Annotated in this window: 93 protein-coding genes, 2 tRNA genes and 2 pseudogenes (2 of these 97 cut by a window edge); 26 read left to right on the top strand and 71 right to left on the bottom strand. The window is 72.1% G+C overall.

Annotated elements, in window-relative coordinates:
- Positions 1-1273 carry the 5' portion of an NADH-ubiquinone oxidoreductase-F iron-sulfur binding region domain-containing protein gene (locus AC3EN4_RS16635; RefSeq protein ID WP_422736318.1) on the bottom strand. Its footprint begins 194 nt before the window's first position, so the window shows 1273 of its 1467 coding nt (coding positions 1-1273); it begins with the start codon at positions 1271-1273; its stop codon lies beyond the left edge, outside the window.
- Positions 1270-2904 carry a ferric reductase-like transmembrane domain-containing protein gene (locus tag AC3EN4_RS16630; protein WP_435206703.1) on the bottom strand — a complete coding sequence of 545 codons (1635 nt, stop codon included), beginning with the start codon at positions 2902-2904 and terminating at the stop codon, positions 1270-1272. The genes AC3EN4_RS16635 and AC3EN4_RS16630 overlap by 4 nt, the downstream gene beginning before the upstream one ends.
- Positions 2905-3169: 265 nt before the next feature.
- On the opposite strand from AC3EN4_RS16630, the gene AC3EN4_RS16625 reads away from it, so the two are divergent.
- Both AC3EN4_RS16625 and AC3EN4_RS16620 read left to right on the top strand, forming a co-directional pair.
- Entirely contained in the window at positions 3170-4615 is a 1446-nt protein-coding gene (locus tag AC3EN4_RS16625; RefSeq protein WP_435206702.1) for an alpha-amylase, read from the top strand.
- A 76-nt stretch (positions 4616-4691) separates the two neighbouring features.
- A complete protein-coding gene (locus AC3EN4_RS16620) occupies positions 4692-5603 on the top strand; it encodes a L,D-transpeptidase (protein ID WP_435206701.1) in 912 nt (303 codons plus the stop codon).
- Positions 5604-5613: 10 nt separating this feature from the next.
- Here AC3EN4_RS16620 and AC3EN4_RS16615 read toward each other — a convergent pair whose 3' ends face one another.
- From AC3EN4_RS16615 to AC3EN4_RS16600, 4 genes are read right to left on the bottom strand one after another with little or no spacing between them, the layout of a single operon-like run.
- Positions 5614-6246 (bottom strand): response regulator transcription factor, encoded by a 633-nt coding sequence (locus AC3EN4_RS16615; RefSeq protein ID WP_435206700.1) that lies wholly within the window; start codon positions 6244-6246, stop codon positions 5614-5616.
- A complete protein-coding gene (locus tag AC3EN4_RS16610) occupies positions 6243-7373 on the bottom strand; it encodes a sensor histidine kinase (protein ID WP_435206699.1) in 1131 nt (376 codons plus the stop codon). The genes AC3EN4_RS16615 and AC3EN4_RS16610 overlap by 4 nt, the downstream gene beginning before the upstream one ends.
- 26 nt (positions 7374-7399) lie before the next feature.
- Entirely contained in the window at positions 7400-8143 is a 744-nt protein-coding gene (locus tag AC3EN4_RS16605) for an ABC transporter permease (RefSeq protein WP_435206698.1), read from the bottom strand.
- 2 nt (positions 8144-8145) lie between these two features.
- Positions 8146-9045 (bottom strand): ABC transporter ATP-binding protein, encoded by a 900-nt coding sequence (locus AC3EN4_RS16600; RefSeq protein WP_435206697.1) that lies wholly within the window; start codon positions 9043-9045, stop codon positions 8146-8148.
- 275 nt (positions 9046-9320) lie between these two features.
- Between AC3EN4_RS16600 and AC3EN4_RS16595 the strand changes: the two genes are divergently transcribed.
- The gene (locus AC3EN4_RS16595; RefSeq protein WP_422736326.1) at positions 9321-10175 is read left to right on the top strand and encodes an alpha/beta hydrolase; all 855 of its coding nucleotides are present in this window, start codon (positions 9321-9323) and stop codon (positions 10173-10175) included.
- A 567-nt stretch (positions 10176-10742) separates the two neighbouring features.
- Here AC3EN4_RS16595 and AC3EN4_RS16590 read toward each other — a convergent pair.
- Both AC3EN4_RS16590 and AC3EN4_RS16585 read right to left on the bottom strand, forming a co-directional pair.
- Positions 10743-11153 (bottom strand): type II toxin-antitoxin system VapC family toxin, encoded by a 411-nt coding sequence (locus AC3EN4_RS16590; protein WP_422736327.1) that lies wholly within the window; start codon positions 11151-11153, stop codon positions 10743-10745.
- Positions 11150-11431: a hypothetical protein gene (locus AC3EN4_RS16585; RefSeq protein ID WP_422736328.1), complete on the bottom strand. Its 282-nt coding sequence runs from the start codon at positions 11429-11431 to the stop codon at positions 11150-11152. Before AC3EN4_RS16585 ends, AC3EN4_RS16590 begins: the two co-directional genes overlap by 4 nt.
- Positions 11432-11518: 87 nt before the next feature.
- Here AC3EN4_RS16585 and AC3EN4_RS16580 point away from each other — a divergent pair, with 87 nt between their 5' ends.
- The gene (locus AC3EN4_RS16580) at positions 11519-12670 is read left to right on the top strand and encodes a site-2 protease family protein (RefSeq protein WP_435206696.1); all 1152 of its coding nucleotides are present in this window, start codon (positions 11519-11521) and stop codon (positions 12668-12670) included.
- 78 nt (positions 12671-12748) lie between these two features.
- On the opposite strand, the gene AC3EN4_RS16575 is transcribed toward AC3EN4_RS16580, so the two are convergent.
- Positions 12749-13981: an FAD-binding protein gene (locus tag AC3EN4_RS16575; protein WP_435206711.1), complete on the bottom strand. Its 1233-nt coding sequence runs from the start codon at positions 13979-13981 to the stop codon at positions 12749-12751.
- A gap of 41 nt (positions 13982-14022) precedes the next feature.
- Positions 14023-14715: a hypothetical protein gene (locus AC3EN4_RS16570; protein ID WP_435206695.1), complete on the bottom strand. Its 693-nt coding sequence runs from the start codon at positions 14713-14715 to the stop codon at positions 14023-14025.
- Between the two features lie 180 nt (positions 14716-14895).
- Here AC3EN4_RS16570 and AC3EN4_RS16565 point away from each other — a divergent pair, with 180 nt between their 5' ends.
- A complete protein-coding gene (locus AC3EN4_RS16565; protein ID WP_435206694.1) occupies positions 14896-15318 on the top strand; it encodes a hypothetical protein in 423 nt (140 codons plus the stop codon).
- Positions 15319-15322: 4 nt separating this feature from the next.
- On the opposite strand, the gene AC3EN4_RS16560 is transcribed toward AC3EN4_RS16565, so the two are convergent.
- Positions 15323-16252, bottom strand: coding sequence for an LLM class F420-dependent oxidoreductase (locus AC3EN4_RS16560; RefSeq protein ID WP_422736333.1), 930 nt, complete (start codon positions 16250-16252; stop codon positions 15323-15325).
- 97 nt (positions 16253-16349) lie between these two features.
- On the opposite strand from AC3EN4_RS16560, the gene AC3EN4_RS16555 reads away from it, so the two are divergent.
- Both AC3EN4_RS16555 and AC3EN4_RS16550 read left to right on the top strand, forming a co-directional pair.
- On the top strand, positions 16350-16661 hold the full coding sequence (locus AC3EN4_RS16555) for an ArsR/SmtB family transcription factor (RefSeq protein WP_422736334.1): 312 nt from the start codon (positions 16350-16352) through the stop codon (positions 16659-16661).
- A 1-nt stretch (position 16662) separates the two neighbouring features.
- A complete protein-coding gene (locus tag AC3EN4_RS16550; RefSeq protein WP_435206693.1) occupies positions 16663-17193 on the top strand; it encodes an SRPBCC family protein in 531 nt (176 codons plus the stop codon).
- 4 nt (positions 17194-17197) lie between these two features.
- Here the strand turns inward: AC3EN4_RS16550 and AC3EN4_RS16545 are convergent, their stop codons facing one another.
- A complete protein-coding gene (locus AC3EN4_RS16545; RefSeq protein WP_435206692.1) occupies positions 17198-18235 on the bottom strand; it encodes a hypothetical protein in 1038 nt (345 codons plus the stop codon).
- A complete protein-coding gene (locus tag AC3EN4_RS16540) occupies positions 18235-18504 on the bottom strand; it encodes a hypothetical protein (protein WP_234584413.1) in 270 nt (89 codons plus the stop codon). Before AC3EN4_RS16540 ends, AC3EN4_RS16545 begins: the two co-directional genes overlap by 1 nt.
- A 376-nt stretch (positions 18505-18880) precedes the next feature.
- Here AC3EN4_RS16540 and AC3EN4_RS16535 point away from each other — a divergent pair, with 376 nt between their 5' ends.
- A complete protein-coding gene (locus tag AC3EN4_RS16535; protein ID WP_435206691.1) occupies positions 18881-21997 on the top strand; it encodes an amino acid adenylation domain-containing protein in 3117 nt (1038 codons plus the stop codon).
- Here AC3EN4_RS16535 and AC3EN4_RS16530 read toward each other — a convergent pair.
- Genes AC3EN4_RS16530 through AC3EN4_RS16515 form a run of 4 tightly spaced genes read right to left on the bottom strand, consistent with a single transcriptional unit; the run spans position 21984 to position 27754 of the window.
- Entirely contained in the window at positions 21984-23021 is a 1038-nt protein-coding gene (locus AC3EN4_RS16530; RefSeq protein ID WP_435206690.1) for a GntG family PLP-dependent aldolase, read from the bottom strand. The genes AC3EN4_RS16535 and AC3EN4_RS16530 overlap by 14 nt on opposite strands.
- Positions 23018-25291: a pyridoxal-phosphate dependent enzyme gene (locus tag AC3EN4_RS16525; protein ID WP_435206689.1), complete on the bottom strand. Its 2274-nt coding sequence runs from the start codon at positions 25289-25291 to the stop codon at positions 23018-23020. The genes AC3EN4_RS16530 and AC3EN4_RS16525 overlap by 4 nt, the downstream gene beginning before the upstream one ends.
- Positions 25291-26226, bottom strand: a complete 936-nt coding sequence (locus AC3EN4_RS16520) for a GHMP family kinase ATP-binding protein (RefSeq protein ID WP_435206688.1) — start codon at positions 26224-26226, stop codon at positions 25291-25293. Before AC3EN4_RS16520 ends, AC3EN4_RS16525 begins: the two co-directional genes overlap by 1 nt.
- Positions 26227-26230: 4 nt before the next feature.
- Positions 26231-27754, bottom strand: a complete 1524-nt coding sequence (locus tag AC3EN4_RS16515) for an argininosuccinate lyase (protein WP_435206687.1) — start codon at positions 27752-27754, stop codon at positions 26231-26233.
- Between the two features lie 151 nt (positions 27755-27905).
- Here AC3EN4_RS16515 and AC3EN4_RS16510 point away from each other — a divergent pair, with 151 nt between their 5' ends.
- From AC3EN4_RS16510 to AC3EN4_RS16495, 4 genes are read left to right on the top strand one after another with little or no spacing between them, the layout of a single operon-like run.
- The gene (locus AC3EN4_RS16510; RefSeq protein WP_435206686.1) at positions 27906-29693 is read left to right on the top strand and encodes a non-ribosomal peptide synthetase; all 1788 of its coding nucleotides are present in this window, start codon (positions 27906-27908) and stop codon (positions 29691-29693) included.
- Entirely contained in the window at positions 29690-29911 is a 222-nt protein-coding gene (locus AC3EN4_RS16505; protein ID WP_422736343.1) for an MbtH family protein, read from the top strand. The genes AC3EN4_RS16510 and AC3EN4_RS16505 overlap by 4 nt, the downstream gene beginning before the upstream one ends.
- A gap of 1 nt (position 29912) precedes the next feature.
- The gene (locus AC3EN4_RS16500) at positions 29913-37127 is read left to right on the top strand and encodes an amino acid adenylation domain-containing protein (RefSeq protein ID WP_435206685.1); all 7215 of its coding nucleotides are present in this window, start codon (positions 29913-29915) and stop codon (positions 37125-37127) included.
- 14 nt (positions 37128-37141) lie between these two features.
- Positions 37142-37819, top strand: coding sequence for an aspartate/glutamate racemase family protein (locus tag AC3EN4_RS16495; protein WP_435206684.1), 678 nt, complete (start codon positions 37142-37144; stop codon positions 37817-37819).
- 209 nt (positions 37820-38028) lie between these two features.
- Here the strand turns inward: AC3EN4_RS16495 and AC3EN4_RS16490 are convergent, their stop codons facing one another.
- Both AC3EN4_RS16490 and AC3EN4_RS16485 read right to left on the bottom strand, forming a co-directional pair.
- Positions 38029-39828 (bottom strand): AfsR/SARP family transcriptional regulator, encoded by a 1800-nt coding sequence (locus AC3EN4_RS16490; protein WP_435206683.1) that lies wholly within the window; start codon positions 39826-39828, stop codon positions 38029-38031.
- A gap of 3 nt (positions 39829-39831) precedes the next feature.
- On the bottom strand, positions 39832-41481 hold the full coding sequence (locus AC3EN4_RS16485; protein WP_435206682.1) for an AMP-binding protein: 1650 nt from the start codon (positions 41479-41481) through the stop codon (positions 39832-39834).
- Positions 41482-41705: 224 nt separating this feature from the next.
- Here AC3EN4_RS16485 and AC3EN4_RS16480 point away from each other — a divergent pair, with 224 nt between their 5' ends.
- The 4 genes from AC3EN4_RS16480 to AC3EN4_RS16465 are packed head-to-tail and all read left to right on the top strand — an operon-like array spanning position 41706 to position 45166.
- Positions 41706-42593, top strand: coding sequence for an ATP-grasp domain-containing protein (locus tag AC3EN4_RS16480; protein WP_435206681.1), 888 nt, complete (start codon positions 41706-41708; stop codon positions 42591-42593).
- Positions 42594-42621: 28 nt separating this feature from the next.
- Positions 42622-43476 carry a family 3 encapsulin nanocompartment shell protein gene (locus tag AC3EN4_RS16475; RefSeq protein ID WP_435206680.1) on the top strand — a complete coding sequence of 285 codons (855 nt, stop codon included), beginning with the start codon at positions 42622-42624 and terminating at the stop codon, positions 43474-43476.
- Complete coding sequence (locus AC3EN4_RS16470) at positions 43473-44381, top strand: sulfotransferase (protein WP_435206679.1); 909 nt, start codon at positions 43473-43475, stop codon at positions 44379-44381. Before AC3EN4_RS16475 ends, AC3EN4_RS16470 begins: the two co-directional genes overlap by 4 nt.
- A 14-nt stretch (positions 44382-44395) precedes the next feature.
- Entirely contained in the window at positions 44396-45166 is a 771-nt protein-coding gene (locus AC3EN4_RS16465) for an SDR family NAD(P)-dependent oxidoreductase (RefSeq protein ID WP_435206678.1), read from the top strand.
- A gap of 60 nt (positions 45167-45226) precedes the next feature.
- Here the strand turns inward: AC3EN4_RS16465 and AC3EN4_RS16460 are convergent.
- The 8 genes and pseudogenes from AC3EN4_RS16460 to lysW all read right to left on the bottom strand — a co-directional run.
- Positions 45227-46393, bottom strand: a pseudogene (locus AC3EN4_RS16460) (MFS transporter); the annotation flags it as partial.
- The gene (locus AC3EN4_RS16455) at positions 46390-47358 is read right to left on the bottom strand and encodes a transketolase family protein (protein WP_435206677.1); all 969 of its coding nucleotides are present in this window, start codon (positions 47356-47358) and stop codon (positions 46390-46392) included. The pseudogene AC3EN4_RS16460 and the gene AC3EN4_RS16455, both read right to left, overlap by 4 nt.
- The gene (locus AC3EN4_RS16450) at positions 47355-48227 is read right to left on the bottom strand and encodes a transketolase (protein ID WP_435206676.1); all 873 of its coding nucleotides are present in this window, start codon (positions 48225-48227) and stop codon (positions 47355-47357) included. The genes AC3EN4_RS16455 and AC3EN4_RS16450 overlap by 4 nt, the downstream gene beginning before the upstream one ends.
- Before the next feature lie 25 nt (positions 48228-48252).
- Complete coding sequence (locus AC3EN4_RS16445) at positions 48253-49419, bottom strand: M20/M25/M40 family metallo-hydrolase (protein ID WP_435206675.1); 1167 nt, start codon at positions 49417-49419, stop codon at positions 48253-48255.
- Positions 49412-50260 (bottom strand): [LysW]-aminoadipate kinase, encoded by an 849-nt coding sequence (locus AC3EN4_RS16440; protein WP_435206674.1) that lies wholly within the window; start codon positions 50258-50260, stop codon positions 49412-49414. Before AC3EN4_RS16440 ends, AC3EN4_RS16445 begins: the two co-directional genes overlap by 8 nt.
- Entirely contained in the window at positions 50257-51303 is a 1047-nt protein-coding gene (argC, locus tag AC3EN4_RS16435) for an N-acetyl-gamma-glutamyl-phosphate reductase (RefSeq protein WP_435206673.1), read from the bottom strand. The genes AC3EN4_RS16440 and argC overlap by 4 nt, the downstream gene beginning before the upstream one ends.
- Positions 51300-52157 carry a RimK family alpha-L-glutamate ligase gene (locus tag AC3EN4_RS16430; RefSeq protein ID WP_435206672.1) on the bottom strand — a complete coding sequence of 286 codons (858 nt, stop codon included), beginning with the start codon at positions 52155-52157 and terminating at the stop codon, positions 51300-51302. Before AC3EN4_RS16430 ends, argC begins: the two co-directional genes overlap by 4 nt.
- A complete protein-coding gene (gene lysW, locus AC3EN4_RS16425) occupies positions 52150-52335 on the bottom strand; it encodes a lysine biosynthesis protein LysW (RefSeq protein ID WP_422736359.1) in 186 nt (61 codons plus the stop codon). The genes AC3EN4_RS16430 and lysW overlap by 8 nt, the downstream gene beginning before the upstream one ends.
- Before the next feature lie 213 nt (positions 52336-52548).
- Between lysW and AC3EN4_RS16420 the strand changes: the two genes are divergently transcribed.
- The gene (locus AC3EN4_RS16420; protein WP_422736360.1) at positions 52549-53214 is read left to right on the top strand and encodes a response regulator transcription factor; all 666 of its coding nucleotides are present in this window, start codon (positions 52549-52551) and stop codon (positions 53212-53214) included.
- A gap of 16 nt (positions 53215-53230) precedes the next feature.
- On the opposite strand, the gene AC3EN4_RS16415 is transcribed toward AC3EN4_RS16420, so the two are convergent.
- Positions 53231-53794 carry a Uma2 family endonuclease gene (locus AC3EN4_RS16415; protein ID WP_422736361.1) on the bottom strand — a complete coding sequence of 188 codons (564 nt, stop codon included), beginning with the start codon at positions 53792-53794 and terminating at the stop codon, positions 53231-53233.
- Positions 53795-53879: 85 nt separating this feature from the next.
- Here AC3EN4_RS16415 and AC3EN4_RS16410 point away from each other — a divergent pair, with 85 nt between their 5' ends.
- The 3 genes from AC3EN4_RS16410 (at position 53880) to AC3EN4_RS16400 (ending at position 56999) form a co-directional block, all read left to right on the top strand.
- Entirely contained in the window at positions 53880-54548 is a 669-nt protein-coding gene (locus AC3EN4_RS16410; protein ID WP_435206671.1) for a hypothetical protein, read from the top strand.
- 233 nt (positions 54549-54781) lie between these two features.
- On the top strand, positions 54782-55729 hold the full coding sequence (locus AC3EN4_RS16405) for an RNA polymerase sigma-70 factor (protein WP_435206670.1): 948 nt from the start codon (positions 54782-54784) through the stop codon (positions 55727-55729).
- 82 nt (positions 55730-55811) lie between these two features.
- Positions 55812-56999, top strand: a complete 1188-nt coding sequence (locus AC3EN4_RS16400; protein ID WP_435206669.1) for an NAD(P)/FAD-dependent oxidoreductase — start codon at positions 55812-55814, stop codon at positions 56997-56999.
- 163 nt (positions 57000-57162) lie between these two features.
- Here the strand turns inward: AC3EN4_RS16400 and AC3EN4_RS16395 are convergent, their stop codons facing one another.
- From AC3EN4_RS16395 to AC3EN4_RS16370, 6 genes are all read right to left on the bottom strand, one after another.
- On the bottom strand, positions 57163-58353 hold the full coding sequence (locus AC3EN4_RS16395; RefSeq protein ID WP_435206668.1) for a serine hydrolase domain-containing protein: 1191 nt from the start codon (positions 58351-58353) through the stop codon (positions 57163-57165).
- Positions 58354-58542: 189 nt separating this feature from the next.
- Complete coding sequence (locus AC3EN4_RS16390; RefSeq protein ID WP_435206667.1) at positions 58543-59421, bottom strand: hypothetical protein; 879 nt, start codon at positions 59419-59421, stop codon at positions 58543-58545.
- Positions 59409-60131: a hypothetical protein gene (locus AC3EN4_RS16385; protein WP_435206666.1), complete on the bottom strand. Its 723-nt coding sequence runs from the start codon at positions 60129-60131 to the stop codon at positions 59409-59411. Before AC3EN4_RS16385 ends, AC3EN4_RS16390 begins: the two co-directional genes overlap by 13 nt.
- A gap of 89 nt (positions 60132-60220) precedes the next feature.
- The gene (locus tag AC3EN4_RS16380) at positions 60221-63013 is read right to left on the bottom strand and encodes an AfsR/SARP family transcriptional regulator (RefSeq protein ID WP_435206665.1); all 2793 of its coding nucleotides are present in this window, start codon (positions 63011-63013) and stop codon (positions 60221-60223) included.
- A gap of 61 nt (positions 63014-63074) precedes the next feature.
- Positions 63075-63446 (bottom strand): YciI family protein, encoded by a 372-nt coding sequence (locus tag AC3EN4_RS16375; protein WP_435206664.1) that lies wholly within the window; start codon positions 63444-63446, stop codon positions 63075-63077.
- A 255-nt stretch (positions 63447-63701) separates the two neighbouring features.
- A complete protein-coding gene (locus AC3EN4_RS16370; RefSeq protein ID WP_435206663.1) occupies positions 63702-64406 on the bottom strand; it encodes a pyrimidine reductase family protein in 705 nt (234 codons plus the stop codon).
- 280 nt (positions 64407-64686) lie between these two features.
- Here AC3EN4_RS16370 and AC3EN4_RS16365 point away from each other — a divergent pair, with 280 nt between their 5' ends.
- The gene (locus AC3EN4_RS16365; RefSeq protein WP_435206662.1) at positions 64687-65475 is read left to right on the top strand and encodes a pyrimidine reductase family protein; all 789 of its coding nucleotides are present in this window, start codon (positions 64687-64689) and stop codon (positions 65473-65475) included.
- Between the two features lie 61 nt (positions 65476-65536).
- Here AC3EN4_RS16365 and AC3EN4_RS16360 read toward each other — a convergent pair whose 3' ends face one another.
- The 10 genes from AC3EN4_RS16360 to AC3EN4_RS16315 form a co-directional block, all read right to left on the bottom strand.
- Positions 65537-66151: a pyridoxamine 5'-phosphate oxidase family protein gene (locus AC3EN4_RS16360; protein ID WP_435206661.1), complete on the bottom strand. Its 615-nt coding sequence runs from the start codon at positions 66149-66151 to the stop codon at positions 65537-65539.
- 43 nt (positions 66152-66194) lie between these two features.
- Complete coding sequence (locus AC3EN4_RS16355; RefSeq protein ID WP_435206660.1) at positions 66195-68339, bottom strand: ATP-binding protein; 2145 nt, start codon at positions 68337-68339, stop codon at positions 66195-66197.
- Between the two features lie 22 nt (positions 68340-68361).
- Positions 68362-69855, bottom strand: coding sequence for a class I adenylate-forming enzyme family protein (locus AC3EN4_RS16350; protein ID WP_435206659.1), 1494 nt, complete (start codon positions 69853-69855; stop codon positions 68362-68364).
- A complete protein-coding gene (locus AC3EN4_RS16345; protein ID WP_435206658.1) occupies positions 69852-70778 on the bottom strand; it encodes an esterase/lipase family protein in 927 nt (308 codons plus the stop codon). Before AC3EN4_RS16345 ends, AC3EN4_RS16350 begins: the two co-directional genes overlap by 4 nt.
- Before the next feature lie 197 nt (positions 70779-70975).
- A tRNA-Ile gene (locus AC3EN4_RS16340) sits at positions 70976-71049 on the bottom strand.
- Between the two features lie 64 nt (positions 71050-71113).
- The gene (locus AC3EN4_RS16335; RefSeq protein ID WP_435206657.1) at positions 71114-72793 is read right to left on the bottom strand and encodes a peptidase M16 family protein; all 1680 of its coding nucleotides are present in this window, start codon (positions 72791-72793) and stop codon (positions 71114-71116) included.
- Positions 72790-73737: a hypothetical protein gene (locus AC3EN4_RS16330; protein WP_435206656.1), complete on the bottom strand. Its 948-nt coding sequence runs from the start codon at positions 73735-73737 to the stop codon at positions 72790-72792. The genes AC3EN4_RS16335 and AC3EN4_RS16330 overlap by 4 nt, the downstream gene beginning before the upstream one ends.
- Before the next feature lie 56 nt (positions 73738-73793).
- Positions 73794-75032 carry an FAD-dependent oxidoreductase gene (locus AC3EN4_RS16325; RefSeq protein ID WP_435206655.1) on the bottom strand — a complete coding sequence of 413 codons (1239 nt, stop codon included), beginning with the start codon at positions 75030-75032 and terminating at the stop codon, positions 73794-73796.
- The gene (locus tag AC3EN4_RS16320) at positions 75022-77145 is read right to left on the bottom strand and encodes an MMPL family transporter (protein ID WP_435206654.1); all 2124 of its coding nucleotides are present in this window, start codon (positions 77143-77145) and stop codon (positions 75022-75024) included. The genes AC3EN4_RS16325 and AC3EN4_RS16320 overlap by 11 nt, the downstream gene beginning before the upstream one ends.
- A gap of 434 nt (positions 77146-77579) precedes the next feature.
- Positions 77580-77652: transfer RNA gene (locus AC3EN4_RS16315), tRNA-Asn, on the bottom strand.
- A gap of 296 nt (positions 77653-77948) precedes the next feature.
- Between AC3EN4_RS16315 and AC3EN4_RS16310 the strand changes: the two genes are divergently transcribed.
- Positions 77949-78347 (top strand): hypothetical protein, encoded by a 399-nt coding sequence (locus AC3EN4_RS16310; protein ID WP_355051320.1) that lies wholly within the window; start codon positions 77949-77951, stop codon positions 78345-78347.
- A 341-nt stretch (positions 78348-78688) separates the two neighbouring features.
- On the opposite strand, the gene AC3EN4_RS16305 is transcribed toward AC3EN4_RS16310, so the two are convergent.
- The 23 genes from AC3EN4_RS16305 to AC3EN4_RS16195 form a co-directional block, all read right to left on the bottom strand.
- Entirely contained in the window at positions 78689-79696 is a 1008-nt protein-coding gene (locus AC3EN4_RS16305) for a sugar phosphate isomerase/epimerase family protein (protein ID WP_435206653.1), read from the bottom strand.
- A 370-nt stretch (positions 79697-80066) separates the two neighbouring features.
- A complete protein-coding gene (locus tag AC3EN4_RS16300; RefSeq protein WP_435206652.1) occupies positions 80067-80561 on the bottom strand; it encodes a sensor histidine kinase in 495 nt (164 codons plus the stop codon).
- Between the two features lie 165 nt (positions 80562-80726).
- On the bottom strand, positions 80727-82841 hold the full coding sequence (locus tag AC3EN4_RS16295; protein WP_435206651.1) for a ThuA domain-containing protein: 2115 nt from the start codon (positions 82839-82841) through the stop codon (positions 80727-80729).
- 60 nt (positions 82842-82901) lie between these two features.
- Positions 82902-85760, bottom strand: coding sequence for a PQQ-dependent sugar dehydrogenase (locus AC3EN4_RS16290; RefSeq protein ID WP_435206650.1), 2859 nt, complete (start codon positions 85758-85760; stop codon positions 82902-82904).
- Between the two features lie 217 nt (positions 85761-85977).
- Positions 85978-87045, bottom strand: a complete 1068-nt coding sequence (locus tag AC3EN4_RS16285; RefSeq protein ID WP_435206649.1) for a polyprenyl synthetase family protein — start codon at positions 87043-87045, stop codon at positions 85978-85980.
- On the bottom strand, positions 87042-88457 hold the full coding sequence (locus tag AC3EN4_RS16280) for an alkaline phosphatase family protein (RefSeq protein WP_435206648.1): 1416 nt from the start codon (positions 88455-88457) through the stop codon (positions 87042-87044). The genes AC3EN4_RS16285 and AC3EN4_RS16280 overlap by 4 nt, the downstream gene beginning before the upstream one ends.
- Entirely contained in the window at positions 88454-89653 is a 1200-nt protein-coding gene (gene eboE, locus AC3EN4_RS16275; protein WP_435206647.1) for a metabolite traffic protein EboE, read from the bottom strand. The genes AC3EN4_RS16280 and eboE overlap by 4 nt, the downstream gene beginning before the upstream one ends.
- Positions 89653-90510, bottom strand: coding sequence for a TatD family hydrolase (locus AC3EN4_RS16270; protein ID WP_422736388.1), 858 nt, complete (start codon positions 90508-90510; stop codon positions 89653-89655). The genes eboE and AC3EN4_RS16270 overlap by 1 nt, the downstream gene beginning before the upstream one ends.
- A 1-nt stretch (position 90511) precedes the next feature.
- Positions 90512-91120: an EboA domain-containing protein gene (locus tag AC3EN4_RS16265; RefSeq protein ID WP_422736389.1), complete on the bottom strand. Its 609-nt coding sequence runs from the start codon at positions 91118-91120 to the stop codon at positions 90512-90514.
- Between the two features lie 73 nt (positions 91121-91193).
- Entirely contained in the window at positions 91194-92261 is a 1068-nt protein-coding gene (locus AC3EN4_RS16260) for a sugar phosphate isomerase/epimerase family protein (RefSeq protein WP_435206646.1), read from the bottom strand.
- The gene (locus AC3EN4_RS16255) at positions 92258-93217 is read right to left on the bottom strand and encodes an SCO3242 family prenyltransferase (RefSeq protein ID WP_435206645.1); all 960 of its coding nucleotides are present in this window, start codon (positions 93215-93217) and stop codon (positions 92258-92260) included. Before AC3EN4_RS16255 ends, AC3EN4_RS16260 begins: the two co-directional genes overlap by 4 nt.
- The gene (locus AC3EN4_RS16250; protein ID WP_435206644.1) at positions 93201-94367 is read right to left on the bottom strand and encodes an inositol-3-phosphate synthase; all 1167 of its coding nucleotides are present in this window, start codon (positions 94365-94367) and stop codon (positions 93201-93203) included. Before AC3EN4_RS16250 ends, AC3EN4_RS16255 begins: the two co-directional genes overlap by 17 nt.
- Positions 94368-95009: 642 nt before the next feature.
- Positions 95010-96200 carry a Gfo/Idh/MocA family protein gene (locus AC3EN4_RS16245; RefSeq protein ID WP_435206710.1) on the bottom strand — a complete coding sequence of 397 codons (1191 nt, stop codon included), beginning with the start codon at positions 96198-96200 and terminating at the stop codon, positions 95010-95012.
- Positions 96201-96254: 54 nt separating this feature from the next.
- Complete coding sequence (locus AC3EN4_RS16240; protein WP_357175797.1) at positions 96255-97307, bottom strand: substrate-binding domain-containing protein; 1053 nt, start codon at positions 97305-97307, stop codon at positions 96255-96257.
- 98 nt (positions 97308-97405) lie between these two features.
- Positions 97406-98533, bottom strand: a complete 1128-nt coding sequence (locus AC3EN4_RS16235) for an ABC transporter permease (protein ID WP_422736393.1) — start codon at positions 98531-98533, stop codon at positions 97406-97408.
- The gene (locus AC3EN4_RS16230; RefSeq protein ID WP_435206643.1) at positions 98530-100152 is read right to left on the bottom strand and encodes a sugar ABC transporter ATP-binding protein; all 1623 of its coding nucleotides are present in this window, start codon (positions 100150-100152) and stop codon (positions 98530-98532) included. The genes AC3EN4_RS16235 and AC3EN4_RS16230 overlap by 4 nt, the downstream gene beginning before the upstream one ends.
- Positions 100149-101327: an ROK family protein gene (locus AC3EN4_RS16225; protein ID WP_435206642.1), complete on the bottom strand. Its 1179-nt coding sequence runs from the start codon at positions 101325-101327 to the stop codon at positions 100149-100151. The genes AC3EN4_RS16230 and AC3EN4_RS16225 overlap by 4 nt, the downstream gene beginning before the upstream one ends.
- A 258-nt stretch (positions 101328-101585) precedes the next feature.
- A complete protein-coding gene (locus AC3EN4_RS16220) occupies positions 101586-102743 on the bottom strand; it encodes a YihY/virulence factor BrkB family protein (RefSeq protein WP_435206641.1) in 1158 nt (385 codons plus the stop codon).
- A 65-nt stretch (positions 102744-102808) separates the two neighbouring features.
- Positions 102809-103618, bottom strand: coding sequence for an ABC transporter permease (locus tag AC3EN4_RS16215; protein ID WP_435206640.1), 810 nt, complete (start codon positions 103616-103618; stop codon positions 102809-102811).
- 8 nt (positions 103619-103626) lie between these two features.
- A complete protein-coding gene (locus tag AC3EN4_RS16210; RefSeq protein ID WP_422736398.1) occupies positions 103627-104415 on the bottom strand; it encodes an ABC transporter permease in 789 nt (262 codons plus the stop codon).
- A gap of 446 nt (positions 104416-104861) precedes the next feature.
- Positions 104862-105056, bottom strand: a complete 195-nt coding sequence (locus tag AC3EN4_RS16205; RefSeq protein WP_435206639.1) for a DUF397 domain-containing protein — start codon at positions 105054-105056, stop codon at positions 104862-104864.
- Positions 105057-105328: 272 nt separating this feature from the next.
- Positions 105329-105520, bottom strand: coding sequence for a DUF397 domain-containing protein (locus AC3EN4_RS16200; protein ID WP_396804172.1), 192 nt, complete (start codon positions 105518-105520; stop codon positions 105329-105331).
- Positions 105511-106299 (bottom strand): helix-turn-helix domain-containing protein, encoded by a 789-nt coding sequence (locus AC3EN4_RS16195; protein ID WP_435206638.1) that lies wholly within the window; start codon positions 106297-106299, stop codon positions 105511-105513. The genes AC3EN4_RS16200 and AC3EN4_RS16195 overlap by 10 nt, the downstream gene beginning before the upstream one ends.
- A gap of 325 nt (positions 106300-106624) precedes the next feature.
- Between AC3EN4_RS16195 and AC3EN4_RS16190 the strand changes: the two genes are divergently transcribed.
- Positions 106625-106852, top strand: a complete 228-nt coding sequence (locus AC3EN4_RS16190) for a flavin reductase (protein ID WP_435206637.1) — start codon at positions 106625-106627, stop codon at positions 106850-106852.
- A 30-nt stretch (positions 106853-106882) separates the two neighbouring features.
- Here AC3EN4_RS16190 and AC3EN4_RS16185 read toward each other — a convergent pair whose 3' ends face one another.
- Positions 106883-107815, bottom strand: coding sequence for an ABC transporter ATP-binding protein (locus tag AC3EN4_RS16185; RefSeq protein WP_435206636.1), 933 nt, complete (start codon positions 107813-107815; stop codon positions 106883-106885).
- Between the two features lie 390 nt (positions 107816-108205).
- Between AC3EN4_RS16185 and AC3EN4_RS16180 the strand changes: the two genes are divergently transcribed.
- Both AC3EN4_RS16180 and AC3EN4_RS16175 read left to right on the top strand, forming a co-directional pair.
- Positions 108206-110299, top strand: a complete 2094-nt coding sequence (locus AC3EN4_RS16180) for a TRAP transporter permease (protein WP_435206635.1) — start codon at positions 108206-108208, stop codon at positions 110297-110299.
- Positions 110296-111315, top strand: coding sequence for a TAXI family TRAP transporter solute-binding subunit (locus tag AC3EN4_RS16175; RefSeq protein ID WP_435206634.1), 1020 nt, complete (start codon positions 110296-110298; stop codon positions 111313-111315). Before AC3EN4_RS16180 ends, AC3EN4_RS16175 begins: the two co-directional genes overlap by 4 nt.
- A gap of 9 nt (positions 111316-111324) precedes the next feature.
- On the opposite strand, the gene AC3EN4_RS16170 is transcribed toward AC3EN4_RS16175, so the two are convergent.
- Together AC3EN4_RS16170 and dnaG are read right to left on the bottom strand one after the other, a co-directional pair.
- A complete protein-coding gene (locus AC3EN4_RS16170) occupies positions 111325-111861 on the bottom strand; it encodes a hypothetical protein (protein ID WP_435206633.1) in 537 nt (178 codons plus the stop codon).
- A gap of 1 nt (position 111862) precedes the next feature.
- A pseudogene (dnaG, locus tag AC3EN4_RS16165) lies at positions 111863-113765 on the bottom strand (DNA primase).
- Between the two features lie 114 nt (positions 113766-113879).
- On the opposite strand from dnaG, the gene AC3EN4_RS16160 reads away from it, so the two are divergent.
- Positions 113880-115067 carry a low temperature requirement protein A gene (locus tag AC3EN4_RS16160; protein WP_435206632.1) on the top strand — a complete coding sequence of 396 codons (1188 nt, stop codon included), beginning with the start codon at positions 113880-113882 and terminating at the stop codon, positions 115065-115067.
- A gap of 28 nt (positions 115068-115095) precedes the next feature.
- Here the strand turns inward: AC3EN4_RS16160 and AC3EN4_RS16155 are convergent, their stop codons facing one another.
- A protein-coding gene (locus AC3EN4_RS16155; protein ID WP_422736408.1) for a siderophore-interacting protein crosses the window boundary here: on the bottom strand, positions 115096-115343 show its 3' end. 583 nt of this gene lie beyond the right edge of the window; 248 of the gene's 831 nt are visible here — the last part of the coding sequence; its start codon lies off the right edge, out of view — the gene reads right to left on this strand; it ends in the stop codon at positions 115096-115098.

The raw sequence follows: 115343 nt of genomic DNA, 5'->3' as shown, positions 1-115343 counted from the left end.
TCTGCGGGTTGGGGTCGGGCGCGCCGGGCAACCCCATGACGCCCTTGACCCGCCGGCCGCAGCCGTCGCCGGTGCTGTGCAGCCGCAGGTCGTCGGCGAACACCTCGATCGCGGAGAGCGCGAAGCGGGCCGTACCGTCCGGGTGGCTGCACGCGCCCCGACCCTTGACCTCGCCGGCGGCGGCGCGTACGACGTCGGCCGGTTGGCTGCCGGCCACGGCCAGGTCGACCGCGCGGGCCAGGTCCGGCAGGCCCATCTTGCACGGGCCGCACTGGCCGGCGGACTCGCCGGCCAGGTAGCGCACCACCTGCGCGGCCTCACCGAGCGGGCAGGTGTCGACACCGACCGGGATGATGATGCCCGCGCCGAGGGTGCCGCCGACCGCGGCGAGACCCTTGCGGGAGACCTCGGCCTTCTCCGCCGCCTCGGCGGTGATCCACTTGCCGTGGTAGCCGCCCATCAGGATGCCCTGGACGTCCGGGACCTCGCACAGGTCGAGGACGTCGCGCAGCGGCATGCCGGCGGTGCACTCCACCACGGCCGGCCGGCCCGCCGCGCCGGTCACCGTGAGCAGCACGGTGCCCGGCTCGTCGTCGGTGCCGAGCGCCGCGTACTCGTACGGGCCGAGTCGCGCGCCGACCGCGAGCTGGGCGTACGTCTCGGCGTTGGACAGCAGGGTGGGCAGGCCGCTGACCCCGGAGTCGCTGGAGCGCTTCTTGGTGCCGGGCGGGATGTGCGGCAACCCGTTGATCCCGTTGACCAGGGCACCGCCCTCGCCGGAGATGAACCGGTGCGGCACGGTGACGATGGTGGTCGGCACCGGCATGCGCCGCTCGTCGAGGGCCTCCATCAGCGAGTCCCGGCCGACCCCGTCGTCCGCCACACCGATCACGATCTCGTCGGCGTCCAGCGCGTACGCCGCCAACGCCGCACCGTCGAGGATCAGGTGCGGTGCGCGGGTGAGCAGCACCTTGTCCTTCCAGCTCGCCGGCTCCCCCTCGGTGGCGTTGACCACCACCACGGCGGAGAGGTCCTGCCGCTCGCAGGACTCGAGCACGGCGCGCATCTTGCGGGCGAACGGAAAGCCCGCGCCGCCCTTGCCCTTGAGCTGCATGCCCTCGGCGAGCCGCAGCAACTGCGCCGGCTCCATCGGGCCGATCGGGCCGTGGACCTCCTCGTGCGCGGCCAGGTCGAGGCGTCCGAACTCGGCGAAGCCGGCGGTCAGCCGAGGCTCACCGACACAGGCCACCGGTGGGACGGTCGTCCGCATCACTTGGCCTCACCCCGCAATCCGGCCCAGTACGCCCCGTCCACGGCGTCCGCGCTGGCCTTGCGGCGCTTGGACCGGCCCTCGCCGGCGGCCCGCTTGGCGCGCCGTGACGCCAGGTCGACCAGGGTCGGGGTGTCGTCGACGGGCGGCACGTCCTCGGGGACGTACCGGGCCGGCGGGCGCCAGTAGTCCGGCTCCTCCGGCAGGTCGTCCTCGGCGCTGTGCCGGCCGCTGCCGCTGCGCGGGGCCGCCGAGATGGGACCGGCGGAGATCGGGCCGCTGGAGATCGGGCCGGCCGAGATCGGCTCCGCGGAGACCGGGCCGGCCGAGATCGGCTCGGCGGCCTGCCAACGACGCGGGCTGTCCCACGGCTCCTCGGGCTCGTCGGCGGCCCGCCGCGGCGGGGCCGAGTACCGGGTGCCCTCCTCCTCGGTGCGGGACCGGCGACCGCTCCGCTCGGCCACCGGCTCCTCGGCACGCCGCCGCCCGGTCTGGGTGGTCTCCTCGTCCCGGTCGCGGCTGCGCGAAGCGCGCCGCCGGGTCACCGGCGCCGTCTCCTCCTCGGCGCTGCGGCGGGCGGAGCGGCGGGTCGCCGTCGTCTCCATCTCTTCGCGGCGGTCCTGCCGGGCGGCGGGCTCCTCGTCCCGGCGACGCCGGCTGGGCCGGGTCGGCTCGACCAGCGAGCCGGGCTCGGGCACCACCGGAACGGTGAACCGTTCGGGGTCCCGCCGCCGGGGGCCGGTCGGCGCGGTCCAGGTGGCGGTGGTGGCCTCCGCCCAGGCCGGGCGCTTGTCCTCGCTCTTCTCGCGGCGGCGACCCAGCCCGGCCAGCAGCGCGCGCCCGCGACCCTCGTCGGTGCCCCGCCCGGCCAGCGCCGCGTTGCGCACGGCGGCCTGGTGCTGCTCGCGGCTGCGCCGGCCGATGGTGACCGAGAGCCGTACCAGCAGGGCCAACACGACCAGCAGGACGCAGGCGAGGTAGCTGAGGACCACCCAGGACGCCGCGGCCCGGCCGGCGTTCAGGCCGTGGAAGATCGCGAACGGCCAGGCGAGGTACGCGGCGGAGTGCAGCGTGCGCCACAGCCACTTCGGACCGACGCCGGCGAAGCGGGCCCGGATGATGCCGGTCCAGATCACGCTGACCATGAGCAGGGCGGCCACCGTGCCGAGGCCGACGTAGAGCCCTCGGCCGCCGATGAACGGGACGAGCGAGTCGGTCACCGCGGCTCGACCGGTGGCGATCTTGGTGAGCACGTGGAAGACCAGTCCGGCCGTACCCAGGACGCCGGTGGCCCGGTGCGCGGACTGCATCAGCACGCGGTGCGAGATGTTCAGCACCAGCCGGTCGGTGGCGAGCAGTCCCAGCATCACGGTGAGACTCAGCGACACCAGGGCGACCACGCCCGCGAAGAACTCGGTGAAGAAGAAGCCGTACGCGTACGCCATCTGACCGGCGCCGGTCAGCATGGTCGCCGCCCAGAACGCGGCGAGCATCGACGCGATCAGCAACGTCGTCGCCGAGCGGGACCGGGTCCGCACCCCGCGACTGCTGGTGCTGGTCCGGACCTCGGTGGCCTTCTGGTTCTGCTTTGCCCGGGCCATCTGCTCCTCGATCGTCTCGCGGCGGCGTACCACCGGCCGACCCCTGCTCCCCCATCCAGTACGGACCGGCGGGGCGTGCGGATCACCCGGGGACGGAAATTTCTGGCCCGGATCGAACCGACCCGCGTCGGGACGCGTGTAGCGGCCCCACCGGACAGTGATCAATGTCCATGCATTGACAGTCCTTGCAACACGCTTGTAACCTTTCGGCAAATTTCAGCATGGGTTGCAAGATTCGAGCAGCCCTGCGTTCCCCCGCCGCATCACCACCCCCACCCCGCTCCCGACAGGAGTCCCGATGCGCCACCGTCGACGCAGCTCGGCGATCCTCGCCCTCGGCCTGGTCGCCAGCCTGCTGGTCCCCCTCACCGCGACGGCACCCCCGGCCGTCGCCAGCCCGTCCGGCACGAAGAAGGTCATCGTCCAGCTCTTCGAGTGGAACTGGCCGTCGGTCGCCAGCGAGTGCCAGAGCACCCTCGGCCCCAAGGGTTACGGCTACGTGCAGGTCTCGCCCCCGCAGGAGCACGTGCGGGGCAACCAGTGGTACATGGCGTACCAGCCGGTCAGCTACCGGATCGAGTCCCGCAAGGGCACCCGGGCCCAGTTCCAGTCGATGGTGAACACCTGCCACGGGGCCGGCGTGAAGGTGATCGTCGACGCCGTCATCAACCACATGTCCGGCCAGGACAACGGCGGCACCGGCTGGGCCGGCTCGTCGTACTCGCACTACGACTACCCGGGCATCTACCAGACCCAGGACTTCCACCACTGTGGGCGCAACGGCGGCGACGACATCGCCAACTACAACGACCGGTACGAGGTGCAGAACTGCGAGCTGGTCAACCTCTCCGACCTGAAGACCGAGTCGGACTACGTCCGTACGAAGATCGCGTCGTACCTCAACGACCTGCTCTCGCTCGGCGTGGACGGCTTCCGGCTGGACGCCAGCAAGCACATGCCGGCCGCCGACATCGCCGCGATCAAGGGCAAGCTGTCCCGCTCGGCGTACCTCGTTCAGGAGGTCATCTACGGCGCCGGTGAGCCGGTCCAGCCGACCGAGTACACCGGTAACGGCGACGTGCACGAGTTCCGCTACGGCAAGGACCTGGCCCGGGTGTTGCGCTCCGAACGGCTCGCGTACCTGAAGAACTTCGGTGAGGGCTGGGGTCACCTGCCCAGCGGGTCGGCCTCGGTGTTCGTGGACAACCACGACACCCAGCGCGACTCCAGCGGCGTGCTGACCTACCGCGACCGGGGCATCTACGCCCTCGCCAATGCGTTCATGCTGGCCTGGCCGTACGGGTCGCCGACGGTCATGTCCAGCTACACCTTCAGCGACCGCGACGCCGGCCCACCCTCGGACAGCGGCAACAAGACCCTCAACACCACCTGCTACTCGGGCTGGGAGTGCGAGCACCGCTGGCCGGTGATCGCCAACATGGTCGGCTTCCGCAACGCCACCGAGGGCGCCGGTGTGGCCAACTGGTACGACAACGGCAACAACCACATCGCGTTCAGCCGCAGCGGCAAGGGCTACCTCACCGTCAACGACGAGGACTCGGCGATCAACGGCCGCTCGTACTACACCGGACTGCCTGCCGGCCGGTACTGCGACGTCATCCACGGCACGTACGCGAACGGATCGTGCAGCGGTCCGGTGATCACCGTGGACGGTAGCGGCTGGTTCGCCGCGAACGTGCCGGCGCACGACGCGGTCGCCATCCACATCGGCGCGCGGGTCTGACCGACCCCGGGGCCTCCGGACGGCGGGTATCGCCGAACCGGGGGCCCCGGGCCGTCCACCGCCATAGACTAGTTTCGTGCAGTTTGACCGAATGTCCCCGTATCGTCGTCGCGCCGGCTGGATCGCCGGCGCGATCGCCGTACCCGTGCTGCTGGTCGCCGCGCTGCTGGTCGGCCAGGCTCTCACCCCACGCTCGACGGCCCCCGACGAGCAGAACGTGGTGGTCGCCGACCCGACGCCGAGCAGCGTCGACCAGAGCCCGGAGGAGTCTGTCCCGCCGGCCGCGCCCGCCCCGGACGGGCTGCCGGTGCTCGACTACGACCCCGCCCCCAAGGGCTTCCCCGCCGACCCGGCCACGATGGACACCACACCCTTGACCGAGGGTGTGCACCCGACCCGGCGGATCGCCGCGTACGACGCCCCCGGCGGTCGTCCGCTGGCGTTCGTCGAACCGACGCTCGCCGGTGTCGAGCTGACCGTGCCGATCGCCCAGCGGCGGGCCGGCTGGACGGCCGTCCTGCTGCCGTCGGCGAACCGGAAGCTCGCCTGGCTGCCCCCGGGTGGCTTCGACACCGTGCCGCTGCGCGACCAGATCGTGGTCGAGCGCACGGTGCACCGCCTCACCTGGTACCGGGCCGGCAAGGCGGTGCGCTCGTGGGAGACCAGCCTCGGCCAGTCGGGGCAGGAGACCCCGCTCGGGCGCACCTTCATCCTGGGCCGCACCCCGCCACCCGAGGAGGTCTACGGCGGGGTGGACATCTACGCCCTCGGCTCGGTGCCGGACGACCCGGAGGCGGTGCCGACCGGGCTCAAGGGCGCGCACATCGGCCTGCACACCTGGCACAACGACGACGACCTGGGCGAGAACACCACCAACGGCTGCATCCGGGTGACCCGCAGCGGTCAGCGGGAACTGCTCGCCGAGGTCCGGCCCGGCAGCAGCCTGGTGGTCGTCGACAAGCTCCCCACGCCACCACCGACCGCCTGAGCCGGGCCGCTCACTCGCCCAGCAGCCAACCGTTCTGCTCGGCGATGCGCACGGCCGCGGCCCGGTTGCGCGCGCCGGTCTTGCCGATCGCCGCCGACAGGTGGTTACGCACCGTCCCCTCGGACAGGTGCAGCGCCTTCGCCAACTCGGCGACCGCGCCGCCGCCCCGGGCCGCCCGCAGCACCTCGGTCTCCCGCTCGGTCAACGGGCTCGCCCCGGTGGCCAGCGTCTCCGCGGCCAGCGTCGGGTCCACCACCCGCAGGCCGGCGTGCACCCGGCGGACGGCGTCGGCGAGCTGCCGGGCCGGGGTGTCCTTGACCACGAACCCGTTCGCACCGGCCTCCATGGCGCGACGCAGGTAACCGGGCCGACCGAACGTGGTCACCACCAGCACCCGGCAGGACGGCAGCGCGGCCCGCAGCGCGGCGGTGGCGGCGATGCCGTCCAGGCCGGGCATCTCGACGTCCAGCAGGGCCACGTCGGGCGTGTGCCGCAGGGCCTCGGGCACCACTTCGTCACCCCGGCCGACCTCGGCCACGACGCTCAGGTCCGGCTCCAGCGACAACAGCGCGGCCAGCGCGCCCCGCACCAGCGCCTGGTCGTCGGCGAGCAGCAGCCGGATCGACGGCGACGCGCCGCTCACCGGGCCTGCCCCGGGGCGTGCACCCGCAGCAGGAAGCCGGTGCCGTCGCCGCGCCGACCCACGGTCACCACGGCGTCCAACCGGCGGGCCCGCTCCCGCAGGCCGACCAGCCCGTACCCGGCGGCGTCCGGGGTGGACGGTCCCCGACCGTCGTCGCCGACCTCCACCCCGTCCGGGCTCACCCGGATCGTGCAGCACCGCGCTCCGCTGTGCCGGACCACGTTCGTCACCCCTTCGCGCACCGTCCACCCGAACAACCGGTCCCACTCGCGCGGTAGCTCCGGCGTCTCGGCCGGCACCTCGGCCGCGATGCCCGCGGCGGCGAGCGCGGACCGCGCGCCGGCCAGCTCACCGGCGAGGGTGACCTCCCGGTACGCCCCGACGGTCTGCCGCACGTCCGCGAGGGCCGACCGCGCCAGTCGCTCCACCTCGGCGATCTCGGCGGCGGCCCGGGCGGGGTCGACCTCGACGAGCCGCCCGGCCAGCTCCGCCTTGATCGCCACCACGGTCAGCGAGTGCCCGAGGATGTCGTGCAGGTCGCGCGCGGCGCGGGCCCGTTCCTCGGCGACCGCGAGCCGGCCGATCTCCTGCTGGGCGGCCTGGAGCTCGCTGTTGCGCTGGGCCAGCCGCGAGACGCCGAACATGGCGAACGAGGCGAGCAGCACCGCGAAGACGATCCCGTTCTCCGCCTCCCAGCCGGTCACCAGCCAGGACGCCAGCGCCGGCGTTACCGCGCAGAGCGCCACGGTGGCCGCCGCCTCCAACGCCGGCAGCAGGAACACCCCGGCCGCCGCCACGTAGACCAGCGTGGCCAGCCAGTCTCCGTCGGTGCCCGGAATGCTGGCCACGCCCACCGCGAGCAACAGCAGCAGGCCCAGCCGCGCCCGACCCGCCGGGATCGGCAGCAGCGACTGGCGCAACCGGCGGGCCCACTGGAACAGCAGCACATAACCCAGGCCGAAGACGACCAGGGCGGTCACCCCGACGACCCGCCGCCACGGCTCCGGCTGGTGCAGCGCGGTGGCGAGCGGCACGTTAAGGAAGAACAGCCACACGGCGGCCAGCAACCAGCCGATGTACCGCCAGTGGCGGGTCATCGGCCGGGGCTGCCCCGTCGGGAGGTCCATCGTGTCCACGCTAGCGGTCGGGACGCTCAGACCCGCGCGGTGTCCCGGCGGAACAGCCGGGTCGCGCCGACGGCGAAGGCCAGGGTCCAGACGACGACGTTCGCCACCGCGGCCATGCTCACGCCGTCGCCGGTCAGCGGGGCGCGGGCCAGCTCACCCATGCCGTACACCGGGGTGAAGGTCGCTACCTGCTGGAGCACGTGCGGCAACACCTCAACCGGCACGAACAGCCCGCCGAACATGGCCAGCACCGCCAGGATCGGCCCGATGAACTGCATGACGTTCTCGGCCGGCACGAGGTAGCCGATGAACAGACCGAACGCGGCGAACACCAGCGAGCCGATCCAGGCGGCCAGCCCGGCCAGCAGCCAGACGTCCAGCGGGAGGCGGACGCCGGCCACGGCGCCCACCAGGAACTCCACGACGACCGCGAGCAGGCCGAGGGTCATCGCGGTGGCGACCTTCATCGCCACGTACGCGCTCGGGCGCAGCGGGGTGAGCCGTAGCTGCCGGCTCCACCCCAACGCCCGCTCGGTGGCGACCGCGCCGCCCGCGCTGGTCGTCGCCACCATCGCCGCGTACACGGCGAGGCTGATCATGATGTACGCCGTCACGGGCCGGCCGTTGTCCAGCGTCTGCCCGCGCTGCGGCAGACCGAAGATGAGGAAGAAGACACCCGGCATGATCAGCGTGAAGGCGAGGGTACGACGGTTGCGCAGCACCCGGCGCAACTCGATGCCGAGGACGGCCGGGGCGGGCAGGGTGGTCATCGTCAGGCTCCGATCGGCTCGCTGGTCAGGGCGAGGAAGGCGTCCTCGAGGTTGCGGGAGGTGATCTCGACGTCCCGGGCGGCGGTCCGGGTGAGCAGGTGCCGGGCGATCGCGTCCGAGTCACGGGTACGCACCAGCACGCTGTCACCGCGTACCTCCACGGCGTCGACCTCCGGCAGCGCGGCCAGCGCGGCCTGGTCCGCGCCGGGCAGGGTGGCCCGCACCGTACGACCGGCGGCCAGGTTCTTGATCTCGGCGGTGGTGCCGTCGGCGACCACGCGTCCCCGGCGGACCAGCACGATCCGATCGGCGTAGGCGTCCGCCTCGTCGAGGTAGTGGGTGGCGAAGATGACGGTCCGGCCGTCGCGGGCGTCGCGGCGCAGGGCCTGCCAGAAGTCCCGCCGGCCCTCGACGTCCATGCCGGTGGTCGGCTCGTCGAGGACCATCAGGTCCGGGTCCGGCAGCAACGCCAGCGCGAAACGCAGCCGCTGTTGCTGACCGCCCGAGCATCGCCCGACGATCCGGTCGGCGATGTCGGCGATCCCGGCGCGCTCCAGCACCTCGGCGGTCGGGCGGGTACGCCGGTAGAAGTGCGCGGTCATCCGCACCGTCTCACCCACGGTCAGGTCCTTGAGCAACCCACCGGTCTGGAGTACGGCGGCGACCCGTCCCCGGGCCACCGCGTCGTCGGCCGTGCCGCCGAGAACGCGCACCGTGCCCGCGTCCGGCCGGGCGAGGCCGAGCAACATGTCGATCGTGGTGGTCTTGCCCGCCCCGTTGGGGCCGAGGAACGCCACCACCTCGCCGGGCTGCACCCGCAGGCTCAGTCCGTCGACCGCGGTGACCGTACCGAAGGTCTTGGTGAGGCCGCTCAGTTCGACGGCCGGCTGCGTACTGGTCATGGAATGAATGCTGGGGTGTCGCGGACCGCAAGTCCTGAAGCGGCCGTCACGTTCCGGCCGTGACATTTGTCAGGGCACGGACGGCACGGCTCCGAGCCCGGCGGGCACGCAGCGTGACGGGCCGGCGGGCGAGGACCGCGACGAGCGTGATGCCACCCAGTCATCAAGATGCCCCTGAGGCATCACGCCCACCGGCACATCCGACCCCGACCAGGCATTCCGAGAGCGGCAGCGGGTAAGCGCGCCGCCGGACGCCGCGACACCGGGAGGACGCGATGGGTGCCACGCCGCAGGGCCAGGTCGACACGGTCGTGCTGATCCACGGGCTCTGGATGACCCCACGGAGCTGGGAGGGGTGGGCCGATCGCTTCACCGAGCGCGGCATGCACGTCATCGCTCCCGCCTGGCCCGGCATGGACCGCTCGGTGGAGCAGTTGCGCGACGATCCCAGCCCGATCGCCGAGCAGAGCATGGCCACGATCGTCGCCCACTACGACCGGATCATCCGGGCGCTCCCCCGTCCACCGATCATCATGGGCCACTCGTTCGGTGGGCTCTTCGCGCAGGTCCTCGCCGACCGGGGCCTCGGCGCTGCGGTGGTGGGTGTGCACCCGGCGGCGATCAAGGGCGTGCTCAAGGTGCCGTTGAGCCAGTTGCGCTCCGGCTTCCCGATCCTGCGCAGCCCGGCCAACCGTGGCAAGGCCGTCCCGTTCACCCCGGACGACTTCGCCTACACCTTCGGCAACACGCTGAGCCGCGAGGAGTCCGACCGGGCCTGGCAGCGGTACGCGGTCCCCGGAGCGGGCCGGGTCTTCTTCGAGGGCGCGTTCGCCAACGTCGACCCGCGCTCACCCGCCCGCGTCGACACCGGGCGCATCGACCGGGCGCCGCTGCTGCTGATGGCCGGCGGGCAGGACCACGTGGTGCCGGCGTCGGTGGTCCGCGCCAACGCGGGGCTCTACCAGAAGTCCCGCGCACTGACCGCGTACGAGGAGTTTCCCGACCGGTCGCACTTCACGGTCGGGGCACCCGGCTGGGAGAAGATCGCCGACTACGCGCTGGACTGGGCGATGCGAGCGGCGGCACTGCCCCGCGAGGCGACAATCGCCAGCGAGACCCCCCGCCGTTGAGGCGTCAGAGCCGCAGCACGGCGACCGCGCCGGTGAATACGGCCCTGCAGTAGCGGATCACCGATGCCATGGCAACAGCTCGGCTACGGCCTTGATGATGTTGGGCCGATCCTTCGGATCACTGCCGCGTAGGGCAAGATAAACGATGAGAACCAACCCTGCTACCAGCACAATAAGTGCAGCAGCTACGGCCGTCGGCCCTGCCTTAAAGAGTGGCTCAAGACTGGCGATCCACACTTCCCAACCCCTCCTCCCTTATCGGGCGAGGTTGCGTCAACCCAGCCCGGCCAGTGTTTCAACACTGGTCTGGCTGAGTCCGCGTTCCGGCGATCGTGGATCTCAGCACCAAGACGGCCGTCTCGGCTCTTGCTGCTGGTGCAATCTATCACTGGGTAAGGCTTTAACTAGGCAACCCTGCCGCCGGAGCACAGAGTGCCGAATATATTCTCGTAGCCAACCTTTGCGCTATTTACTCATTTGAAGCAGGCTGACACAAGGGACTTTCCTGCCCTTGCGGAAGTTCGTCCGTGGGACACCATACTCGATGACCAACCGAACGCTGGGAATTCAGCTCCAGTCGAGCGAGATGTCGAGGATTTCCAGGTCCGGCGGTGCCGCTGGCGCGACCCGCTTGGGCTCACGCGTGACCAGGTAGCAGCGGTACAGCACAGCAGTCGCCACGGCGTGCGCGACGTCCAACGGCACGGCGAACCGTGCCGCGATCCGGGCCACGCGGCGACTGGTCGGCGCGTCGTACACCGCGACCTTGATCTCCCGTTCCTCGCTCAGGAGCAGGTCGAGGAGGTGAGCGGCGGGCGTGCCGGCCACCTCGAGCTGCGCCTGTCCCAGGCAGAGAGCCGGGATCCACACCTCCTGCGCCGGGTCCTCCTCGGCGAGGGTCAGGATCGCCCCCGGTTCGACGCTGGTGCCGGAGGCGTACGCGAGCAGGGCGGACGTGTCCAGGACCAGGCCATTCACGCGGCGGCCGATCCGTCCTGGTCGAACTGACGGAGCCACTCGGCGTTGCGCGCGTGCTGCTCGTCGGAGATCGGCGTCAGGGTAGCGAGGTGAGACCGGGTCCGCTCGACGTCCTCGTCGGTGACCACGTAGCCGAGCCGCGCCCACCGGGCCCGGAGGACGTCGGCGCGCATCTTGCGGCGCAAGATCCCGGCGATGAAGCCCGAGGTGTTGCCTTGCGTACGCTCCACGTACGCGGCCACGTCGTCGGGCAGGCTGATGGTGATCCGGCGAGTCATACTCTGACTCTATCCGTTGCTTACTTCGACCGACGACCTCGGGACGGCGTGTCGCATGGCTCGGCTGACCGTGGGTATGAGCCCGGGATGAGGGCGAGTTTCCGGATCGGTCGGATCGCGGGGGTGCCGGTCGGCGTCAACTGGAGCGTGCTGGTCATCTTCGCGCTGATCGCGTGGGGACTGGCCGCCAACCAGTTTCCCCGCTCGTACCCGGACCGCTCGCCCGTGGCGTACACCCTCGCCGGCCTGGCCGCGGCGGTGGTCTTCTTCGTCGGCCTGCTCGCCCACGAGGTGTCGCACGCCGTGGTGGCCAAGCGCAACGGGCTGACCGTCGACGGGATCACGCTGTGGTTGTTCGGTGGGGTCGCCGAGTTGAAGGGCGAGCCGCGCGACCCCGGCGCGGAGTTGCGCATCGCGGGCGTCGGACCGCTGGTCAGTCTGCTGCTCGGGGCGTTCTTCGGCGTCATCGCGCTGCTGTTCGCGCTGGCCGGGCAGGGTGGGCTGCTCTTCGGCGCGATCGCCTGGCTGGCCGGTATCAACGTGCTGCTGGCGGTCTTCAACGTGCTGCCGGCCGCGCCGCTGGACGGTGGCCGGCTGCTGCGCGCCGCGGTATGGAAGGCCACCGGCGACCGGACCCGGGCGTCCGTGGTCGCCGCCCGGGCCGGCTGGGTGCTCGGCGTACTGCTCATCGGCCTCGGGTTGTGGCAGTTCCTGTCCGGCATCGGCTTCGGCGGCCTGTGGTTGGCGCTGATCGGCTGGTTCCTGATCGGTGCCGCCGGGGTGGAGGAACGGCAGGCCCGGACCGGTACCGCGTTGCGCGGTATCCGGGTCGCCGACGTGATGACACCACAGCCGCAGACCGCGTCGGCGGACATGACGGTCGCCGACTTCGTCGACCACTACCTTTTCGCGTACCGGCACTCGGCGCTGCCGCTGACCGAGCAGGGGCGACCGACCGGCCTCGTCACCGTGGACCGGGTGCGGGGCGTACCGGCCGACCGGCGGGCGTCGACCACCCTCGCGGAGGTGGCCTGCCGGGCGGACGAGCTGGTGCTGGCCCAGCCGGGTGAACAGCTCAACGACCTGCTCCCCCGGCTCAGCGAGTGCGCCGACGGCCGCGCCCTGGTGGTCGGCGACGACGGCCACCTGACGGGCATTGTCTCCCCCAGCGACATCGCCCGAGCCGTCCAACGCAACACCCTGCGCACCGAGGCGGCTTCCCGCTCCTCCTCCCGCTGATCATGAAGTTATTGCGCCGACACGCCGAGCCGGAAGGCAATAGCTTCATGATCACCGGGCGAATGGGGCCCAGGCCGGTCAGCGGGGGAAGTAGTGGTTCAGCTGGTCGGTGTGGAACTTGGCGGCCGGATCTAGCTCCCTCAGTAGGGCGGTGAAGTCGGCGTACCTCGGGTAGCGGGCGGCCAGCTCGGAGGGGTCGGTGACGAAGACCTTCCCCCAGTGCGGGCGCGGGTCGAACGGGGCCAGTCGCGCCTCCACCTCGGCCAGCACGGGCAGCACCGCGTCGGTGTCGTCCACCCAGGTGAAGTGGACGACGAAGCTGTCCCGCCGGTGGTTCGGGCTGAGCCACAGCTCGTCGGCGGCCACCGTCCGCAGCTCGCACACGTGCAGGACGGGGGCGATCAGGTGCGCCACGTCGGCCAGCGCGGCGAGCGCGTCGGCGGCGGCGGTACGCGGCAGGTGGTACTCGGACTGCAACTCGTCCCCACTGCTCGGGGTGAAGCCGAGCTTGAAGTGCGGCAGGCGCTCGTGCCACGGGCCCGGCTCGCCGAGCTGCGGGGTGCAGTTCTCCGGCGGCATCCCGAGCACCGGGTGCCGGGGCTGGTCGGCGGCGGTGGTGCCGAGCCAGTCCGCCGCCGGCGGCGGCTGGTCCGCGAGCTGCTTGCGCCACACCTCCCGCAGGCGCGGGGTACGCCAGTCGGTGAAGACACTCACGCTGTACGCCGAGTCGAGCGCCTCGTCGAGCGCGGCCGGGTCGAGGTCGAGCCGCACGTACTGGCGCAGTTCGAAGGCCGGCACCAGGTCCAGGGTGACCCGGGTGACCAGGCCGAGTGCGCCGAGCCCCACCACCATCCCGGCGAACGTGTCGTCGTCGCGGTCGATGCGCAGCAGGTCGCCGTCGGCGGTGACCAACTCCAGGCCGGTGACGGCGCTGGCCAGGTTGCCGTGGGTGGGACCGGAGCCGTGGGTGGCGGTGGCCACCGCGCCGGCGACCGAGATGTGCGGCAGCGAGGCCATGTTGGCCAGCGCGTACCCGTGGGGGTGCAGCTGCCGGGCGAGGTCGCCGTAGCGCATCGCGCCGCTCACGGTGACCTGTCCGCGCTCACGGTCCACCTCGACGCTCGGCGGCAGGCCGGCCAGGCTCACCAGGTCGCCATCGGTGTCGCCGAAGCGGTTGAAGGAGTGCCCGGTGCCGAGCGCGCGGATCCGTCGGCTGCCGGCGACGAGGCGGCGCACCTCGTCGAGGGAGGTCGGCCGGTGGAACGCCCGGGCCGCGTACCGGACGTTGCCGGCCCAGTTGCGGCGCGGCACCTCGGGAGCTGCGGTCGACGTGGCGTTCGGTCCCGGGGTGGTCACGTGGCGGTCTCCCGATCGGTGGACTGCTGGTCGCTCAGAGCGGCGAGGAGGGCGTCCAGAACGGTATCCGTCTGGTAGGTGCTGTAACCACGGTTGGCGATCGGCAGGCCCGCCCGGGTGGCCTTCTCGATCTCGCCCCGGGCCGCCTGCCGGGCCGCCGCGTCGCCGGAGAGCAGGGCGTCCTGGCCGCGCCGGAGCAACCGGTCGACCCCGTCCATGGCGTAGCCGCGCAGGCCGACCGTGAGGTCCGGAACGGCGAAGGCGGCGCGCCGCCGGGCGAGCAGGTCGACGAACCGTTCTCCGGCGTGCCGGTTGAGCGCTTCGGACACCTGCTCGGGCCGCTCGCGGACCTGGTCGAGGACGAGCAGTTCGATGGCCGGCCGGCCGTCGAGCGGGTGCCGGGCGGTCACCAGCTCACGCGGCAGCGCCTGCACGGGCACCAGCAGCAGCCTCGGCGGCGTCGGGTAACCGTCCCGGCGGGGCGGCTCGTCGAGGACCACCGTGTCGACCTCGGCCCAGCGGAACTCCCGGCGCAGGCCGGGCCGCCGGATGCTCAGCCCGTCCGCGTGGATGCCGAACCGGAACGGTCGCAACGCGCTGACCAGCGCCACCGCGCCGAGCGCGATGGCACCCACCGCGATGATCGTCCGTAGCAGGGCGCGGTCGCTGGGATAGACCAAGAGGATCACCCCACCGAGTACGCAGGCCAGGGCGAGCGCACGGGCCCCCCGATTCCGGCGCAATTCCACCCGTGGACCCCCGTTTCCTGACCGTGGCGTCGGTCCCGACATCTTCCGCCACACCGGGCACCGAGGACACCCGACAATCGGGCACGGTTGTTCTCGTCGTCGTCGGGGAACCCTACGCCCATGAGCAGCTACCGTGATCCGGCCCCGCGCGGCGACGTCTTCCCGTCCGAGGAGGAGTTGGACCCGACCGGCAGCGCGGTCGAGCCGGCCAGCGCGCCGCCGGACGTCCGGATGCCGAGCCACCCGGCACCCACGCCCGGTCCCCGGCCGACGCCCGCTCCCGCTCCCGCGCCGACGCCCGTACCGTCGCCCGGGCCGCCGCCCCGCGAGCCCGGCGGCGGGTCGCGGTCGATCGTGACGCGGCATCTGGACGGGTCGGTCGAGATCGTCACCGACCTCGACGGTGACGGCGTCGCCGACGTCGTGCAGATCGACGTGGACGGTGACGGCGTACCGGACATCACCTATGTGGACAGCGACCGGGACGGCCGGTTGGACACCGTGCTGCGCGAGCCGGACCGGCCCGCGCAGCACCGCGCCTGACGACTCACAGGTTCGCCAGCACCTCGCTCGCCACCAGGTCGAGGTGGTCGAGGTCGGCCAGGTCCAGCACCTGGAGGTAGATCCGCTGGCTGCCGATCTTGGCGTACCGGTCGATGGTGTTCAACACCTCGTCGGGCGTGCCGGCCAGACCGTTGGCCCGCAGTTCGTCCGGGTCGCGGCCGATGGCGGCGGCCCGGCGAGCCACCTCGGCGTCGTTCCGCCCGCAGCAGAGCACCAGCGCGTTGGACCAGACCAGCTCCGCCGGGTCCCGGCCGATCTCGGCGCACGCCGCGCGGACGCGGTCGAACTGCGCCGCCGAGTCCGCCGCCGACGCGAACGGCAGGTTGAACTCGTCGGCGTAGCGGGCGGCCAGCCGGGGCGTGCGCTTCGGACCCATTCCGCCGAGCAGGATCGGCGGGCGGGGCTGCTGCACCGGCTTGGGCAGGGCCGGCGAGTCGCTGACCGGGTAGTACCGGCCCGGGTGGCTGAACAGCTCCCCCGCCGGCGTGGACCAGAGGCCGGTGATGACCGCGAGCTGCTCCTCCAGCCGATCGAACCGCTCGCCGAGGGCCGGGAACGGGATGCCGTAGGCGGTGTGCTCGTCGCCGTACCAGCCGGTGCCGATGCCCAGCTCCACCCGACCGCCGCTCATCTGGTCGACCTGCGCCACGGTGATCGCCAGCGGGCCGGGCAGCCGGAACGTGGCGGCGGTCATCAGCGTGCCGAGTCGGATGCGGCTGGTGTCCCGGGCCAGACCAGCGAGGGTGGTCCACGCGTCGGTGGGGCCGGGGTCGCCGCTCACCGAGCCCATCTTGAGGTAGTGGTCGGAGCGGAAGAACGCGCCGAAGCCGGCGTCCTCGGCGCGCCGGGCCACCGCGAGCAGTTGGTCGTACGTGGCGCCCTGCTGGGGTTCGGTGAAGATCCGCAGTTCCATGCTCCGAGCATAGATAGCGGCCTGAGGTGCCGCTCCGGGACGGCGGCCACAGTCGTATGCCTTGACAGACATATGACTGTCCAGGCATATTGGGCGGGTGTCCACCGACGCGTTCACCGTGCTCGCCGAGCCCACCCGACGCCGGATCCTCGACGCGCTCCGCGAGCGCGACCAGAGCGTGAACGAGCTGGTCCACGGGCTCGGCGTCAGCCAGCCGGCCGTCTCCAAACACCTGCGGGTGCTGCGCGAGGCCGGTTTCGTCTCCTGCCGGGTGGCCGCCCGGCAGCGGATCTACCGCCTCGACTCCGGACCGCTGCGGGCGGTCGACGGCTGGCTCGACCCGTACCGCCGGCTGTGGAGCCGGCACCTGGACGCCCTGCAACGGCACCTCGACAGTCAGGAGCAGTGACATGGACCGCGACGCGTTCCGCCCCAGCCCGCCCGGCACGGCGTACACCGAGCACGCCGGCGGCGGCGCAACCCTGGTGTTCGTCCGCGACCTGCGGCACCCGCCCACCGCGGTCTGGGCCGCGCTGACCGACCCGGCCCAGCTCGCGCAGTGGGCGCCGTTCCTCGCCGACCGTGACCTCGGCAGCCCCGGCGCCGCCGTGCTCACCCTGGTCGACGGCGAGACGACCGCCGACCAGACCGCGGTGGTACGCCGCGCCGAGCCACCCCACCTGCTCGAATACACCTGGGGCGACGACCTGCTGCGCTGGGAGCTGACCCCCTCGGGGGACGGCACCCGACTCACCCTGCGTCACACCGTCGCGGACCGGGGCGTGCTGCCGATGGTCGCCGCCGGCTGGCACCTCTGCCTGGACGTGGCCGACCGGCTGCTCGACGGCGATCCGGTCGGCCCCATCCGGGGCGCGGAGGCCAAGGACTTCGGCTGGCCCGAGCTGCGCGACGCGTACGCCGAGCAGTTCGACGCCGAATGACCGGTCAGACGTACGGCCGGGTGGCGTACGCGGTCCGCAGCGCGGCCAACCCGGCCGCCTTCGGCGACAGCGTGCCCCACCCGGAGTTGAAGTAGTTGGTCCGTGCGATCAGGGGCCCACGCTCGGCGTTGAGCTGCGCAATCGCCGCCGGAACGGTGGCGATCCAGGCCGCCTGGTCGGGGATCTCCGCCGACCGCACGCCGTACTCCGCGATGATCACCGGTCGGGACAGCGCCACCGGGCCGAGATCCGCCACCGCCCAGTCCTTGGTTCTGCGGAAGCGGGCCAGCGCGGTCTGGCCGGAGGCGGTCGCGTAGGCGTTCCACTGGAGGTAGTCCAGTCGGGACATCAGCGACTCGGGGTGGGTGCGCTGGTAGCACGCCCGGTCGAAGCCGCCCAGCCCGACCGAGAAGGTGGTGCCGGGGGGCAACGTCCGGGCCTTGAACCAGGTGAGGATGTAGTTCACCGCCTGCACCGCCCGTGCGTCCGACTCGGCCCAGGTGTAGGCCTTGCCGTCCTCCGTGGTGCCGAACTCGTGATCGGTATCCAACTCGGAGGCGATCTGGATGTTCACTCCGAAGCCGAGCAGCCGGTACTGCGCCAGCGCGCGGTGGAACAGCCCGTCACACTGACCTCTGAGGACCTGGCCGTACCCGTACGCCTTCGGCCAGGTCGTCCCGGGTCGCTGCTGGATGGTCATCGACGGCGCCGGGACGGTGTAGTCGGTGACGTCCACCCGGAAGCTCTGCGGCCCGGCGGTGCCGGCGCCGTAGTGCTTCAACTCCAGGACCATGTTCATCTGCACGCCGGCCTTGCCCAGGTCGACCAGCCACGGCCGGTTGTAGCCGGGGAAGATGTAGCCGTCGGCGAAGCTGCGGTACTGGGTCAGCGAACGGAAGTTGCCGCCGGCCATGTCGGCGGTGGGATCGGCCCCGCCGGACAGGTAGTAGCCGCCGAGCACGGGTTGGCGCAGGGTGTAGTCGGCCCCGGTCGTCGCCGTGTTGCCGGCGGCGTCGCGGACCTGGACGGTGACCCGGGGCATCACGCCACCGCCCGGTACACGGCCACGGAGCCGTTGTCGGAGACCCGGGACCAGGTACGCCCGGAGTTGTCGGAGACGGTCACGGTGAGCGGGTCGATGACCGCGGTGACCTTGACCGGCGCGCTGCTGTTGCCCTGCGCGTCGGTGACCACGATGGTGACGGTCAGCGGTTTGGTGTCGGCGTCGGAGTACGTGACGGTCAGCAGCATCTGGTCACCCGGCGCGAAGACGGATGCGTTCAGGGCTGCGGTCGCGGTAGGAGCCGCCATGACAGGGCCTCTCTGCTTTCTCCTCGCCCGGCCGGGCGCGCGGGTGAGCGACGCCGAACCGGGCGGGATCCACGATGCGTGTGGTCGACGGGGCAGGCCGTACGCCTCGTCGGGGCCGGCGGCTGTGCCGGGTCCGTATTGGCGGGGGCCGGGCCGGCGAGGGCGGCACCGGGTACGGACCGTGCTGTCCGTACCGGGCGCACGAGCGGGGATGTGGCCCGACATCCACCGCTCCCTCGCCTGCCCTAAGCGTCCTCTACCAGGGGCTTTACCGTCTTGTCCGGTTAGCGACATAGGCCCGGTGTCGGGGCATGCGTCGGCACCGGAGATAGCCGATCGAAAGCCTGTCGACAGCGGGTTGTGCTCGACTACCCGCGTGCCGCGAGCCGACGACAGGTGCCTGCACGACCTGGTGACCGAGCAGGCCGCCCGGACGCCCGACGCGGTGGCGGTGCTGGCCGATGACGGGGTGTTGCGCTACGCCGAGCTGGTGGCCCGCGCCAACCGGCTCGCCCATCGGCTGCGGGCGCGCGGGGTCGACGTGGACACTCCGGTCGGAGTCGTCGCCGAACGTGGGGTCGACCTGGTCGTCGCGCTGCTCGGGGTCCTGGTCGCCGGCGGCGCGTACGTGCCGCTCGACCCGGATCTGCCCGCCGAACGGCTGGACTACCAGTTCGGCGACGCCGACCCGCCGGTGGTGCTGGCACAACGCCACCTGCTCGACCGGATCCCCGGCGTCGATCCGGCGCGGTGGTGCGTCATCGACGACGAGTCGGCGCAGCGGGAGCCGGACACCCCGCCGGAGCAACGCGCCACCCCGGACAGCCTCGCCTACATCATCTACACGTCCGGCTCCACCGGCCGACCCAAGGGCGTGTGCGTGCCGCACCGCGGCATCGTCAACCGGATCCGCTGGATGCAGGACACCTACCGCCTGCGCGCCGACGACGTGGTGCTGCAGAAGACTCCGTACGGCTTCGACGTGTCGGTGTGGGAGTTCTTCTGGCCGCTGGCCGCCGGTGCCCGGCTGGCGCTGGCACGTCCGGGCGGGCACCGCGACCCCGCCTACCTGGCGGCGACGGTCGTCGAGCGGGGCGTGACCACGCTGCACTTCGTGCCGACGATGCTCGCGCAGTTCCTGGCCGAACCCGATCTGCCCCCCATGCCGACGGTACGCCGGGTGATCTGCAGCGGTGAGGCCCTGCCGGTCGCCCTGGCCCGGGAGGCGACCCGGCTGCTCCCCGGTGACCTGCACAACCTGTACGGCCCCACCGAGGCGTCGGTGGACGTCTCCGCCCACCGGGTCCGAGCGCCGCTGCTCGGGGCGAGCGTGCCGATCGGCGCCCCGATCAGCAACGTCAGCCTGCACGTGCTGGACGACAGCCTGACCCCGACGCCCACCGGCGTCGTTGGCGAGCTGTACATCGGTGGCGTCGGCCTGGCCCGCGGCTACCACCGCCGTCCGGCGCTGACGGCCGAGATGTTCGTGCCCGACCCGGGCGGCTCCGGCCGGCTCTACCGCACCGGAGACCTGGCCCGCCGCCTGCCCGACGGCGAGTTCGACTTCGTGGGCCGCCGCGACGGGCAGGTGAAGATCCGCGGCAACCGCGTCGAGCTGGGCGAGATCGAGCAGACGCTGCTGGCGCACCAGGGCGTCCGCGAGGCGGCGGTGACCGTACGGCAGCTCGCCTCCGGCCATCCGCAGCTCGTCGCGTACGTGGCACCGGAGGACCTGGCCGTGGACGAACTGCGCGCCGGGCTGGCTCGCCGGTTGCCGGACTACATGGTGCCCGCGCTGTTCGTGCGGCTGGACCACCTCCCGGTCACGCCGAGCGGCAAGACCGACCGTCGGGCGCTGCCCGAACCGCCCGACGACGCGTCCGGCCCCGCCGAGGTGCCGGTCGACGAGGTGCCGGCCCGACTGGCCACGCTCTGGTCGCAGGTGCTGGAGCGGGGCCGGGTGGGGCCGCACGACGACTTCTTCGCCCTCGGCGGTGACTCGGTGCTGGCCATGCGGGTAGTGGCGTCGGCGCGTCGGTCCGGGCTCCGGTTGACCACCCGGCACCTGTTCACGTACCCGACGATCGCCGCGCTCGCGCCGCACGTCCAGGTGGCCGGGCCGCCGCCGGAGCTGCGCGACGGTCCCCCGTTCGCGCTCTGTCCGGTCGACCCGGCCCTGCTGGCCGGCCCGCCGGGCGGCCCCGCGCGGCTGGTCGACGCGTACCCGTTGACACCCATGCAGGAGGGCATGCTCTTTCACACCCTGCTCTCCCCCGGCGAGGCGGACTATCTCCAGCAGCACGTCTACCGGCTGACCCGGCCGGTCGACGTGGCCGTGCTGGCCGACGCGTGGCGCGAGGCGGTTCGCCGGCATCCGGCGCTGCGCACGACCGTCCGCTGGGACGACGTCGCCGAGCCGGTGCAACTCGTCCACGAGGGGCACCCACCCGACGTACGGGTGCTCGACGGGCCCGTCGACCTGGGACGGCTCCTGGCCGACGAGCGTCGGGACGGGCTCGATCTGGTCACCGTGCCGCCGGTACGGCTCACCCTCATCCGACGGACGACGGACGCGGTCGACCTCGTGCTCACCTTCCATCATCTGCTGCTCGACGGCTGGAGCCTGGCCGTCCTGCTCGCCGAGGTGCTGGACGGCCGGCGCGAGCCGGTGGCGCCGCTGCGACGGCACCTGCGCTGGCTTGCCGACGCGAACCGGTCGACCGACTACTGGAAGCGGCTGCTCGCCGGCTTCGGGGAGCCCACGGCGTTGCCGCACCCGCCGGTGCCCGCGCCGGGCAGCCCCGCCGCCGCCGACCCGCCCGCCGAGGCCGCGGCGCAGGTGGGACTGCCGGGCACCCGGGTGGCCCGGCTGCCGCTCAGCGACCGGCTGCGGGCCGCGCTGGCCGCCCGCGCCGCCGACGCCGGCGTGACGCCGTACGCGGTGACGCTGGGCGCGTGGGCTCTGGTCCTGGCCGGGCACGCCGACCGCGACGACGTGGTGGTCGGGGTGACGGTCGCCGGCCGGCCCGACGACCTGCCCGGCGCGGAATCGATCGTCGGCCTGCTCATCAACACGGTGCCGCTACGGGTGCGCCTCGACCCCGCCGCACCCTTCGTCGAGACGTTGCGGGCCGTGCAGGACCAGCAGGTCACCAGCCGGGAGTACGAGCACCAGTCGCTGACCGACATCACCCGGGCCGGCGAACTGCCACCGGGCACACCGCTGTTCCACAGCATCGTGGTCTTCCAGAACCACCCACCCCTGCCGGCGGGACTGTCCCCGGTGGACGTGGTCGAGAGCACCGGCTACCCGCTGACCCTGGTGGTGGAGCCGACCCCGGAGCTGGTGCTCCGCCTGCTGATCGAGGGCGACGCGGTGAGCCCGGCCGAGGGCGGGCGGCTGCTGGCCGACCTGCACCGCGTCCTCGACGTCGTGGTGACCCGCCCGGACGCGACGACGGGCGAGGTGCGGGCCGTGCTCAGCCCCGGCTGAGCACCCCGTCGATCACCGTGAGCGCACGGTCGACGTCCGCGCTGGTCACCCCCGAGTGGGTGACCGCCCGGATCCGACCGTGCCCCAACTCGGCCAGGGCCACCCCGGCCGCGTGGGTCTCGGCGAGGAACCGTGTGCGGGTCAGCCGGTGCTCCGGCACCCGGAACATCACGATGTTCGTCTGCACCGACGCCGGATCGACCTCGATCCCGTCGATGACGGCCAACCCGGCGGCGAGCCGGCGGGCGTTCGCGTGGTCCTCGGCGAGCCGGCCGTGCTCGCGGATTGCGATGATGCCGGCCGCCGCGATGACGCCGGCCTGGCGCATCCCGCCGCCGAGCATCTTGCGGAGCCGGCGTACCCGCTCGACGAGGTCGGCGTCGCCGACCACCATCGAGCCGATCGGCGCGCCGAGCCCCTTGGAGAGGCAGAATTGCACCGAGTCCGCGTGCCGGGCGATCTCCGCGACGTCGACACCCGCGCCGACCGCCGCGTTGAAGATCCGGGCGCCGTCGAGGTGCACCGGCACCCCGCGCTCGTCGGCGAACCGGCGGACCTCGGCCAGGTAGGCCATCGGCAGGATCGCCCCTCCGCAGCGGTTCTGCGTGTTCTCCAGGCAGATCAACGCGGGGACGGCGAACTGCGGGTCGTCCGGGTCGTCGGGGAAACCGGCGGCCAGGTCGCTCAGCAGCAGCCGGCCGTCGGGCTGGTTCGGCACCGGCAGGTAGGTCACGCCGCCGCAGACCGACGCGCCGCCGGCCTCGTAGATGTAGATGTCGCTCTCCGTGCCTACCAGCATCGCCGCGCCGCGTGGCGCGTGCGCCATGATCGTCGCCAGGTTGGCCATCGTGCCACTCGGGGTCAGGCACGCCGCCTGTTTGCCCAACGTGGACGCGGCCAGCTCCTCCAGCTCGCGGACGGTCGGGTCCTCGGCGTACACGTCGTCCCCGAGCGGGGCCCGGACCATCGCGTCGCGCATCGCCGGCGTGGGCAGGGTGAAGGTGTCGCTACGCAGTTCAATCACGGCACGTCCACCCGGACCGTGAGCAGGGCACCGGCCTCGGCGAGGGCGGCGAGCACCTGTGCGGCGTCGTCCCCGACGGCGATCAGGTGCCCGACCCGGTCGTACGCGTTCTCCGGTGGTCGCACCCGCGTGCCCGGGGCGGCGGTGATCCGCACCGCCCGTATCCCCGTACAGCGGCCGGCCTGCTCCACCCCGTCCACGCCCGCCAGGATGCCGGCACGGTCGGCGGTCAGGAAGCGGATGCCCGCGTACCCCTTGCTGGTCGGGGTGAGCGTCACCGGCAGGCCGGTCGCCGCCCGCAGTTGCGCGTCGAGCAGTTCCACGCCCGTCGCGGCCCGGATCAGCTCGGGAATCATGCCGCCGGCCGGCCGCGGATTGATCTCGACAAGGGCCGGCCCGGCCGGGGTGAGCCGTACCTCGGTGTGGGTCGCCCCGACGCTCATGCCCACCGCGCCCAACGCCCGGCGGACCAGGTCCGCCACCTCGGCGGCGGCCTCCGGGGGCAGTCCCGCCGGGAACACGTGCTGGCGTTCCACGAAGTACGGCGGCGGATCGACCCACTTGTCGGTGACGCCCAGGCAGTGCTGGGTCTCGCCCGTGCCGAACAGTTCCACGCTCACCTCCGGTCCGTCCAGGTACGCCTCGACGAGCACCCGCCGGGCGGTGGGCAGGCCCCGCACGTTGTGGCGTACGGCGAGGACGCGCTCGGCCTGGGCGAGCGCCTCGGCGACGGTGGCACAGAGCCGGACGCCGTTGGACCCGGAGTCGTCGACCGGCTTCACCACGCACGGCAGGCCCACCTGCTCGACCGCCGCCGCGACCCGATCGGCGAGGGTCGCCTCCGGACTCTCCTCGACGATGGCGTACCCGGGTTGGCGCACCCCGGCGGCGTCCAGCACGGTCCGCAACCGGCCCTTGTCCCGGCAGGTCAGCACCGCGTCGACGGGGTTACCGGGCAGCCCGAGCCAGCCGGTCAGCTCGGCCACCGCCGGGACGAAGAAGTCACTGGTGCTCATCACCCCGGCCACCTCCTCCCGCCGGTAGCGGGCCTGCACGAACGCGCGCAGCGCCGGCACCGACGCGGTGTCGCAGACCAGGACCTGGGCGCCCGTCTCGGCCAGCCCGGCGTAGCGGGTCGGGTCGGCGGTCAGCAGCACGGGATGAAAGCCCAGGTCAGCGGTGCGGCGCAGGGCGAGCATCCCGGTACCTGTGGTGTTGGACTCGACGAAGAGCAGGTGCCGCTGATCGGCCGGCGGGGCGAGGGCCGCCCGCGACCACGAGGTGACCACGGTGTCCGGCTCGACCACGGCCGGCTCGGCGGCCAACGGGAGCGCGGCGACGCCGGTGGCGGCCCAGTACCCGTCGTCGTAGACGGTGTCGGCGTACCGGTCGCCACGGTCGGGGAAGATGCCGACCACCCGCCCACCGGGCGGCGTACGGCGGGCCACGTCGCACAGCACCCGGTAGACCGAGCCGGAAGTGTTGCCGGCGAAGATCTGCTGCTCGCGGGCCAGCTCCCGGGTGGCCACGAACGCCTCGTGGTCGTTGAGCCAGTGCACCTCGTCGATCAGCCGGCGGTCCAGGTTGCCCGGCAGCAGGCTGTTGCCCAGGCCGCTCTGGAGCCGACCGGGCTGGTCCGGCTGGCCGAACAGCATGCTGCCCACGCAGTCCACCCCGACGACCCGCAGCTCGGGCAGGCGGCGGCGCAACGCCCGGGAGCTGCCGCAGAGCGACCCGCCACTGCCCACCGAGCCGACCAGCACGTCGAACGGGCCGAGGTCGGCGAGCAACTCGTCGGCCAGCCAGCGGTACGCGCCGGGGTTGTCCGGGTTGCTGTACTGCTGCGGCCAGAACGCCCCGGGCAGCCCGGCCAGCAGCTCCTGAAGCCGCTCGATCCGGGCGCTCTGCCAGCCGTGCGAGGTCATCGCCGACACCACGTGCACCTCGCAGCCCAGCGCGCGCAGCTTCGCCAGCGTCACCCGGTCGACGCGCGGGTCGGTGACGATGTGCACCGGATGCCCGAGCGAGCGGCCGACCAGGGCCACCCCGAGGGCCATCGTGCCCGACGAACTCTCCACCACCGGGTCGCCGTCGGCGAGCACACCGAGCCGGCGGGCTTCGAGGATCATGGCGCGGGCGACCCGGTCCTTCATCCCGTACAGGTTCTGCGACTCCAGCTTCGCGTACACCTCGACGGCCGGCGAGTCGGGCATCCGCAGCCGGACCAGCGGGGTGTGGCCGATGGCGTCGCGGATCGTGTCGAAGCGCATCAGCCGCCCCCGGAGAGTTCGTCGGCGCCGAGCGACCGGTGCACGGTCACCTGGCCGGGCAGCCCGGCACAGGCCCGGCGCACATGGTCGATCTTCGCGGCGCGCTCCGGGTCGTCCTCGGCGAGCAGGACACCGAGGGCGGTGCCGCTGTGCGCGATGACCAGGCCGTAACCCTCCACCTCACGGCAGAGCCGGTGCACCACGTCGAAGTACCGGCGCGGGCGCAGCTTGCCGTTCAGCTCGGCGCTGCGGGTGGTGACCCGACCCACGGCGGGCAGGTCGCCGGCGCGTACCGCCGCGGTGAGGGCGGTGAGCAGCCGGGCGTACTCCTGCTTGTCGGCGTCGTCGAACGGCTTCGGGATCCGGTTGAAGCGGATCGTGTCGACCGCGCCGCCCTCGTCGTGCGCCACCACGGTGAGCGGGGGCAGAACGCCGATCCGTTCCCGCAGCCGGACCTCCCGGTGGTAGAAGGCGACGATCCCGTCGTACATGACGCCGTCGGAGGGCTCGATCTGACGCAGCAGCGACTCGATGGTGCGCTCGCTCAGCGGCATGCCGAACGCGTCGCCGACCGCCCGGGCGGTGGCCACCAGGTCCGCCGACGAGCTGGCGAAGCCCTTGCCCTCGGCCAGCTCCCCGCCCAGTTCCAGCACGCCCCCGCCGGACAGGCCGAACAGCTCCATGATGGTGGCGGCCAGCCGGGCCGACTTGCGCTTGTGCCCCGGGAAGACCCGGATGTGGTCCAGGTCGTTGGTCGGCCAGAAGGTGGCGGTGGCCCACTGGGCCATCGGGAACGTCACCAGGAAATCCCGGTCCGCCTCGGGCAGGACGCCCTGCAACAGCTCGCCGAAGGTGCCGAACGCCGTGCCGACGCCGAGCCGGCCGGTGGCCGCCAGCAGCGCGTCCGGGTCGGCGGTGCACGCCCCCTCGCCCATGCCGTCAGCCGATCCCGTGGGCGGCGGCCGCCGGGGCCAGCCCGAGCAGCCGATCGGTCTCCTCGACCGCGGCCCGGTCGACCGCGGCCCGCCGCTCCCACTGCGCGCGCAGCTCGTCGTAGTCGTGCGCCTGCGTCGACAGCAGATCGATGACCGCGGACGGTTGGGTCGAACCGGTGGTGCGCCGGGCGGCCAGCCCCGCGTGCACGTCGAACGCCTCGCGCAGCAGCGTCGCCGGATCGACCAGCCGGTACCCCTCGGCGGCGGTGGTCGCGGCCAGCAGCTCCGGATCGGTGTCGCGGGGCGCCCGGCCGGCAGCCGCCGCGGCCACCACGTACCGGCCGGCGAGCACCTGGGCCCGCCGCCACGGCACGCCCTCGCGCAGGGTCAGCAGGTTGGCCAGCGCGAACCCGCCCAGGAACTCGCGCTCGCAGGCGGCCAGCATCCGCTCGGGACGCAGTCGCAGGCCGTCCACCACGGCGGTCAGCAGCCGCAGCAGCGACCGGGTGGCGCCGATCGCGGCGTGCAGGTGGGCGCCGGCCTCCTTGGACACCTCGACCAGGTTGGCGTACGGGGTGTTGCGCTGGCCGAGCAGCGCGTCGGTGTGGAACGCGCCGAGGTGCGCCGAACGGCCCCGGATCCGTTCCAGGATCGGGAAGTTCTTCTTCTGCGGCATGGCCGAGGAGATGCCGCTCAGCTCGTCGGGCAGGTCGAGGAAACCCAGGTCACTGCCGCCCCAGGTGATCAGGTCGGTGACGAACCGGCTGGTCTCCGCGCCGAACAGGGACAGCTCGGCGGTGACCTCCAACACCCACCGCCGGGACGCCACGGCGGTCAGCGCGTGCGGCTGGGCCGCCCGGAAGCCGAGCAGCCGGGCCATCCGGTCCCGGTCCCACGGGAGGTCCTGACCGGCCATCGCGCCCGCGCCGAGCGGGCAGGCGTCGATCGCGTCGTACGTGCTCAGCAGCCGGCGCAGCGTGTGCAGCACGTGCCCGGAGAACGCGGCCAGGTGGAAGCCCGGCGTGATCACCTGCGCGGCCTGGAAGTGGGTGTAGCCCGGCATCGGCGTCGTGGTGTACGCGCCGGCCCGGCGGTGCAGGGCCGCCCCCAACCCGAGCAGCGCCTGCGCCACACCCACGACCTGCTGCCGGCCGAACAGCAACTGCGCGGTGGCCTGGAGGTCGTTGCGGCTGCGGTCGACGTGCCACAGCGGCAACGGTTCGCTGAGCGTGGCCTCGACGTGCCGTTCCAGGGCGAACGCGAGATCCGACAGATTGGCGACCGGGTCGGCGCTGAGCGCGGTCGGGCCGGCGCTGTCCAGCCCGGCGGCCACGGCTGCCGCCTGGTCGGCGGTGAGCAGCCCCATCCGCTGGTACTCCAGGGCCAGCACCTTCTCGACCGCCACGTACGACCCGAGCAGATGCTCGACCTCGAAACGGAACTGCGGCGCCAGCACCTCGTCGTGGAGCAGCCGGCCGGGTGGCTCGTCGATCCGTCCGGTCAGGCCGGACGGCGCGCTGATATTCACGTTCGGCCTCCCCGTTCCGCCGGCCGCAGAAACATACCCAGCCCCGCAGCGACGTGACAACCCCCGTCGATATCTGCCGGTCCGCGACATACCGCGGCGAAAGCGCATCGATAGCGGCCTCTGGCACGGTGGCTGACGGCGAGGAGGTGCCGTGACATCACTTGACGAGATGTTCGCGCGACAGGCCCACCGGACACCGTCCGCGACGGCCGTGGTGGACGACGACGGCACGCTTGACTACGCGACCCTGGACCGGCGGGTGGGCGAGCTGGCGGCCGCCCTGCGCGACGCGGGGGTACGCGCCGACCAACCCGTCGGGCTCATCCTGGACCGGTCGGCGCACATGGTGGCCGGTGTGCTGGCCGTGCTGCGTGCCGGCGGCGCGTACGTGCCGATCGAGCCGGAGACGCCCGCCGCCCGCCGGGAGGCGATCCTGACCGACGCCGCCGCCACCGTCTGCGTGGTGGACCCGGCCCTGGTCGACGAGGTGCGCGCCACCGGCCGGACCGCCGTGGTCCCCGACGCCACCGTCACCGGCCGCGCGCCGCTGGCACCGACGTCACCGCACCCGGACCAACTCTGCGCCATCTACTACACCTCCGGCTCCACCGGCCGGCCCAAGGGCGTCGCCTGCACCCACGGCGGCTGGGCCAACCGGATGCGCTGGATGCAGGAGCGGCATCACCTCCAGCCCGGCGAGACCGTGTTGCAGAAGACGACGCTGACCTTCGACGACGCGGCGGTCGAGCTGCTGTGGCCGCTCCTGCACGGCGGTCGGGTCGCCATGCTCGCCCCGGGTGCGCACCGCGACCCGCGCGCCATCATCGACGCGGCGATCCGGCACCGGGCCGTGCACCTCCAGTTCGTTCCGAGCGTGTTCGACCTCTTCCTGGAGACGCTCACCGACGCCGACGTGGCCAGGCTGACCCGCCTGCGCAGTGTGCTGTGCAGCGGCGAGGCGCTGCGTCCGGAGCTGGTACGGCGGTTCTTCGCCCGGTTCCCGGACGGGGTCTCGCTCGACAACACCTGGGGCGCCACCGAGGTGTCGATTGACTCGACGTACCACATCTGTCGACCCGACGACGGCCGCGCCGACGGTGCGAGCGTGCCCATCGGCCAGCCGATGACCGGTAACCGGGTGACCGTGCGGGACGCCCGCCACCAGCCGGTCCGCGCCGGCGAGGTGGGCGAGCTGTGCATCGGCGGGGTCGGCCTGGCCCGGGGCTACCAGGGTGACCCGCGGCGCACCGCGGCGGCGTTCGTGCCGGACCCGGACGGCTTCGGCGCCCGGATGTACCGCACCGGCGACCGTGGCGCGCAGCGCCCGGACGGCACGCTGACGTTCGTCGACCGGGTCGACCACCAGGTCAAGATCCGGGGGGTACGGATCGAGCTGGGCGAGGTGGAGACGGCGCTGCGCGGCCACCCGGAGGTCGCCGACGCGGTGGTGCTCGCGCTCGGCACCGCCACCAGACACCTCGCCGCCTACCTGGTGCCCCGACGGGTCGACGGCATCTCGGTGGACGACGTACGCGCCCACCTGCGTACGGTGCTGACCAGCTACGCCGTGCCCACCCACCTGACCGTCCTCGACCGGCTGCCGCTGCACCCCAACGGCAAGGTGGACCGGGCCGCGTTGGCGGCGCTGCCGACACCCGGCGGTGACGAGGGCGCCCTGGTGGCACCCCGGACGGTCACCGAGGAGACCGTCGCGGAGATCTGGTGCGCGGTGCTCGGCGTCGACCGGATCGGCGTCGATACGGACTTCTTCGCCGCCGGTGGGCACTCGCTGCTCGCCGTACGCGTGCTCAGCCGGTTGCGGCAGGCGTTCGGCCTGGACATCCCGCTGCGGCTGATCTTCGACCACCCGACGATCGCGGCGTCCGCGGCCGAGCTCGAACGGCTCGTGCTGGCGGACCTGGAGGGAGCAGCGCGGTGACGAGCGAAACCGACGAGCTGTCGTACAGCGTCGTGGTCAACCACGAGGAGCAGTACTCGATCTGGCCGGCCGACCGACCGGTGCCGGCGGGTTGGCGGGCCGAGGGCACCACCGGCAACCGGGAGGAGTGCCTCGCCCACGTCGAGCGGGTCTGGGTGGACATGCGCCCGGCCAGCCTGCGTCGGCACATGGACGGCGAGCCGGACGACGTGGCCTGACGTGTCCAGCACGGCGGAGCTGCTGGCCCAACGACTGCGGGCGGCACGCGAGGCGAGCCGGGCGGCGTCCTCGCCGACCCGGCCCCGCTGCCCCGACGACCAGTTCGTCGCCTCACCGGGCCAGGAGTCGGTGTGGCTGGCCGACCGGTTCCTCGACGGCGCACCGGACTACAACGTGGCCGAGGTGCTGCGGGTGCACGGCCCGCTCGACGCCGCCGCGCTGCGGCTCGCGTTCGGCATCGTGATCGAGCGCCACGAGGTGCTCCGCACCAGCTACCCGGAGGTGGCCGGCCGACCCAAGCCGGTGCCGCACGAGCTGGGCGAGATCCCGGTCGCCGTGCGCACCGTCGAGGACCCGCTGGCGCGGGCCCGCGAACTGGTCCGGCAGCCCTTCGACATCGCGACCGGGCTGCCGCTGCGGGCCGAGGTGCTGACCCTGGGCGACGCCGAGTGGTACGTCGTGCTGGTGGTGCACCACATCGCGGTCGACGGCTGGTCGATGGCGCTGCTCTGGGCGGAGCTGGCGGCGGCGTACCGGGCGCTGCTGGCGGGTACCGTGCCAGCCCTGCCGGAACTGCCCGTCCGGTACGTGGACCACGCGTACCACCAGCGGGAACAGCTGCGCGGCGACCGGCTGGCCCGACAGCTCGACTACTGGCGTACACGGCTGTCCGGACTGGCACCGCTGGACCTGCCGGCCGACCATCCCCGACCGCCGGTGTTCACCGGCCGGGGCGACCGGTACGACTTCGCGGTGCCCGACGCGCTCGCCGACGGCGTACGGGAGCTGGCCACCCGGCACGGCGTGACGCTGTTCCACGCGCTGCTGGCCGGCTTCACCGCCGTGCTGCACCGCTGGAGCGGCGGTACCGACGTCGCGGTCGGCACCCTCTTCGCCGACCGGGAGCACCCCGAGCTGGAGTCGGTCGTCGGGTTCTTCGGCACCACCGTGGTGATCCGTAACCAGGTCCTCCCGGGCCGACCGTTCGCGTCGCTGCTGCACGACGTCCGCGACGCCGTCGTGGACGCCCACGAGCACCGCGACGTGCCCTTCGAGCGGCTGGTCGAGGAGCTGAGTCCGACCCGGGACCTGTCCCGCAATCCGCTGTTCCAGGCCATGTTCACCGTGCAGGACGAGGAGACCGCGCCGTTCGAGCTGCCCGGCTGCGTGGTCGAGCCGGTGCCGGTCGACACCGGCACGGTCAAGTTCGACGTCGAGCTGGTGCTGACCCGCCGGGACGGCCGGTTGCGCGGCTTCGTCGAGTACGCCACCGACGTGTTCGAGCCGGCCACCGTGGCGCGCCTGGTCGACAGCTACCTGTCCCTGCTGGCCGACGCGGTGGCCCGTCCGGGCAGTCCGGTCGGCGCGCTGGCGGTGCTGCCGCCCGACGAGCACGCCCGGATCGTCGGCCGGTGGAACGACACCGCCGCCGCGTACCCGCAGGACGAGCTGCTCTCCGACCTGATCGGGGCGCAGGCCGGACGATCCCCCGACGCGGTCGCCGTCCGGTGCGACGACGCCGAGCTGACCTACGGGGAGCTGGAGCGCCGCGCCAACCGCCTCGCCCACCTGCTCGTCGAGCACGGCATCGGCCCCGACGTCACGGTGGGCGTCTGCCTGGACCGCACACCGGACCTGGTGATCGCGCTGGTCGCGGTCCTCAAGGCCGGCGGCGCGTACGTGCCGGTCGACCCGGACCACCCGGCCGAGCGGGTCCGGCACGTGCTCGCCGACAGCGCGGCCCGGCTGCTGCTGACCACCGGCGACGTGTGGGACCGGCTCGGCGCGCCGCCCGGTCCACGGCTGCTGCGCCTCGACCGCGCGGGTGACCGGCTCGCCGAGCTGCCGGACACACCGCCGGTCACCACCACGACCGCCGACGACCTGGCCTACCTGATCTACACGTCGGGCTCCACCGGGCGCCCCAAGGGCGTGATGGTGCCGCACCGGGCGATCGTCAACCTCACGGTGGCGTTCGGGCGACTCTTCGAGGTGACCGACACCGACGTGGTGGCCGCCGTCGCCTCGCACGCCTTCGACCTGTCGCTGCCGGAACTGCTCAGTCCGCTCACCGTCGGCGCGACCGTGCTGCTGGCGTCGCGCCGCACGGCCACCGACGGCGGGGCGCTCGGGCAGCTGCTGACCGACGGCGGGGCCACCGTCATGCAGACCACGCCGACGATGTGGCGGATGCTCGTCGACGCCGGCTGGACCGGTGGGCCGCTCCGCGCCGGCGCGTCCGGCGAGACGGTGCCGAGCACGCTGGCCGCCGCGCTGCTCGGGCGCGTGTCCCGGTTCTGGTGCCTGTACGGGCCGACCGAGACGACGGTGTGGTGCACGGCGTACGAGGTGCACGCCGTCCGACCGGACCGACCGATGCCGATCGGCCGACCGTTGCCCAACAACACCGTGTACGTGCTGGACCCGGCACTGCGGCCGGTCCCGGTCGGTGTCGTCGGCGAGGTGTACGTCGGCGGGGTGGGGGTCAGCCGCGGGTACGCCGGGCAGCCTCGGCTGACCGCCGAACGTTACCTGCCCGATCCGTTCGGCTCCGGTGGCCGGCTCTACCGCAGCGGCGACCTGGCCCGGCTGCTCCCGGACGGGACGATCGAGTTCGTCGGCCGGGCGGACACCCAGGTGAAGGTGCGCGGCAACCGGATCGAGCTGGGCGAGGTGGAGGCCGCGCTGGCCGCCCACCCGGCGGTGGCCGCGGCGGCGGTGACCACCTGGGGCGAGGACGCCGACCGGCAGCTCGTCGGGTACGTGGTGTGGCGCGACGCGCCGGTGGCGGTGGCGACGCTGCGGGCGTACCTGCGCGACGTCCTGCCCGACGCGTTCGTGCCCAGCCTGGTGGTCGAGCTGCCGGAGCTGCCACTCAGCCCGAACCGCAAGGTGGACCGGGCCGCGCTGCCCCCACCGGACGTACGCCCGACCCGTGCCGAGCACGTCGCGCCCCGGACCGACCTGGAACGCCTGGTGGTGCAGACCTGGACGGCGGTGCTCGGCCGGGACGGGATCGGCGTGCGGGACGACTTCTTCCAGTTGGGTGGGCACTCGCTGCGCGCGTTGCAGGTGGCTGCCCGGCTGCGCGCGGCGACCGGGGTGGACGTGTCCCTGCGGACCCTGTTCGCCCATCCGACGGCGGCCGCCCTGGCCGCCGCGCTCAGCGCCGAGGGCAGCGGTGGCGCCGGGGTCGTCAGCGGCGCCGGCCGGGCGGAGGTCACCGCCGACGAGGCACGTCCACCGCTGACCGCCCGGCCGGCCGGGGCCGCCGCCCCGCTGTCGTACGCGCAGCGTCGGCTGTGGTTCCTCGACCGCCTCAACCCCGGCGACGCCAGCTACCTGGTGCCCAGCGTGCTGCGCCTGCGCGGGCCACTGTCGACGCGGGCGTTGATCGAGGCGCTCCGCACGGTCCTGGCGCGGCACGACGCGCTGAACGCCCGGTTCGTCGCCGACGGGACCGGCGAGCGGCAGATCCCCGGCCCGCCGGTCGAGGTGGTAGGCACCGACCTGCCCGACGCCGGGGACGCCACGGTGCTCCGGCTCGCCGGAGCGGACGCCACCCGACCGTTCGACCTGGCCAACGGCCCGCAGGCCCGGGCCCGGGTGATCCGGGTCGCCGACGACGACCACACGGTGGTGCTGGTGCTGCACCACGCGGCGGTGGACGGCTGGTCGTTGGACGTGCTGTGGCGGGAGGTCGGCACGGCGTACGCGGCCCTCTCCGCCGGCCGGACGCCGGAGCTGCCGGGCCTGCCGTTGACGTACGCCGACCACGCCTACTGGCAGCAGCGGCGCGGCCCGGCGGCGTTCGCCGACCAGCTCGACCACTGGCGGGAACGGCTCGCCGACCTGCCGCACTGCTCGCTGCCCACCGACCGGCCCCGGCCGGCCACCTGGTCGGGGCGGGGCGACCGGGTGGACTTCGCGCTGCCCGCCGACATCGCGCAGGCGGTGCGGGAGCTGGCCCGCCGGCGCGGCGCGACGACCTTCATGACCCTGCTCGCCGCCTTCCAGGCGGTGCTCGCCCGGTTCACCGGTCAGGACGACGTGGTGGTCGGCACCCCGGTGGCCGGCCGGGACGACGCCGACCTGGAGCCGGTGGTCGGCTGCTTCGTCAACACGCTGGTCCTGCGCGGCGACGTCGGCGGCGACCCGACCTTCGCCGGCCTGCTGGATCGGGTACGCCGCGCCACCGCCACCGACTTCTCGCACCGCGACGTGCCCTTCGAACGCCTGGTGGAGGAGCTTCGGGTCGCCCGGGACCCGTCGCGCAACCCGCTGTTCCAGGTGGGTTTCCGGCCGGAGGAGCGCGACGGCGCGGCGTTGCGGCTGCCCGGGGTCGCCGTCCAGACGCTGGACCTCGGCCAGGGCGGCGCGAAGTACGACCTGAACGTGTCAGTCATCGACGGTCCGGACGGGCTGCGCGGCACCGTGGAGTACGCCGCCGACCTGTACGACGCGTCGACCGTCGAGGCGTTCGCCGCCGCGTACGCCCGGACGGTGCGGGCGGTGGTGGCCGAGCCGGATCGGCGGCTGTCCGAGCTGGGCCCCACGGTCGACGAGCGGCGACTGCTGGCCCGGTGGGGCGGGACCGCCGAGCCGGCGCCGGATCGGCCGTCGCTGCCGGAACTGGTGGCCCGGCAGGCGCAGCGCGCTCCGGACGCCGTCGCGGTCTGCCTGGCCGCGCCCGACGACGGCCCGCACGAGCTGACCTACGCCGAGTTGGACGGGCGGGCCAACCGGCTCGCCCGCTGGTTGCGGCGGCACGGCGTCGGCCGGGACGTCGTGGTCGGCGTGGCGCTCCCCCGCTCGATCGACCTCGTGGTGGCGCTGCTCGCGGTGCTGCGCTCGGGTGGCGCGTACGTCGCGCTGGACCCGGCCGCGCCGCCCGGGCGGCTCACCCACCTGGTCGCGGACAGCGCGCCCCGGCTGATCCTGACCTGCCGCGACGCGCTGGCCCGGCGCGGGCCGGCCGCCGCCGCCGAGGGTGTCCCGACGTACCGCCTGGAGGAGGAGTGGCCGGCGGTGCTCGCCGAGCCGGCCACCGATCCCGGGCATCTGCCGCATCCCGACGACCGGGCAGCGATCTACTACACCTCCGGGTCGACCGGCGCGCCGAAGGGCGTACCGACGCCGCACCGGGGCATCACCAACTTCCTGGCGTACCTGAGCGGGCCGATCGGGTTGACCGACCGGGACGTGGTTCTCCAACTCGCGGCGATCTCGTTCGACGCGTCCATCCGGGACATCTTCGGTCCGCTGGTGGTCGGTGGGCGGGTGGTGCTGCCTCCGGACGGCGCGACGCGCGACCCGTACGCCCTGCTGGCAGCCATCGAGCGGCACCGGGTGACGGCGCTGTTGACGCTGGTGCCGCCGATGCTCACCGCGCTGGCCACCGCGGCCGGCAGCCGGCCGGGCGCGGCCGGGTCGGTACGGCTCGGCCTGGTCAGCGGCGAGGCGCTGGGCGGGCAGCACGTCCGCGCCGCCCGCCAACTCTCGCCGACCATCGCGCTGGTCAACCAGTACGGCCCGACCGAGGCCACGATGACCTCGACGTACCACGAGGTGGGTGACGAGGTCGGCGCGGTGCCGATCGGACGGCCCATCCCGTACGTGCGCTGTCACGTCCTCGGTCCGCGCGGCGAGCTGCTGCCCCCGGGCGCGCTGGGCGAGCTGTACCTGGGCTCGCCCGGGCTGGCCCGGGGCTACCAGCGGGCGCCGGGGCTGACCGCGCAGCGGTTCGTCCCGGACCCGTTCGGACCGCCCGGCGGGCGGTTGTTCCGCACCGGCGACCTGGTCCGCTGGCGTGCCGACGGTCGGCTGGTCTTCCACGGTCGCCGGGACCAGCAGGTGAAGATCCGCGGCGTGCGGGTGGAGTTGGGCGAGGTCGAGGCCGCGCTGGCCGCCGGCCCGGGTGTCCACGCCGCCGCCGCGGCCGTGCACGACGGTGACCTCGTCGGGTACGTCGTGGCCGACCCCGATGTCGACCTGGGCGAGCTGCGTGACCGGCTCGCCGATCTGCTCCCCGAACAGTCGGTGCCGGCCCGGCTCCAGACGCTGGACGCGCTGCCGCTGACCCCGCACGGCAAGCTGGACCGCGCCCGGCTGCCCGCACCGGCCCCGGTGGCCCGCGCCGACGCGCTGCCGCCGCGCGACATCCTGGAGCTGGCCCTGGTACGGATCTGGGAACGGGTCCTCGGGCACGGCCCGGTCGGCGTACGCGACGACTTCTTCGCCCTCGGCGGCCACTCGCTGCGGGCGGTGGACCTCGTCGAGGCGATCCGGGTCGAGCTGGACGTCGCCGTGCCGCTCAGCGTGGTCTTCACCCACCCCACCGTGGAACGCCTCGCCGCGGTGCTGGGCAGCGCGTCGGCGGCCGCGGACCGCCTGCTCATCCCGTTGGCCGACGGGCCGGCCCCACAGCCGCCGCTGTTCCTGGTCCATCCGCAGGGCGGCGACGTGGCCTGTTACGCGCAGCTCGCCCGGGAGCTGGCCGCCGTCTGTCCGGTGCAGGGCATCGAGGCGGTCGGTTACAACACCGACGACCCGCCGTTGGCCACCATCGAGGAGATGGCCCAGCGGTACGTCGACGAGATTCGGGCGGTGGCGCCGGACGGGCCGTACCGGCTGGCCGGCTGGTCCTTCGGCGGCAACGTGGCCTTCGAGATGGCGTACCTCCTGGAGGCGGCCGGCGAGCGGGTCGACTTCCTCGGCGTCCTGGACGCGCGGGCGTTCGGCCGGGAGGAGTTGGAGTCCTGGTTCACCGGGCGCAGCGAGCTGGAACGGTACGGGCTGATCGCCGAGCTGGCCCCGGAGCAGGTCGCGGAGCTGGCCGCCGCCGAGGAGCAGGAGGCGCTGGCCATCCTGTTGCGCGACGCGCAGCGGCGGGGCCGGGTGCCCCGGGGCGCGGACACGGCCACGCTGCGTCGGATGGTCGCGGTGTTCACCGCGAACGGCCGGGCCGCCGACCGGTACGCGCCGCGCGCCCCGATCCGCGCCCCGATCCATTTGTTCACGGCCACCGACCGGCATCCCACGCTGACCAACCCGGAGGTGAACCCGGCCAGCTGGCGGGCCCGCACCCGAGGCCCGGTCTACGTGGTGCCGGTGCCGGGCAACCACCACGACCTGGTGTACGCGCCACACGCGACCGTGCTGGCGGCCCGGATCTCCGACGCGTTGCGGGAGCGGGGTTGGACATCCGCCGACTAGGCGTGGTGGGTGGGGTGGGACCGCTGGCCGTCGCCCACTTCTACCAGCGCCTCATCCAGCTCACTCCGGCCGTGGAGGACGACGAGCACCTGGAGGTGGTGCTCGTCGCCGAGCGGGTGCCCAGCCGTATCGCGTTCCTGCGGGGTGTCGGGCCCAGCCCGGTGCCGGCGCTCCTGCGGGCGGCCAAGCACCTGGAGGCCGCCGGGGTGGACGCGATGGTCATCCCGTCGGCAACCACCCACGCCTTCCGCGACGACATCGTGCGGGCGGTGGCCGTACCCGTGCTGGATCTGCTGGCCGAGGTGGGCGCGGCGCTGGCCGGGCGGGGGTTTCGCCGCCCGGTGTTCCTGGCCACCGCACCGACCGCGCGGCTGCGGCTGTACGAGCCGCACCTGACTGCTGGGACTCGGCCGCTCTACCCGGGCGCGGCGGCGCAGCGCCGGGTGGACGCGCTGATCGACGGGGTGAAGCGGGGTGAGCCGGTCGAGGCGCTGCGCGCCGGCCTGGCCGAGCTGATCGCGGCCGGGCCGTGGCCGGTCGGGGCCGACTGCGTGGTGCTGGCCTGCACCGAGCTGCCGGTGATCGCGCCGCATGGTGGGGCCGGGCCGCTGCCGCTGGTCGACGTGACCGAGGTGCTGGCGGACGCGGTGCTGGCCCGCCACCCGATACCCGTCCGGCGTCAGGCTGTCTGACAGATCGTGACGGAGGCGGCTCCCGTCCTCTGCGCTGCTTTCGTCCTCTGCTCCGCTTCCGTCCTCTGCCCTGCCCCCGTCCTCTGCTCTGCTTCCGTCCTTTGCTCTGCTTCAACGGACGCTACGGAAATGGCCTGTCAGTGTTGCGCCGGTGTAAGCAGAGCAAAGGATGCGCGACAGCCACCCAACCCCCACCTACGGAACGGGTCTCAGGCGGATTCGGCGGGGGCGAGTCCGGTCGGCTCGTCGCTCGCCAGCCGCTCCGCCGCGTATAGCCGGATCAGGCCGGACAGCCGGTACCGGGTCGGGTCGGGTCCGACCTCGACGAGTTGCGCGTCGACCAGTTCCTCCAAGGCGTCCTCGACGGAGTGGCCCGCGCAGCCCGGCAGTCGGCCGGTGAGCGCGACCGGCAGGTCCGCGTCCGGTAGGGCGCCCAGCGACCGGAACAGCAGCCGGGCCGCCGGGGAGAGCGTCGCGTAGCTGGTGGCGAGCCGGGCCCGCACGTCGAGCCCGCCGAAGGTCAGCTCGTCGAGGCGGCGAGCCTCGTCCCGCAGCCGCCCGGCGAGCTGGGCGACCGTCCAGTGCGGCCGGGCGGCGAGCCGGGCGGCCACGATCCGCAGCGCCAGCGGGAGCCCGTCGCAGAGCCCGGCCAGCGCCGCCGCGCCGGCGGGATCGGAGGCCAGTCGGGGCCGGCCCAGCGCGGTGGCGAGCAGCCGTACCGAGTCGTCGACGCCGAGCGGGTCGAGGTGGATCAGGCGGGCTCCGGTCAGGCCGGTGAGCCGCCGCCGGCTGGTGATGAGAACGCCCGCGCCGGTGGCGCCCGGCAGCAACGGCAGCACCTGCCGCTCGTGGGTCACGTCGTCGAGCACGACGAGTACGCGTCGACCGGCGATCCGGTCCCGGTACCGCTCGGCGCGCTCGTCCAGGCCGTCCGGAAGGGCGTCGCCGGACAGGCCGAGCGCGCGCAGGAACCGCTCCAGGGCGGCCTCCGGGGGCACCGGCCGACCGTCGGCGTCGAGCAACCGCAGGTAGAGCTGCCCGTCCGGGTACTCCGGCGCGAGCGCGTGCGCGGCGCGGACCGCGAGGGTCGACTTGCCGACGCCCACCGGGCCGGAGATCGCCACCACCGGCACCGACGTCGTACCGCCGTCACCCAGCGCGGTCCGGACCATCCGCAGGGGCTCGTCCCGCCCGGTCAGTTCGGCCGGGTCGGCGGGGAGCAGCCGGGGCACCGCCGGCGGTACCGGCACGTCGTCGGCCGGCTCGTCGGCCCGGCCGTCGGTGAGGATGGCCCGCTCCAGGCGGCGCAGCTCGCCGCCGGGCTCCAACCCCAGCTCGTCGAGGAACGTCCGCCGGGCCGCCCGGTACGCGGCCAGCGCCTCGGCCGGCCGGCCGGCGCCGGAGAGCGCTCGCATGTGCTGTGCGTGCAGCCGCTCCCGCAGTGGGTGGGCGGCGAGAAGTTCCCGCAGCTCGCCCACCACGTGCTGGTGCCGTCCACGGTGCAGTTCGACGTCGAGCCAGTCCTCGATGACGGCGAGCCGCCGCTCGTCGAGCCGGGCCGCGGCGGCCCGTACCGCCTGGCTCTCCACCCCGGCCAGGGCCGACCCCCGCCACAGCGCGAGAGCCGCGCTGAGCGCTTCCGCCGCGTCGTCGAGCCGCGACTCGGCCAGCGCCTGCTGCCCGGCCAGCACCAGCCGGTCGAAGTAGTGCAGGTCCAGGTCGCCGTCGGCCACCTCGATCAGGTAACCGGGCGGGCGGGTGACGATCCGGTCCGGCAGGCCGAGGCCGGTGAGCGTCTTACGCAGCGCCGACACGCAGATCTGCACCTGACCACGGGCGGTGGTCGGCGGGGCGTCGTCCCACAGCGCGTCGGCGAGCTGCGCCGTGGAGACCACGCAGTTCGCGTCGAGCAGCAGGGTGCCGAGCACCACCCGCTGGCGTGCCGCGGTGACCGTCAGAGTGCGCCCGGCGCCGGAGATCTCGAGAGGTCCGAGGATCCGGAAGCGCACCGGTCAGCTCCGCGCCGACGCCGCGATCTCCAGTCGCTGGCGCAGCGGATGGCGTAATGGCTTGCCGAGCGCGTTCTTGGGCAGGATCCGGACGAACTGGAGCCGGTCCGGCCAGAGCACCCGCGCGACGCCCTCGGCTTCCAGGTAGTCGTGCAGGCCGGCGAGCGTCGGGGTGTCGCCGCCCCCGGGGATCACCACGGCGCAGACCAGGTCCGCCCCCGGTACGGCCGGGTCCGGGTAGCCGACCAGGACGGCCTCCACCACGTGCGGGTGCCGCTGCAACACCGCCTCGATGTCGAGAGTGGACACTCGGAGGCTGTTCGCCCGGGTGATCAGGTCGACCCGCCGACCGGTGATCCGGATGCCGCCACGGCCGTCGTCCCGGGCCAGGTCACCGGTGTCGAACCAGCCGTCGTCGTCGAGCAGCGACTCGTACAGGTCGCGTTGGTTGAGGTAGCCCAGGCACTGGGAGGCGCCCCGGGCGTACAGCCGGCCGGCCTCCTCGCCGGGGTCGGTGTCGATGCGCACCTGCATCCACGGCACCGGTCGACCGTCGCTGTGCGCCGCCCAGTCGTCCGGGTCGTCCAGCCGCGTCACCGTGACCGCGCCGTTCTCGGTCATCCCCCACAGCGCCCGCATGGGCACCCCGAACGCCTCCCGCACGTCGGCGATGAGCTGCGGCGCGATCGGCGCCGAGCCGGAGACGATCTGACGCAGCGTCGGGGTCCGCACCGGCGTACGACGCTGGGCGGCGAGCATCCCGATGACGAAGCCGGGCGCGGCGTACACGAACGTGCCGCCGTGCCGGGCGATCAGCGCCACCATCAGCGCCATGTCGTCGCCGGAGTCCATCACCACGGCGGTGCAGCCCAGGTGGACGGGGAGGTAGACGGCGTGCGTGACCCCGGCCATGTGGGTGAGCACGCTGGGCAGCAGCACCACCTCGTCCGGGGCGAGACCGAGCGGCTCCGCCGACGCGCGGACGCACGCGTACATGGTGTTCTGGCTGTGCACGACCCCTTTCATCGGGCCGGTGGTGCCCGAGGTGTGCAGCACCAGGGCCGGTTCGTCGGGGCCGAGGGCGTCCCCACCGTCGTCCGGGAAGCGCTCCTCCCACGGGGTGTCGACGAACACCTCCTGGAAGTCGATCGCGCCGACCCGGGCGGCGTCGCCGATGATCACCCGGTGCTCGAGCGTCGGCACGTCCAGCTCGGCGAGTCGGGTGGCGTAGTCGGTGCCGGCGAAGGTGTCCAGGGTGATGCAGACCCGCGCCCCGGTCGACTCCAGCACCTGACGCAGCTCCCGGGTGCTCAGCATCGGGAAGCCCGGCGAGCTGACCGCACCGATCTGGTTGCAGGCCAGGTAGAGCGGGGTGAGCACCCAGCGGTTCGGCAGGTAGATCATCACCACGTCGCCCCGGCCGACGCCGAGCGACCGCAGCGCGCCGGCGAACCGGGCGACCATGGTGGCCAGCTCCGCGTACGTCAGCGTGCGCGCGTGCTCGCCGCCCTCGTACGTGATGATCGCCGGGTGGTCGGGGCGGTCGCGTGCCGCCACGGCGAGGTCGTCGAGGAACGTCTCCGACCGCCACCAACCCGCCGCGACGTACTCCTCGGCCCGTTGCTTGTCGACAGGTGCCAATGAATCCCACATGTTCGGTCGCCTCCCGGCCATGCCCCGTCACGTCCACATGAGATGTGTCTGCCGGCGAAGCTACCACCCGGATCCGCCGCTGTCGCGTCCACAAAATGGCGGTTACACAGAGCAAACCCGCAGCTAGCGAGCATCATCCAGTGACCTTGACAAATGATCAGACATGGACGACTCTCACCAGAGTCATAGATGCCTGTCGGGGTGCGCGGAAGCGTGGAGGTGTCATGAGGATCGGTGTTCTTGCCTGGGATCACGGCGAGGAGGACGACGACTCGCCGGTCATCGCCGAGCTGGGCCGCGAGCGCGGCCACGACACCTCCCTGTTCACCGTCGAGGAGATCGACGTGGCGGCGGCACCGGGCGGCGGCCCGGAGGTCATGTTCAACGGCGAGCTGGGGCGCTCCTTCGACGCCGTCATCTCCCGCGCCCAACTGCACGGCGACTGGCGCGACCGGGTGGAGCGGCTGATGCTGGCCAGCAACATCCCCGGGGTGGCGATGTTCGACCCGATCGAGGTGTGGCAGGCCGCCTACAGCAAGTTCCGGATGATGCAGGTGCTCGCCGACGCCGGTCTGCCGGTGCCACCCACCCGGGCCTGCCGGACGTCCGCCGACGTCGAGGCGGCGAGCCGGGAGTGGGGCACCGTCGTGGTGAAGCCGTCGTACGGACGCGCCGGCATCGACGTGGAGCGGATCACCAACGTCGCCGACGACCTGCCGCTGATCGAGACGCTGCTGGCCCGCTACGGGGTCCTGGTGTGCCAGCCCTACTACCCCACCCAGTACGGCGAGTACCGGCTGACCGTCTCGGGCGACACCATGCCGATGAACATGGTGAAGTATCCGGCCGTCGGGCAGTGGAAGACCCGGACCCTGCTCGGCGCCAGCTTCGAGCGGGTGGAGATCTCACCGGAGCTGCGGGACATCTCGATCCGGGCGACCCGGGCGATGGGCATCACGCTGTCCGGACTGGACATCCTGCCCACCGACGACGGTTACGTGATCCTCGAGTGCAACGCGATCCCCGGCAATCTCAACATCCTCGGCAAGGAGTCCCAGCGGCTCGCCTTCGAGGCCATGTACGAGTGGGTGGAGGCCCGTACCCCCTGCTGAACTGCCCCGCGCGACGGACGGAGTGTCGATGCAGCATGCCCTGGCCGACTACGACCTGACCGAGCACGGACCTGGTGAACAGTTCGCCCGCGCGGTCCTCGCCGCCGAGGGCGGCGACGTAAACGTGCCGATCGCCGCGTCGCTGCCCACCCTGTTTCCGCTGGCCAAGCACCGACCCCGCTACACGGTGCGGCATCTGCTCAAGAGCGCGACGGTGACCGAGGAGCCGGTCAGCTACGTCAGCGAGGCCCCCACCCCGGGCACCCCGGAGATCGCCGGCACCAGCTACCGGGCCAGCCCCGAGGCGACCTTCGTACCCCGGCTGGTCGAGACCAAGCTGACCGAGGTGACCGCCGCGGTGGCCGTCCCGCCGGAGCTGCTGCGCGACCCGACGCTGCTGGCCGGCTTCGTCGACTACCGGGTGCTGGTGCGCCTCGGCACCATCGAGAACGAGGTGCTGCTGCACGGCAGCGCCGACGGGGTGATCCCCGGCCTCGTCGGGCTGCCCGGCGCGCGCCGGCGGGCCGCGCCCGGTGAGCTGACCGCCGAGGTGATCACCGCCGCCGGTGAGGTCGAGGAGATGGGCGGGTCGTGCGACGCGATCGTCGCCCACCCCAACCGTTACTGGGACCTGCTGGGCAGCGGGATGCTGGCCCGGCTCGGCGAGGTCGGCATCCGGGTCAGCCGAACCAGGATGATCGCGCCGGACCAGGTGCTGCTGGGCGACTTCCGGGCGGCGGTCACGCTGCTGGAGTCCGGCACGTCCCAGCTCACCCTGCGCCGGGGCGTCGGTCCGGACGGCGCCGACGTGATCAGCGCGGGTCTGCGGTTGGGCCTCGCCGTGCACCTACCGCAGCATTTCCTGCTGCTGGACCTGCGATGAAGGTGGTCTACCTGACCGGCTGGAACCGCAGTGGCTCGACGGTGCTGGGCAACCTGCTCGGTGAGCTGCCCGGGGTCGTGCACGTCGGCGAGCTGTACTACCTGTGGCGCAACGGTGTCCTGGGCACCGGCACCAACACCTCCTGTGGCTGCGGCGAGACGCTCACTGCCTGCCCACTGTGGAGTCGCGTCGTCGACCGGGTCGCCGGATCCGACCCCGCCCGGGAGGCCCGGCGCATCGTGGGCGAGCAGCAGCGGCACGTCCGGGTCCGGCACACCCGCGTACGGCTGGCCGAGGTCGCGGGGCGGCGGCCCCGAGCGGCGGGGGTGACCGAGGTGGCCCGCCGGATGGTCGACACGTACCGGGCGGTGGCCGAGGAGACCGGGGCCGAGGTGATCGTCGACGGCTCGAAGTACCCGGCCGAGGCGGCCGTGCTGCTCGGCGACGGCGGGCTGGACCTGCGGGTGCTGCACCTGGTCCGCGACCCGCGCGCGGTGGCCCACTCGTTCGCCCGACCCAAGCAGTACCTGCCGCGGATGAGCGCGGCCCGCAGCACCGGGATGTGGACCGCGATGAACGTGGCCTCGGACCGGATCGGCCGCGCCGCCGGAGAGCGTTACCTGCGGCTGCGCTACGAGGACTTCGCCGCCGCGCCGTACGACGTGCTGAGCCGGGTGCTGCGCTGGGCCGACCTGCCCGGCGAGCCGCCGGTCGGGCCGGACGGGCGGGCCGTGCTGGGCGTCAACCACACGGTGACCGGCAACCCGGACCGGCTGCGGCAGGGCCCGACGACGATCCGACCCGACCTGGCGTGGCGGGACGCGTTGCCGGCGCGCGCCGCGGCGGTCGCCACCACACTCGCCGCCCCGGTGCTGCGCCGGTACGGCTATCCGTTGCGACCGTAGGGAGGGCGACCGCCATGGATCTGGGCATCGCGGGACGGGTGGCGCTCGTCGCGGGCGCGAGCAGCGGCCTGGGCCGGGCCACCGCCCGCGCGCTCGCGGCCGAGGGCTGCGCGCTGTCGGTGGGGGCACGCGACCCCGGGCGGCTCGCCGAGGCGGCGCGAGAGCTGCGGGACGCCGGCGCCCCGGACGTGCTGGCCCGTCCGGTGGACATCACCGATGAGGCGGCGGTGGCCGACTGGGTCGCCGAGACCGTCGCGCACTTCGGCGCGCTGCACATCGTGGTCGCCAACGGCGGCGGCGCGGCCGTGGGCACGGTGGACAGCTTCGGGCTGGACGCGTACCGGCAGGCGTTGGACGCGGCGTTCCTGCCGCACGTCGGCCTCACCCTGGCGGCCCTGCCACACCTGCGCGCGGCCGGCTGGGGGCGGGTCCTCATCGTCGCCTCGGAGACGGTCCGCCAGCCGATCCCCGAGTACGGGCTGTCCAGCGCGGTCCGGCCGGGTCTGCTCGGCTTCACCCGGGCCCTGGTGCAGGCGCTCGGGCCGGGCGACATCACGGTCAACGTGCTGGCGCCCGGCTACCACGACACCGAGGGGGTACGCGCCGAACACGGCTCAGCGGCCGACGCCCGGCTCGCGGAGATCGGCGCGGGCATCCCGCTGGGCCGGGTGGGTCGGGCCCGGGACTTCGGCGCGGTGGCCGCCTTCCTGGCCAGCGAGGCCGCCTCGTTCGTCACCGGCACCTGCCTGCTGGTCGACGGTGGTAAGACGCGCGGCATCGGTTGACCCGCCCGGGGCGTACGCGTCCATGGCGTGCAACGACCGGCCGGGCAGCGCCACGGCGACCAGCAGCAGGTACGCCCCGCCGAAGGCGGCCAGCGTGGGGACCAGCCCGATCGCGTCGACGGCCCAGCCGGCCAGCAGCACGCTCAGCGGCGCGCCGCTGAGGGCGACCGCGCTGCCCAGCCCGAAGACCCGCCCCCGGGCCTCCTCCGGCACGTGTTCCAGGGTGACGGTGGTGAGCAGCGGGTTGAGCGGGCCGGCCGCCAGACCCAGCAGCAGGCAGATGCCGATCATCACGGCGGGCGGCGGGGTGGTCGCCATGGACAGCCGCAGCGCGCCGATGACCACGAAACACCCCAACATCGTGCGCCGCCGGCTGGCCAGTAGGCGGCGGCTGGCCGGGGCGTACAGGAAGGTGCCGAGTACGGCTCCGCAGCCGGACGCGGCGATCAGCCAGCCCAGGTACCGCCCGTCGCGCAGCACGTCGTCCGCGTAGACCGGCAACAGCACCGGGGTGAACGCCGCGTCCAGCAGGTTGGTGACGAACACGAATGCGGTCATCGCGGCGATCACGGGCATCCGTCGTACCAGGGTCATGCCCTCGAGAAGTTGCCGCACGAAGCCGGCGCGGCCGGTCGCCGGCGCGGCGGCCAGGGCGGGCACCCCGGCGGCGACTAGGACGGCGGCGAGCAGCAGGCCGGCCGCGTCGACGTAGAGGCCGACGGCCGCGCCGAGGGCGGCGACCAGCAGCGCGGCGAGCGGCGCGCCGACCACCAGGCCGAGCCGGGGCGCGGCCTGGTACCACGAGTTCGCGGTCTCCAGGCGTACCCCGGCCGCGGTGGCGACCGGCCGGATCAGGCTCACCCGGGCCGCGTTCGCCGGTGTGGCGACCAGGCTGCGGGCGAACAGCAGCACCAGCAGGGCGGGCAGCGGCAGTCCGACGGTGGCGTCCAGCACCGGCACCAGGCCGGTGAGCAGCCCGGCGACGGCGTCGGAAAGCACGCTGACCCGCCGGCCGCCGAGCCGGTCGATCCACACGCCGCCCACCGCGCCCGCGAAGATCAGCGGGAGGGCGCCGGCGAACCCGGCGAGGCCGGTCGCCGCCGCGCTGTCCGTGCGCGCCAGCACGTACAGCGGCACGGTGACCACGGTCACCGCGTTGCCGAAGGAGGACAGGTAGTGCGCGCTGAGCAGCGCCACCAGGCTCCGGCGTTCGCCCCGAGGGTTCATCGCAGCGCCGCCACCGCCCGGTCCACCACGGCGGCGGCGGTCACCCCGGCGCGTTCCAGCAGGTACCGCTGGTCGCCGGCGACGGCCACGAACCCGTCCGGCACCGCCACCCGCAGCACGCGGGTGGGCCGTCGTTCGGTCAGCGCCTCCGCGACGGCCGAGCCCAGTCCGCCGCTGGGCCAGTGCTCCTCCACCGTGACCACCGCCGGCCGGCCGGTCGCCCGGACCGCCGCGTCGATCGTCTCCACGTCGAGCGGGCGGACGGTGTGCACGTCGAGCACCGTCGCCCGCACACCGCGACGGGCCAACTCGTCGGCCGCGCCCAGCGCGGCCAGCACCGGGTACGGGCCGCAGGCGGCCAGCACGATGTCACCACCGGTGCGCAGGTACCGCGCCCGGCCCAGCCGCGTCCCCGGCGCGTCCGCGCCGGGAGTGGCCGCCACATCCGGTGTCGCGGCGCGGCCGAGCCGCAGGTAGACCGGGCCGGGCAGCTCCAGCGACTGCCGGAACAACCGGGCGCAGGCGTCGGCGTCGGCCGGCACCACCACGGTCATGTTCGGCAGCGTACGCATGATCGCCACGTCTTCGAGGGCGTGGTGGGTCGGCCCGAGGTGACCGGCGGCCAGCCCGCCGTGGGTGGCCACGATCCGCACCGGCAGGTCGTTGAAGGCGATGTCGACCTTCACCGCCTCCAGGGCGCGGGTGCTGGCGAAGGTGGCCATCGTGTTGACCATCGGGATGCGCCCGCTGCGGGCCAGACCGGCGGCGACGCCCATCAGGTTCTGCTCGGCGATGCCGAGGTTGACGTAACGGTCGGCGGCCGACCCGAAGTCCACACCGCTGAACAGCCCGGTGTCGGTGTCCAGGCAGACCAGCCGGTCGTCCGCCGCCATCAACTCGACGAGCAGGTCCCGGTAGACGTCCCGGCCGGCGCGCGGCCCGGCCGCCGGGTCCGCCGCCCTCACCGGATCCCCCGGCGTACGGCCCGCAGCGCCCGCCCGCGTTGGGTCTCGCCGAGCCGGGCGAAGTGGCTGCGCACCTGTCCCTCCACGTAGGGCAGCCCTCGGCCCTTGACGGTCCGGGCGATGACGGCCACCGGTCGGCCCGCGCCGGACGCCGTCAACGCCTCCCGCAGCGCGACCCGGTCGTGCCCGTCCACCTCGCGGACCGTCCAGCCGAACGCCCGCCACCGGTCGGCGAGCGGTTCCAGCGTGATCACGTCCTCGGTGCCGCCGCCCAGTTGCAGGCCGTTGCGGTCGATGACGGCGGTCAGCCGGTCCAGTCCGAGGCTGCTCGCGGCCATCGCCGCCTCCCAGACCGAGCCCTCCTGCAACTCCCCGTCGCCGAGGACGACGACACAGCGCCGGTCACTGCCGTCGAGCCGGCCGGCGAGCGCATGCCCGACGCCGAGCGCCAACCCGTGCCCGAGCGACCCGGTGGGCATCTCCACGCCGGGCACCGCCCGGTTGGGATGGGCCAGGAACGGCCCGCCCGCCGCGGCGTACCCGTCGAGCCACTCCACCGGAAAGTAACCCCTGGTGGCGAGCACCGCGTACAGCGCGATCGCGCCGTGGCCCTTGCTGAGCAGCAGCACGTCCCGCTCCGGCAGCTCCGGCCGGGTCGGATCGACCCGCAGCACCTCGTGATAGAGCGTCACCAGGATCTCCACCAGCGACATCGAACCGCCGAGATGCCCGCCGTCCGAGCTGGCGCACATCTGCACGATCAGCTCCCGTACGCGGACCGCGACCGCCGCCAACTCGGCGGCGTCGCCGGCCTCAACAGCGGCGGCCTGGGCGGCGCTCGTAACGGGCTGCTCGCTCGGTTCGGCCACAGCGAGCCGTTCCCGGGGCGGCACGTCAGGCCCCGCTCGGGGCGAGACGGAACCCGTTGACCCGGTTGGCCGCCGGCGGTGACGCGGGGACGTCCAACTCGCGCAGCGCGTGCCGCAGCACGGCGATGCCGCGCAGGTAGTCGGCCAGCACGATGTGCTCGTCGTCGGAGTGGTCCAGGCTGCTGTCCCCGGGGCCGTAGGTGGCCATCGGAACGTCCCACTGCTCGGCGAGCACGTTCATGTCCGACGTGCCGGTCTTCACCTTCAGGGCGGGCCGGGCCCGTTGGGCGCGGATGCCGGCCGAGAGCGCGCGCACCACCGGGTTCCGGTGGTCGGCCCGGCAGGCGGCGACGCGGTTGACCACGGTCAGCTCCCCGTCCGGCGTACGCCGCGTCAACTCGCGCAGCAGTCCGTCCACGTCGTACCCCGGTGGGGTGCGGACGCTCAGCTCCGCCTCCGCCTCGACCTGGTCGGCGCGCAGCGAGATGAGGGTCGCGCCGGGCCGGTCGAACGAGCCGTTGCCGCTGTCCGGGCCGAGCAGCTCCAGCAGCGTCGTCCAACAGCGCACCGCCAACTCGGACGCCTTGGCGACGGGGTTGCTGGGGTGGGTGGCCGGCACCGACACCCGGTAGCGCAGGTCGAGTTTGCCCTTGTAGCCGAGCGTGATCGTCGACCAGCCGCTCGGTTCGCCCACCACCACCGCGTCCGGCCGGGGTAGCCGACGTCGGATCTCCCGCGACCCGCGCGACGCGATCTCCTCCTCGACCGCGCCCACCACGACGATCCGTCCGCCGAAGTCCGCCGACGCGGCGGCGCACACCATCGCCGCCAGCGGTCCCTTGGCGTCCACCGCACCCCGGCCGTAGAGCCGGCCGTCCTCCGCCCGGACCACCGGCCCGCCCGGCACCGTGTCCAGGTGGCCGATCAGCAGCACCACCGGCCCGTCGCCCCGGCCGATCTCGCCGACCACGTTGCCGACCTGGTCGACGTACGCCGCGAAGCCGAGCTGCCCCATGGCGTCCACCAGGGATCGGGCCAACGCCGCCTCGTGGTACGACGGCGAGGGCGTCTCGACCATACAGCGCAGCAGCCCGGCCGCGAAGGTGTCGGTGACGCCGCCGGGCCGCGCCTGCGGCGGATCGGGCGCCGGCCGCGCACCTGACGGATCGGGTTCCGTGGCGTCCTCAGGCATCTGCGCTCCTCGTGGTGATCTCGGTGGCGGCACCGGCGAGCGCCGCCCGGACGGGGCCTTCCCGCCGGCCGTCGGCGATCAGCACCCGGCCCACCCCGCCGAGTGCCGCCTCGCGGGCGGCGACGAGCTTCATCGCCATCCCCCGGCCCACGTCGGGTGGCAGTCCTGTCGTCGGTACGGCGTACCGGCCCAACACCGACCGTTCGTCTCCCGGGTCGGCGAGCACCCCGGGCGCTCCGGTGAGCAGGACCAGCGTGCGAGCGTCCAGCGCGACGGCGAGGGCGGCGGCGGCGCGGTCGGCGTCCACGTTGACCGGCCCGCCGTCCTCCCCGAGCGCCGGTGGCGACACCACCGGCACCGCGCCGGCCGCGAGCAGCGTCCGGAGCAGGTCGACGCATACGCCGATCAGCCGGCCGCCGTGGTTGTCGCGCAGCACCATCCGGCGGCCGTCGACGACCGCCCGGTGCGCGCCGGTACGACGGGCCCGCAGCAACCCGGCGTCCAGTCCGGTCAGACCGACCGCGTCGACGCCGGCGCGGGCGAGCGCGGCGACCAGGCGGGGCTTGACCGCACCAGCGAGCGCGAGCACGACGACCTCCAGGGTGGCCGGGTCGGTGTAGCGGGTGTCCATCCCGTCGTCGGTGACCATCCGCCGCTGCGGTACGCCCAGCCGGTCGCCGAGCGTGGCGATGTCGGCGGAGCCACCGTGCACCAGCACCACCCGTTGCCCGGCGCGGACCAGGTCGGCGACGTCGGCGCAGACCGCCGCCGCGTCCACCCCGGCGGTGCCGCCGCACTTGACCACGGTCAGGTCGCCCGGCGGGGCCGTCGGGGCGCTCACGCCGGATGCAGGCCGGGGAACTCCAGCCCCAGCCGCTCGGGCCAGCCGTAGCGGACGTTGAGGCACTGCACCGCGTTGCCGGCGCCCCCCTTGACGAGGTTGTCCAGCGCCGCGACGAGCAGCGTCGAACCACCGTCGGGGTCGACGGCGAACCCGACGTCGCAGAAGTTGGAGCCGGCCAGGATCTTCGGCTCCGGCAGCCGGTACGTGCCGCGCCGCCCGGCGACCACCCGCACGAACGGCTCGTCCCGGTAGTAGCGGCGGTACACGGCCCGGGTGGCCACCTCGTCGACGCCGTCGGCCAGCGGTACCCGGCACAGCACCTGCACGCCCCGGACCGCCTCCACCCCGGTCGCGGTCATCCGCGCCGGTACGCCCACCGCCTGGGCGATCTCCGCCTGGTGCCGGTGGCCGGTCGGGGCGAAGACGCGCATCGCGCCGCTGCGCTCGGCGTGCACGTTCGCCGCCGACGGGGCGCTGCCGGAACCACTGGAGCCGGTCCGCCCGTCGACGGTCACCTCCCCCGTGCCCAGCAGGCCGGCGTCGGCGAGCGGGTGCAGGGCGAGGATCGCGGCGGTCGCCATACAGCCCGGCACGCTGATCCGGTCGGCGTCGCGGAGCTGCTTGCGGTGCAGTTCGGGCAGCCCGCTGACGAACTCGGGGAGGAGGTCGGGCGCGGCATGTGGACCGCCGTAGTACCTGGCGAAGACGTCGGGATCGCGCAGCCGGAAGTCCGCCGACAGGTCGACCACCGTGTCGGCCAGGTCGAGCAGGCCACGCATCGCACCCATCGCCAGCCCGTGCTCGGTCGCCAGCAGCAGCACGTCGTGCCGGCCCAGATCCTCCGGCGCGCTGAAGGTCAGCTCGGTGAGGCCGCGCAGGTTGGGATGGGTGCTGCTGACCCGCCGGCCGGCGAGCCGGCGGGACGTGACGGTGACCAGCTCCACCCTCGGGTGCCCGAGCAGCAGGCGGACCAGCTCGCCACCGATGTAACCGGCGCCGCCGACGACCGCCGCCCGGACCAGGCCGGCTCCGGCGGTCACGCGAGCCTCGCCAGGACGTGGTCGACGATCCGACCGGCGACGTCGACACCGCTGCCGTGCGCCTGCTCGAAGCCGGCGAACTCCACCCCCGAGTTGACCTCCAGGACGTACAGCCGGCCCTCCTCGTCCTCGACCAGGTCGACGCCCGCGAGGTCCGCCCCGACCGCGGCGGCGGCCGTGGTGGCCAGCTCGACGATCCGGTCGGTGAGCCCGCACCGCTCGGTCCGGGCGCCACGGGCCACATTGGTACGCCAGTCCGCGCTGTGCCGGTACACCGCGCCGAGCACCTCCCCACCGACCACCACGACCCGGATGTCCCGATCCGGTTTGCGGACGTACTCCTGCACATAGACGATGTGCGCCTGTGGGCCGGGCAGCGCGGCGACGTACTCCAGCACCGTGCGGGCGAGGTCCGGGTCCGGCACGGTCGTGACCAGCCGGCCCCACGATCCGACCAGTGGCTTGACGACGGCCGGGTAGCCGATCGCGGCCAGCGCGGAGAGCGCGGCGTCCGGTGTGGCGGCGAGGGCGGTACGCGGGGTGGGCAGGCCCGCCGCGCGCAGCGCCAGGGAGGTGTGCCACTTGTCGCCGCAGGTCTCGATGGCCGCGGCGGAGTTGACGCCGATCACGCCCAGTCGTTCCATGGCGCGGGCGGCGTAGCCGGCGCGGATCTGGCCGATCTCCCTGTTGAGCACCAGCCGCCACTCGGGCGCCACACCGTCGAGCGGCCACCAGGCCGTCCGGGTGTCGAGGTGGGCCACCGCGACGCTGCGGCGTTCCAGCGCCTCCAGGATCCGCTTGTCGTCCACCCGCAACCGGGACGTGAGCACCGCCACCGAGGCCGGTTCACTCACCCCAGTCCTCTTCGACCTCGGGGGCCGGCGCGAGCGTCACCGGCTGCACCGTGACGACCTCCAGCTCGACCTGGCACTCCGCACACTCGACAAGTTCGCTGAGCCGGGGTGGCTGGGCGAACGACACGTCGGCGGCGCACTCGGGGCAGCGGGCGCTGGTCTGTTCCTGGACTGTCACGGGAGGCTTCCGTTCCTTCGTGGGGGCCGGGGACCGCTCCGACCATAGGAATCCCACCCCTGGTCCCGCGTCCGCGCGCCGTCGACACCCCGGTCAACGCCACGATGACCCGCAGGCGGCGGCGTAACACGGCTGTCGCAGCCGCGTTCGACCGAGTAACATCGCGATCATCGATGTGTTGAATTCACCGGCGGCAGTACGTAAGGCGGGGGAATGTCAATCCGGGTTCTTGTCTGCGACGAATTGCCAATTGTCAGAGATGGCCTCCGTACGCTGCTGGGCAGCGAGCCCGACGTTTCCGTGGTCGACACCACGGATAGCGGCAACCACGCGATAATGTTGGCTCGAACGCACCGGGTCGACGTCATCGTGACTGGCCTGAAATTGCGCGGCATATCTGCCGTCAATCTCATTCACAAAATCAACGCCGAGAAATTGACTCCGCGACCCCGTTTCGTGGTGTTCACCACCGACGACAGCGACGACCTGGTCAGCAGTGTCTTCCAGGCGGGTGTCAACGGGATCCTCATGCCGGACGCGACCTGGGAGGAGGTAGCCGCCGCGGTGCGCGCGGCCGCCGCCGGGCAGACCACCCTCGCTCCCCCGATCGCCGACCGCCTGGTCGACTGGTTCCGGCGTCGACAGCCGTACCCGGAAGAGGTCTTCCAACCGGCGGTGTCCACCCTGACTCCCCGGGAGCGGCAGGTGCTGCTGTTGATGGCGGACGGGAAATCGACCGAGGAGGTGGCGACGGAGTTGTCCATCGGCCTGACCACGGTGCGCACCCACGTCTACCGCCTGCGGTGCAAACTCAACGTCAAGGACCGGGCCCAGTTGGTGTCCTTCGCCTACCGGGCCGGCCTGATGCAGCCCGCCTGAGCGGCTGCGGCGAGCGTCAGACGGTTCCGTCGAGGTGGTCGGCGGGTGCCGACTGGAGCAGCCACGCCAACGGCATCTTGGCGTGCTCCTCGTACGACCCGTCGGCGCCCAGCCGGTGCAGAGTCACTGTCTGCGCGCCGTCACGGTCGACCACCCAGTACCGCGGGATGCCCGCCGACGCGTACTCGCGGACCTTGGTCACCGAGTCCATCGCCTCGGAGCCCGGTGACACGATCTCCACCACGAGCGCGATTTCGGTCACCGACGCCCAGACGCTGCGGCCCGGCGGCTTGCGCCACACGCTGAGATCGGGAATCCGGCCACCGTCACCGTCTGGTCCGGAGATGCGGACACCGACGGCCTGCAACACCTGCTCGGCGGGCCAACCAGCCATGATCAGCCAAGCGAAGAGCCGACTGGCGATCGTGGCGTGTTCCGAATCGGGCGGCGGCATGACCGACAGGACCCCCTCGGGGCTGGTCTCGTAGCGGTGGCCGTTCGGGTCGGCGGAGTTCATCGCCGCGACGTCGTCAAGCGTCACGACGGCGGGCATGTGCATGCCAACGGCCTCGGCGCTCATGGCCCACATCCTAACGGCCGGTAGTGGGATCGGCGGTCAGCTCACGCCCGGGCTGCCCGTTGCGCCCGGGTGGCACACTGCCGCCGTGACGACGACCCGGACGACCACCGAGCCGAAGGTGCACGCGTGGCAGCGAGCGCTGGTGGCGGCCGGACTGGTGACCGCCGTGGCTCTGCTCGCCTGGTCGTACCTGACCCGGGGCGACACCATCGTCTTCCGGTTCCTGTGGATCCCGGTCGCGCTGACCGCGGTGCCGCTGCTCCTCGCGCGGCGGCGGCACTTCACGTACGCCTGTGTGGCGGTGGGGATCCTGCTGCTCGTCCTGGCCTGCGGGCCCGTCCCGGCCGCGATCCTGCCGGCGGTCCTGGTGCTGCTGGCGATCACCGCGGACCCTCGGTCATCGCCGTGGCGGGCCCGACTGTCGATGCTCGTGGGCGCGGCGCTGTTCGCCGCTCCGGTCGTGGCGACGGCCGGAGAGGTGCGCGACTCGCTGACGTCCCCGCCGGTGGGCTTCGTCGTGCACCGCAGCGCGGGGGCCGGGTTCACCGACCTCGTCGAGCGGGGAGACCTGAGCGTGCGCGGCGTGGAGACCCGGCACGCCGACGGCCGCGAGGGTCCGATCAGCTTCGTCGAGTTCGAGCCCGGCCTGTCGGCCGACGGGCAGGAGCAGCTGCGTCGTCGACTGGCGCAGGCGCCCGGGGTGACGAGGGTCTGCTCGTGGTATCGGAACAACCACCTGCGTTCCGCCTGCTGACCGCGCCGGATCAGCCGCGCGCCAGCTCGTCACGCATGCTCAGGGCCGTGGCGAGCCGACCTTCCAGGGTCGCGCGTTCCAGGTCGACGCCGGCCTTGTCGGCGACCACGGCGAGCGCCGCGACCACCCGGGAGTGCCCCGCCAGGAGCGGGGCGACCCGGCCCCATATCGACGGACCGGACGGATGCCGGCCGCACGCCGAGCCGCGCGACGCGCGCGGCTACTGTCGAACCATGTCGCTGCGTCCTGACGAGGTCGAGGTGTTCGAGCGCTCCAGGCCCCGGCTGGAGGCGATCGCCTATCGGCTGCTGGGCTCGGCCAGCGACGCCGAGGACGCGGTCCAGGACACGTTCCTGCGCTGGCAGGCCGCCGACCGGGAGCGCGTCGAGACGCCCGAGGCCTGGCTGACGAGGGTGCTCACCAACCTGTGCCTCAACCAGCTCACCTCGGCGCGCGCCCGGCGGGAGACGTACGTGGGCACCTGGCTGCCCGAGCCCGTCCTCGCCGGGGACCGGATGCTCGGCCCGGTCGACACCGTCGAGCAGCGCGAGTCGGTCTCGATGGCGATGCTCACCCTGATGGAGCGGCTGTCGCCCAACGAGCGCGCGGTCTACGTGCTGCGCGAGGCATTTGGTTACCCGCACAGCGAGATCGCCGAGATCCTTGACCTCACCGAGTCGAACTGCCAGCAGATCTACCGACGCGCCAAGCAACGCGTCGCGGTCGACCGCACGCGGGCCGCCGTGGACGACGCGGCCGCCCGGACGATCGTCACCGAGTTCCTCACGGCGGCCAACAGTGGCCAGATCCAGCGGCTGGTGGAGTTGTTGACCGGGGACGTGACGAGCGTCGGCGACGGCGGCGGCAAGATCCCGGCCCGTACGACGCCGGTCGTCGGCGCGCTGGCGGTGGCGAAGTTCCTGCGCGGTCTGTTCCGGCCCAGCGACGTCAAACGGAACCTGGTGGGCGGCAACAGCCCCGCCGTCTACGCCGAGGTCGTCAACGGCGGTCCCGGGGTCGTGGTGGTGACCGGCGAGCAGGTCGTCGGCGTCATGGCGCTGGAGGTGACACCCGAGGGAGTCGCGGCGATCCGCGTCCAGGTCAACCCCGACAAGCTCGAACGCGTCACCCGCCAGTGGTCCGTCACCCCACACTCCGAGCCGCTCCTGCACGTCTGGTGACCCAGGTCATAGCCGCCCGCTGTCAGCAACAGCGTCGCCGCCCGGTTCAGGTAGCGACCATCGCCGAGACAGGAGCGCCGCCATGAAGCACCGCATCGTCGTCCTCGGAGCCGGCTACGCCGGAGCGACCGCCGCCGGGCGCCTCGCCCGCCGGTTGCACCCCGACGACATCGAGATCACCGTCGTCAACGCCGAGGCCGACTTCGTCGAGCGGGTACGCATGCACCAGCTCGCCGCCGGCCAGGACCTTCCGCGCCGCGAGCTGAGCCGGGTGTACGCGGGCACCGGCGTGCGGGTCCGTCTTGCCCGGGTCACCGGCGTCGACGTCGACCGCCGCACCGTCGCGCTGACCGACGAGCACGGCAGCGACGAGATCGGGTACGACACGCTCGTCTACGCCCTCGGCAGCACGGCCGCCGAGCACGGCGTCCCCGGCGTCGCCGAGCACGCGTACGACATCGCGGGCCGACCGTCGGCGCTGCGGTTGCGTGACCGCCTCGCCCACCTGGCGGCCGGTCAGCGGGTGCTCGTGGTCGGCGGGGGTCTCACCGGCCTCGAGGCCGTCACCGAGATCGCCGAGGCCCGGCCCGACCTCCAGGTCGCGATCGCCGCCCGGGGCGGTCTCGGCGACTGGCTCAACGACCGGGCGCGACAGCACCTGCGGGGCGTCGCGGACCGGCTCGGGATCACCGTCCACGAGCACACCGACGTCGTCCGGGTGGAGCCGGACGGGGTGGTCACCGCCGACGGTACGACGATCCCGGCCACGGTGACCGTCTGGACGACCGGCTTCGCCGTCCACCCCATCGCAGCCGCCAGCGGTCTGACCGTCGGAGCCACCGGCCAGATCGTCGTCGACGAGACCATGCGGTCGGTCTCGCACCCCGACGTGTACGCGGTCGGCGACGCCGGACTCGCCGCCGGGCCGGGCGGCAAGCCGCTGCGGATGTCCTGCGCCTCGGGGACCCCGATGGCCTGGCAGGCCGCCGACGCCATCGCCGCCCGACTGACCGGTCGGACGAAGATGCCGAACGCTCCCCTGCGCTACTTCAACCAGTGCATCAGCCTCGGCCGGCGCGACGGGATCATCCAGTACGTGACCGCCGACGACCGGGCCAAGCCGTCCCTGCTCACCGGCAGGCTGGCGGCCCGCTACAAGGAGGTCGTCTGCAAGGGCGCCGCCTGGGGCATCTCCCACCCGATCCCGTACCCGGTGCGCCGCCACCGCGTCACCGCGACCCGCCGGGAGGCCACCGCGACGGTGTCGTGACCGTCAGGAGAACGTGCGGCCTGCCCACGTCCGGAAGAAGGTAGGCGCGCACATCAGCTCCGTCGACGCCAGAGCCTGCGGCTGGTACCCGCACACGGACGGACCGCGACGGCTAGCCCCAGCCGTCGCGGTCCGCGTGCGATGTCACCGAACTGGTGACGCCTCAGTGGTCGGCGGCGCAGAGCGCCGTCTCGACGCTCTCGTTCACCGCGGCGAGCATCTGCTCACCGGTCGGCAGGCCGGTCACGGCGATCACGGCCCCGCGACCGTCGCGGGTCACCAGGTTGCGGGTCTCGAAGCCCTGGATGTCGCCGCCGTGCCCCCAGGCTTCGCCACCGCAGGGCAGTTCGTAGCTGGCGATACCCAGCCCGTACGCGTACTCGCCGGTCGGCTCGAAGTCGGGCGCGGGCACGGTGGTCATCATGGCCTTCTGCTGCGCGGGCTTGAGCAGCCGGCCGTCGACCAGCGCCTGGAAGAAGGTCCGCAACTCGTCCGGGGTGGAGACCAGTTGGCCGGCGGCCCAGCCCAGCGACGGGTCCATGTCGGTGACGTCCACCCACGGCGCACCCGGGGCCACTGCCACGTAACCGTGCGGGTGCGTACCCCGAAGGGATTGCTCCCCCACGCCGGGCCAGTAGGTGTCGCGCAGGCCGAGGGGCCTGATGATCCGGTTGGCGATCTCCTCGCCGATGGGACGCTCGGTGACCTGCTCGACGATGAGTCCGGCGAGGACGTAGTTGGTGTTGCTGTACTCCCACTTCGCGCCCGGCGTGAAGTGCGGGGCGTTGGTCAGCGCGGCGTCCACCAGCCGCCGTGGCTGGTAGTACGAGTGGCTCTTGTCCACAAGATCCTGCGCCTCGGTGAACAGCACGTCGTCGTAGTCCGGCAGGCCGCTCGTCTGCTGCAACAGCTGCCGTACGGTGATCGTCCTGCCGTCGTTGCCGTGGCCCTGCACGACCCCGGGCAGGTAGTGCTCGACGGTGGCATCGAGGTCGATGCGACCCTCCCCCACCAATTGCAGGACGACCACGGCGGTGAAGGTCTTGGTGTTGCTGCCGATGCGGACCTGACCGTCCCGAGGCACCGGGCGGCGCGTTTGGAGGTCGCCGACCCCGGCGGTGTAGTCGCGGACCCGTCCATCGGGTCCCCGTACGGAGGCGAGGACGCCGGGGAAGCCGCTCTCGCTGACCAGGCCGTCCAGTTGCCGCTGGACGGCATTCCGTGGACCGGCCGGCCGGCCGTTGTCGGTGGCGGCGAACGCGGCGGAGCCGGTCAGGACGGTGACGGCGGCCAGGGTCGCGGCGACCGTCCGCAGGGCCCGGCGGCGCGTGGACGTGACGGCGTGCGGCGGCATGACTGCTCCTCTGTCTCGGAAACGCTTCACGCCACCAAGGGTTCAAGAATTCCGATACAGGGACGATCCCCCCAGCTACCCACCTTCGGGTACAGCCTGCGCTACCCGTGCGCGCGGGGCGTTGACCTGGTGAGCGGTATACCTCAGGGGAATGTTCATTCCCCTGCGGTATACCGCTCCGCAGTACACCTAGAACCCGCTCCAGGGGCGGGTCGAGCACTTCCACGTCCTGCCGGCGTCGTGCGAGACGCAGACCACCAGGATCTTCCCGATGAAGGGAAGGCCGAGGGTGAAGATGTGGATGGTGGTCTTCCGGTACGGCACGCCGGACTTCTCGGCGACGTCGGCCAACGCCCAGCCGGTGTCCGGCGTCTGCACGGTCGCCACCCGGCGCAGCGAGTCGATGTCCTTGCCGTCCAGCAACGCCCGGATCTCGTCCGCCGTGGGCTCGGCGTCACCGGTGAGCGTGTCGACGGCGTACGGACCCTCGACGGCCATCCCGTTGACCTTTTCGAAGGCCGTCTTCGTCGCGCCGACCGTCGTGTCGCCGCCGAGGTCGAGGGTGCGGATCAGCTCGCCCGTCCGACGCGACAGCAAGCACTCATACACGGACTTCCCCGAGGCCACGCACATGGTCAGGCACCACTCGCGGCCGCCGGGGACGGCGGACGCGAAGAGGACGGTACCGCCGCCGTCCCTGCCGTCGTACGCGCCGTCGGCCAGGTCGGCCATTGTCGTGCCGAGGATGTCCCGGCTGCCGGGCATCGTGCCCAGGACCGTGACACCGTCGACCTTCTCGCCCCCGACGAGCGCGGCGAACTCGTCGACCGTGACGTTCCGACCGCCGGTGTCGACGGCCAGCACCGTGTTCAGGTCACCGACGCTCCGGCCGGTGAGGTCCTCGAACTGTCGGAGCATCGTTCCCGGAGCACCGGGCTGGTCGACGACCGTCGTCCGGGCCTCCCCCTCGGCGGCCCGCGACGGCGCGTACGACGCGACCAGCCCGACGACGAGGGTCAGGGCGACGATTCCGACGCGCCTGGTGATGTCCCGCGCTACCAGCGACATGTGACCACCACGCCCAGGCCGGTGGGGGAAAGCCCCCAGTCGCAGTGGCGTTCGAGCCAGTCACCGATGTCGCTGATCGTGTCCGCGACCCACGCGAACACCGACTTGATCGCGCCCAAGATGCTGAAGTAGACGACGGTGCCTTCGGGGGTGCCGCCGGCCTCGTCGATGACGTCCTTCGCCGACATCGCGACGTCCGGCTTGTCGATCGTGCCCAGCACCCGTACCCCGGTGTCGTCCTTGCCGGCCAGCAGCGCCGCGATCTCCTCGGGGGTCCGCTGCTTGCCGTCGTCGACCGCCACGATCGCGCGGTCGACCATCACCTCCGCGCTGCCGGTGACGGCCTGGGCGATGGCGGTGATCTCACCGATGGTGAGGTCGTTGCCGAGCGCCGGACCGGTGAACCGCCGTACCGAGACGGCACCGGACGGGTCGACGACGACCTCGTCCGCCATGATCGTGTCGTCCGCGCCGTACGGCTCCCAGGCGAACGTCCACTGTCCGCCGGCGCAGCGGAACCGGCCGTACTCCCGGCCCTCCGGCTCGGTCCCGGTGCGGACGACCCCGCCGCGTTCGTCGACGTACTGGACCACGCAGTCGGCGCCCTTGGTCGGCGGCTTGTCGGTCTGCGCCAGCGCGGTGGTGGACGTGGCCAGCACCGTTGCGCCGGCCACTCCCAGCACCGCGAGGCGGCGTGCCAAGCGACTCATCGAACACTCCATTCCTGGTGGGAAACTCGTGTCCGAAGAGTGCCGAGCCGCCCTGAAACGGCCCGGAAACGGCGCGGAAAGCGGGTACGTCAGCCCGACCGGGTGGCGTCGAGCTGCCCGAGGTCGGCGCGGACCGCATCGGCGCCGGCGTCGCCGAGTTCGTCGAGGATGCGCAGCGCGCGACGCCAGGCGGCACGGGCGGCGGCCAGGTCGCCGAGGGCCCGATGGCTACCGCCGAGGTTGACGTACGTGCTCGCCTCGGCGTACCGGTCGTGGACCTGGCCGAAGAGTTCCAGGGCCCGCTCGTAGCACGCGACGGCCTGTCGGTCGTCGCCGAGTTGGTGGTGGGCGTGGCCGAGGCTGTCCCAGGTGTCGGCCTGACCCTGGACGTCGTCCACCTCCTGCAACATCCGCAGCGCCTCGCCGCAGGAGGTGAGGGCGCGGTGGTGGTCGCCGAGCAGCCCTTCCTGCCAACCGACCGCGTTGAGGGTGTACCCCTGCCCGGCCCGGTTGCCGGCCCGCCGGAACAGGGTCAGCGCCCGTTGGGAATGGCCGAGCGCGTCCCGGATGTCCCCCCGCCGCTCGGCGAGCTGACCGAGGTTCAGGCAGGTGTGTGCCCGTCCGGCGTCGTCGCCGACCTCGCCGAACAGGTCGAGCGCGCGCCGCAGGTGGTCGTCGGCCTCGTCGTAGCGGCGCAGCCGGGAGCAGGCGAGACCGAGGCTACGGTGCGCGTGCCCCTGCCCGGCCCGATCCCCGATGCGGGACGCGGCGGCGAGGGCGATCCGCTGCGTACCGAGCCAGTCCTGCCAGTGTCCCTGCCGGTGCAGGTAGCCGGCCATGGTCCAGGCGAGTCGCCAGGCGTGCCCCTCGAACCCGGACCGCGCCGCGAGCGGCACGGCGGCCAGCAGGACGGGAATCTCGGCGGCGAACCACGCCGACGCGGCCGACCGGTTCCGCGGGGTCTCCGGCGTCACGCCCGCGAGCGGCGCCGGCAGGCTGATCGTGCTGAAGTGCGGATGCAGCGCCAGGTCGGCGACGTGCGCGGCGTGCAGGCAGTGGTCGAGCAGCCGGTGGACGGCGGCACGGCGGTCGGCCGCCGGCTCCGCCTCGTCGGCGAGACCGGTGGCGTACGCGCGCAGCAGGTCGTGGAACGCGTACCGCCCGTGCCTGTGCTCGGCGAGGAGATTCGCCCGGGTCAGCTCGGTGAGCAGGGGGCCGACCGCCTGCGGGGTGCAGCCGGCGAGGCTGGCCACGGCCGGTGCGGCCACGTCCGGTCCGGGGTGCAGGCTCAACAGCCGGAACAGCCGGATCGCCGCCGGGCTGAGGGTGCGACACGACCAGGAGAAGACGGCCCGGACGTCGGTGGTCGCGTCCCCGCCGTGGAAGGCGTCCAGACCGCCCAGCTCGTCCGCCACCGCGGCCAGCGAGAAGCGTGGGTTGGTGGCAGCCCGGGCAGCGACGATGGCGAGGGCGAGGGGCAGCCGCGCGCAGCGGTCGGCGATGTCGTCGGCCGCGGCGGGTTCCTCGGCGACCGGGCGCGCGCCGAGTCGACGGACGAGCATGTCGCGGGCTTCGTCGGGGCTCAGCAGGTCGAGGACCACCGGCTGGGCGCTCTCGGTGACGACAAGTGGGACGAGCTGGTCGCGGCTGGTGACGACCACGAGGCAGTCCGGCGAGCCGGGCAGCAGCGGCCGCACCTGGTCCGCGTCGCGGGCGTTGTCCAGCACCACCAGCAGACGCCGGCCCGCAACGACCGTCCGGTACCGGCTCACCATCGAGTCCGCATCGCTCGGCATCCGTGCGGGCGGAACGCCGAGCGCTTCCAGGAACCCGCGCAGCACCCGCATCGGATCGGTCGGCGTTGCCGCCGGATCGAAGCCGCGCAGGTTGACATAGAGCTGCCCGTCGGGGAAACGCTGGGCCACGCGGTGCGCCCAGTGCACGACGAGGGCGGTCTTACCGACGCCGGCGGTGCCGGACACCACCACCGCGCCGCCGCGGTCGAGCAGCGCGTCCAGGGCCACCAGCTCCGCCGCACGTCCGGTGAACGTGGGTACGGGCGGAGGCAACTGTGCCGCCACCGCCCGTACGGGCGCGGCCGGGGCCGGGATGGCCGGGGCCGGCGCGGCGATCGCGGCGTCCTGGCGCAGGATGGCCGCCTGGAGCTCCTTGAGCCGTGGGCTCGGGTCGATGCCAAGCCCTTCCCGGAGGGCGTCGCGCAACCGCCGGTACGTGGCGACCGCCTCGCCCTGCCGCCCGTCCCGGTACAGGGCGAGCATCAGGTGGGCGTGCAGGTGCTCGTCGAAGGGGTGCTGTCGGACGAGCCGTTCGAGTCCGGGGACGAGTTGCGCATGCTCCCCGGCGCCAAGGCGCGCTTCGGCGAGCGCTCGCTCGGCCTCCAACCGCAGGCTGGCCAGGTGCTCGGCCTGCTCCTCGAGCCAGGGCGAGCCGGTGACGTCGGCAAGCGGCGGGCCACGCCACAGCGCCACCGCGGCGGTCAGGCGGGCCACCCGCTCGGCCCGGTCCGTCGTACGCCGGGCGAGGTCGAGCAGGCGCTCGGCGGCCTGGACGTCCGTGGACTCCGGCCCGGTGTCGAGCAGGTAACCGGGCCGACGCGCCACGATCGATCCGGGCTCGCCGAGCACCCCGCGCAGGTAGGAGACGTGGCGTTGCAGCGTGTTCTCGGCCGTCGCGGGTGGACGCTCACCCCAGACCACGTCGACCAGTCGGTCGACGCTCACCACGCGGCCCGCGTGCAGCGCCAACGTAGCCAGGACCGCCTTGCGGCGTACGCCGTTCACCGCCTGCGGACCGCCGGCGACGACCACCTCCACCGGCCCGAGCAGCCGGACGCGTACGCCCGAGTCCGCGATCGACGTCACCGGCTCAGGCTAATTCCGCAGGCCGCAGCCCCGATCCGTTCGTCGCGCACTGGACACGAGGTCAGCCTCGGCGGGCCCGGCGGATCATCTCGTCCGTCTCCGGGTCGGCCATGAGCTCCCGGACCTCCTGCGCGCAGCGGCAACCCGCGGCGATCCTGGCAGCCCAGGTGAGCGCCTCCTCACGGGTGGGCACCTCGACGACCGCGAACCCGCCGATGACCTCCTTGGTCTCCGGGTAGAGGCCGTCGGTGACCGACCCGTCCGTCGCCACGATGCTGGCCCGCTGGCGTTCGAGGCCGCCGCCGAACACCCAGACGCCCGCGTTGATGGCCTCCTGGACCACGGCGTGCGACGCCTTACCCACATCGGGCCAATCCTCGGCGGGGATGTGGTCCATCGCGCCGTCGTTGAACGAGATCAGGTACCGCGCCATCTCGGAACTCCCCTCTTCCGGGCGGCCTTCACCGGCCGCCTCCACCCTTACCACGAACGACCCGACCCCGATTCGACAGCGGCGCCGCGCCCGTGACGACGCCCGGATCGCCGCCGCACTGGCCGCGAGTGGCCGGCTGGTCTCTGACGCGTACGCACCGACGTGGTGGGTCCTGGCCGACGTGGAGAGGCAATGAGGCTGCGTCTCCGCCTGGGTCGGCCGGTCGGTGGCGGAGCCCGGATTCGAAAGCCGCGCCTAGGCGCGCCGATAACGAGCGAACAAAAAGCCGGAATCTGTGAGGAGCCCTTCGAGTCGCATTGCCCGGAATCCCCCCGCCGCACCGGCCAGGAGAGACGTTGCCCCGCCCACGAGGTGCGGCGACAGTGTCAGGCAGAGCTCGTCGACGAGTCCCTCATCCACCAGTTGACCGAGCACCCGGGGGCCACCCTCGCACAGGACCTTGATGAGACCGCGCCGCTCGAGCGAGCTGAGGGCCACGGACAGCTCGACCCGCTCCTGGCCGGCGATGAGTAGCACGGCACCCGCGTCCTGAAGCCGGCGCCGCCGCCAGGCGGGTGCTGATTCGGTGGTGATGACAAGAGGGGCCGCCGAAGCGCCGGAGAACACGGGCGACAGTGGATCGAGGTCAGCGCTCGCAGTGATGATCGCTAATGGTGGAGCTTCATCGCCGCATCGGCGCATTCTCCTCTCGCGCAGCTCCGGCGGAAGTCGCACGGTCCCGTACTGTTCACTTCGTACGGTGCCAGAACCAACCACAACGACGTCCGCCAACTGACGGAGTTCGTCGTACACCGCGCGATCGCTCCGCGAGCCGAGTGGCCCACTGACACCGTGAACCGCAACCGCCCCGTCCAAGGCCATGATTCCATTTACGCGGACGTACGGCGCGGCGAGACCATCCGGGTAGGCATACACATCGGAAAGCTCCTCTTCCCGCACGAACCTCGGCTCGGGACCTCGGCGCCACAGTAGATCCATACGGCACATCCAAGCACAGGCCAAAGCACGAGTGAAGCCAGTACCAAACACTTACACCGATACGCCACACAACCAACTCGCTGGATGATTCGCCACACTTCACAATCCCCACCGTCGCCGACCGAGGGCGACGCGTTATAATCCCAAACGCCCGAAAGTCGGCGGAGTGGGCAAAACAACAAGCCGGGTCGTGATCGTGCCCCACTTTCGCGGTTCTTATGTTGCAGGAGAAAGTGACGTGATGGACGCGATGGAACTACTATGGCCACTTGAATCTGACTCGACGGCGTCGACCCTGTCCGATACGGATCTCCTCTCATTCTATTCGTATCCGGAGCCGTTGAACGCGCCATACATCCGCGCGAATCTCGCGAGCACCGTCAACGGAAACGTAGCCGCCGCCGGGCAGTCGGCCGGAATAGCATCGCACGCGGACAGGATTCTGTTCGGCCGCCTACGGCGGCTCGCCGACGTCATCCTCGTAGGCGCCGAGACGGTCCGGGCCGAGGACTGCCGGGGCGCGAGAAAGCGGGACGACGTCCGTGCTTTCCGTCTTGCCCGCGGCCAGTCAGAGGTTCCGCCTGTCGCCGTGGTGAGCGCGTCGGCAAACCTACGACCCGACAGCCGGCTGTTCACCGACACCTACGTGCCTCCCATAGTTCTCACCACCGAGGCTGCGCCCAAGGAGAACGTTTCTCGACTGCGGGCAGCCGGCGGAGACGTGCTGATCGCTGGGGAGACACGCCTTGACATCGACCGCCTCAACGAGATCTTCGCGGCTCGCGGCCTGATGAGGGTCCTGTGCGAAGGAGGGCCGACCCTGCTCGGTTCGCTGATAGCCGCACGCGCGGTGGATGAGCTGTGCCTGACGATCACACCCTTCGTCGGCGGCGCACAGAACCTGTCCGCCGGGCCGGAGGTTGAACCGTCGGCGATGCAACTCGTCTCGGTGCTCACTTCCGAGGGAAGCCTGCTGCTGCGGTATCGCCGTGACGACGAAGCACCGTCGCCTCAACGGGCCGGCAAGTGACGGCGGTGGCATCGTGATCGTCGCCGAAAACGGGCCCCGGGAGACCGGTCCTCGTCACGTCTCAGGGGCCGACGAAGCAGGACGACCAGCTTGCTGACTCCGCATCCCAGGTGAACCGTCGGCAGCGGTGCTGCCACTTCACCACGTCCGCCTCCCAGAACTCGAACGTTTCCGGAAGCAGTTGGAACGCCCGCCACTTGCCGGGCCGAGGAACCACCACGCCCGCATACCGGGAACGGCAGTCCTGATAGGCCACGTTGAGTTGATCTGGGGTCTGCGGGCGTCCGTCCGCCGAAGCTCGGACCAGCAATCGCTCCGGCAGCGGCGCCTCGGAGAACAGTGTGTCGGCGAGTTCTTCCGACGCGAGACGGGCCGGGCCTTCGGCACGCCACTGCCTGACCTTCATCCAGAATGCCGACATTGCGGCGTAGGGCACCGCCATCAGATCTCGACCTTTCCGTGACTCAAGCGACGTCGCGAAGTAGAGTCGGTCGTCCCGAAGAAACAGCAGCACCGTGCGGCAGCCGACCTTGCCTGCCGCATCCGCAGTGGCCAGACTCACGGCGTTCGACCAGGGGCCGGTCCTCGCCGCGTCGGCGATCCACGCGCGGGTGAGCTGTATCGGGTCCGACGTGGCGAGCAGAGCGTCCTCGTCATCGGCAGGGTCGATATTCAAGAGCCATTCCTCCAGAGACAGGTCCTGACATCGGCGGCCAGAGTTATTCCCGGTCGGGCCGAACCTCGTCAGGCAGCGCCCGCAGTTCCGCACGTACCATCGCGGCTTCGGGCGCCCCGAGCCGCTCGAATATCGCCAGACTCGTCGTCCAGTACGGCACTGCATGCCGGGGTCCCAGTCGAAGGCTCGCAAGGTGGCCCAGATTGTACAGAGTTCCACCTTCGCCGTACACGTCATTCACCTCGCGCCGAATAGCGAGCGCCTCCAAGAAATACCGGTACGACTGCTCGGCGTCGTTGCTGTCGCGGTAGAGCTCGCCGAGACTGTCCAAGGTGAAACCTTCTGCCATCCGGTTGCCGGTGGCTCGCCAAATCTCAAGGGCGGCCCGGCAGCTGGTGATGGCTTCCTGCCGATTTCCGAGATGAGCTTCGGACTTGCTCAGGCAGTAAAGCGCCCACCCCTTCCGGTAATCGTCATCCAGTTCACGCGCGATTCGGAGCGCTTCCCGGGCGCTTGATGCCGACATTTCGTATCGCGTCGCGTGCAGATATGCGAATCCGAGGTTGATGAGCGTGCGCGCCTCTCCCGACTGGTCTGCGGCCAACCGGTGCAGGTCAAGGGCCAGATTTAAGCTCTCGACGGCCCGGTCCAGGTCGTGCCGTTCCCACAGCACACCGCCCAGCCCGGTGAGCATCCATGCTTCGCCCTGCCGGTTCCCGGCGAGACGGGCGGCGTCCAGACCGAAGCTGTGGCTCTCCTCCCAGTCGGTCCAGTACTTTCGCAACTGATAGAAGCCCCAGGAAGCATCGGCGATCTGCCAACAGAGGTCGTACGACCCCGATCGCAGCGCATCCTCGCAGGCCGCCAGCAGGTTCACGCGCTCGGCCTCGAACCAGTCGAGTGCCGAGGCCCGGGTCAGGTCGGGCACGACGCCGCCCCGCGTCGCTGCCCGCCAGGGCCGGATGCGAGTCGGAATCAACCGTTCCTCGGCCGACGTCGCCATGGCGAGGTACCACTCGAGCAGCCTCTGCCGAGCCGCCCGTTGACTCTCCTCAGGTTCTTCGTCGGTGCAACGCTCCCAGCAGAACTCGCGGATCAGGTCGTGCATCCGGTAACGCCTCTCGGTGCCAGGAACGATGTCCACCAGGTGCACGTCGACGAGACCTTCGACCGTCTGCTCCGTCCGCTGGGACGATATATCGAGCAAGGCCGCTGCCGCGGGCAGCGAGAAGTCCGGCCCCACGCACAGACTGAGAAGCCTGAAGATGTGCCGAACTTCGTGGCCCAGGGTCTGGTAAGAGAGGTTGAAGCCTGCCCGAACCTCGACATCACCCACGGCCAACTCGTTGAGCCGGCTTCCCTCCACGAGCAGGCGGTGCAACAGGTCGGCGATAGCCAGATTCGGTCGGACAACGAGTCTGACCGCTGCGATCCGCAGTGCCAGCGGAAGATAGCCGCAGGCCGCAGCGAGACGCTCGGCCTCTTTGCGTTCAGCGGCCACACGTGTGGCGCCGCAGATGTTGGCCAGCAGGTCGATCGACTCGGCGACACTCAGTGCGTCGAGCATCATGAGATGAGCACTGTTGCTCACCGCCAGTTCAGGTAGGCGAGTTCGGCTGGTCACCAGTACCAGGCAGCGGCCGCTGTTCGGCAGCAGCGAGGTCACCTGCGCGGCGGCGGCCACGTTCTCGATCAGCAGCAGCACACGTTTCCCGGCAAGAAGACTCCGGTAAAGCTTGAGTTGGTCGCTGCGGCTCGCCGGAATCACCTCCGGTGCCACGCCCAACGCTCGTAGGCACGACTCAAGCGCATGGTTCTCGGACGCCGTGTACGACGGACCGTAGGCATTCAGATCCAGATAGAGCTGAGCGTCCGGGAAGGAGGGTGTCAACCGGTTCGCCACATGGATCGCGAAAGCGCTCTTGCCCATGCCGGCGATCCCACTGACGGTGAAGATCAGATTGCCGGTCCACTCCGACTCGACCGCCGTGAGGACCCTGTCGATCTCCGGCTGCCGTCCCACGAAATGTCCCGTGTCCGGCGGCAGTTGGTGCATCGCAGTAGGCCGGAAGGGTGGTGCCGCACCAAAGTACTGATGGACCGTGTGACCCTCGCCGATCACAACGCCCTGTCCTTCGGAGGCGGCGACCTCATAGCGAGGGCCGCCGGAGTGGTCGTCAGCCAACACCGCGCTCCTCAACAGAAGGCTTCTAGTCGGAATTCCAGACCCCGCCGCGTATCACGGCGCGGCGAATTTTGCCGGTGGGTGTGCGCGGCAGCCTCGTTACGAAACGGACCTCACGAGGAATCTTGTGGCCCGCCAGGCGCTCGGCCAGATAGGTCCTGATCGAATCCTGATCCTCCACGACCGGAGTCCGGTGGAAGGACGGGACGACGAAGGCGACGAGCATTCGCGCTCCCCTGGCGTCTGGAATGGTCGCAACCGCCACCTCCCGCACCGACGGATGGCTGGCGAGCACATTCTCGACCTCGATGGGTGAGATGTTCAGCCCGGCGACTATCTCAAGATCGTCTGAACGCCCCAGGTGGATATATCGTCCGTCCCGCCTTCGGCGCGCCATGTCGGACGTCGCCAACCAGCCCTCCACCAGGACGCTCCTGGTCTCAGGTTCCCGGTTGAGATATCCCTGCATGACCGTGGAACCTCGGACCCAGAGATGCCCCTCACACTCGCCACCTTCCGGCCGCGCAGGACGGCCGCTGTCGTCGCGCAGTTCCACCTCGTATCCGGGCAGCGGAGACCCAACCGTGCCCAGCTCGTTGCTTGCAACGGTATTGGCGCAGAAGGCACCGCCCACTTCGGTGGAACCGAGCATGTTGAGAACGGGTGCTTCGATCCGACCACTCGTACGCTCACCCAACGCTACGGTGAGCGGCTCGCCCGCCGAGATCGCCACCCGCACAGTGGCGAACTGGTGCGGATCCCTCCGTGACAGGAGCGTGGAGTAGACCGATGGAACTGCGAACAGCACGGTGACACGTCGGCGCGCGATGAGGAGGGGAACGTCGCTGACATCCAGCCACGACCGGCGCAGCACCGCCGCGGAGCCAGAGTGCAACGGATAGACGAATGAATTTCCGAAGCCGTAGGGGAAATACAGCTTCGACGTTGACAGCAGCACGTCACCCTCGGTGAGTCCGAGCATGCCGTCGCCCACGGCGGCGTGATAGGCAACCAGGTCCGAATGTCGGTGGATGGCGCCTTTGGGTGTTCCCGTCGTGCCCGACGTGTACTGCACGTACAGCGGCGCGTCGGCGCCGACCGGTGCGGCGACCTCCGGACTTGCGTCTTGGGCCAGGCCCACCAGGCGCTCGGCGCTGATTGTCGGAGCATGCGGCATGAACCGGCCGCTCAACGCGCCCTCGGAGACGATCAGGTCCGGCTTGCAGTCATGGACATAAAAGGCATGATCATTCGCCGGCAGGTCCGGGTTGACGGTGATTGCCACAGACCCGAGGCGAGCAGAGGCGAGAAACGTGACGATCCACTCGACACCGTCCGGCAGCACCACGAGAACACGGCTTCCAACGGTTACCCCCTGCGTCTTGAGCACAGCCGCGACCCGTGCGGCCATGTCATGGACCCAGCCGTGCGTGTAGGTCCGGTCGTCGACGTGGTAGGCCGGGCGACTGTGCCAGCCCTTGCTGAGCATGAGGTTCGCCAGGTCCTCGGCGGCGTTCATCCAGCTTCACCCGCGTCGGATCTGGTATCGAAGGTCTGCGTCACCTGCGCGTGATCGCCCACGACAACCCCTTGACCGTGCCGGACGTCGACCACGTACTTGGCGTTCGCCGGCGCAGCCTCGTCCACCCGGTCCGAAGAGGCGGGCTCAGCAGCGGCCGCGACACGCCACCGAGCCAGGTCCTCGCGCAGATGATGTCGGACCACGTCAGCGGTGCAGTTTCCGGGAGCTGCGGGGTCGAGTATCGAAAAATGATTTCCGACCACGGTCGAGGCTCCGGGGAAGGCACCCTGCGCCGAAGCAGGGAGAACGATTCGGTCCGCATCACCGGCATATACATGAATTGGGATGGGACACTCATGGTCAGTGACTTGATCGGCGTTGACAATGCGTTGGACCACCGTTCTGGTGGTGTTCGCCACCTGCCTGTCGAGGACCTCCAGGGAGGCGGCCTGAGGATGCCGGTTGTACCGGAACGCGCGACGCACGGAACGCATGTAGTCGGAGCCGTTGTTCGGGCAGGCCAGCATCACCACGGAGAATATTCGGGACAGCTCGCTTGCCCGCCCCTGCGACACCATCCACGCGAAAAAACGCTGGAGAATCAGGCCGCCCTGGCTGTGCGTCACGATTGCGACAGCATTTTCGGCCGACAGATTGACGGCGTACTGTGTCGCAAAGGTCTGAGCAATGTCGTCATGGTCCGGTACCCGGGTGGGGGAGAACGGCAGGACCGGACGTTTCGGTGAGGCGTAACCGAAAGGACGGATCCGCAGCCCCTGGAGAGCCTCGTCACGGGACCAGACGTCAACGAGCTTGTCCCACGTGGAGGGCGACGACCAGAAGCCATGAATCGTTACGAGGGTCGCGTCCATGTCTTCCGGCTCCTCGTCCGCAACGGCGAAGGCGCCGGTGAACGCCACCGCGATGTTGACCTGTCGTGATAACCGCCACGTTTTTGGAAAGCATACTCAGCCGCGAAAGACCTGACCATCCCCCGACGAACCGCTGGCTGGACCGGGAAAGCGTGGGAGCAAATCGATGGGGCGACCCCGCCACCGGCGTCGCACCTCATCCGCGCCGACGGGACCTGTACGCAAGCCGCTGAGCGGCGGACCTGTGGGGCGGGCGGGACTCGAACCCGCGACCGAGGGATTATGAGTCCCCTGCTCTAACCGGCTGAGCTACCGCCCCGGAACCGCGCGGATCTTATCCCGCCCGGTGGATCACGGGCCAGCAGCGACCTGACCCCACCTCATCACCGCCGTCGCTTCAGCAGCACGATGGGCAACGCGAGGATAACAGTGAGCACCCATCCGACCGCGATGACGCCCCAGAACCACGCCTCGTCCGGCTCGGTGTCGTCGGAGAGGGTGGCGAAGGTCAACAACAGGGTGAAGCCGCCCATGACCAGGGTTCCGAGTCCGCTGAGCACCATGACCAGTTTCTCCCACCACGGACGTCGGGCGGTCCCGGCTTCTCGGGCGATGGGCCTCGGCTGCGGGATCTGGTCGGGGGTGCGGGCCGGCATGGCGACGTGCCGGTCGGCCGGCACTCCGGCGTCGATGGCCGCCATCGTCCCCGGCGACAACTCGAGCATGGTCGGTTCGATGTGCAGCGTGATGGCATCGGCGCCGATCAACTGTCGCGCGCCGTCCGGCCAGGTGAGCATGACAGAGCAGTCGTCGTACCGGACGGTGAGCGGTCCTTCCGCCCCCAGGTGGCTCACCCCGTCGTCGCCGACGCGGAGGCCGCCGGCACCCTCCCTGGCGCGGTACGTGGTGCCGTCCACCGTGTCGCTGGAGTGGGTGGGCGCGGCGACGAAGCCGGCCCAGTCGGCGGTGAGCCCGCGCGGCACCATGAGCAGCGCGGAGCCCATCACCTCGCCGGCGACCGCGTGCAGGTCGGCGAGGTCGACGGCCTTCAACTCGGCCCGGTGCTCGTCGATGGTGAGGTTGGGTTCCCCGGTGAGCACGTTCAGGGCGTACCCGGGAAGTCGCGCGGCATCGACCTCGGCGGTGCCGAGCAGGTCCTCGCGCTTGGCCACGGTGGCGTCCAGGTCGGCCTGCTCGATCCGGCCGACCCGCAGCTTGGCGAGCACGTCGACGAAGCCGCCGAGGACGGCGTCCTGCTTCTCCGCCAGCGCGTCGGCGAGCGCCCGCAGCGTGGCGTTGCCGTCGCCGCGCGGGTCGTACCCGGTGGTGGTGGTGTAGGAGAGGCCGGACTCCTGGCGTAGCGACCGGTACAGCTCCCGTTCCAGCACCCCGGAGAAGACGGCCGCGGCGGCGCTGCGCCGCACCACGGCGTCGAGCACCACGGCCCGGGTGCCGTGGACGAAGTACGCGGGGGTCTGCGGCAGCGCCGACGAGACCGCCGGGACCGGTTGGCGTGTTCCGCTGGGCAGCGACAGCCGAAGGTCGGCGGGCACCTGGTCGCCGCAGATCCACAGCACCGCGTTCTCCCGGGTGAACCAGCGGGCCGTCCACTCGCGCAGGTCGTCGGCGGTCAGCGCGTCCAGGCCCCACTCCGGGTAGCTGCTGAGCCCGAAGTCCCGGGCCCCGTGTCGCCACAGCGGGATGTCGTCGATCGCGGCGGCGCCCCGGCTGCTCCACTCGGTGCGCAGGATGTCCTTCTCGACGTCGAGTCGCCCGACCGGCAGGTCGGACAGGTGGCCGCAGACGGCGGTCAGGAACGCCGCGATGTCGGCCTGGGAGCCCTGGGTGTGGAACATGGTGAAGGCCGGGGCGGTCACGCCGTTGACGTGGTAGTCGGCCAGGCCGAGCGGCGCGAGCGCCAGGTGCTCGACGAGGTGGGTGATGCCGGCCCGGGCGAGTGTCTCGTCGGCGGTGCCGACCCGGAAGGTCAGTCCGGCGCGCATCGGCCCGCCGGTGGGGGCGAGCAGCGTGGGCACCCCGTCCACGTCCAGGTGCTGGATCACGACTGGCCACCCTTCGCGTACGCCTTCGCGCGGTACTTCGTGTAGCCCTCGGCGTCGTCCGCGTACGTCCAGGGGAATTCCGAGCCGAGGTTGCCGAGCGCTCTGAACTGGCCGGCCGCCGCGGACCACTGCTCGGTCAGGCTGAACATCAGCGCGAACGACGAGCGGACCCAGACCCAGCCGGGCCGGTCGACGAAGTCCGGGTGCAGCACGGACCGCTGCCCGGCCTGCATGATCTCGTCCACGACGGCTGGGCTGCGTACGTAGGCGGCGCGTTCCCGCTCGGTGTCGAAGTCGAGCCAGCGTTCCAGGTGCGCCTCGGCGAGCACCACCGCGTTGGGCGCGCCGTCGGGCGCGGCCTGCGCGCACTCACGGGCGAACGCGAAGGCGCGGTCCCAGTCGCCGCTCCACTTCGGGCAGAGCTGCTGCAGCAGCGTCGCCTGGGCGGGCGCGTGGTGGGGGTGGTGCGCGGCGAGTCGGTCGTAGCGGCGGCGCGCCTCGTTGTGCCCCAGTTGCAGGCCCCGGGCGATGGTGATCCGTTGGGTCCAGGCGGCCGCGTCGTCGGGGTACCGGGCGGTGACGTCGATGAGGACCCGCTCGGCACGGCGCAGGTGGTCGTGGAACTGGTCGAACTGCTCCCGGCTGACGTACCGGGCCCGGTAGGCGCTGCGGATCCGCCAGCCGGCGCGGATGAGGTGGTTACCCAGCAGCGTTCCGGCGAGCGGGTCGGTGGGGTCCTCGTCGTACACCCGGCGCAGGAACGGCTCGGTCCCCTGCTTGTCGCCGGCCGCGGCGACGAGCAGCGTGCGGCCGTCCGGCGCGCGGTCCGCGAACACCGCCCGCACCGCGGGCCAGTCGGCGGCGTCGAGCGCCTTGTACAGGTCGCTGACCTCGGGGTACGCGTCGGCGACGTCGAAGGTTGGCGCCGGGAGGGTGGCGGGCATGGCGGGGATCATAAGTAATCAACTACGGCTGCGGTGCCCCCGTTTTCGGCGTCAGGTCAGCCGGCGCGCAGTTCCTCGAGCACCGCGCCGGCGGCACGCCAACCACTGGCGAGAGCGCCCTGGATCGATGGGCTGTCCCGGTGGTCACCGGCCACGAACAGCCCCTGCCCGAGCGCGACGGGCTTGCGCAGCCGCCCCTGCGGGGGCGGGGCGGCGGGCAGCGCGTCCGGTATGGACACGGTGGTGAGATGCGTCCAGTCGGCGGTGGATCGTCCGTACAGCCGGGTCAACTCGGTCCGGATGGTCGGTTCGGGCGGGGCCGTCGGACCGACCACCGAGGTGGCCACGAGATGCCGACCCGCCGGGGCGTAGGTCGGGACGGCGTTGCTGAGTACCACCGTGTTCGCCACGATCTCCCGGCGGTCGCCGTCGACGAGCAGGATCGGCTCGCGAAGCGGCGGTTCGGGAGCGCTGTGGTAGTACGTGGTGTAGCTGTGCATCCGTACCGTCGACAGAGCCGGCAGCAGCGCGGCCGCGGCGGGCGGGTCGACGGCGACCACGACGGCCCGGCATCTGATGTCGCCGGCCTGCGTGCGGACCAGGCCGGGCGCGACCTGCGCGACCGGGGTGTCCAGGTCGAGCAGGTCGACTGGGAGCGGCTCGGCGATGGCCCGGGGCAGCGCGGCCATCCCCTCGGCGGGCAGGCCGATGCGGCCCCGGGCGAACGAGCGCAGCACCATCGCGAACACATGGCTGGAGGTCGCCAACTCCCGGTCGATGAACACACCGGACAGGAACGGCCGCAGCAGCTCCTCGATGATCGCGTCGGAGAGAGCGGCCCGGCGCAGCGCCGTCTCGGTGCTGGTCTCCGGCGCGGCGAGCAGCCGGGACGCCGGCAGCGTGGCGGCCCCGGTGGCGAGCGCGGCGAAGCGGAGCCGGTCGAGCAGCGAACCGACGCCGGCGAGGGCGGTACGCGGGCCGCCGCTCGGCTGGCGCAGCGGGTTGACCAGCCGCAGCAGGTCGTCACCCTTACGGACAAGCACGCCGGAGGTGAAGTAGCCGAGGTTCAGGCGGTCGGTGTCGAGCAGCGTGCCGAGTCGCGGGTAGGCGGTGTTGAGCACTTGGAAGCCACGATCGATCAGGTACCCGTCGACGACGTCGGTGGCGACCCGACCGCCGAGCCGGCCGCCGGCCTCCACCAGCCGCCAGGGCACGCCGGCGCGGTGCAGCCGGCGGGCGGCGGCGAGGCCCGCCAGGCCGCCGCCGACGACCACCACGTCGGTCTCAGCCAGCATCGCGCGCCTCCCGCTCACCGTTCGTCCGGGACAACCGGCCCGGCCACCAGATCTTCGGCCCGATGTCGTACGCGAGCGCGGGCACCAGCAGCGACCGGACGATGATCGTGTCGATCAGTACCCCGACCGCGACCGCCGTACCCAACTCGACGAGCACCACCAGCGGCAGCACGGCGAGGGCCGAGAACGTCGCGGCGAGCACGATGCCGGCGGACGTGATCACCCCACCGGTGACGGCGAGGCCGGCGAGCACACCGGCCCGGGTACCCCGCTTGACCGACTCCTCGCGGACCCGGCTCATCAGGAAGATGTTGTAGTCGATGCCGAGCGCGACCAGGAACACGAACGCGAACAGCGGGAACGATGAGTCCACGCCGGGAAAGTCGAAGACGTGCCGGAACAGCAGCGCGCAGAGCCCGAGGGTGGCCGCGAAGCTGAGCAGCACCGTGCCGATGAGCAGCAGCGGCGCGAGCAGGGCGCGCAGCAGCAGGGCCAGGATCACCGCGATGACCACCAGCACCACCGGGATGATGACGTTCTGGTCGCGCTTCGCGGCGTCCGAGGTGTCCACGTTGATCGCGGTGAAGCCGCCGACCACGGCGTCCGCGCCGGGCACCCGGTGTACGGCCTCCCGCAGGTCGCGGATGGTCCGCTCCGCGCCGTCACTGTCCGGCGGGTCGGTGAGGGTCGCCTCCAGCTGCACCCGACCGTCGACGACCTTCGGGGCGGCGTTGCGGTCGGGCGGCCCGCCCTGCTGGCCGTCGCTGAACGGGCGGACGTCGGCGACCCCGGGGACGCCCTGCGCGATTTCTGCCACCCGCTGTGCGGACTGCTCGGTGGCGAAGATGGTGGCCGGACTGCCGGTGCCGGCCGGGTAGTGCCGGGCGATCACCTCCTGACCGTCCACCGAGTCGGTGCGCTGGGTGAACAGGTCGGACTGCCCGAGGATGGTCGCGCCGAGCTGGGTGAGACCGAGCGTGAGCACCGCCAGCACGACGGCGGTGCTCAACCAGATCGGACGGGCGTGCCGGGCCACGAACCCGGCGACCCGACTCCAGATGCCGTGCTCGGCCTGCGGGTCCGCCCGGTCGACCCGGGGGCGTCGGGGCCAGAACGCCCACCGGCCGCCGAGCACCAGCAGCGCGGGCAGGAAGGTGAGCATCACCAGCAGCGTGGCGACGATCCCGATGGCGGCGACCGGCCCGAGCGACCGGTTGGAGTTCAGGCTGGACAGCAGCAGGCACAGCAGGCTGACGATCACCGTGCCGCCGGAGGCGATGATGGCCGGCGCAGCACCCCGCCACGCGGCCCGCATCGCGCTCCACGGCCGGTCGTGGCGGTGCAACTCCTCCCGGTAACGGGCGATCAGCAGCAGCGCGTAGTCCGTGCCGGCACCGAAGACCAGCACGGTGAGGATGCCCTGTGCCTGCCCGTTCAGCTTGAGGACGTCGGCGTCGGCGAGCAGGTAGACGAAGACGGCGGCGAGGGCGTACGACATCCCGGCGGCCAGCAGCGGGAAGATCCACAGGACCGGGCTGCGGTAGACGATCAGCAGGATGATCAGCACCACCACGAGCGTGACGAGCAGCAGTGGCCCGTCGATGGCGGAGAAGACCTCGATCAGGTCGGCGAGCAGACCGGCCGGGCCGGCGACGTCCACGGTCAGACCGTCCCGGTCGCCCCCGGCGATGTCGCGCACCTGTTGGACGACCGAACCGATCTGCTCGCCCTCGGCGTCGTCGACCGGCACGATGACCTGTAGCGCCTGACCGTCCTCGCTCGGGATGGGCGGCGGCAGCGGGGTGACCACGCCCGGCACCTGGGCGAACCGGGCGGCGTCGGCGGCGACCCGCTGCCGGTCGGCGTCGGTGATCCCCGACGACCGCTCGTAGACCACCAGCGCCGGGGTGGTCTGCCGGTCGACGAAGCCACCGGCGAGATCCTGGGCCCGGGTCGCCTCGGCGTCGGTGGGCAGGAAGGCGGCGTTGTCGTTGGTGGAGACCTCACTGAGCCGTCCGGCGTACGGGCCGGCCACCGCGCCGATCACCAACCAGGCCAGCACGACCGCCACCGCGACCAGCGTGGCCCGACCGAAGCCTCCTCGTCCGGACATCCGCCCTCACTCCAAGAATCGACGCATCAATCGACGCAGCGGGAGTCTAAGTCGACACCGACCATCCTGCCGGCCAGCCCACCCCCAAGCACCCCAAACCAACCCATTCCGCCCCGGCACAGGGTGCGCACGCCAAGATCCTCACAACATCAGGGAAGTTGCCGCATCCGCCGCGCGGGAAGCAGCAACATCCCCGAAGTTGCTGCCACGAACGCCAACCTGCCCGCCCCGCACACCCACGCGCCGCCGCGCGGCCGGCATGATCGCGCCGATCTTGCAGTTTCGGTTGTCGAAAGGCGCACTAAATCCCGATATGCCACCGCAGAAAGTGCAAGATCGACGGCACGGGGGGCGGGTCGCGAGGGCCAGGGCTGGGGTGGGCATGCGGGAACGCCCGTCGGCGTGGGCCGACGGGCGTTGGTGTGGAGCAGAAGCTCCCCCGATTGGACTCGAACCAATAACCTGCCGGTTAACAGCCGGCTGCTCTGCCAATTGAGCTACAGGGGATCGTGCACCGCTCGAAACCGGATCTCGCCGGCACCGTGCGACGGGGACAAGAGTACAGGACATCCCCCGGTGGTGGTCCAGTGGGTTCCACCGGTAACCCGCCATGATCCAGGTTCGCAGGTCAGGGACGGCGATGCGATCACAATCAGGGCAAATCGTCATCCGGGCACAAGCAGGCTTGAGCGGGGAGCAGGATGGGTAGTTAGCTGCGGACAGAGGACGCAGGCGCGAATTGGCCGCGCCCGGCGGGGCGACCCGACGGGGGCGACGGCGCGTCAGGTACGGAAGGAGCCGCCATGCGCGGAAAGATCATGTTTCTTGGCGGGCTGGCTGCGGGATTCGTCCTGGGCGCCCGTGCCGGCCGGGAGAAGTACGAAGAGCTCGTGGTCCGGGGCCGCAAGGTGCTCGACCACCCGACCGTCCAGGAGGCGGCCGGGGTCGCGCAGGCCCAGGCCAACCGGCTCTACAGCGAGGGCAAGGACAAGCTCGGCCAGACCAAGCTGGGCGAGAAGCTGGGCAACGGCAGCACCGGCAAGCAGGAGCTGACCGCCGCCGACGACGCGTTCGCCGGCACGCCCGCCACCGTGGGCGCCAAGGCGGGCAGCAGCCCGGTCGGCACGACCTCCGGGTCGCCGTCGGCCACCACCCCCCGCACCAAGCCGTCCGGCTCGGGCACCAACGCAAGCACGCTCTGACCCACCCGCACGTCAACGGGCCGGCCGCCGCGAGGCGACCGGCCCGTGGTCTGTCAAGACCATGCTCCAACCGACCTGCCAACCGGCCCGCTGGCCAAGGAGCCCGACCGGCCAAGGAGCCCAACCGGCCGAGAAGACCCACCGACCAAGGCTCACCGCCAAGAAGGCCAACCGGCCCATGGGCCAAGAAGGCCAACCGGCCGACCGGCCAAGCGGCCAAGAAGGCCGAGCGGCCCACGGGCCAAGCGGCCAAGCGGCCGACCGGCCAACGGGTCAACCGGCTAAGAAGGCCGACCGGACCGTGGCCCGGCCCGGTGGTCGTCGGGCCGGGCGGCGGCTCGTCAGTCCTTGCTGCTGAACGCCGCGTCGAAGGCGGCGCTCGGGGCGTCGAAGGCGAGTCGGCGGACGAACTGCAGCGCCTCCGGGGCACCGAGCAGACGGTCCATGCCGGCGTCCTCCCACTCGATCGAGATCGGGCCGTCGTAGCCGATCGCGTTCAACGCGCGGAAGCAGTCCTCCCAGGGCACGTCGCCGTGGCCGGTGGAGACGAAGTCCCAGCCGCGGCGCAGGTCGGCCCAGGGCAGGTGCGAGGCGAGGCGGCCGCGCCGGCCGTCGCCGGTACGCACCTTCGCGTCCTTGCAGTCGACGTGGTAGATCCGGTCGGCGAAGTCGAAGATGAAGTTCACCGGGTCCAGCTCCTGCCAGACGAAGTGCGACGGGTCCCAGTTGAGCCCGAACGCGGGCCGGTTGCCGATCGCCTCCAGCGTCCGCTTCGTGGTCCAGTAGTCGTACGCGATCTCGCTGGGGTGCACCTCGTGCGCGAACCGCACCCCGACCTCGTCGAAGACGTCGAGGATCGGGTTCCACCGGTCGGCGAAGTCCTGGTAGCCGCGCTCGATCATCGACGGCGGCACCGGCGGGAACATCGCCAGGGTGTGCCAGATCGACGAGCCGGTGAAGCCGACGACGGTGTTCACCCCGAGCTTCGCCGCCGCCCGCGCGGTGTCCTTGATCTCCTCGGCGGCCCGCTGGCGGACGCCCTCGGGCTCCCCGTCACCCCAGATGCGGCCGGGCAGGATGTCCTTGTGCCGCTCGTCGATCGGGTGGTCGCAGACCGCCTGACCGACCAGGTGGTTGGAGATCGTGAAGACCTGGAGGTTGTGCTTGGCCAGGGTCTCCTTCTTGCGCTCGATGTACGAGTCGTCGGCGAGCGCCTTGTCGACCTCGAAGTGGTCGCCCCAGCAGGCGATCTCCAGACCGTCGTAGCCCCACTCGGAGGCGAGCCGGCAGACCTCTTCGAACGGCAGGTCGGCCCACTGGCCGGTGAAGAGCGTGATGGGTCGCGCCATTGTCCTTCTCCCCTGATGTGATGGGGATTCCGTTGTGCGGACCGGGGCGAGGGTGACCGGTCAGACCGGTACGCGGCACCGGGGCGGAACGCCGGTGGGTGCCGAGCGCACCTGAGCCCGGCGGGTTGCGCCTCCCACCGGGTCACCGGCCACCGTCACGGTCGCCGCCCCCACCCTATTTCCGCCGGGCCCATCGCGAAAGCCCCCGACCACCACCCGACCTCATCACGAAAGCCCCGGACCGCCACCAGGCCGCATCACAAAGCCCGGGACCGTGACCCGGGCCCATCGCGAAAGCCCTCGACCGCCACCAGGCCGCATCGCGAATCCCCCGGACCGCCACCAGGCCGCATCACAAAGCCCGGGACCGTCACCCGGCCACTTCTTCGGGGGCCGGCAGGACCGCCCGGACGGTGAAGCCGCCGTCGGGGTTCGGGCCGGCGCTCAGGGTGCCGCCGACCCGTTCGACGCGACGGCGTACCGCGAGCAGACCGCCACCGGCACCCGGCGCGCGCTCCACGGGCGGCCCGCCGTTGTCGCGTACCTCGATGGTGATGCCCTCGTCGTCGTAGCGCAGGCGGACCGCGACCGCCGCGCCCGGCGCGTGCCGGCACGCGTTGGTCAGGGCCTCTTCGATGACCCGGTACGCCGCCACGTCCACCGCCTCGGGTAGCGGCCGGGGCGCCCCGGCCAGGCTCCAGCGCACGGGCTGACCTGCGGCGAAACCCTCCACCAGGGCGTCGAGGCGGTTCAGGCTGGGTGTCGGTCCGGTCAGCGGGTCGGGCTCGTCGACCTGACGCAGCGCGTCGTGCAGCCGGTGGCCCTGCGCCTGGACCATCCGGAGCCATCGCGCGTAACGCCCCATGCCGGTCAAGGTACGGCAGCCGGTTGGGGGTCGGCCGGCGGCGTCCACCCGACGCGCGGGACGCCGTCGGCGCGGCGGCGGTGAGGTACCGCCGCGCCGGCGGCGTCATCGGGTGGTACGCCGGGGCCGCCGGTCATGTCCGACGGCCCCAGCGGGCTCGGTGGGTCAGGGCAGGGTCCACTTCTGGTTGGCCGCGCCGTTGCAGGTCCAGAGGTGCACGATGGTGCTGTCGGCGGAGTTGTTGCCGGACACGTCGAGGCACTTGTTCGAGGACGTGTTGCGCAGGCTGCCGTCGGACTGGGCCGACCAGTTCTGCGCGCCGGTGCCGTTGCAGGTCCAGAGCTGGATCTTGGTGCCGTCCGCGGTGCCGGCGCCGTTGACGTCGAGGCACTTGCCGAGCGCCTTGATGGTCGAGTTCGGCGTCACGGTCCAGGTCTGCGCCGTGCTGCCGTTGCAGGTGTAGATCTGGATCTGGGTGCCGTCGGCGGTGGCGCCGTTGCGGACGTCCAGGCACTTGCCGGCGAGGCCCTTGACCGGGCCGACGCCGGAACCGCCACCGGTGCCCTTGACCAGGGTGAAGTCGTCCACGTCGAAGAGCCCGGTGCCGCTGCCGTTGAACGTGAGGTACAGGTTCTGGGTGCCGGACGGGACGTTCGACAGCGTCGTGGTGACGTTGGCGTACGTGTCCCAGCTACCGGTGTTGGGAACCGTGACCGTGCCCAGCACCGGGCCGGTGGCCGAGCCGGTGCGGACTGCGATGGTGCCGCCCGCGCCGCCGGAGACGACCCGGGTGGTGAACGAGGTGACGCCGGTCAGGTTCACGCCGTTGTACGCGGCCCAGTCACCCGGGTCGACGTAGCCGAGCGTCTGCCCACCGTTGGCGCCGGCCTTGGTGAACGCGCTGACGCCGTTGGCCGAGCTGAACGCCTCGGCCTGGACCGTGGTGTTGCCGGTCGGCGGGTTGCTGCCGCCCAGCTCCTTGATCCGGATGTTGCGGAAGTAGGCGTCGTCACCCGTACCGTGGTTCTGGATGCCGATGTGGCCGGCCAGCGACCGTACCGGATTGGTGTTGGTGAAGTCGTTGATCTTCACCCCGTTGAGGAAGACCTGGAGCCGTTCCCCCTCGACCAGCAGCTCGTAGGTGTTCCACTCCCCCGGCGCGTTCAACGCCGCGTCGCGGGCCGCGATGTCGGCGGCCTTGTACGTGTAGACCGCGCCGGTGGTGCGGTCTACCGCGTCGGTGGCGTCGATCTGGACCTCGTAGCCGTTGTCGATCGCCGACTGCGGGTCGTTCGACGGCGGGAAGCCGATGAAGATGCCCGAGTTGTCGTCGCCGGCCAGCTTCCAGTCCAGCTTCAGCGAGTAGTTGGTGAACTGCTTCGCGCTGTACCAGTAGAGGCCCATGCCGCCGACGGAGGTGAGGGTGGCGTCGGAGTTGGTGAAGTTGCCCGGGCCGGCCTGCGACCAGCCGGTGGTGGAGCCGTTGTAGAGCGGGGTGTAGCCGGTCTCGGGCCGGCAGTCGGCCTTGCTCCGGCCGGCCGCGTACCGGATGCCACCGAGCAGGTGGTTGCGGAAGGCCGGCTCGGCGTACGACGCCTGGGTGTGCCCGCTTCCGGTGTAGAAGGAGCGGCCGCCGCTGTAGCTCTTGCACCAGGAGTGCGGGTGGTCGGCGCCCATGCCGCCGCCGGAGTACGACGACTCGTCGAGCGTGGCGAGCACGTGCGCGGTGGATCGGGCGTTGGTGCGGTAGTTGTACCACTCGTCGGTGCGGGTCCAGGTCTGCGGCAGGTGCCCGGTGGCGGCGTGCCCCCGGTCCTCCACCTTGACGTTGGCCTGCTGGATGGCCGGGTGCGAGGCGAACCACGCGCCGACCAGGTTGCCGTAGAACGGCCAGTCGTACTCGGTGTCGGCGGCGGCGTGCACGCCCACGTACCCGCGGCCCGAGCCGATGTACGACTCGAAGGCGGTCTGCTGGGTGGCGTTGAGCACGTCGCCGGTGGTGTTGAGGAAGACGACCGCCTCGTACTGGGCGAGGTTCGCGGTGGTGAACGCGGCGGCGTCCTCGGTGGCGGTGACCGTGAAGTTGTTCGCCGCGCCCAGGTCACGGATGGTCTGGATGCCGACCGGGATGGCGTCGTGCCGGAAGCCGGCGGTCTTGGAGAAGACCAGCACGTCGTACGGGGCGTCGGCGGCGCTGGCCGGGGTGGCCGGGGTGGTGCAGGCGATGACGGCGAGGGCGGCGGTGCTCACGCCGACAACGGATCGCAGGAGTCTGCGCATGTCGCTCTCCTTCGGGCGGTGGGAGGGGCTCCCGGGACGGTGGGAGCCCCTCCGCTCAGCTCAGGGCAGGGTCCACTTCTGGTTCGCCGCACCGCTGACACAGGTCCACAGGTGGACCACCGTGCTGTCCGCGGAGTTGTTGCCGGAGACGTCCAGGCACTTGCCGGACGCCGCGTTGCGGATCGTGCCGTCGGCCTGCGCGGACCAGTTCTGTGCCCCGGTGCCGTTGCAGGTGTAGAGCTGGATCTTGGTGCCGTCGGCGGTGCCGGCACCGGAGACGTCGAGACACTTGCCCAACGACTTGATGGTGGAGTTCGGCGTGACCGCCCAGGTCTGGGCCGCGCTGCCGTTGCAGGTGTAGATCTGGATCTGCGTGCCGTCGGCGGTGGCGGCGTTGCGCACGTCCAGGCACTTGCCGCCCAGGCCCTTGATCAGGCCGGTTCCGCCGGTCGGGGCCGAGCCGGTGGTGAAGGTGAACGCGTCCAGGTCGTAGAGCGCGCCGGTCCCGGTACCCGCGAAGGTCAGGTAGAGCGTGGTGGTGCCGGTCGGCGGGTTGGTGATCGCCCCCGTGACGGTGGTGAAGGTTTCCCAACCACCGGTCACCGGAACGGTCGCGGAGCCGAGCACCGTGCCGGTGGCCGAGCCGGCCCGCACCTGGAGGGTGCCGCCGCTGCCGGCGGACGAGACCCGGGCGGTGAAGGAGGTGACGTTGCCGAGCCGGTACGGCTGGAAGGCGATCCAGTCGCCGTTGTTGATGTCGCCGACGGTCTTGCCGCCCTCGGCCGGGGTCTTGCTGAACACGTTGATGCCGGAGGAGCTGCCGAAGAACTCGGCCTGGCGGTGCCGCGGCGGCAGGGTGTGCTGGGTGTGCGTGGTCAGGCCGCCCGCGTCGGTGTACTCGGCGTCGAAGATGGCGAAGATGTTCGCCGCGTCGTCGTGCTCGCCGTCGACCGGGATGGTGATCGAGCCGGAGCAGCCGGTCTTCGAGGTGATCTGGTGCCCGTGCTGGTCGTGGCCGAGCACGTAGGTCATCTTGACCTTGGTGCAGTCGATCGTGCCGTCCTCCGGGTCGGTCACCGTGATGCTGTACGGCACGGTGTCACCGAAGCTGAACAGCTGGCCGTTGCCGGGGTTGTTGATGGTCACCGTGGGCGCGGTGTTGCCGACGTTGATCTGCACGCTGGCGCTGCCGGTGGCGCCCTGCGGGTCCCGGACGGTCAGCGTCGCCGTGTAGGTGCCGTTGGTGCTGTACGTCTTCGTCGGGTTCGCCGCCGTGGAGGTGGTGCCGTCGCCGAACGCCCACGAGTAGGTGAGCGCCCCGCCCTCGGGGTCGGACGAGCCGGCCGAGGAGAACGTCACGGTCAGCGGTGCCGCGCCGGACGTCTTGTTGGCGCTCGCCGCGGCGCTGGGGGCCCGGTTGCCGCCGCCGACGTAGTCGAAGCGGTAGAGCGCCGAGTTGGCGTCACCGTTGAAGTAGCCGGTGCCGTAGTCGAGCACGTAGTACGAGCCGTCCGGACCGAAAGCCGAGTCCATCACCTGCTTGCCGACCCACGGGAAGGTGTCGATGGTGCCCCGGGAGCCGTCGGAGTTGACGTGGATGGGCTTGATCCAGCCCCGGCCGAACTCGGTGGCGAAGAACTGTCCGTCGAACGACTGCGGGAACTTGGTGGTGGAGGTCGACGAGGCGTTGTACCGGTAGACCGGGCCACCCATCGGCGACTCGGAGCCGCCGCCGAACTCGGTGGGGGTGCCGGCGTCGCCGGCGTACCGGATCCACGCCGGCTGGGCCGGCGGCAGGGTGGTCAGGCCGGTGTTGCGGAACGAGTTGTTGGTCGGACCGCCGGTGCAGTTGTACTTCGCCCCGCTGGTGTTGGTGGCGAAGTCCCACTCGTTGTACGTCTCGGTGCTGGTGTTGGTGCCGGTGCAGTACGGCCAGCCGTAGTTGCCCGGTGCCGCGACCCGGTTGAACTCCACCTGGCCGGACGGGCCACGGGTGGCGCTGGTGGAACCTGCGTCCGGCCCGTAGTCACCGACGTAGACGACCCCGGTGCCCTTGTCCACACTGATCCGGAACGGGTTGCGGAACCCCATCGCGTAGATCTCCGGCCGCGTCTTGGCGGTGCCGGGCGCGAACAGGTTGCCCGACGGGATGGAGTACGTCCCGTTGGCGTTCACCTTGATCCGCAGGATCTTGCCCCGCAGGTCGTTGGTGTTGCCGGCGCTGCGCTGCGCGTCGTACGCCGGGTTGCGGTTGGTCCGCTCGTCCAGCGGCGAGTAGCCGGCGGACTCGAACGGGTTGGTGTCGTCGCCGGTGGACAGGTAGAGGTTGCCGGCGGCGTCGAAGTCGATGTCCCCTCCGACGTGGCAGCACAGGCCGCGGTCGGCCGGTACGTCGAGGACGTCGACCTTGCTGGCCTGGTTGAGCGTGAAGTCGCTGTTGAGGGTGAACCGGGAGAGGCGGTTCACTCCCTGCCAGGCCGAGAAGTCGGTGCCGGTCGCGGGGGCGTCGCCGGCGGGGGTGGACAGCGGCGGCGCGTAGTAGAGAAAGATCTGCCGGTTGCTGGCGAAGTTCGGATCGACGCCGACGCCCTGCAGGCCCTCCTCGTCGTGGTTGTAGACCGACAGGGTGCCGATCACCGAGGTGGTGCCGTTCGCGTCGGTGCGGCGCAGGGTGCCGTTGCGGGCGGTGTGCAGGACCGAGCGGTCCGGCAGGACGGCCAGCGACATCGGCTCACCCATGTCGGTTACACCGCGGGCGAGTTCGACCTGCTGGAAGTCGCTGGCGTTGATCGTGTGCGCCGAGGCCGGTGTCGCGCTGGCCGTGAGGGTGACCGTGCCGGCCGCGGCCACCAGGAGCAGGGCCGATCCGGCGGAGAACCATCGTCGGGACCGTTGGGTGGGTCTGTCCTTCATGGACATCTGTGGTGTCCCTTCCTGACGAAGAGGCCAGGGCGGGGCGCGCGCCGTCGCGCCGGATGCCGTAGCGGGTGGTGGGGTCGATGGGTTACCGCGCCGCCGGTTCACCTCGACGAAACATTGTCGTGTTGGCCCCGACACTAAGTCGCAAGCGTCGATGTGTCCATACCTTCCGGTAGGACAGCATGAACTTTCGTCGATTTGATCGAAAGTCGGCGGGTCAGGCGTGCCGGTCGATGGCCTGCGCGGCCAACGCGACCAGGGCGGCCCGGGCCTCCTCGCTGACCGCCGCGCTCTGCAACGCGGTCAGCGCGGCCTCGGTGCGTACCCGGATCATCTGCTCGATCCGGTCCCGCGCGCCGGTGGCCTCGATGATCTCGCGCAGGTCCGCCGCGCCGTCGGTGTCCAGCGACGGGTTGCCGAACAGCTCCCGCAATCGCGCGGTCTGCGACCGGTCCGCGGCGCTGCGGGCCAGCGCCATCATCACCGTGGGTTTGCCCTCGCGCAGGTCGTCCAGGATCGACTTGCCGGTGACCGCCGGATCACCGAAGACGCCCAACACGTCGTCGCGGAGTTGGAACGCGTCCCCCAACGGGTCGCCGAACTCGCCGAGCGCGGCGATCAGCTCCGGGCTCCCGCCGGCCAGCGCCGCCCCGATCTGCAACGGCCGGGTGACCGTGTACCGGGCCGCCTTCATCCGGATCACGGTGAGCGCGCTGGCGACCGAGCCGTCGCCCACCCCGGAGACCAGGTCCAGGTACTCCCCCGCGATCACCTCGGTACGCATCAGCGCGAACACCGCGTACCCCCGGTGCACCTGCTCGGTCTCCAGCCCGCACTCGTGGAACATCTGGTCGGACCAGGCCGCACAGAGGTCGCCGCAGAGCAGCGCGGTGTTGCGCCCGTACGCCTCGGGGTCGCCGCGCCAGGACGAACGGGTGTGCAGGTCGGCGAAGAGCCGGTGCACCGACGGTTCGCCCCGGCGGCGGTCACTGCCGTCCAGGATGTCGTCGTGGATCAGCGCGAACGCGTGGAACAGTTCCAACGCCGCCGCGGCCACCACGATCGGGGTGGCGTCGGCTGCCCCGGCACCGCGCCAACCCCAGTAGCAGAAGAGGGGGCGTAGCCGCTTCCCGCCGGCCAGCACGAACCGTTGCAGCGCGGTGAACACGCCCCGGGGCGCGCCGTCCGGCCAGTCCGGGCCCTGCCGGTCGAGGAAGGCGGCCAGCTCCGCGTCGAAGCGCGCCCGCAGACCGCTGGTGTCGGTGGGCGCGACGGTGACGGTCACGTCCGATCTCCCGGACCCTGGGCACCGGCACCGCTTAACCCGGCCAGCTCCAGTAACAGCCCCTTGACCTCGGTGGCCGCGATCCGGTCCCGGGCGGCGGAGGGGTCGGAGCAGAGCAGCACCGGGGCGTCCGCCGGGTCGCTGGGCAGCCGCCCGTGCGAGCCACGGATCGCGCGGGCGCCGGCGTCCAGGCCGACGGCGCTCATCAGGTAGCGCATGCCGAGCTTCTTGCGGGCCAACGCCACCCCTGCGCGCGCCTTGGCCGCGCCGGGATTGACCGGGTCGAAGAAGAGTTCGGCGGGGTCGTACCCCGGCTTGCGGTGGATCTCGACCAGCCGGGCGAAGTCGGGCGCGCGGGCGTCGTCCAGCCAGTAGTAGTAGGTGAACCAGGAGTCCGGCTCGGCCACCAGCACCAGCTCGCCGGCGCGCGGGTGGTCCAGCCCGTGCGCGGCCTTGCCCTCGGCGTCGAGCACCTCGGCCACGCCGGGCAGCCCGGCGCAGAGCTTCGCCACCGCCGGCACGTCGGCCGGGTCCTTGACGTAGACGTGGGCGACCTGGTGGTCGGCGACGGCGAACGCCTTCGACGTCCACGGGTCGAGGTACTCCATGCCGGCCTGGGTGTGCACCCGCAGCAACCCCTCGCTGCGCAGCAGCCGGTTGACGTCGACCGGCCGGGACACGTCGGTGATGCCGTACTCGGAGAGCACCACCACGGTGGCGTCCCGGGCACGGGCGGCGTCCAGCAGCGGCCCGAGGACGGCGTCCAGCTCGGCCGCCGCCGTGGCGGCCTGCGGCGACGAGGGACCGTACCGTTGCAGGTCGTAGTCCAGGTGGGGGACGTAGACCAGGGTCAGGTCGGGTGACACGTCGGCCAGGATCTGCTCGGCCGCCTGGCAGATCCACTTCGACGACGGCAGCGCGGCCGTAGGCCCCCAGTAGGTGAACAGCGGGAAGGTGCCCAGCCGCCCGGTGAGCGCGTCGTGCAGCTCCGGCGGGTCGGTGTAGCAGTCCGGCTCCTTGCGGCCGTCGGCGTAGTACACCGGGCGGGGCGTGACGGTCCAGTTGACGTCCGCGCCCATGGCGTACCACCAGCAGACGTTGGCGACCGTGTAGCCCGGCTCGGCCCGGCGGGCCGCGTGCCAGAGCTTGTCCCCACCGACCAGGGCGTTGTGCTGCCGCCACAGCAGCACCTCGCCCAGCTCCCGGAAGTACCACCCGTTGCCGACGATGCCGTGCCCGCTGGGCTGCTCGCCGGTGAGGAAGGTGGACTGCACCGAGCAGGTCACCGCGGGCAGCACCGTGCCCAGTTCGGCCCGGAAGCCGCCGTCGGCGACGCCGCGCAGCCGAGGCATGTGCTTCAGCAGTCGCGGGGTCAGCCCCACCACGTCGAGGACCACCAGTCGCCGGCTCATCGCGTCACCTCCATGCTCTCGGTTCGGTAGGTGGTCAGCCCGAGGCCGACCAGTTCGTCGCGGGCGAAGGCCAGCTCGGCGGCGATGCCGGCGGCCAGCTCCGCGTCGGTGCCGGGCCGCCGTGCGGCCGGCAGGACACCCCAGGTGTACGTCTCGACGTCGAGGTGGTCGCAGCCGGCGACCGGCCCCTCGAAGAGCGCTCTCAGGGCCGCACGGAGAACCGGCAGGGTCGAGCCGAGCGGCTCCTCGGGCGGGGCGTGCAGGGGCACGTGGTAGTGCACCCGCCACGGGCCGGGCACCTTCCGGTCCAGCGCCTCGTCGAGGTCGTCGGCGGCGTACGCCTCGTCGGCCGGGTCGGCCGCGCCCGCGCAGCCGGCGCCGCGGGTCTGGTGCAGGAAACGCGGCTCCACCCAGCGGCGCAGCGCGTCGGCGCCACCGTCCGGGTCGGCCGCCTCGACGGCTGCGGAGACCTGCACCTTCACCACCGGCAGCCCGGCCGTCCGCAGCCGGTCCAGCGCCGCCGCCGGCTCCTCCCACGCGCAGGCCAGGTGCGCGAGGTCGAGGCAGACGCCCAGCCGGTCGGTGTCCATGCCGGACAGCAGCGCGGCGGCCTGCCCGGTGCTCTCCACCACGCAGCCGGGCTCCGGCTCGAACGCCACCCGTACCTCGCGGCCGGTGTCCCGCTGCACGGCGGCCAGGCCGGCCGCGAGCGCATCGAGCCGCCGCCGGGCGGCGTCCTCCATGTCCGCGTTCCACGGCCGCCGCCAGGCCAGCGGCAGGGTCGAGATCGAGCCCCGGGCCGCGTCGTCCGGCAGCAGGTCCGCGAGCACCCGGGCCAGATCCAGGGTGTACGACAGCCGCTCCTCGGTCGTCCAGTCCGGGTGGTACACGTCCTGCTTGACCACCGGGGCCTGGAAGGCCGCGTACGGGAAGCCGTTGAGGGTGACCACCTCCAGACCGCGCGCGTCCAGTTCGGCGCGGAGCCGGCGGCGCAGCGTTCGGTCGGCGGCCAGTTCGGCGGCGACCGGGGCGGCCAGCCACAGACCGAGCCCGAGCAGGTCGCTGCCAAGCGTCTGCCGCACCGGCACGGCGTAGGTGTCCAGTTGGGCGAGGATGCCGGCCAGGTCCTCGGCGGGGTGCACGTTGGTGCAGTAGCCGAGGTGCACGGTCTCGCCGCCGGAATGTCGCAGCCGCATCAGCTGCCGCCGCGCAGGATCGAGTTGCCGGTCTGCGGGTCCACGGCGGCGGGCTCCGCCAGGTCGCCGAGGTCGAGCCGCCCCGACTGCCCGTAGAACTCCACCGGGTTGCGCCACAGCACCTTGTCGACGTCGTCGTCGCTGAACCCGGCCTGGAGCATCGCCTCGCCGGTGGCCCGGGTCAGCAACGGATCGGAGCGTCCCCAGTCGGCCGCCGAGTTGACCAGCATCCGTTCCGTGCCGTACTCGCGCAGCAGCTCGACCATCCGCGACGGGGTCATCTTGGTGTCCGGGTAGATGGAGAAGCCCAGCCAGCAGCCGCTGTCCTTGACGAGCTTGACGGTCACCTCGTTGAGGTGGTCGACCACCACCCGACCCGCGTCGATGCCGGACTCGGCGACCACGGCGAGGGTGCGTTCGCAGCCCCGGGCCTTGTCCCGGTGCGGGGTGTGCACCAGCGCCGGCAGGTCGTACGCCACGGCGAGGGCCAGCTGGGCGGCGAACGCCTCGTCCTCCTCGGGCGTCATCGAGTCGTACCCGATCTCGCCGACCGCCACCACCCCGTCCTTGTCCAGGTAGCGGGGCAGCAGGTCGAGCACCGGACGGCAGCGCGGGTCGTTGGCCTCCTTGGGGTTGAGCGCGATGGTGGCGAAGTGGCGCACCCCGAACTGCCCGGCCCGGAACGGCTCCCAGCCGATCAGCGAGTCGAAGTAGTCGACGAACGACGCGGCGCTGGTGCGCGGCTGCCCCAGCCAGAACGCCGGCTCCACCAGCGCGCGCACGCCGGCGGCGGCCATCCGTTCGTAGTCGTCGGTGGTGCGCGAGGTCATGTGGATGTGTGGGTCGAAGATGCGCATGTCACGCCTCCCGGGGCAGTGCGGCGGTGAGCCGGTGGAGCAGGTCGGTGGCGTCGGCGGGCAGGTCGCGGCCGGCGGCGTGCCGTTCGGCGGCGAGCGCGGCGAGCATCGCCGCCAACTCACCGTCGGCCCGGCTGTCCAGGTCGGCCACCGCGGCGAGGGGCACCCCGCTGAACACGCACTTGAGCACCGCCTGCCGCCAGGCGGCCGGATCGAGGTGCCGGGCGTACGGGCCGAGCGCGGCGGCGACCAACCGGGTGTCGTTGGTCCGGATCGCGTCGTGCAGCAGCGGCACCCCGGCGTCGCCGATCGGCAGCAGCGGCAACGCCCGCAGCACGGCCCGCCGTTCGGCGGCGTCACCGTGCTGGTAGAGGCTCACGGCGTGCTCGGCGTGCTCGCCGGGCAGGCTGGTCAGCAGCAGCACCCGGGCCGCGTCGTCGGCGGTCCAGCCGGGCGCGTCGGGCAGCGCGGCCCGACCACAGCGCCGGCCGACGGCCGGAAAGAGCCGGGTGATCGCGGTGGGCTCGGCCGCGACCCGGCGCAGCGCCGTGTCCAGCCAGTCGGGATCGGGTACGCCTCGCAGCGCGGCCCGCAGTGAATCCGGTGTCATCCCGTCTCCTCCCCTTGTGCTGCTGTGCTGCTGCGCTGCTGCGCGGGTGCCCGAGCGCGTCCTTTGCTCTGCTTCACTCCACGCGTCGGTCGGTGTCCGGATCTGTTGCGTCCGTTGAAGCAGAGCAAAGGGCGTCGGTGGGTACCTTCTGTCGCCGGCGGTCACCGATTGTTGAGGTGACCGCCGCGGCACGCAGGAAATCAATGGACCGGGCGGCCACGGCGGGCGCGGCGTGCGAGTCGCGAGGTAGCTCCACCGCCACCAGGCCGCGGTAGCCGGCATCGGCCAGGGCGGCCAGCACCGGCGGAAAGTCGATCTCGCCGGTACCGAACTCCAGGTGCTCGTGCACACCCCGGCGCATGTCGTCGATCTGCACGTTGACCAGGTGCTCGGCCACCTCGGCGACGCACTGCGGCACCGGCCACGGCTCAAGGCACCGACAGTGGCCGATGTCGAGGGTGATGCCGAGGCGGGCCGGCCCGCCGAGCGCGGCGTGCAGGCGACGCCAGTCGGCGATGTCCTGCACCAGCATTCCCGGCTCCGGTTCGAAGCCGAGGGTCACGCCCGCGCTGTCGGCGGCGTCGACCACGGTGGCGCAGCCGGACACCAGCCGGTCCCAGGCGCACTGCGGCGACACCGTCGCCGGCCGGACGCCGGCCCAGAACGAGACGGCCTCCGCGCCCAGGTCGGCGCCGATCCGTACCGCCCGGCGCAGGAACTCGATCCGCCGGGTGGGGTCGTCGTGCAGCAGCGTCGGGGCGTGCTTGTGCCACGGGTCCAGCAGGTAGCGGGCCCCGGTCTCGATCACCAACCCGAGGCCCAGCGCGGACAGCCGCCGGCCGACCGCGGCGATCCGGCGGGTGAGGCCGGGCGCGAACGGGTCCAGGTGGTCGTGGTCCAGGGTGAGCGCCACGCCGTCGTAGCCCAGGTCAGCGATGACGGCGAGCGCGTCGTCGAGCCGGTGGTTGGCGAAGCCGTTCGTGCCGTACCCGAGGCGCAGCGTCGTCGCGTCAGCCCGGGCAGCGTCGGCCGGCGCGGCGTCGGCCAGCGTCGTCGCGTCGGCCGGCGCGGTGGCGAGCTGCGCGGCGTCGGCCTGCGGCTGCACGGTGTCGGGGACGCGGCGGGGCTGAGGCACGGTCATGTCGGGGAGACCTTCCGGGCCAGCCGACGGCCCAGCGGCGCGGCCGCCGCGACGGCCAGCCCGAGCAGGCCGGCGCCGCCCCGGGCGGTGAGCGCGCCCTGGAGGGCGGGCAGGCCGGTGATCCCGGCGCCCACCGCCGCGCGGACCTTCGGAGCCGACGGGTCCCGGACCACCTGGGCCTGGGCCGCGCCGTAGCGGACGGCGTACCACCCGGCCAGCACGGCGGGCACCGCCGCGGCGATCCCTCTCGACCAGGCCCGGCCCACACCCACGTCGGCCCGCTCGTCGGTCCGTCCGGCCTCGACATTCCCAGCGCGGCGGGCACCCGTGTCGGCAGGTCGGCGCGCGCCGGGAACGGCGACGGCGGCGCTCGCGGCCACCACGGCGGTGCCGGCCAGGGTACGCATCGGCAGGGCGGCGTCCGCGCCGCTGACCTCACGACGGGACAGCGCGGTGACCGTCCAGGTGTGAGCCGCGACGGTGGCCGCCGAGGGCAGCGCCCGGGCCAGCCGACCGCCGGACGCGCCCAGCAGCACGTCCAGCCCTCGGCAGGCGGCCATCACGGCGGGGCCGGCGGCGGTGTTCTTGGCCAGCAGGTCGTACCCCCAGATGCTGGCGGCCAGCGGCACCGCGAGCGCGGCGGCGCGGCGACCGCCCACGGCGGCGGCCAGGCCGACACCGGCGGCGGTGAGGCCGGCGGCGAGGCCCAGCGCGGCGGTCGGGGTGACCCGGCCGCTGGGGATCGGCCGTTCCGGGCGTTCCTCGGCGTCGAGCCGCCGGTCGGCCCAGTCGTTGGCGGCCATGCCGGCCCAGTAGAGCAGGACCGACGCGCCCGCCAGGGCGGGGGTACGAGGGCTCAGCGCGCCGGCGGCGGCCGCGCCGGCCACCACGTCCCCGGGGACCGAGAGCGCGGCCGGCGCGCGGACCAGCTCGGCCAGGTCAGCCAGCGTGGTCATGGCCACCGTCCGGACCGGCGTGCAGCCGCCGCGCGAAGTCGGTCAGCCGGGCCCACTGCTCGGCCAGCGAGTGGGTCGGCGTGTCGAGCGGGTCCTTGAAGAAGAAACCCAGGTCGGCCAGCGGCCCGACATACCCGGCGGCGTGCGCGGCGGCGGTCAGCCGGGCCAGGTCGAGCACCAGCGGCGCGGCCAGCGCCGAGTCGCAGCCGTGCCAGGTGAACTCCATCCGCATGCCGGTGCCGAGGAAGCCGGCGAACGTGATCAGATCCCAGGCGGTCTTGAAGTCGCCCAGCTCCTCGACGTACTCGATGCGGGTGTTGCCCTGCGGGACGTAGCCCAGCGTCTCGCCCAGCACACGCTGCTTGCTCTGCACCTTGGCCGCGTTGGCGCCCGGGTCGGCCAGGGTGGCGCCGTCGCCGCCGCCGAGCAGGTTCATCCCGGACCAGGAGCGGACGGCGAGGTTACGCATCGCGAACATCGGCGCGAGCACCGACTTGATCAGGGTCTCGCCGGTCTTGCCGTCGTGTCCCGCGTACGGCAGGCGGCGTTCCTGGGCCAGGGCGGCGAGCGCCGGCAGCCGCAGGCCGGTCGAGGGCGTGAAGTCGACGTAGGGGCAGTCGGCCAGCAGCGCCGCGTACGCGTACAGCGAGCTGGGCGGCAGCACCTCGTCGGGGCCGTCGAGGGCGGCGCGCAGCGCGGCCGGCTCGGCGTGTCCCGGGTGCGGTCGCGGCGTCGGTTCGGTGGCGGAGACGTTCACCACCACCACCCGGTCCAGTTCGTGGCGCTCCCGGAAACTGGTCAGGTCCCGGGCGACGGCGGCGGCCCGGTCGGCCTGGGTGTCGCCGACCGGCGCGGGGCGCACCTCCTGCTCGACCACGCCCAACTCGTCGCGGAGCGCGGCTACCAGCCGCCCGGGGATGACACCGGCGTCGGCCAACGCCTCGGCGCGCTTGCACAACGGCGTGGTGGCCACGTCGTGTCCACCAAAGACGAGATCAGCGAAGGCCGGTAGGGCCGGCCCGCGCAGCTCGGGAAGCTCGGTCACGCAGCCGGTCGGCCCGGCCAGGCCGGCTCGCAGCGCGAGCCCCCCGACGATGCTGGTGGTCGCGACGGAACCGCGCGCTCCTACCAGCCAGACACCTGTTCGCATGGTGCTCCTTCCCCACTACCGAGGAACCGTCGGTACCGCTAAATATAGGAATATCAGAATATGTTTCGGAAAGATACGGCCCAGTTTCGGGAAAGTTTCGGGCCGGATGGATGGGCCCCGCCCGCCCGACCCGTACCGGTACGACGCCGGTCCGGCGTCGGCGTCGGCGGCGACGACGACGGACCGGATCTCGGCACGGGTACGGGCAGACGGGGCTGGCAGGCAGGGTCGGTCGGCGTCTCGACCCTGCCTCCCCCGCATCCGCCGGCCGGGGCGTTGGCATGCCCCGACCGGACGTCTCAGGTTGCCGCGCCCACCGGATCGTCGACCGGGGTGCGGTCCGCCGGACGGTGGCGGACGGAAGCGGTGCGGGTGGGGGCAGCGGCGGGCGATGTCATCGGGTCCTCCGGATCGCCAGGGGTGGTGGCGGTCCTCCGGTGCGGCCGGGGAATCCCGGTCCGGTCGCACCGGACGACCGTCCTGCTCGTGCGCCACCGGGCCGTGGGGCCCGGCTGCACACTCTCCGGAGCCGACCTCGTCCCGGCCGCGGGGCGCAAACCGCGGCCGGTCCCTCGCCGGTCGGCTCCGGAAAGCCGGTCGGGCGACGGCGGCGCGAACACCGCCGTCGCGGATGGTCAGGGGTCAGACGGCGACCACGGTCAGCGCCGGTTCCACGTCGGTCCACGAGGAACCGGTCTCCGCCGAACGGGTCACCGCGTCCAGCACGAGCTGGACCTGCAACGCGTCGGCGAAGGACGGCGCCGGGTCGGTGCCGGTGGCGATCGCCTCGATGAGATCGCGCATCTGGTGCGTGAAGGAGTGCTCGTAGCCGATGATGTGGCCCGGCGGCCACCACGCCGACATGTACGGGTGGTCGCCCTCGGTCACCAGGATCCGGCTGAAGCCCTGCTCGAGCGTCGGCCGGGTGGCGTCGTAGAACTCCAACTCGTTGAGCCGCTCCAGGTCGAAGACCACGCTGCCCAGCGAGCCGTTGATCTCGACACGCAGGGCGTTCTTGCGGCCCGTGGCGAACCGGCTCGCCTCGTACGTGGCCAGGGCGCCACCGTCGAGCCGGGCCACGAAGACCGCGGCGTCGTCGACGGTGACCGGCCCGGTGGCCGGAGCGCCGCCGTCGGCCGAGTCGCCGTCGACGGTGGCGGCCAGCCCGCTCGACTCGGCCGGCAACGGCCGCTCCTTGACGAACGTCTCGGTGATCGCACTGACGCCGGTGATCTGCTGGCCGACGACGAACTGCGTCAGGTCGATGATGTGCGCACCGATGTCACCGAGCGCGCCGGAGCCCGCCCTGTCCTTCTGCAAGCGCCAGACCAGCGGGAACTGCGGATCGACGATCCAGTCCTGCAGGTACGTCGCGCGGACGTGGCGGATCACCCCGAGTCGGCCCTCGGCGACCATCTGGCGCATCATCGTGACCGCGGGGACCCGGCGGTAGTTGAACCCGCACATCGACCGCACCCCGGCGGCGCGGGCGGTGTCCGCCGCGGCGGTCATCGCCCGTGCCTCGGCCACCGTGTTGGCCAGCGGCTTCTCGCACAGCACGTGCTTGCCGGCGGCCAACGCGGCGAGGGCGATCTCGGCGTGACTGTCGCCCGGTGTGCAGACGTCGACCACGTCGATGTCGTCCCGGTTGACCAGGTCACGCCAGTCGGTCGTGTACGCGTCCCAGCCGAGCCGGTCCGCCGCGTCGGACACCGCTGTGGTGTCCCGGCCGCAGATCAGCGCCATCCGGGCCCGCGCCGGCAGGTCGTACACGCGGTTCACGGTGCGCCACGCCTGCGAGTGCGCGGCGCCCATGAACGCGTAACCGACCATGCCGATCCGCAGTTCTCTGTCTGTCGTGGACAAGGTGGGTCTCCCCCCGGTATGTCAGAACCCGAGCTTGTCGTAGCTGCTCGCGTTCTCCTTGGTGATCGTCTCGGAGGCGAGGGTCACTTCCTTGGGCACCTGCAGCTCCGTCAGGTCGCCCAGGCCCCGGCCCTGCGCGATGAGCCGCGCGAGCGAGATCGCCGAGGACGCCATCGACGGGTTGTAGGTGACCGTCGCCTTCAGCACCGAGTTGTCGGCCTTGATCGCGTCGATCGCGAGCTTGGAGCCCGCGCCGCCGACCATGAAGAACTCCGACCGGTTGGCCTGCTTGACGGCCGCGAGCACACCGATGCCCTGGTCGTCGTCGTGGTTCCAGATCGCGTCGATCTTCGGCAGCGCCTGCAGGAGCTGGGCCGCCTCGCGCTGGCCACTGTCCGAGGTGAACTCGGCCGAGCGCCGGTTGCTCACCTTGAACCCGTAGGTCGCCAGGGCGGCCTTGAAGCCCTCGCTGCGCTCGACCGTCAGCGGGATCTCCAGGCCGGCGATCTCACCGATGACCGGGTTGGCGACGCCCTTGTCCTTGAGCATCTTGCCGATGAAGTGGCCGGCGGAGACGCCCATGCCGTAGTTGTCGCCCTTGATCACCAGCCGCGAGGCCAGCGCGTCGGGGAACGCCCGGTCGAGGTTGACGATCGGGATGCCGGCCTGCATGGCCTGGAGAGCAACGGCGTTGACCTCCTTGCCGTCGTGCGGCAGCACGACGATGATGTCCGGCTTCTGGGCGATCAGGGTGCCGAGCGTGGAGCGCTGGGCCTCCGAGTTCGACCCGCCGTCGACCTCCTTGAACTCCACGTCCGAGTACGCCGCGGCCTGCGCCTTGGCGTTGGCGTGGATCGCGCCCATCCAGCCGTGGTCGGCAGCCGGGGCGGAGAAGCCGATGACCACCTTCTTGCCCGGAGCGTTGTTGCCCTCGGCGTTGCCGGCGGCCTTGGTCTGCGTGCTGGCGGCCGGGGTCTCGTTGCTGGTGCAGGCGGTCAGCAGGGTGGCGGCGCCGACCGCGGCACCACCGAAGAGCAACCGGCGGCGCGACAGGTCGCGACTGTTCTGGGTCATGAACGACCTCCTGGGAGCGGGTTTTCACATGGGTGAGGGTGTGCGAGGTCCGGCCACCGTCGAAGATCTCGACGTCGCCAGGACAACGGTGCGGTGCGTCAGGTCGTGGTGGTGACCCTGTTCCGCGCGAGGAGCCGGGTGACTGACTTGAACTGGAACTGCTGGATCAGGACGGCCGCGACGATAATGCCGCCCTTGACCATGTTCTGCGCCTCGATGGAGAGGCCGTTGATGGCGAAGAGATTCGTGATCGTGGCGAAGATGATGACGCCGAGCAGCGAGCCGACGATCGTGCCCCGACCACCGCTGAGCAGCGTCCCGCCGATGATCGCGGCGGCGATCGCGTCCAGCTCGTACAGGTTGGCCATCGCCGCCTGCGCCGAGGTGGCCTGCGAGGTGAGCATGATGGCCGCGATGCCGCAGCACAGCCCGGAGAGCGCGTAGAGAAGCATGGTGTGCCGGCGGACGTTGATACCGGCCAGCCGGGCCGCCTCCGGGTTACCACCGACGGCGATGGTCCGCCGGCCGAAGGTCGTCCGGTTGAGCAGGACCCACCCGGCCAGCACGACCGCGCCGAGGATGTAGACCAGGATCGGGATGCCGATCACCTTGCGGGCGGCGATGTCGTTGATGAACGTGCTGCTCGACACCTGCGTCTGCTTGTTGGAGATCGAGGCCGCCAGGCCGCGCGCGGCCACCAGCATCGCGAGGGTCGCGATGAAGGGCACCAACCTGCCGTACGAGATCAGGACGCCGTTGACCAGGCCGACGCAGATGCCGACCACCAGGGCCGTGAAGATCATGCCGCCGGCGCCGTAGCTCTGGGTGGCGACCGTGGTGCACCAGACCCCGGCCAGCGCGACGATCGCGCCGACCGACAGGTCGATGCCACCGCCGATGATCACGAAGGTCATGCCGACCGTGACCACGCCGACGACCGAGGCGAGCTGGAGGATCGCCAGCACGTTGTTCCAGACCCAGGTCGGGTCGCCGTACAGGTCCGGCTTGGTGATCGCGCCGACCACGATGAGCGCGGCCAGCACGCCGATCAGGCCGAGGTTGCGCTTCGCGCCGTCGCCGCCGTCGCCCCGCCACCAGGAGAGCTTGCCGGTGGCTGCCGCCTTGTCGCTGGCCACCGCCGTCTCCGCCGGGTCCACCGGCGGCGACTGGGCCGGAAGCTGCGGGCGCTCCGGTGTCGCGGTGGGTGTGGGAGTCGCGTCGCTCATGCCGGTGCGCCTTCCATCAAGGACCCCGCCATCACGAGGTCAAGCACAGTGTTCTCGTCGAGTTCGCCGGCCGCGGCCTCGCGGACGACCCGGCCTTCGCGCATCACCAGCACCCGGTCGGCCAGGCCCAGCACCTCGGGTACCTCGCTGGAGACCAGCAGGACCCCGACGCCCTGCGCGGCCAGTGAGCGGATGACCTGGTACAGCTCGGCCCGGGCACCCACGTCCACACCGCGGGTGGGCTCGTCCAGCAGCAGCAGCTTGGTGCCGCCGAGCAACCACCGGCCGACCACCACCTTCTGCTGGTTGCCGCCGGACAGGGTCCGGACCGGCCGGTCGACGTCCCGGGGCCGCAGCTCCAGGGTCTCGGCGATCCGGTCCGCCTCGGCGCGTTCCGCCGCCGCGTTGGTGAAGCCGAGCCGCGCGTACCGGCCGAAGGTGGCAAGCGTGACGTTGCGGTAGATCGGCTCGCCCAGCAGCAGCGCCTGGCTCTTGCGCTCCTCCGGGGCCATGCCCATGCCGGCCCGTACCGCCGCCCCGACGCCGGGGCGCAGCACCTTGCCGTCCATCCGCACCGTGCCGGCCTCCGCCAGCCGGGCTCCGTAGATCGTCTCCAACAGCTCGGACCGGCCCGAGCCGACCAGGCCGGCGATGCCGACGATCTCCCCGGCCCGCACGGTCAGCGAGACGTCGGCGAACTCGCCGGTGCGGGTCAACCCCTCCACCTGGAGCAGGTCGGCCCCGGCGGTGTCGTCGGCCGGGCGGTCCGGGAAGACGTACTCGATGGTCCGGCCGGTCATCCGGCTGACCAGGTCGCGGGTCGGGGTGTCGCGCGCCGGCAGGTTCGCCGCCGTGGTCCGGCCGTCCTTGAGTACGGTGACCCGGTCGCCGATCTCGCGGATCTCCTCCATCCGGTGGGAGATGTAGATGACGGCGATGCCCTGCGCGGTCAGCTCACGGATGATCCGGAACAGGTTGCCGACCTCGTCGTGGGCCAGCACCGCGCTCGGCTCGTCCATGATGATCAGTCGCGCCTCGTGCGACAGCGCGCGGGCCATGCTGACGATCTGCTTGCCGGCCGCCGGCAGGGAGCGCACCATCCGTCCGGGTGGGATCTCGCCGTGACCGAGCCGGCTGAGGATCTGCCGGGTGTGCTTGGCCATCCGACCGCGCCGGACGAAGCCGAGGCTGCGGTACTCGTGCCCGAGGAACGCGTTCTCCGCGACCGAGAGGTCTTCGACGAGGTCGAGTTCCTGGTAGATGGTGGCGATGCCGGCCTTCATGGCGGCCTGCGGGTTGGCGAAGGTGACCGGTTCGCCACGCCACTCGACCAGCCCGGAATCCGGCTGGTGCACGCCGGCCAGCACCTTGATCAGGGTGGACTTGCCGGCGCCGTTCTGCCCCAGCAGGCAGTGCACCTCTCCGGCGCGTACCTCGAGTTGGACCCCGTCCAGGGCGCGTACGCCAGGGAAGGTCTTGACCACGTCGGTGAGGCGCAGGACCACCTCGCCCGCGACGGTGTCGGGCGGAGCTTCGACCAGCGGCGCGGCGGCGTCGGCGGCGGCCGACCCGGTGGTGGCGGTCTCGTCGGACAGGGCCACGGTCTCCTCCTCGCTCATGATGCTTCCCCGAAGGCGACGTCGCTGGCGAGCACGGCCGCGCCGGCGACACCGGCCCGGCCACCCAACTCGGACAGCACGACGGGCAGGTTGCCGGTAGCCAGGGGCAGTGACCGGCGGTAGACCACGCTGCGGATCTCGGCGAGCAGGATGTGCCCGAGGTGGGCCAACCCGCCGCCGATCACGATCATCGACGGATTGGTGAAGCTGACCAGGCCGGCGAGCACGCCACCGACCCGCCGTCCGCCGTCGCGGATCAGCTGGATGCAGGTGACGTCCCCCTCGACGGCGCCCTCGGCGACGTCCTGGGCGGTCACCGTGCCGCGCAGGCTCAACCGCTCGGCCAGCGCCGGCGACGCTCCGCTGCGGGCCGCGGCGGTCGCCTCCTTGGCCAGCGCGGCACCGCTGAACAGCGCCTCCAGGCAGCCCGCGTTGCCGCACGAGCACATCGGACCGTGCGCGTCGACCTGGATGTGGCCGATGTCCCCGGCGCAGCCGTCGGTACCCCGGTAGACCTCGCCGGAGAGGTAGATGCCGCAGCCGACACCGGTGCCGATCTTCACGAAGAGGAAGTCGTCCACCGAGTGGGCGACCCCGCCGTGGCGTTCCCCGATGGCCATGATGTTGACGTCGTTGTCGACCACCGCCGGGCAGGCGTGCTCCCGGCTGAGCAGCTCGCGGACCGGGAACCGGTCCCAGCCCGGCATGATCGGCGGCGACACCGGCACGCCGTCGCGGAAGCTCACCGGCCCGGGTACGCCGATGCCGACCGCGTCCAGCCGCTCGTACGCCCCGTCGACCCGGGCCTTGTGCAGCAACTCGTTGACCCTCTGCAGGGTGACCTTCGGGCCGCTGCGGATGTCGGCCGGCTCGGCGTAGTGGGCCACCGGTTCGAGGCGGCCGTTGACCACCTCGACGTCCATCGAGCTGGCGCCCAGGTCGACGGCGGCGAAGCGCAGCTTCGGGTTCAACTCGACGAGAGTCGAGCGACGCCCGCCCCGGGAGGCGGCGAAGCCGGCCTCGGCGACGTACCCCAACGCGACCAGGCGGTCCAGCTCGGCCAACAGTCGCGGGCGCGGCATCTGGAGCCGGTCACCCAACTCGGCGCGGGACACGGCCCCCTCGTCGCGGAGCAACCGCAACAGTCGGACGTGCAGGGGGTCGACGGTCCGCACGCGCGGTTCACCTCTTCATCGGACTCGTTCACATCGACGCAACGCCGATGTGTTGTGTCCGACACAGTAGGAGCGCGCCGCGCCGCGTGTCCAGAGCTTCAGCCGTTCCGTTCCCAACTTTTGTCCGAAGGAACAAAAGCTAAAAGTGGATCAAGAAAAGGATAACGGCGTGCCCCCAGGCGCTCGCGTGCAGTTTCATCGACCGACACGAACCCGCCCCGCCAGCGGGTCTGTCCTGGCGGGGCGGGTGCGGGTGTCTCAGCCGGTGTGCGCGGCGCCCTTCTTGCGGAGCTTGCGGTCGTCGCGCAGCTCGACGTACGGCTCGTCGTCGACGGGATGCCCCGCCGAGATGGCCCGGCCGCGCTCCAACTCCGCGTCGAACTCGGCCCCCAGCAGGATCGCGATGTTGCTCAACCACAGCCAGATCAAGAAGATGATCACGCCGGCCAGCGCCCCGTACGTCTTGTTGTACGAGCCGAAGTTGCTCACGTAGAACGCGAACAGGCCCGAGATCACCAGCCAGATCACCACGGCCAGCACGCCACCCGGACTGACCCAGCGGAACCCGCCGTGCCGGGCGTTCGGCGACGCCCAGTAGAGGATGGCGAACATCAGGCTGACCAGGATCAGCAGCACCGGCCACTTGGCGATGTCCCACACCGTGACCGCCGTCGAGCCGAGGCCGACGACGTCCCCCACCGCTTCGGCGAGCCGACCGGTGAACACCACGATCACCGCGCTGGCCAGCAGCAGCACCCCGATCACCGCGGTCACGCCGAGCCGGATCGGCAGCGTCTTCCAGATCGGCCGGCCCTCCGGCACGTCGTAGATGGTGTTCGAGGCACGCATGAACGCGCCCACGTACCCGGACGCGGACCAGAACGCCGCCAGCAGACCGATGATCGCCGCGACGCTGGCCAGCCCACCGTTGTCCTGCGCCGCGCCGATCGCGTCGTTGATGATTGTCTGGATGCTGTCGTTCGGCACCGCCTGGCTGACGGTGTCCTTGACGCCCTCGGTGGCGCTCTCCCCGAGCAGCCCGAGGATGGAGATCAGCACCAGCAGCCCGGGGAAGATGGACAGCACCCCGTAGTAGGTCAGCGCCGCCGCCCAGTCGGTCAGGCTGTCGTCCTGGAACTCGCCGACCGTGCGACGGATCGCCGCTTTCCAGCCGCTGCCGGGCAGGTCGGTAGGGCTGTCCGGACCGTCGTCGGGCCCCACCGGCCCGACCGCCGCGCTGGCACGGTCACGCTCGGTGCCGCGCCTGCGGGGGTCGTGCTCGCTCCGGCCGTGCCTGCGATCGGGCGCGCTGCGGTCGCCTGCGGTGCTGTCGGGCACGGTGCTGTCGGGCGCGGTGCGGTCGCCTGCGGCGCTGTGGTCGCGCTCGCGCTGGGCGGAAGACTCGTCCGAGGCCATCGCCCCTCCTCGTCGTCGGCGGTGTCACCTGCGGACATGCCCCGTCGACGGCCTCGGATAACCCCCTACTTGTAAAGCATCCTGCCCATCCGGCGGGACGCCACCAGCAGACCGATCGCCATCATCGCCAGCAGGTAGAGCACGTCGAGCAGCCAGAGCCAACCGCCGGCGCCCACGGTCACCCCGCGGATCAGGTGCACCGCCCGGTACAGCGGGGTGACCTCGACCAGCCAGTGCAGCAGGGTCGGGTACGCCTGCGCCGGCACGAACGTGCCCGAGAAGAAGAACAGCGTGAACTGGGCCGACCCCACCAGGTCGAAATCCTGCCAACTCCGCATCACGGTGGCGACCGCCATGCCGAGCGCGCCGAACGAGAACCCGACCAGCACCGCCGCCGGCAACGCGGTGACCGCCCGGGGCACCGTGGTCAGGTCGAGCGCGACCATGATCACGAGGAACGCCGCCGAGTACGCGCTGCCCCGCAGCATCGCCCAGCCCAGCTCACCGAGCGCGATCTCGAACGGTCGGACGGGCGTGGCGATCATCCCGTCGTACAGCTTCATGTACTTCATCTTGCCGAAGAAATTGAATGTGGTCTCCGAGATCGCCCCGGTCATCGCGGAGGAGGCCAGCATCGCCGGAGCCACGAACTCGGCGTACGACACCAGCCGCCCGTCGGGCAGGGGCAGGTCCCCGACCAGCGCCCCGACACCGAGACCGATGGAGAACAGGTACAGCAGCGGTTCCACGAAGCCGGAGAGCAGCAGTAGCCAGTAGACCGCCTTCAGGGCAGTGACGTTGCGCCCGATCACCGACGCCGACCGGCGGGACGCGCCGGAGACGTCGACCAGCCGGGGCAGGACCAACGTGACCACGGGACTCCCTAGACGACGAGCTTGCGACGGAAGGTACGCAGGGCGAGCAGCCACCCGCCGACCGCCCAGGCGGCCAGATAGAGCAGGTGGCCGACGATCGACCACTGTGGGGCGACCCCGAGCGTGGCTGCCCGGCACAGGTCGACGGCGTGCCAGAGCGGCGTGGCGTACGCCACCCAGCGCAGCCCGTCGGGCAGCGACTCGACCGGGAAGAACACCCCGGCGAACAGGCTCATCGGGATGATCGCGAACCGGAACAGCATCGCCAGCCAGTTGTCGCTGGACACCACCGCGGCGTACGCGAAGGTCGGCGCGGCCACGGCCAGCCCGAGCAACGCCACCACCGGCAGGGTGACCACCGCCCACGGTGACCGCAGCGCCCCGAACAGGCCGGTGACCAGCACGAACACCGCGATCGTGGTGACCACCCGGAACACCACGAAGGCCAGGTGCCCGGCCAGGATGTCGCCGACGCGCAGCGGCGACGCGCTCTGCGCCTGGTAGCTCTTGACCCACTGGAAGTTGCTGAACACCGGCCACGTCGAGTCGCCCACCGTCACCTGGAGCGCGGTCGAGGCGATCAGCCCGGGGACCAGCCAGTCCAGATAGCGCACCCCGTCGACGCCCTGGTCGATGTAGCCCCCGACGCCCACCCCGAACCCGAGCACGGTCAGCACCGGCAGCAGGAACGACGAGAACACCCCGGCCCGCCAGGTACGCCGCAGCCCGACCAGGTAGTAGCCGAACACCGCGGACGCCGGCGCCCACGGCGGCCGCGTCCGCACCGCCACACTCACCGCGCCACCTCCGCCCGCATCGACCACGACCTGTCTACCCCCGGGGTACGACAGTCCGCGACCCCTTTACGCCGTGCCCGACCCCGACGCACCCGGCCCGAAGTCCCGGCGTGCCCGGCCCGACGCTGGCGTGCCCGACGCTGGCGTGCCCGACGCTGGCGTGCCCGACGCTGGCGTGCCCGACGCTGGCGTGCCCGGCCCGACGCCGGCCTGCCCGGCGCTGGCGTGCCCGACGCTGGCGTGCCCGGCGCTGGCGCTGGCGTGATCGACTCGGCTTCCCAGAAGTCGGGGTGTCGACGGCCGGGGGAAGCCCCGACATCCGGGAAGTCGAGTGGATCACCCCGCGCCGCGCTAGCGAGGGCTGCCCGCGCGATGATCCACTCCAGGTCGGCGATGTGGCGGTATCCCATCGCCCGGACACCCCCAGATCGGCGATCTGGTGTGGATCACGCTCGACGAGTGGCCTCGGACCCGACGAACGCGCGCCACGCGTCGGCCGTGAAGACCAGCGCGGCACCACCCGGGTCCTTGGAGTCGCGTACGGCCACCAGCCCCGGAAGGTTGTCGGCCACCTCCACGCAGGCCCCGCCGCTGCCGTTGCTGCGACTGCTCTTGCGCCACCGCGCGCCGGTCAGCTCCATGTCTCCGCCACCTTCTCCGCCTCCGTCGCTGCTGCCGTAGTGCCTCATGGCAGATCAACTCGGGCTCCCGGAAATCGGGGTGTCCCGGTTCCGCAGACACCCCGATTAACAGGAAGCCGAGTGGACCTTGGTGCTGTGCAGGCCCTGGCGGCCAGACCACGCGCCGGTCGAGGAACCAACCGGCCCCGCGAACTACCAGCCCGGCGACCTACCGGGCCGAGCATCCACCGGTGCGGCGACCTACCGGACCGAGGAGCTACCGGGCCGGGGACCTATCGGACACCGGCACCGAGCCCGACGAACGCGCGCCACGCCCCGGGCTCGAAGACGAGCACCGGGCCATCCGGGTCCTTCGAGTCACGCACGGCCACCACTCCCGGCAGGTTGTCGGCCACTTCCACGCAGTTGCCCCCGTCCGGGCCGCTACGAGTGCTCTTGCGCCAGCGGGCGCCAGTCACATCCATGTCTCCGCCACTTCCGCCATCAGTTCCAGGGACTGCCCGTGCGATAGTGCCTCACCCCGGATCGACTCCCACACCTCGACCATCTGACGCACGTAATCGGACCGGTCGATAACCTGCCCGTGGCGCTGACCCGCAAGGTAGACAAGGTCCTCACCCTGAGGCGCCGTAGCGATCACGAAGGGCCCTGCGAGCCCAGCGTAAGCACCCGCGAGATCCGGTACTACCTGGATTCGCACCCGCGGGAACGCCGATCCCAGCTTCACGAGGTGCTGGATCTGCTCGCGCATCACATCCGATCCACCGACGTCTCGGCGAAGCACATGCTCATCGATCAGCGCGGTGATCAACGGCGGCCGGTCGCGGGTGAGGAGCCCTTGTCGGTCCAGTCTGGCCGAGACGTGTTGCTCGATCTCATCCGGCGCAAACAGACCGCCGCCGGTCAGCAGAGCGCGGGCGTACCCCTCCGTCTGCAACAGACCCGGCACGCACAGCGGCTCGAACCACCGTAGTGCGGTGGTCTCCTGCTCGATGCCGGCCCAGTCGCGGAACCACGGCACGACGGTCTCGCGGCTGATCCGCCGTTGGATGCGTTCGAACCGGCCGTCGGCCGCGAGCACGACGTCGCAGCGGCGCGCGAAGTCCAGGCTCGGCCGGCGCTCGGAGGTCTCCACCTTGGCGACCAGCGCGCCCGAGTAGCTCAACGCCTCGGCCAGCGCCGCCTGTGACAGGCCCCGGTCGGCCCGGGCCAGCCGTAGCTCCTCGGCGAAGTGCTCCAGCATGGACGAACTCTCCACGGACAACCTCCGTACATCTTCGTACCGTGCCGGGCCGACCGTCGTACGCGCTGGCCGTCGGCGCGCGGAACCTCCCACCGTAGTCGCGTCATCACCAGACTGTCACGCAGCGGAACCGCTCACGGGATCGGACGGCGGGCGGAACCAGGCCGGGAGTGCCGCGTGACCCCCGATCCGGGGCGCTCCCACCCATCCTTTGCTCTGCTTCACCGGAGGCAACACCGGGAGCCCTCGGGTGTTGCGTCGGTGTAAGCAGAGCAAAGGACCTGCCCGACCCGAGCACGTCGGCTCACGACCGAGGGAGGCGTTCATGCCCCGCTACCGTCCGCATGTGGCGGCCCGCCCGTCGTGGCGCTGCCGGGTCTGCGGCGCCGCGTGGCCCTGCTCCCCGGCTCGGCTGGCGCTGCTCGGCGAGTACCGGGAGAACCGGACCGGCCTGCTCATCTACCTCGCCACGCTGCTCGACGAGGCCACCGGAGACCTCGCGGACACCGCCCCGCTGACCGACCGCTTCCTCACCTGGGCCAGAGCCCGATAGACGAAGCTCGGCGGCACACCTGAGGCCGCCTCAGTCGACGAGGGTGCGGCCGGTCAGGTGCAGGAAGACGTCCTCCAGGCTGCTGCGTCGCACCAGCACGTTCGCCGGTTGCAACCCCAGCGCGGTCACCTCGGCGACCGCCGCGTCGCCGTCGGGCACGTAGAGCAGTACCCGGTCGGGCAGCACCTCGACCCGCTCCCCCACCCCGTCGAGCTTGTCGGCGAACGGCGCCTGCGACTCGGCGGTGAAGCGCAGCTCGACCACCTCGCGGGTGGAGTACCGCTCGATCAGCGCCCGGGGTGAGCCCTCGGCGACGATCCGCCCGCCGTCCATCACCACCAGCCGGTCGCAGAGTTGCTCGGCCTCGTCCATGTAGTGCGTGGTGAGCACCAGCGTGACGCCCTGCTGCTTCAGCCGGAACAGGCGCTCCCACACCAGGTGCCGGGCCTGCGGGTCGAGCCCGGTGGTCGGCTCGTCCAGCAGCACGATGTCCGGCTCGTTGACCAGGGCACGGGCGATGGTCAGGCGGCGCTTCATCCCGCCGGAGAGCGGATCGACCTTGCTGTCGGCCCGCTCGCTGAGCTGGACGAAGTCCAGCAACTCGTCGGCCCGCGCCCGTGCCGCCCGGCGTGCAATGCCGAAGTAGCGGGCGTAGACGGTCAGGTTCTCCCGGACGGTCAGCTCCGGGTCGAGGTTGTCGAGCTGCGGGCACACCCCGAGGCGGGCGCGGATCCTCGGTCCGTCGGCCACCGGGTCCAGGCCGAGGATGCGCAGCTCCCCATCGCTCGGCGGGGAGGTGCAGCCGACCATCCGCATGGTGGAGGACTTGCCGGCACCATTCGGCCCGAGGAACCCGAACGCCTCGCCCGCCTGCACCTCGACGTCGATGCCGTCCACGGCGGTGAAGTCACCGAACCGCTTCACCAGCCCACGAGCCTGAATCAGTGGTCGCCCGGTAATCACCGCCCGACCCTAACCGCCCGGTCCGACACCTCTCCACGCAAATACGTGTACGCCAGGCCCGCCGGAGGCGAAACGCCGATCGATGCCCCACCCCATCGGCCGATCGACAGGTATCGTCCCCCTGTGCCGCCCGCCAGCTCGCCCGATGGCCCGTCATCACCCGCCCGACCAGCCAACTCATCCGGCGACGGGCCACCCCGGCCACGCTCGGCGACCACGGAACCAGCCGAGACCACGGAATCAGCCGAGACCGCAAGACCGACCGCGACCGCAGAGCCGACCCGGGCCGCAGAGCCAAACGAGACCGCACAGCCAAACGAGACCGCACAGCCGACCCGGACCGCAGAGCCGACCGGACCGGCCGGTGCCGCCGAGCGGGCCACCCGGGACATGGCCGCCCAGTTCGAGGACGAGAAGCCCGGCCGGGTGTTGGCCGGTCCGGCGGCGCTGCTCCTCGGCACGGTGGCACTGGCGGTCGGCGCGCTCGCGCTCTGGCAGGTGTTCCGCCCACTCGCGCAGGGCAGCAAGTACTACCTGATCATCTTCCTGGCCGGTGTGCTCCCGCTGGTCTTCCTCGCCTACCCGGCCGACCTGCCACGCTGGGCCCGCCCGCGCCGACCCCGCCGAGCCACCGACCGCACCGACCAAGCCGCCAGCACGGAACGCACCGACAGCACGGCACGCACCGCCAGCACCCGGCCCACCGTCGCCGACTGGCTGCTGGCCGCCCTGACCGTGGCGGCCTGCCTCTATCCCGTCCTACCGATCCGGATCGGTACGGGTGGCGGCGGCTACAACGCGTTCCTCGACCGGCAGGGCCTGCTCGCGCCGACCGATCTGGTGCTCGGCACCGTACTGCTGCTTCTGCTGTTGGAGGCGTGCCGGCGTACCACGGGTTGGATCCTGCCGGCGGTCTGCCTGCTGTTCCTCGGGTACGGCTACTACGGCGGGTTGCTGCCGCAGTCCTGGCCGGTCGCGCACGCCGGACTCGACTTCGGGCAACTGGTCGACGCGTTCTACAACTCCGACAGCGGTTTCTACGGCACCCCGTTGGACGTGGCCGCCTCGTACATCGTGCTGTTCACCATCTACGGCGCGGTGTTGGAACTGTCCGGGGCCGGACGGTTCTTCGTCGACCTGTCGGCCGCCGCGTTCCGCCGCTCCCGTACCGCCGCGGGTCGGACCGCGGTGGCCTCGGGCCTCCTGCTCGGAACCGTCTCCGGCTCGGGCGCGGCGACGACGGTGAGCATCGGCGCGGTCACCTGGCCGCTGCTGCGTCGTGCCGGCTATCCGCCGGAACGGGCCGGCGGCATGCTGGCCGCGGCCGGGGTGGGTGCGATCCTCTCCCCACCCACGCTGGGGGCGGCGGCGTTCATCATCGCCGAGTACCTGGGCGTTTCGTACCTTCAGGTGCTGGGCTGGGCGACGGTGCCGACGGTGCTCTACTACCTGGGCATTCTGCTCTCCGTGGAGATCGACGCCCGCCGGTCCGGCGTACGGCCGGTGGTGCTCGACGTCGGCTCACCGTGGCGGCTGCTCGGTCGGTTCGGCTACCACTTCGCCTCGCTGATCGCGATCATCGTGCTCCTCGCGGTGGGGGTCTCCGCGACGCGGGCCGTGGTCTTCGCCATCGTCCTCACCGCCGCGCTGTCGTGGCTGGACCGCACGCACCGGCTCACCCCGGCCCGGCTGGTGACCGCGCTCGTCACCGGCGTACGCGGGGTCCTCGCCGTCACCGCCGTGTGTGCCGCCGCCGGCATCATCACGGCGACCACCACGAAGACCGGGCTGGGGCCGCAGGCGGCGGCGCTGCTGATCGGCGGGGCGAAGGCGGCCACCTCGGACCCGACGCTGGTCCTGGTGCTGACGGCGCTGCTCGCCGCCGTCGCGCTCAGCCTGTTGGGCCTGGCCGTGCCGGTCACCGCCTCGTTCGTGATCGGGTGGGTGATCGTCGGCCCGGCCCTGCTCGACCTGGGCGTGGCCGCGCCCGCCGCCGCGATGTTCGTCTTCTACTTCGCCGTGCTGTCCGAGGTCTCTCCGCCGACCGCGCTCGCCGCCGTGGCCGCCGCCGCCGTCACCGGGGGCCGGCTGGTGCCGACCATGTGGCAGACCCTGCGGTACGCGCTGCCGGCGTACCTGACCCCGATCGCGTTCGTCATCACCCCGGCCGGCCTCGGTCTGCTCGGCATCGGCGGCGTGCCACGGATCGCCTTCGCCGCCGTGGTGACGGCGCTCAGCGTGGCCGTGCTCGCCGTCGCCGCCGGTGGCTGGCTGCCCGGCGTGGGTCCGGCCGGCGTCCCGGAGCGGGTGCTCGGCGCGCTCGGCGGGGTCACCCTGCTCTGGCTCGAACCCGTGCCGGTCGGGGTCGGCGTGGCGCTGGCCGCCGTCGCGGCAGCGGGAGTGCTCGTCCGACGCGGATCCACCGGCCGACCGCGAACACCAACAGAGGTCCGACCGCGAACACCAACAGAGGAGAAACTGTGAGACGAACGGACGTACGGCTCGCGGCGGGCCTGGGCGTGCTCGCCCTCGTCCTGACGGGCGGCACCGGCTGCGGGGGCCAGCAGGGCGGCGCGGGCACGGACGACACGGCCAGTGCGGTCACCTGCGAGGTGCCCCGGGAGACCCGGGTGGGCATCGCCACCGGCAACGCCACCGGCGTCTACTACGTGGTCGGCAACGCCCTGGCTGGGCAGCTCTCCGATGCGACCGGCGGCAAGCTGACCGGCACCGCCGCCGAGACCGGCGCGTCGGTGCAGAACGTCGAGCAGTTGGTCGGCGGCCAGTACGACGTGGCGTTCTCGCTGTTCGACACGGCGGTCAACGCGGTCGAGGGCAAGGGCAGCTTCACCGCGCCGCAGCCGGTGCGGGCGTTGGCCCGCCTCTACGACAACTACACGCAGGTGGTGGTCCGCAAGGACTCCGGGATCACCTCGGTCGCCGGCATGCGCGGCAAGCGGATCTCCACGGGCTCCCCGAAGTCCGGCACGGAGGTGATCGCGAACCGGCTGCTGGAGGCCGCCGGGCTCGACCCGGCCAAGGACGTCCGGGCGCAGCGGCTCGACCTCGCCAAGACTGTCGACGGCATCAAGGACGGCAGCGTCGACGGATTCTTCTGGTCCGGCGGCCTGCCCACCGGTGGCCTGACGGACCTGTTCACCACCGCCGGTGACACGGTGACGTTCGTCGACATCTCGTCGCTGCTGCCGAAGCTGACCGCGCTGAGCCCCGGCTACCAGTCCGGCACGATCGGTCGGGACGTGTACCGCACGGCGACCGACACCCCGACCGTCGTCGTGCCCAACGTGCTGCTGGTCCGCGAGGACCTGGACGCCAACGTCGCCTGCGCGATCACCCGGACGGTGTTCGACAAGCGCGACGTCCTGGCCCAGGCCAATCCGGCGGCCAAGGGGATCTCGCTGGAGAAGGCCCGCAGGACCCTGCCGGTGCCGCTGCACCGGGGCGCCGAAAAGGCGCTGAACGACCTCGGCGCGAGGTGATCGGGGCGGTCAGCTGTCGGCCGGCGCGGTGGCGGCGCGAGCGACGCTGACCAGGCGGTCCGTCTCGGCGAGCAGGGCCTCGTCGTCCGGCGGGGTGCCCGGTTCGGGGCGGACCGTCCAGGTCAGACCGTCCACTCCGGGCACCCGGCGGGCCGCGACGCGCGCCGCGCCGCCGGGCACCGGGTGGCGTTCGGTGTACGCGACGGAGCGGGTCACCCGGGCGCGCACCTGGTGTGGCAGCTCACCGGGGTCGAGCAGCAGGTACGTCTCGGCGGGCCCGTCGGTGACCACGAGGTAGCCGTCGCGCTCGACGACGGTCTGGGCGGGCGTGACGGTCAGCTCCCGACCGGACCAGACCGCCTTGATCAGGTCGTGCCAGCCGATGCGGTGCCCCCGGCCGGGCAGCCACAGCCCGAGGTTGCTGGCCACGATCACGCCGTCGCCCTCGCCGTTGCCCACCGCTGCCCAGGCGAGCACCCGCTCGTCGGCGGCCAGTGGGGGCCGGTCGGCCGGGGGCAGCTTCGGCTTGCGGCTGAACAGTCCCATCTCAAAGCCCTCCCGCGGCCTGCTCGCGCAGCGCCCGGGCGTGCTGTTCCAGCGACAGCAACTCCCCGAAGGCGGCGAAGTACTCGTCCTTGTTGTTGACCGGGTTGATCCGCTGAATCCGCGACTTGAGGTCCCGGATGCGCGCCGTCACCGAGCCGAACTGCACCCGGGCCATGGTGATCGACACGTAGCGCGGGTCGGGCTCACCGTCGATCCGCAGCGGCTCCACCGCCAGCTCGCCGACCAGCGCCGCGGCGGCCAGGTCCGCGCAGGCGTCGCGGACCTTCTCGATCCAGACCGCGCCGCCGGTCGCCGACGCGGCCCCGCCGGCCGCCGCCACGGCCGTACGCACGGCAATGTGCACCGGGTGGCGGTACTCGGTCGCCTCCACCGCGTCGAACATCGGTCCGGCCAGCACCGGCTGTTGCAGGGCGAGCTTCAACGCCTCCCGCTCGACCATCGACTGCGGGCTGTCCACCGACGGTTCGGCCTGGGCCGGGGCGGGCCGGGGAGCGGGCGCGGCGTCCCGGGCCCCGGACGGCGGAGTGTTGGCGGCGGCGAGCACGGCCCGCTGCACCGGCTCGATCTCCATGCCGAGGTCCATGGCGAGCTTGCGGACGTACTCCGGGCGCTTTTCCCGGTCTTTGAGCTGCGCGACCAACGGCGCGGCCCGGCGCATGGCCTCGACCCGGCCGTCGACGGTGTCCAGGTCGAAGCGGCTGATCTCGTGCCGCAGCGCGAAGTCGACGAGCGGCTCGCGGCGGGCGACCAGGTCCCGCACGGCCAGGTCGCCCTTGGCCAGGCGCAGCTCACAGGGGTCCATGTTGTCGGGGCTGACCGCGATGAACGTCCGTCCGACGAAGCGCTGGTCGTCGGCGAACGCGCGCAGCGCCGCCTTCTGGCCGGCGGCGTCCCCGTCGAAGGTGAAGATGATCTCGCCGGCCACCGAGTCGGTGTCCAGCAGGAGTCGGCGCAGCACGCCGATGTGGTCCGCGCCGAACGCGGTGCCGCAGGTCGCCACCGCCGTGGTCACCCCGGCCAGGTGACAGGCCATCACGTCGGTGTAGCCCTCGACGATCACCGCCCGGCCCTGCTTGGCGATCTCCCGCTTGGCCTGGTCGATGCCGTAGAGGACGTGCGACTTCTTGTAGATCGGCGTCTCGGGGGTGTTCAGGTACTTCGGGCCGTCGTCGTCGTCGAAGAGCTTGCGCGCCCCGAAGCCGATCACGTCACCGGTCAGGTCGCGGATCGGCCAGAGCAGCCGGCGGCGGAACCTGTCGATCAGCGTGCCCGACCGCGACTCCCGGGACAGCCCGCCGGTGACCAGCTCCTGGTGGGTGAAGCCCTGCTGGCGCAGGTGCTTGGTGAGCAGGTCCCAGGCGTCCGGGGCGAACCCGCACCCGTAGCGCTCGGCGGCGGCCCGGTCGAAGCCCCGGCGGGCCAGGAACTCGCGTGCCGGCCGCGCTCCGGCCGTGCTGAGCTGCGCCCGGTAGAACTCCACCGCGGCGGCGTGCGCGGCAACCAGTCGCTGCCGCTGGCCCTGCTGGGGGCGTGGACGCGGGGCACCCCGGTCGTCCTCGACGTAGCGGAGCTGGATGCCGGCCCGCCCGGCCAGCCGTTCGACGGACTCGACGAAGCTCAGGTGCTCGGCGTCCATCAGGAACTTGATCGCGTCGCCGCCGGCCCCGCAGCCGAAGCAGTACCAGACGTTGCGGGCCGGCGAGACGTTGAACGACGGGCTCTTCTCGTCGTGGAACGGGCACAGGCCCTTGAGGTTGCCGCCACCGGCGGACTTCAGGGTGACCGTCTCGGAGATCACGTCGGAAATCGAGGTGCGTTCCCGGACCAGCGCGATGTCCTCGTCCCGGATCCGCCCAGCCATGCGCCACCCCCTCGCCGTACATCCTGCCCTGCCCGACCGGCGACACGCCGGCCGGGGGACGCCGGTGTGGCGGGGACCGCCGTCGGGCTCACCCGTTTCGGCCCGGCCGCCGGGCCCGCGCGGGGACCATGACCAGATGCGCAGGGTACGCGCCAACGGGCCCCGGCCGCCGCGATGGGTGACCGGTCGGCTGCGGATGCGCGGGCCGGGTCCGCAGACCGACGACACCGGTGAACGGCACGCGACCTGGTTGGAGCTGTTCCTCGACCTCATCTTCGTGTACGCCCTGGCGGCGGTAACCCGTCGGTTGGACGACGATCCGACCCCGTCGGCGAGCGCCGTGCTGGCCGTGCTGGGGCTCTTCGTGGTGGTCCAGTGGGCCTGGTTGGGTCAGGTGTTCTACGACACCCGCTTCGACCCGGACGACGTACCGCACCGGATCCTGGTGCTGGTCGCGCTGGTCGGCGCGGGCACGATGACCCTCGGCGTGGACGAGGTGCCGGAGAGCGTGCTCCTGCCGGTGGGCTACCTGATCGTGCGGGGAGTGCTGCTCCTGCTGTACCTGCGGGCCCGCCCGACCAGCCCGCAGGCCCGTACGGTGACCACGATCTACCTGTGCGGCTTCGGGTCGGGTTGGCTGATCTGGCTGGCCTCGCTGGCCGCCCCCGCCGCCGCGCGTCCGACGTGGTGGATCGTCGCCATGATCATCGAGCTGTCCACCCCGTGGGTCGGCAAGCGCTGGCTCAACCGGTTTCCGGTCGACGACCAGCACCTGCCCGAGCGGATCGGGCAGTTCACCATCATCGTGCTGGGCAGCGCGCTGGCCAGCCTGCTCTTCGCGGTGCCCGACCATCCCCGGCCGCACATGATCGTGACGGCCGGACTGGCGTTCCTGGTGCCGGCGGCCGTCTGGTGGGTCTACACCACCTTCGTCACCACCCGCGAGTCACAGCGCCGACTGCGCGGCGGCCAGACGTACGCCTACCTGCACATCCCGCTCGGCGGCGCGCTGCTGCTGCTCGGCTGGGCGCTCGGGCAGATGGTCCGGCTGGCCGACGACGAGGTGCTGCGGCTGCCGATGGAGCTGCGACTCCTGCTGGCCGCCTCGATCAGCGTCTGGATGCTCTGCGGGCTGGCGTTGCACTGGGTGTGGAACCGGCCGAGCATCGGTCGCCTGGGCATCGCCGGCTACGGCGTGGGTTCGGTCGTCCTGGTCACCACGGTGGTGCACGAGCCGAAGCTGATGCTGGCCCTGCTCTCGGTGGCGGTCGTCGGGTACGCGGTGCTGCTCACCCAACGACTCACCGAGACGGCCGAGGACTGAACCGGCCGAGGACTGAGCCGGCCGACGCTCAGGCGGCGGCCGGCTCCTCGGCGGCGACCTGCCGGTTCCACTCCTGCTTCGACGAGCGCCAGCCCTCGTCGTCCATGCCGCGCCGCCAGTAACCGGAGATGGAGAGCCGGTCGAGGGGCACACCCCGCTCGCCACGCAGCAGCCGGCGCAGGTCCCGGACGAACGTCGCCTCGCCGTGCACGAAGGCGTGCACCTGGCCGGCCGGGAACTCCAGCGAGCGCACCGCCTCGACGAGTGCCTCGCCCA

This window comes from Micromonospora sp. bgisy143, assembly GCF_057708145.1.
The sequence above is the reverse complement of the archived record's forward strand: the minus strand, read 5'-3'. Positions and strand labels throughout refer to the sequence as shown.

Bases quoted from the DNA above. Each gene is read 5' to 3' on its own strand.
- AC3EN4_RS16230 (WP_435206643.1), bottom strand. From the start codon at position 100,152: ATGAGCGAGGAGGAGACCGTGGCCCTGTCCGACGAGACCGCCACCACC.
- AC3EN4_RS16265 (WP_422736389.1), bottom strand. From the start codon at position 91,120: ATGACACCGGATTCACTGCGGGCCGCGCTGCGAGGCGTACCCGATCCC.
- AC3EN4_RS16585 (WP_422736328.1), bottom strand. From the start codon at position 11,431: ATGACTCGCCGGATCACCATCAGCCTGCCCGACGACGTGGCCGCGTAC.
- AC3EN4_RS16625 (WP_435206702.1), top strand. From the start codon at position 3,170: ATGCGCCACCGTCGACGCAGCTCGGCGATCCTCGCCCTCGGCCTGGTC.
- AC3EN4_RS16280 (WP_435206648.1), bottom strand. From the start codon at position 88,457: ATGAGCCGGCGACTGGTGGTCCTCGACGTGGTGGGGCTGACCCCGCGA.
- AC3EN4_RS16475 (WP_435206680.1), top strand. From the start codon at position 42,622: ATGCAGCATGCCCTGGCCGACTACGACCTGACCGAGCACGGACCTGGT.
- AC3EN4_RS16600 (WP_435206697.1), bottom strand. From the start codon at position 9,045: ATGACCAGTACGCAGCCGGCCGTCGAACTGAGCGGCCTCACCAAGACC.
- AC3EN4_RS16525 (WP_435206689.1), bottom strand. From the start codon at position 25,291: ATGCGCTTCGACACGATCCGCGACGCCATCGGCCACACCCCGCTGGTC.
- AC3EN4_RS16480 (WP_435206681.1), top strand. From the start codon at position 41,706: ATGAGGATCGGTGTTCTTGCCTGGGATCACGGCGAGGAGGACGACGAC.
- AC3EN4_RS16560 (WP_422736333.1), bottom strand. From the start codon at position 16,252: ATGGAACTGCGGATCTTCACCGAACCCCAGCAGGGCGCCACGTACGAC.
- AC3EN4_RS16400 (WP_435206669.1), top strand. From the start codon at position 55,812: ATGAAGCACCGCATCGTCGTCCTCGGAGCCGGCTACGCCGGAGCGACC.
- AC3EN4_RS16250 (WP_435206644.1), bottom strand. From the start codon at position 94,367: ATGCGAACAGGTGTCTGGCTGGTAGGAGCGCGCGGTTCCGTCGCGACC.
- AC3EN4_RS16395 (WP_435206668.1), bottom strand. From the start codon at position 58,353: ATGCCGCCGCACGCCGTCACGTCCACGCGCCGCCGGGCCCTGCGGACG.
- eboE (WP_435206647.1), bottom strand. From the start codon at position 89,653: ATGCGGCTGCGACATTCCGGCGGCGAGACCGTGCACCTCGGCTACTGC.
- AC3EN4_RS16325 (WP_435206655.1), bottom strand. From the start codon at position 75,032: ATGCTGGCTGAGACCGACGTGGTGGTCGTCGGCGGCGGCCTGGCGGGC.
- AC3EN4_RS16605 (WP_435206698.1), bottom strand. From the start codon at position 8,143: ATGACCACCCTGCCCGCCCCGGCCGTCCTCGGCATCGAGTTGCGCCGG.
- AC3EN4_RS16295 (WP_435206651.1), bottom strand. From the start codon at position 82,841: ATGCGCAGACTCCTGCGATCCGTTGTCGGCGTGAGCACCGCCGCCCTC.
- AC3EN4_RS16310 (WP_355051320.1), top strand. From the start codon at position 77,949: ATGCGCGGAAAGATCATGTTTCTTGGCGGGCTGGCTGCGGGATTCGTC.
- AC3EN4_RS16390 (WP_435206667.1), bottom strand. From the start codon at position 59,421: ATGTCGCTGGTAGCGCGGGACATCACCAGGCGCGTCGGAATCGTCGCC.
- AC3EN4_RS16470 (WP_435206679.1), top strand. From the start codon at position 43,473: ATGAAGGTGGTCTACCTGACCGGCTGGAACCGCAGTGGCTCGACGGTG.
- AC3EN4_RS16580 (WP_435206696.1), top strand. From the start codon at position 11,519: ATGAGGGCGAGTTTCCGGATCGGTCGGATCGCGGGGGTGCCGGTCGGC.
- AC3EN4_RS16420 (WP_422736360.1), top strand. From the start codon at position 52,549: ATGTCAATCCGGGTTCTTGTCTGCGACGAATTGCCAATTGTCAGAGAT.
- AC3EN4_RS16195 (WP_435206638.1), bottom strand. From the start codon at position 106,299: ATGCTGGAGCACTTCGCCGAGGAGCTACGGCTGGCCCGGGCCGACCGG.
- AC3EN4_RS16190 (WP_435206637.1), top strand. From the start codon at position 106,625: ATGCCCCGCTACCGTCCGCATGTGGCGGCCCGCCCGTCGTGGCGCTGC.
- AC3EN4_RS16270 (WP_422736388.1), bottom strand. From the start codon at position 90,510: ATGCGCATCTTCGACCCACACATCCACATGACCTCGCGCACCACCGAC.
- AC3EN4_RS16610 (WP_435206699.1), bottom strand. From the start codon at position 7,373: ATGGACCTCCCGACGGGGCAGCCCCGGCCGATGACCCGCCACTGGCGG.
- AC3EN4_RS16350 (WP_435206659.1), bottom strand. From the start codon at position 69,855: ATGAACGCCGCCGAGGACCTGGCGAACCTCATGCTCAGCAAGGGCTGG.
- AC3EN4_RS16205 (WP_435206639.1), bottom strand. From the start codon at position 105,056: ATGGAGCTGACCGGCGCGCGGTGGCGCAAGAGCAGTCGCAGCAACGGC.
- AC3EN4_RS16485 (WP_435206682.1), bottom strand. From the start codon at position 41,481: ATGTGGGATTCATTGGCACCTGTCGACAAGCAACGGGCCGAGGAGTAC.
- AC3EN4_RS16160 (WP_435206632.1), top strand. From the start codon at position 113,880: ATGCGCAGGGTACGCGCCAACGGGCCCCGGCCGCCGCGATGGGTGACC.
- AC3EN4_RS16235 (WP_422736393.1), bottom strand. From the start codon at position 98,533: ATGAGCGACGCGACTCCCACACCCACCGCGACACCGGAGCGCCCGCAG.
- AC3EN4_RS16305 (WP_435206653.1), bottom strand. From the start codon at position 79,696: ATGGCGCGACCCATCACGCTCTTCACCGGCCAGTGGGCCGACCTGCCG.
- AC3EN4_RS16290 (WP_435206650.1), bottom strand. From the start codon at position 85,760: ATGTCCATGAAGGACAGACCCACCCAACGGTCCCGACGATGGTTCTCC.
- AC3EN4_RS16180 (WP_435206635.1), top strand. From the start codon at position 108,206: ATGGCCGCCCAGTTCGAGGACGAGAAGCCCGGCCGGGTGTTGGCCGGT.
- AC3EN4_RS16240 (WP_357175797.1), bottom strand. From the start codon at position 97,307: ATGACCCAGAACAGTCGCGACCTGTCGCGCCGCCGGTTGCTCTTCGGT.
- AC3EN4_RS16465 (WP_435206678.1), top strand. From the start codon at position 44,396: ATGGATCTGGGCATCGCGGGACGGGTGGCGCTCGTCGCGGGCGCGAGC.
- AC3EN4_RS16545 (WP_435206692.1), bottom strand. From the start codon at position 18,235: ATGCCCCGGGTCACCGTCCAGGTCCGCGACGCCGCCGGCAACACGGCG.
- AC3EN4_RS16330 (WP_435206656.1), bottom strand. From the start codon at position 73,737: ATGCCCGCCACCCTCCCGGCGCCAACCTTCGACGTCGCCGACGCGTAC.
- AC3EN4_RS16200 (WP_396804172.1), bottom strand. From the start codon at position 105,520: ATGGATGTGACTGGCGCCCGCTGGCGCAAGAGCACTCGTAGCGGCCCG.
- AC3EN4_RS16245 (WP_435206710.1), bottom strand. From the start codon at position 96,200: ATGGTCGGTTACGCGTTCATGGGCGCCGCGCACTCGCAGGCGTGGCGC.
- AC3EN4_RS16300 (WP_435206652.1), bottom strand. From the start codon at position 80,561: ATGGGGCGTTACGCGCGATGGCTCCGGATGGTCCAGGCGCAGGGCCAC.
- AC3EN4_RS16220 (WP_435206641.1), bottom strand. From the start codon at position 102,743: ATGGCCTCGGACGAGTCTTCCGCCCAGCGCGAGCGCGACCACAGCGCC.
- AC3EN4_RS16520 (WP_435206688.1), bottom strand. From the start codon at position 26,226: ATGGGCGAGGGGGCGTGCACCGCCGACCCGGACGCGCTGCTGGCGGCC.
- AC3EN4_RS16595 (WP_422736326.1), top strand. From the start codon at position 9,321: ATGGGTGCCACGCCGCAGGGCCAGGTCGACACGGTCGTGCTGATCCAC.
- AC3EN4_RS16405 (WP_435206670.1), top strand. From the start codon at position 54,782: ATGTCGCTGCGTCCTGACGAGGTCGAGGTGTTCGAGCGCTCCAGGCCC.
- AC3EN4_RS16255 (WP_435206645.1), bottom strand. From the start codon at position 93,217: ATGACCACGCTGGCTGACCTGGCCGAGCTGGTCCGCGCGCCGGCCGCG.
- AC3EN4_RS16565 (WP_435206694.1), top strand. From the start codon at position 14,896: ATGAGCAGCTACCGTGATCCGGCCCCGCGCGGCGACGTCTTCCCGTCC.
- AC3EN4_RS16540 (WP_234584413.1), bottom strand. From the start codon at position 18,504: ATGGCGGCTCCTACCGCGACCGCAGCCCTGAACGCATCCGTCTTCGCG.
- AC3EN4_RS16550 (WP_435206693.1), top strand. From the start codon at position 16,663: ATGGACCGCGACGCGTTCCGCCCCAGCCCGCCCGGCACGGCGTACACC.
- AC3EN4_RS16170 (WP_435206633.1), bottom strand. From the start codon at position 111,861: ATGGGACTGTTCAGCCGCAAGCCGAAGCTGCCCCCGGCCGACCGGCCC.
- AC3EN4_RS16385 (WP_435206666.1), bottom strand. From the start codon at position 60,131: ATGAGTCGCTTGGCACGCCGCCTCGCGGTGCTGGGAGTGGCCGGCGCA.
- AC3EN4_RS16320 (WP_435206654.1), bottom strand. From the start codon at position 77,145: ATGTCCGGACGAGGAGGCTTCGGTCGGGCCACGCTGGTCGCGGTGGCG.
- AC3EN4_RS16260 (WP_435206646.1), bottom strand. From the start codon at position 92,261: ATGACCGTGCCTCAGCCCCGCCGCGTCCCCGACACCGTGCAGCCGCAG.
- AC3EN4_RS16365 (WP_435206662.1), top strand. From the start codon at position 64,687: ATGGACGCGATGGAACTACTATGGCCACTTGAATCTGACTCGACGGCG.
- AC3EN4_RS16375 (WP_435206664.1), bottom strand. From the start codon at position 63,446: ATGGCGCGGTACCTGATCTCGTTCAACGACGGCGCGATGGACCACATC.
- AC3EN4_RS16415 (WP_422736361.1), bottom strand. From the start codon at position 53,794: ATGAGCGCCGAGGCCGTTGGCATGCACATGCCCGCCGTCGTGACGCTT.
- AC3EN4_RS16445 (WP_435206675.1), bottom strand. From the start codon at position 49,419: ATGCCTGAGGACGCCACGGAACCCGATCCGTCAGGTGCGCGGCCGGCG.